The 115,343-nt window shown below is 37.9% G+C and carries 100 protein-coding genes, 1 pseudogene and 1 riboswitch (1 of these 102 running past the window's edge); of the genes and pseudogenes, 66 read left to right on the plus strand and 35 right to left on the minus strand.

The genetic code is table 11. The features are described 5' to 3' along the window. The first annotated feature begins 421 nt into the window (after nt 1-421). From GMB86_RS02275 to GMB86_RS02295, 5 genes are all read left to right on the plus strand, one after another. Nucleotides 422-1,438 carry a PTS transporter subunit IIC gene (locus GMB86_RS02275; protein WP_155216432.1) on the plus strand — a complete coding sequence of 339 codons (1,017 nt, stop codon included), beginning with the start codon at nt 422-424 and terminating at the stop codon, nt 1,436-1,438. Nucleotides 1,439-1,810: 372 nt separating this feature from the next. Next, nucleotides 1,811-2,050 carry a DUF4190 domain-containing protein gene (locus GMB86_RS02280; protein ID WP_155216434.1) on the plus strand — a complete coding sequence of 80 codons (240 nt, stop codon included), beginning with the start codon at nt 1,811-1,813 and terminating at the stop codon, nt 2,048-2,050. 94 nt (nt 2,051-2,144) lie between these two features. After that, nucleotides 2,145-3,083, plus strand: a complete 939-nt coding sequence (locus GMB86_RS02285; protein ID WP_155216436.1) for a TerB family tellurite resistance protein — start codon at nt 2,145-2,147, stop codon at nt 3,081-3,083. 317 nt (nt 3,084-3,400) lie between these two features. Then, nucleotides 3,401-4,549: an amidohydrolase gene (locus GMB86_RS02290; protein ID WP_155216768.1), complete on the plus strand. Its 1,149-nt coding sequence runs from the start codon at nt 3,401-3,403 to the stop codon at nt 4,547-4,549. Between the two features lie 327 nt (nt 4,550-4,876). Then, nucleotides 4,877-6,172, plus strand: coding sequence for an aminotransferase class I/II-fold pyridoxal phosphate-dependent enzyme (locus GMB86_RS02295; RefSeq protein WP_155216438.1), 1,296 nt, complete (start codon nt 4,877-4,879; stop codon nt 6,170-6,172). A 379-nt stretch (nt 6,173-6,551) separates the two neighbouring features. Here the strand turns inward: GMB86_RS02295 and GMB86_RS02300 are convergent, their stop codons facing one another. From GMB86_RS02300 to GMB86_RS02315, 4 genes are all read right to left on the minus strand, one after another. Next, nucleotides 6,552-7,913: an allantoinase gene (locus GMB86_RS02300; protein ID WP_329602713.1), complete on the minus strand. Its 1,362-nt coding sequence runs from the start codon at nt 7,911-7,913 to the stop codon at nt 6,552-6,554. Nucleotides 7,914-7,957: 44 nt separating this feature from the next. Then, on the minus strand, nt 7,958-9,199 hold the full coding sequence (locus GMB86_RS02305; RefSeq protein WP_155216440.1) for a pyridoxal-phosphate-dependent aminotransferase family protein: 1,242 nt from the start codon (nt 9,197-9,199) through the stop codon (nt 7,958-7,960). Between the two features lie 65 nt (nt 9,200-9,264). Beyond that, a complete protein-coding gene (allC, locus tag GMB86_RS02310) occupies nt 9,265-10,506 on the minus strand; it encodes an allantoate deiminase (RefSeq protein ID WP_155216442.1) in 1,242 nt (413 codons plus the stop codon). Between the two features lie 337 nt (nt 10,507-10,843). Then, nucleotides 10,844-12,460 carry a PucR family transcriptional regulator gene (locus GMB86_RS02315; RefSeq protein ID WP_155216444.1) on the minus strand — a complete coding sequence of 539 codons (1,617 nt, stop codon included), beginning with the start codon at nt 12,458-12,460 and terminating at the stop codon, nt 10,844-10,846. A gap of 325 nt (nt 12,461-12,785) precedes the next feature. On the opposite strand from GMB86_RS02315, the gene uraD reads away from it, so the two are divergent. The 4 genes from uraD to GMB86_RS02335 all read left to right on the plus strand — a co-directional run bounded on the left by uraD (nt 12,786) and on the right by GMB86_RS02335 (nt 15,129). After that, nucleotides 12,786-13,310 (plus strand): 2-oxo-4-hydroxy-4-carboxy-5-ureidoimidazoline decarboxylase, encoded by a 525-nt coding sequence (gene uraD / locus GMB86_RS02320; RefSeq protein WP_155216446.1) that lies wholly within the window; start codon nt 12,786-12,788, stop codon nt 13,308-13,310. 75 nt (nt 13,311-13,385) lie between these two features. Next, a complete protein-coding gene (uraH, locus tag GMB86_RS02325) occupies nt 13,386-13,733 on the plus strand; it encodes a hydroxyisourate hydrolase (RefSeq protein WP_155216448.1) in 348 nt (115 codons plus the stop codon). 27 nt (nt 13,734-13,760) lie between these two features. Continuing rightward, nucleotides 13,761-14,810, plus strand: a complete 1,050-nt coding sequence (locus GMB86_RS02330; protein WP_155216450.1) for an aromatic ring-hydroxylating dioxygenase subunit alpha — start codon at nt 13,761-13,763, stop codon at nt 14,808-14,810. Nucleotides 14,811-14,880: 70 nt separating this feature from the next. Continuing rightward, nucleotides 14,881-15,129 carry a ferredoxin gene (locus GMB86_RS02335; RefSeq protein ID WP_141189806.1) on the plus strand — a complete coding sequence of 83 codons (249 nt, stop codon included), beginning with the start codon at nt 14,881-14,883 and terminating at the stop codon, nt 15,127-15,129. A gap of 129 nt (nt 15,130-15,258) precedes the next feature. Here the strand turns inward: GMB86_RS02335 and pabB are convergent, their stop codons facing one another. After that, on the minus strand, nt 15,259-16,983 hold the full coding sequence (gene pabB / locus GMB86_RS02340; RefSeq protein WP_155216452.1) for an aminodeoxychorismate synthase component I: 1,725 nt from the start codon (nt 16,981-16,983) through the stop codon (nt 15,259-15,261). Further along, a complete protein-coding gene (locus GMB86_RS02345) occupies nt 16,974-17,573 on the minus strand; it encodes an anthranilate synthase component II (protein WP_155216454.1) in 600 nt (199 codons plus the stop codon). The genes pabB and GMB86_RS02345 overlap by 10 nt, the downstream gene beginning before the upstream one ends. 143 nt (nt 17,574-17,716) lie before the next feature. Between GMB86_RS02345 and GMB86_RS02350 the strand changes: the two genes are divergently transcribed. The 6 genes from GMB86_RS02350 (at nt 17,717) to GMB86_RS02375 (ending at nt 25,116) form a co-directional block, all read left to right on the plus strand. Further along, a complete protein-coding gene (locus tag GMB86_RS02350) occupies nt 17,717-18,229 on the plus strand; it encodes a L,D-transpeptidase (RefSeq protein WP_155216456.1) in 513 nt (170 codons plus the stop codon). A gap of 269 nt (nt 18,230-18,498) precedes the next feature. Further along, nucleotides 18,499-19,398: a formyltetrahydrofolate deformylase gene (gene purU, locus GMB86_RS02355; protein ID WP_329602714.1), complete on the plus strand. Its 900-nt coding sequence runs from the start codon at nt 18,499-18,501 to the stop codon at nt 19,396-19,398. A 376-nt stretch (nt 19,399-19,774) separates the two neighbouring features. Next, nucleotides 19,775-21,055 carry a M20/M25/M40 family metallo-hydrolase gene (locus GMB86_RS02360; RefSeq protein WP_230458965.1) on the plus strand — a complete coding sequence of 427 codons (1,281 nt, stop codon included), beginning with the start codon at nt 19,775-19,777 and terminating at the stop codon, nt 21,053-21,055. Nucleotides 21,056-21,279: 224 nt separating this feature from the next. Next, entirely contained in the window at nt 21,280-22,281 is a 1,002-nt protein-coding gene (locus GMB86_RS02365; protein WP_155216460.1) for a LacI family DNA-binding transcriptional regulator, read from the plus strand. A 249-nt stretch (nt 22,282-22,530) separates the two neighbouring features. Further along, entirely contained in the window at nt 22,531-24,720 is a 2,190-nt protein-coding gene (locus tag GMB86_RS02370; RefSeq protein WP_329602715.1) for an alpha-galactosidase, read from the plus strand. Between the two features lie 75 nt (nt 24,721-24,795). Next, nucleotides 24,796-25,116: a CHY zinc finger protein gene (locus tag GMB86_RS02375; protein ID WP_230458975.1), complete on the plus strand. Its 321-nt coding sequence runs from the start codon at nt 24,796-24,798 to the stop codon at nt 25,114-25,116. 341 nt (nt 25,117-25,457) lie between these two features. Here GMB86_RS02375 and GMB86_RS02380 read toward each other — a convergent pair whose 3' ends face one another. Both GMB86_RS02380 and GMB86_RS02385 read right to left on the minus strand, forming a co-directional pair. Beyond that, a complete protein-coding gene (locus tag GMB86_RS02380) occupies nt 25,458-25,841 on the minus strand; it encodes a hypothetical protein (protein WP_329602716.1) in 384 nt (127 codons plus the stop codon). A 77-nt stretch (nt 25,842-25,918) separates the two neighbouring features. Beyond that, the gene (locus GMB86_RS02385) at nt 25,919-26,437 is read right to left on the minus strand and encodes an acyl-CoA thioesterase (protein WP_155216466.1); all 519 of its coding nucleotides are present in this window, start codon (nt 26,435-26,437) and stop codon (nt 25,919-25,921) included. A 630-nt stretch (nt 26,438-27,067) separates the two neighbouring features. Between GMB86_RS02385 and helD the strand changes: the two genes are divergently transcribed. Beyond that, the gene (gene helD, locus GMB86_RS02390; protein ID WP_155216468.1) at nt 27,068-29,428 is read left to right on the plus strand and encodes an RNA polymerase recycling motor HelD; all 2,361 of its coding nucleotides are present in this window, start codon (nt 27,068-27,070) and stop codon (nt 29,426-29,428) included. A gap of 122 nt (nt 29,429-29,550) precedes the next feature. Here the strand turns inward: helD and GMB86_RS02395 are convergent. After that, nucleotides 29,551-29,808: pseudogene (locus GMB86_RS02395) on the minus strand (YitT family protein); the annotation flags it as partial. Between the two features lie 115 nt (nt 29,809-29,923). Here GMB86_RS02395 and GMB86_RS02400 point away from each other — a divergent pair. From GMB86_RS02400 to GMB86_RS02415, 4 genes are all read left to right on the plus strand, one after another. Next, entirely contained in the window at nt 29,924-30,376 is a 453-nt protein-coding gene (locus tag GMB86_RS02400) for a MarR family winged helix-turn-helix transcriptional regulator (protein WP_155216470.1), read from the plus strand. Nucleotides 30,377-30,401: 25 nt separating this feature from the next. Continuing rightward, nucleotides 30,402-30,917 carry a GNAT family N-acetyltransferase gene (locus GMB86_RS02405; RefSeq protein ID WP_155216472.1) on the plus strand — a complete coding sequence of 172 codons (516 nt, stop codon included), beginning with the start codon at nt 30,402-30,404 and terminating at the stop codon, nt 30,915-30,917. Between the two features lie 26 nt (nt 30,918-30,943). After that, the gene (locus GMB86_RS02410) at nt 30,944-31,561 is read left to right on the plus strand and encodes an FMN-binding negative transcriptional regulator (protein WP_155216474.1); all 618 of its coding nucleotides are present in this window, start codon (nt 30,944-30,946) and stop codon (nt 31,559-31,561) included. 319 nt (nt 31,562-31,880) lie between these two features. Next, nucleotides 31,881-33,800: an ABC-F family ATP-binding cassette domain-containing protein gene (locus tag GMB86_RS02415; RefSeq protein WP_155216476.1), complete on the plus strand. Its 1,920-nt coding sequence runs from the start codon at nt 31,881-31,883 to the stop codon at nt 33,798-33,800. Nucleotides 33,801-33,924: 124 nt separating this feature from the next. Here the strand turns inward: GMB86_RS02415 and GMB86_RS02420 are convergent, their stop codons facing one another. Continuing rightward, nucleotides 33,925-34,944, minus strand: a complete 1,020-nt coding sequence (locus GMB86_RS02420; RefSeq protein WP_155216478.1) for an ABC transporter permease — start codon at nt 34,942-34,944, stop codon at nt 33,925-33,927. Beyond that, on the minus strand, nt 34,944-35,657 hold the full coding sequence (locus GMB86_RS02425; protein ID WP_155216480.1) for an ABC transporter ATP-binding protein: 714 nt from the start codon (nt 35,655-35,657) through the stop codon (nt 34,944-34,946). Before GMB86_RS02425 ends, GMB86_RS02420 begins: the two co-directional genes overlap by 1 nt. A gap of 168 nt (nt 35,658-35,825) precedes the next feature. Between GMB86_RS02425 and GMB86_RS02430 the strand changes: the two genes are divergently transcribed. Continuing rightward, nucleotides 35,826-36,431: a TetR/AcrR family transcriptional regulator gene (locus GMB86_RS02430; protein WP_155216482.1), complete on the plus strand. Its 606-nt coding sequence runs from the start codon at nt 35,826-35,828 to the stop codon at nt 36,429-36,431. Between the two features lie 71 nt (nt 36,432-36,502). Here the strand turns inward: GMB86_RS02430 and GMB86_RS02435 are convergent, their stop codons facing one another. Continuing rightward, nucleotides 36,503-38,620, minus strand: a complete 2,118-nt coding sequence (locus GMB86_RS02435; protein WP_196220102.1) for a PAS domain S-box protein — start codon at nt 38,618-38,620, stop codon at nt 36,503-36,505. Nucleotides 38,621-39,171: 551 nt separating this feature from the next. On the opposite strand from GMB86_RS02435, the gene GMB86_RS02440 reads away from it, so the two are divergent. Beyond that, the gene (locus tag GMB86_RS02440; RefSeq protein ID WP_155216486.1) at nt 39,172-40,452 is read left to right on the plus strand and encodes a BaiN/RdsA family NAD(P)/FAD-dependent oxidoreductase; all 1,281 of its coding nucleotides are present in this window, start codon (nt 39,172-39,174) and stop codon (nt 40,450-40,452) included. Between the two features lie 56 nt (nt 40,453-40,508). On the opposite strand, the gene pdxK is transcribed toward GMB86_RS02440, so the two are convergent. From pdxK to GMB86_RS02455, 3 genes are all read right to left on the minus strand, one after another. Next, complete coding sequence (pdxK, locus tag GMB86_RS02445) at nt 40,509-41,336, minus strand: pyridoxine/pyridoxal/pyridoxamine kinase (protein ID WP_155216488.1); 828 nt, start codon at nt 41,334-41,336, stop codon at nt 40,509-40,511. Nucleotides 41,337-41,418: 82 nt separating this feature from the next. After that, a complete protein-coding gene (gene bshB2 / locus GMB86_RS02450) occupies nt 41,419-42,075 on the minus strand; it encodes a bacillithiol biosynthesis deacetylase BshB2 (protein ID WP_155216490.1) in 657 nt (218 codons plus the stop codon). Nucleotides 42,076-42,094: 19 nt separating this feature from the next. Further along, nucleotides 42,095-42,439 (minus strand): YojF family protein, encoded by a 345-nt coding sequence (locus tag GMB86_RS02455; protein ID WP_155216492.1) that lies wholly within the window; start codon nt 42,437-42,439, stop codon nt 42,095-42,097. A 237-nt stretch (nt 42,440-42,676) separates the two neighbouring features. Here GMB86_RS02455 and msrA point away from each other — a divergent pair, with 237 nt between their 5' ends. The 15 genes from msrA to phnE (GMB86_RS02530) all read left to right on the plus strand — a co-directional run bounded on the left by msrA (nt 42,677) and on the right by phnE (GMB86_RS02530) (nt 60,163). Continuing rightward, the gene (msrA, locus tag GMB86_RS02460) at nt 42,677-43,639 is read left to right on the plus strand and encodes a peptide-methionine (S)-S-oxide reductase MsrA (RefSeq protein WP_155216494.1); all 963 of its coding nucleotides are present in this window, start codon (nt 42,677-42,679) and stop codon (nt 43,637-43,639) included. A 402-nt stretch (nt 43,640-44,041) separates the two neighbouring features. Beyond that, complete coding sequence (locus GMB86_RS02465) at nt 44,042-45,751, plus strand: sensor domain-containing diguanylate cyclase (protein WP_155216496.1); 1,710 nt, start codon at nt 44,042-44,044, stop codon at nt 45,749-45,751. Between the two features lie 301 nt (nt 45,752-46,052). Next, the gene (locus tag GMB86_RS02470; protein WP_155216498.1) at nt 46,053-47,141 is read left to right on the plus strand and encodes a LysM peptidoglycan-binding domain-containing protein; all 1,089 of its coding nucleotides are present in this window, start codon (nt 46,053-46,055) and stop codon (nt 47,139-47,141) included. Nucleotides 47,142-47,668: 527 nt separating this feature from the next. Beyond that, the gene (qoxA, locus tag GMB86_RS02475) at nt 47,669-48,628 is read left to right on the plus strand and encodes a cytochrome aa3 quinol oxidase subunit II (RefSeq protein ID WP_155216499.1); all 960 of its coding nucleotides are present in this window, start codon (nt 47,669-47,671) and stop codon (nt 48,626-48,628) included. A 13-nt stretch (nt 48,629-48,641) separates the two neighbouring features. Beyond that, a complete protein-coding gene (qoxB, locus tag GMB86_RS02480) occupies nt 48,642-50,597 on the plus strand; it encodes a cytochrome aa3 quinol oxidase subunit I (RefSeq protein ID WP_408033824.1) in 1,956 nt (651 codons plus the stop codon). Continuing rightward, nucleotides 50,597-51,199: a cytochrome aa3 quinol oxidase subunit III gene (gene qoxC, locus GMB86_RS02485; RefSeq protein ID WP_155216501.1), complete on the plus strand. Its 603-nt coding sequence runs from the start codon at nt 50,597-50,599 to the stop codon at nt 51,197-51,199. The genes qoxB and qoxC overlap by 1 nt, the downstream gene beginning before the upstream one ends. Further along, entirely contained in the window at nt 51,199-51,501 is a 303-nt protein-coding gene (gene qoxD / locus GMB86_RS02490) for a cytochrome aa3 quinol oxidase subunit IV (RefSeq protein WP_155216503.1), read from the plus strand. The genes qoxC and qoxD overlap by 1 nt, the downstream gene beginning before the upstream one ends. Before the next feature lie 385 nt (nt 51,502-51,886). Continuing rightward, nucleotides 51,887-52,639, plus strand: a complete 753-nt coding sequence (locus GMB86_RS02495; RefSeq protein ID WP_329602717.1) for a DeoR/GlpR family DNA-binding transcription regulator — start codon at nt 51,887-51,889, stop codon at nt 52,637-52,639. Next, on the plus strand, nt 52,636-53,547 hold the full coding sequence (gene pfkB / locus GMB86_RS02500; RefSeq protein WP_155216508.1) for a 1-phosphofructokinase: 912 nt from the start codon (nt 52,636-52,638) through the stop codon (nt 53,545-53,547). The genes GMB86_RS02495 and pfkB overlap by 4 nt, the downstream gene beginning before the upstream one ends. 16 nt (nt 53,548-53,563) lie before the next feature. Beyond that, a complete protein-coding gene (locus GMB86_RS02505; RefSeq protein WP_155216510.1) occupies nt 53,564-55,474 on the plus strand; it encodes a PTS fructose transporter subunit IIABC in 1,911 nt (636 codons plus the stop codon). A 171-nt stretch (nt 55,475-55,645) separates the two neighbouring features. Continuing rightward, nucleotides 55,646-55,912, plus strand: coding sequence for a phosphocarrier protein HPr (locus tag GMB86_RS02510; RefSeq protein ID WP_155216512.1), 267 nt, complete (start codon nt 55,646-55,648; stop codon nt 55,910-55,912). 1 nt (nt 55,913) lies between these two features. Beyond that, nucleotides 55,914-57,629 (plus strand): phosphoenolpyruvate--protein phosphotransferase, encoded by a 1,716-nt coding sequence (gene ptsP, locus GMB86_RS02515; RefSeq protein WP_155216514.1) that lies wholly within the window; start codon nt 55,914-55,916, stop codon nt 57,627-57,629. 190 nt (nt 57,630-57,819) lie between these two features. Continuing rightward, on the plus strand, nt 57,820-58,590 hold the full coding sequence (gene phnC / locus GMB86_RS02520; protein WP_155216516.1) for a phosphonate ABC transporter ATP-binding protein: 771 nt from the start codon (nt 57,820-57,822) through the stop codon (nt 58,588-58,590). Next, on the plus strand, nt 58,590-59,369 hold the full coding sequence (gene phnE / locus GMB86_RS02525) for a phosphonate ABC transporter, permease protein PhnE (protein ID WP_155216518.1): 780 nt from the start codon (nt 58,590-58,592) through the stop codon (nt 59,367-59,369). Before phnC ends, phnE (GMB86_RS02525) begins: the two co-directional genes overlap by 1 nt. Beyond that, the gene (gene phnE, locus GMB86_RS02530; protein ID WP_155216520.1) at nt 59,366-60,163 is read left to right on the plus strand and encodes a phosphonate ABC transporter, permease protein PhnE; all 798 of its coding nucleotides are present in this window, start codon (nt 59,366-59,368) and stop codon (nt 60,161-60,163) included. The genes phnE (GMB86_RS02525) and phnE (GMB86_RS02530) overlap by 4 nt, the downstream gene beginning before the upstream one ends. 309 nt (nt 60,164-60,472) lie before the next feature. Here the strand turns inward: phnE (GMB86_RS02530) and GMB86_RS02535 are convergent, their stop codons facing one another. Beyond that, complete coding sequence (locus tag GMB86_RS02535) at nt 60,473-61,402, minus strand: phosphate/phosphite/phosphonate ABC transporter substrate-binding protein (protein ID WP_155216522.1); 930 nt, start codon at nt 61,400-61,402, stop codon at nt 60,473-60,475. A gap of 358 nt (nt 61,403-61,760) precedes the next feature. Between GMB86_RS02535 and GMB86_RS02540 the strand changes: the two genes are divergently transcribed. Next, on the plus strand, nt 61,761-63,323 hold the full coding sequence (locus GMB86_RS02540; RefSeq protein WP_155216776.1) for a bifunctional metallophosphatase/5'-nucleotidase: 1,563 nt from the start codon (nt 61,761-61,763) through the stop codon (nt 63,321-63,323). Between the two features lie 41 nt (nt 63,324-63,364). Beyond that, nucleotides 63,365-64,051: a uracil-DNA glycosylase gene (locus GMB86_RS02545; protein WP_155216524.1), complete on the plus strand. Its 687-nt coding sequence runs from the start codon at nt 63,365-63,367 to the stop codon at nt 64,049-64,051. 75 nt (nt 64,052-64,126) lie between these two features. On the opposite strand, the gene GMB86_RS15670 is transcribed toward GMB86_RS02545, so the two are convergent. After that, nucleotides 64,127-64,300, minus strand: a complete 174-nt coding sequence (locus tag GMB86_RS15670; RefSeq protein WP_230458966.1) for a hypothetical protein — start codon at nt 64,298-64,300, stop codon at nt 64,127-64,129. Here GMB86_RS15670 and GMB86_RS02550 point away from each other — a divergent pair. After that, nucleotides 64,286-64,486, plus strand: coding sequence for a hypothetical protein (locus GMB86_RS02550; protein ID WP_230458967.1), 201 nt, complete (start codon nt 64,286-64,288; stop codon nt 64,484-64,486). The genes GMB86_RS15670 and GMB86_RS02550 overlap by 15 nt on opposite strands. Nucleotides 64,487-64,532: 46 nt before the next feature. On the opposite strand, the gene GMB86_RS02555 is transcribed toward GMB86_RS02550, so the two are convergent. The 4 genes from GMB86_RS02555 to GMB86_RS02570 form a co-directional block, all read right to left on the minus strand. Continuing rightward, nucleotides 64,533-65,678, minus strand: coding sequence for an ABC transporter permease (locus tag GMB86_RS02555; RefSeq protein ID WP_155216528.1), 1,146 nt, complete (start codon nt 65,676-65,678; stop codon nt 64,533-64,535). Between the two features lie 20 nt (nt 65,679-65,698). Then, entirely contained in the window at nt 65,699-66,619 is a 921-nt protein-coding gene (locus GMB86_RS02560; protein ID WP_155216530.1) for an ABC transporter ATP-binding protein, read from the minus strand. A gap of 801 nt (nt 66,620-67,420) precedes the next feature. Next, nucleotides 67,421-68,707: an amino acid permease gene (locus GMB86_RS02565; protein ID WP_155216778.1), complete on the minus strand. Its 1,287-nt coding sequence runs from the start codon at nt 68,705-68,707 to the stop codon at nt 67,421-67,423. A 332-nt stretch (nt 68,708-69,039) separates the two neighbouring features. Beyond that, complete coding sequence (locus GMB86_RS02570; RefSeq protein ID WP_155216532.1) at nt 69,040-70,215, minus strand: glycosyltransferase family 2 protein; 1,176 nt, start codon at nt 70,213-70,215, stop codon at nt 69,040-69,042. A 272-nt stretch (nt 70,216-70,487) separates the two neighbouring features. Between GMB86_RS02570 and GMB86_RS02575 the strand changes: the two genes are divergently transcribed. From GMB86_RS02575 to GMB86_RS02595, 5 genes are all read left to right on the plus strand, one after another. Next, nucleotides 70,488-71,519, plus strand: a complete 1,032-nt coding sequence (locus tag GMB86_RS02575; protein ID WP_155216534.1) for a mannose-1-phosphate guanylyltransferase — start codon at nt 70,488-70,490, stop codon at nt 71,517-71,519. A 168-nt stretch (nt 71,520-71,687) separates the two neighbouring features. Beyond that, nucleotides 71,688-72,341: a DUF1796 family putative cysteine peptidase gene (locus tag GMB86_RS02580; protein WP_155216536.1), complete on the plus strand. Its 654-nt coding sequence runs from the start codon at nt 71,688-71,690 to the stop codon at nt 72,339-72,341. A 134-nt stretch (nt 72,342-72,475) separates the two neighbouring features. Further along, a complete protein-coding gene (gmd, locus tag GMB86_RS02585; protein WP_329602718.1) occupies nt 72,476-73,441 on the plus strand; it encodes a GDP-mannose 4,6-dehydratase in 966 nt (321 codons plus the stop codon). Nucleotides 73,442-73,484: 43 nt separating this feature from the next. After that, nucleotides 73,485-74,435, plus strand: a complete 951-nt coding sequence (locus tag GMB86_RS02590; RefSeq protein WP_155216537.1) for a GDP-L-fucose synthase family protein — start codon at nt 73,485-73,487, stop codon at nt 74,433-74,435. A 57-nt stretch (nt 74,436-74,492) separates the two neighbouring features. Beyond that, complete coding sequence (locus GMB86_RS02595; protein WP_196220104.1) at nt 74,493-75,740, plus strand: glycosyltransferase family 2 protein; 1,248 nt, start codon at nt 74,493-74,495, stop codon at nt 75,738-75,740. A gap of 220 nt (nt 75,741-75,960) precedes the next feature. Here GMB86_RS02595 and GMB86_RS02600 read toward each other — a convergent pair whose 3' ends face one another. The 4 genes from GMB86_RS02600 to GMB86_RS02615 form a co-directional block, all read right to left on the minus strand. Continuing rightward, nucleotides 75,961-76,575: a hypothetical protein gene (locus tag GMB86_RS02600; RefSeq protein ID WP_155216541.1), complete on the minus strand. Its 615-nt coding sequence runs from the start codon at nt 76,573-76,575 to the stop codon at nt 75,961-75,963. Between the two features lie 64 nt (nt 76,576-76,639). Further along, nucleotides 76,640-79,015 (minus strand): glycosyltransferase, encoded by a 2,376-nt coding sequence (locus tag GMB86_RS02605; RefSeq protein WP_196220105.1) that lies wholly within the window; start codon nt 79,013-79,015, stop codon nt 76,640-76,642. Then, entirely contained in the window at nt 79,012-79,920 is a 909-nt protein-coding gene (locus GMB86_RS02610) for an NAD-dependent epimerase/dehydratase family protein (protein WP_155216545.1), read from the minus strand. Before GMB86_RS02610 ends, GMB86_RS02605 begins: the two co-directional genes overlap by 4 nt. A gap of 132 nt (nt 79,921-80,052) precedes the next feature. Beyond that, the gene (locus GMB86_RS02615) at nt 80,053-80,904 is read right to left on the minus strand and encodes a hypothetical protein (RefSeq protein ID WP_155216547.1); all 852 of its coding nucleotides are present in this window, start codon (nt 80,902-80,904) and stop codon (nt 80,053-80,055) included. Nucleotides 80,905-81,298: 394 nt separating this feature from the next. Between GMB86_RS02615 and GMB86_RS02620 the strand changes: the two genes are divergently transcribed. The 8 genes from GMB86_RS02620 (at nt 81,299) to GMB86_RS02655 (ending at nt 89,357) form a co-directional block, all read left to right on the plus strand. After that, complete coding sequence (locus tag GMB86_RS02620) at nt 81,299-82,489, plus strand: UDP-N-acetylglucosamine 4,6-dehydratase family protein (RefSeq protein WP_155216549.1); 1,191 nt, start codon at nt 81,299-81,301, stop codon at nt 82,487-82,489. A gap of 61 nt (nt 82,490-82,550) precedes the next feature. Further along, nucleotides 82,551-83,561 (plus strand): NAD(P)-binding domain-containing protein, encoded by a 1,011-nt coding sequence (locus GMB86_RS02625; RefSeq protein ID WP_155216551.1) that lies wholly within the window; start codon nt 82,551-82,553, stop codon nt 83,559-83,561. Between the two features lie 165 nt (nt 83,562-83,726). Then, complete coding sequence (locus GMB86_RS16060) at nt 83,727-84,086, plus strand: DUF2642 domain-containing protein (RefSeq protein WP_155216553.1); 360 nt, start codon at nt 83,727-83,729, stop codon at nt 84,084-84,086. A gap of 14 nt (nt 84,087-84,100) precedes the next feature. Then, nucleotides 84,101-84,313, plus strand: a complete 213-nt coding sequence (locus GMB86_RS02635; protein ID WP_155216555.1) for a hypothetical protein — start codon at nt 84,101-84,103, stop codon at nt 84,311-84,313. A gap of 110 nt (nt 84,314-84,423) precedes the next feature. Beyond that, nucleotides 84,424-85,308 (plus strand): sulfite exporter TauE/SafE family protein, encoded by an 885-nt coding sequence (locus GMB86_RS02640; protein ID WP_155216557.1) that lies wholly within the window; start codon nt 84,424-84,426, stop codon nt 85,306-85,308. A 563-nt stretch (nt 85,309-85,871) separates the two neighbouring features. Beyond that, a complete protein-coding gene (locus GMB86_RS02645; protein WP_155216559.1) occupies nt 85,872-86,669 on the plus strand; it encodes an N-acetylmuramoyl-L-alanine amidase in 798 nt (265 codons plus the stop codon). A gap of 241 nt (nt 86,670-86,910) precedes the next feature. Beyond that, nucleotides 86,911-87,999 carry a branched-chain amino acid aminotransferase gene (locus GMB86_RS02650; protein ID WP_408033823.1) on the plus strand — a complete coding sequence of 363 codons (1,089 nt, stop codon included), beginning with the start codon at nt 86,911-86,913 and terminating at the stop codon, nt 87,997-87,999. A gap of 197 nt (nt 88,000-88,196) precedes the next feature. Beyond that, nucleotides 88,197-89,357 (plus strand): aminotransferase A, encoded by a 1,161-nt coding sequence (locus tag GMB86_RS02655; RefSeq protein WP_155216782.1) that lies wholly within the window; start codon nt 88,197-88,199, stop codon nt 89,355-89,357. A gap of 35 nt (nt 89,358-89,392) precedes the next feature. Here the strand turns inward: GMB86_RS02655 and GMB86_RS02660 are convergent, their stop codons facing one another. Beyond that, nucleotides 89,393-89,890, minus strand: a complete 498-nt coding sequence (locus tag GMB86_RS02660; RefSeq protein WP_155216563.1) for an Hsp20/alpha crystallin family protein — start codon at nt 89,888-89,890, stop codon at nt 89,393-89,395. A 470-nt stretch (nt 89,891-90,360) separates the two neighbouring features. On the opposite strand from GMB86_RS02660, the gene GMB86_RS02665 reads away from it, so the two are divergent. After that, nucleotides 90,361-90,876: a GNAT family N-acetyltransferase gene (locus GMB86_RS02665; RefSeq protein ID WP_196220106.1), complete on the plus strand. Its 516-nt coding sequence runs from the start codon at nt 90,361-90,363 to the stop codon at nt 90,874-90,876. A gap of 89 nt (nt 90,877-90,965) precedes the next feature. On the opposite strand, the gene GMB86_RS02670 is transcribed toward GMB86_RS02665, so the two are convergent. Continuing rightward, nucleotides 90,966-92,129, minus strand: a complete 1,164-nt coding sequence (locus GMB86_RS02670) for an iron-containing alcohol dehydrogenase (protein ID WP_329602720.1) — start codon at nt 92,127-92,129, stop codon at nt 90,966-90,968. Between the two features lie 138 nt (nt 92,130-92,267). Between GMB86_RS02670 and GMB86_RS02675 the strand changes: the two genes are divergently transcribed. Next, entirely contained in the window at nt 92,268-92,540 is a 273-nt protein-coding gene (locus tag GMB86_RS02675; protein WP_196220107.1) for a hypothetical protein, read from the plus strand. A gap of 230 nt (nt 92,541-92,770) precedes the next feature. Here the strand turns inward: GMB86_RS02675 and GMB86_RS02680 are convergent, their stop codons facing one another. Continuing rightward, the gene (locus GMB86_RS02680) at nt 92,771-94,036 is read right to left on the minus strand and encodes a YeeE/YedE family protein (protein WP_155216569.1); all 1,266 of its coding nucleotides are present in this window, start codon (nt 94,034-94,036) and stop codon (nt 92,771-92,773) included. A gap of 477 nt (nt 94,037-94,513) precedes the next feature. On the opposite strand from GMB86_RS02680, the gene GMB86_RS02685 reads away from it, so the two are divergent. From GMB86_RS02685 to GMB86_RS02695, 3 genes are all read left to right on the plus strand, one after another. Then, a complete protein-coding gene (locus tag GMB86_RS02685; RefSeq protein ID WP_196220116.1) occupies nt 94,514-95,122 on the plus strand; it encodes an isochorismatase family cysteine hydrolase in 609 nt (202 codons plus the stop codon). Between the two features lie 151 nt (nt 95,123-95,273). After that, nucleotides 95,274-97,058, plus strand: coding sequence for a DNA helicase RecQ (gene recQ, locus GMB86_RS02690; protein ID WP_155216574.1), 1,785 nt, complete (start codon nt 95,274-95,276; stop codon nt 97,056-97,058). Between the two features lie 423 nt (nt 97,059-97,481). Then, nucleotides 97,482-97,665, plus strand: a riboswitch (Lysine riboswitch). Nucleotides 97,666-97,847: 182 nt separating this feature from the next. Further along, complete coding sequence (locus GMB86_RS02695) at nt 97,848-99,308, plus strand: amino acid permease (RefSeq protein ID WP_155216576.1); 1,461 nt, start codon at nt 97,848-97,850, stop codon at nt 99,306-99,308. A gap of 48 nt (nt 99,309-99,356) precedes the next feature. Here GMB86_RS02695 and GMB86_RS02700 read toward each other — a convergent pair whose 3' ends face one another. Further along, nucleotides 99,357-100,907, minus strand: coding sequence for an MDR family MFS transporter (locus GMB86_RS02700; RefSeq protein ID WP_155216578.1), 1,551 nt, complete (start codon nt 100,905-100,907; stop codon nt 99,357-99,359). 293 nt (nt 100,908-101,200) lie between these two features. Here GMB86_RS02700 and GMB86_RS02705 point away from each other — a divergent pair, with 293 nt between their 5' ends. Continuing rightward, the gene (locus GMB86_RS02705) at nt 101,201-101,536 is read left to right on the plus strand and encodes a DUF1516 family protein (protein WP_196220108.1); all 336 of its coding nucleotides are present in this window, start codon (nt 101,201-101,203) and stop codon (nt 101,534-101,536) included. 61 nt (nt 101,537-101,597) lie between these two features. Here GMB86_RS02705 and GMB86_RS02710 read toward each other — a convergent pair whose 3' ends face one another. Next, a complete protein-coding gene (locus tag GMB86_RS02710; protein ID WP_155216582.1) occupies nt 101,598-102,113 on the minus strand; it encodes a GNAT family N-acetyltransferase in 516 nt (171 codons plus the stop codon). A 207-nt stretch (nt 102,114-102,320) separates the two neighbouring features. On the opposite strand from GMB86_RS02710, the gene GMB86_RS02715 reads away from it, so the two are divergent. Further along, nucleotides 102,321-103,580, plus strand: coding sequence for a glycosyl hydrolase family 18 protein (locus GMB86_RS02715; RefSeq protein ID WP_155216584.1), 1,260 nt, complete (start codon nt 102,321-102,323; stop codon nt 103,578-103,580). Nucleotides 103,581-103,757: 177 nt separating this feature from the next. After that, nucleotides 103,758-104,621 carry an NAD(P)-dependent oxidoreductase gene (locus GMB86_RS02720; RefSeq protein WP_155216586.1) on the plus strand — a complete coding sequence of 288 codons (864 nt, stop codon included), beginning with the start codon at nt 103,758-103,760 and terminating at the stop codon, nt 104,619-104,621. Nucleotides 104,622-104,724: 103 nt separating this feature from the next. On the opposite strand, the gene GMB86_RS02725 is transcribed toward GMB86_RS02720, so the two are convergent. Both GMB86_RS02725 and GMB86_RS02730 read right to left on the minus strand, forming a co-directional pair. Further along, nucleotides 104,725-105,057 carry a PqqD family protein gene (locus GMB86_RS02725; RefSeq protein ID WP_196220109.1) on the minus strand — a complete coding sequence of 111 codons (333 nt, stop codon included), beginning with the start codon at nt 105,055-105,057 and terminating at the stop codon, nt 104,725-104,727. A 72-nt stretch (nt 105,058-105,129) separates the two neighbouring features. Further along, nucleotides 105,130-107,007 carry an OPT family oligopeptide transporter gene (locus tag GMB86_RS02730; protein ID WP_155216590.1) on the minus strand — a complete coding sequence of 626 codons (1,878 nt, stop codon included), beginning with the start codon at nt 107,005-107,007 and terminating at the stop codon, nt 105,130-105,132. A 298-nt stretch (nt 107,008-107,305) separates the two neighbouring features. Here GMB86_RS02730 and GMB86_RS02735 point away from each other — a divergent pair, with 298 nt between their 5' ends. The 3 genes from GMB86_RS02735 to GMB86_RS02745 all read left to right on the plus strand — a co-directional run bounded on the left by GMB86_RS02735 (nt 107,306) and on the right by GMB86_RS02745 (nt 110,767). Then, nucleotides 107,306-107,920: a hypothetical protein gene (locus tag GMB86_RS02735; RefSeq protein ID WP_155216592.1), complete on the plus strand. Its 615-nt coding sequence runs from the start codon at nt 107,306-107,308 to the stop codon at nt 107,918-107,920. A 242-nt stretch (nt 107,921-108,162) separates the two neighbouring features. Continuing rightward, on the plus strand, nt 108,163-108,555 hold the full coding sequence (locus GMB86_RS02740; protein WP_155216594.1) for a DoxX family protein: 393 nt from the start codon (nt 108,163-108,165) through the stop codon (nt 108,553-108,555). Between the two features lie 244 nt (nt 108,556-108,799). Next, nucleotides 108,800-110,767, plus strand: a complete 1,968-nt coding sequence (locus GMB86_RS02745; RefSeq protein ID WP_230458978.1) for a penicillin-binding transpeptidase domain-containing protein — start codon at nt 108,800-108,802, stop codon at nt 110,765-110,767. An 81-nt stretch (nt 110,768-110,848) separates the two neighbouring features. On the opposite strand, the gene GMB86_RS02750 is transcribed toward GMB86_RS02745, so the two are convergent. Both GMB86_RS02750 and GMB86_RS02755 read right to left on the minus strand, forming a co-directional pair. Beyond that, nucleotides 110,849-111,016 (minus strand): hypothetical protein, encoded by a 168-nt coding sequence (locus GMB86_RS02750; protein ID WP_230458968.1) that lies wholly within the window; start codon nt 111,014-111,016, stop codon nt 110,849-110,851. 88 nt (nt 111,017-111,104) lie between these two features. Continuing rightward, nucleotides 111,105-112,511, minus strand: coding sequence for an aminotransferase-like domain-containing protein (locus GMB86_RS02755; RefSeq protein ID WP_155216598.1), 1,407 nt, complete (start codon nt 112,509-112,511; stop codon nt 111,105-111,107). A gap of 133 nt (nt 112,512-112,644) precedes the next feature. Here GMB86_RS02755 and GMB86_RS02760 point away from each other — a divergent pair, with 133 nt between their 5' ends. Beyond that, the gene (locus GMB86_RS02760) at nt 112,645-113,556 is read left to right on the plus strand and encodes a DMT family transporter (protein ID WP_155216600.1); all 912 of its coding nucleotides are present in this window, start codon (nt 112,645-112,647) and stop codon (nt 113,554-113,556) included. 299 nt (nt 113,557-113,855) lie between these two features. Here GMB86_RS02760 and GMB86_RS02765 read toward each other — a convergent pair whose 3' ends face one another. Then, on the minus strand, nt 113,856-114,131 hold the full coding sequence (locus GMB86_RS02765; protein WP_155216602.1) for a hypothetical protein: 276 nt from the start codon (nt 114,129-114,131) through the stop codon (nt 113,856-113,858). 287 nt (nt 114,132-114,418) lie between these two features. Here GMB86_RS02765 and GMB86_RS02770 point away from each other — a divergent pair, with 287 nt between their 5' ends. Continuing rightward, on the plus strand, nt 114,419-115,343 hold the 5' end (the start) of the coding sequence (locus GMB86_RS02770; protein WP_155216604.1) for a fructose-1,6-bisphosphatase. The gene runs 1,013 nt beyond the window's last position; only the first 925 of its 1,938 coding nucleotides appear in the window; it begins with the start codon at nt 114,419-114,421; its stop codon lies beyond the right edge, outside the window.

The raw sequence follows: 115,343 nt of genomic DNA on the forward strand, positions 1-115,343 counted from the left end.
TTTTCTTGAAAATTAATTAAACTGGTTTTAATAGTATCTTTAACTCTTTTCTTACATATCTGTCAACTAAGAAAATATTGATAGTTAAAGCAATTATCTATAGAAGTTTTGTTGTTTACCAAGTATAAAAATTCTGATAATATAGCAATCAACACAACAATTGAGGTGAAGGTAATGAACCTGATTCAAATTATTGAAGTCAATCTTCTGGGAATTATAAATGATCTATCAATTATATAGGGACTCTAAATAATCCATAATCGAATATGGTCTAATTAGAGCCCCTTCTAAAAAGTACATGGCGCTCTAATAGTATAAAGCAAACCGCGCCCATCCAAAATAGGAGGGTTTTTTATTACCCTTGAGATGTCTGATATTTTAGAAAAAATAAGTATATATTTTAGTCAGAGGAGATAGAACCATGAATAAGAACTTAATTGATCAAATGTATAGAGTATCTACAGGAATTGCAAACGCGGTATTAGTGACTCTAGGGGTTGGTTTGTTATTTGAAACACTAGGTAAATTCACAGGAATGGCAGCGTTCTTAACGATAGGCGCCGTTGCCAAAGTATTGCTAGCCCCTGCGATAGGTGCAGGAATTGCACACCAACTTAAAGGTAATACACTCGTTATGTTTAGTGCCATCGTCTGTGCTACCGTTGGAGGAGGAGCTGTTCATGCTATAGATGGCGGAGCATTCACGATCGTGTCTGGACAACCCATCAGTGCTCTCCTTGCAGCAGTACTTGCTACAATCGTCGGTAATTGGATCACAGGCAAAACGAAGTTGGATATGATGGCGATTCCGTTTGCTTCTGTATTTGTTGGCGGACTTGCCGGTGTTGGCTTAAATGCTGTAACAACGCCATTTTTACAGTGGCTAAGTGGACAAATCACTTCATCAGTGACCGGTTCACCTCTTCTTGGTTCCGTGGTTATTGCCCTTGTTTGGAGTATCTTGTTAATGTCACCTGCATCATCTGTTGCTTTGGCCATTGCGCTTCAAATGGACCCAGTTTCAAGTGCTGCTGCATTGATTGGATGTACAGTTCAATTTGTCGGCTTTACGGCTATGTCGTTGAGACAAAATGACATTGGTGGATTTTTAGCTCAATCCGTTGTCACACCGAAAGTCCAGTTTCCTAATCTCGTTAAGAATCCGTTACTGATGATACCAACTTTCATTACGGCGATGATTTGTGCACCTATAGCTACGCTTGCCTTTAACTTTGAGTCATCTTATGAACTCGCTGGCTTAGGACTTAATTCATTAATAGCTCCACTTCATATCTTAGCGACTCAAGGGATCAGTGGATTTATAATCTATATCTCAATCGGTGTCATTCTTCCATTAGCCTTATCACTTGCGCTTTATTTTGTTATTAAACGCTTGGGATGGGCAAAGGCTGGAGATTTGCATATGAAAATACAGTAGGTTAGTAGGTTAATAAAATAAAGTCCTCGCTGATGTTAACTTTACATCGGTGAGGACTTTTTCTTTTAGATTGTCTTTCATATAGATTTACAAAATAATTTTTGCCCAAGTTTTGTATCTAACTTACTCAATTTGTTTTCAATTCTTTCAATTCTTTCTTCGCTCATAAAATAATTCACTTCTTCATTTATTTTCGTTCAAATTAATTTAAAGATAGCATAGTATTATGATAGTCATGGAGATAAATGATTTTCACTTTAACCTAATTGTATGATTATATGTAAGTATCAAGATTTAAAAAAACCAGCTTGTGTTGAGACTGAAACTTATGTATCTAAATATCGTAAAACTAGTTAAGGTGGTGAAAGTGAATTGAAAAGCCATTATTATGCGATTGCTTCGTTAACATTAGGAATATTATCCGTATTTATTCCGATTCTAGGATTAATATTGGCCGTGCTAGGACTAATTTTTACATATAGTAGTATAAAAGTGGCAAAAGAAACGAAACAGCCTTTAAGTGGACTTTCTATCGCAGGGTTTATTTGTAGTCTGGTTGGTCTTGTTTTGCAGAGTTTCATAGCATTCATGATGGTATCTTCATATATCTGATTTTCAAACTTCTAATCATACGGTTTGACGTACACAATGTTTATCAATGACTTTAACCGTATTGATTTTTAGGTTCTAGAAAGGTGTTTATAAGATGGGCTTTTTTTATATGTTACTTATGGGTGTTATTGCTTCAGTCATTGCATCCTTTAAAAATAGAAATGTTGTCATTTGGTTCGCTATTGGGTTCATTATCAATATCTTTGGTATCCTCATCTTATTATTTCTTCCAACTGTTAGACAGCCAAGACAATATGGTGGACCATTTACTGAGCCGAAACATTCAGACAACCAAAATCATCATCGGATTTGGGTAGTATGTCCTCACTGTGGTACTAACGTGTTGGTTACAAGTTCAGGTATCTGGCAGTGTCCAAATTGTCAACAGGATTTTCGATATGACGAGGAAGATAATGCTTCCCATTATTATGATGATTCATCATCTCTCCCTTATGGTGTTGAACTGATCGTCAAATTGTTTGCAAAAATGGCGAAAGCGGATGGTGTTGTTAGTAAACGAGAGATTCATAAGGTAGATGAAATTATTAAGACAAGCCTGAGACCGAGTGAAACGGATCTTCGGTTAATTAGAAAAACATTTAATTTGGCAAAAAAATCGCCTGAAACGTATGTGACGATTATTAGGCAACTTTATCAAGAGTTATATCAAGATATCAATACATTAGCCTATATTGTCGAAGCACTACTTCAAATTGCGAGGGTAGATGGCTCTATCCATCCGAAACAAGAAGAAATTCTTTCATTTGCGATTAAGCAATTTGGTCTTGGTCAAGGACAGAATCAATATACAGCCGAAAAGGAACAAAGTCTGGATGACTGCTATCGTATTTTAGGATGCAGTCAGAGTGACTCTTTACAAACGGTAAAAAAGAGATATCGACAATTAATCAAAGAGAATCACCCAGATCAATATATGAGCCAACAAGTGCCTAAAGAGGTCATTGAAAAGGCTAACCAGAAAATTAAAGAGATTAAAGAGGCCTATGAAAAAATAGTGGCGTCAAGAAGTTGATGAATAGTAGGTTAATGACTAATAGTGTAGATCTGTTTAAGAGGTTGTTCAAAAAGTCACCAAATGATAAGCTACGAATCTCCGACGCTATCCAAGAGGATCTTCAGCTAAAATCGCTCACGTCCTGTGGCGGCTGGCGCCTAAAGCCACCACATCCTGTGGAAGTCCGGTCCTCAAAACAGCGCCGCCTTGATCTTCTTGCTTCTAATTTGTTACCTTTTTGAACACGCACTTTAAGAAGGAATTTTAATAGAAATGGCGAAATCGAATAAAGAGAACTTTTAAAAAAAGGGGGATCGATAATGTCCCAAGATACATTGATCAAGATTATTGAAAATTTGGAGGAAGAACTTATTTCCGTTAGGCATGACCTTCATTCGGAACCAGAACTCTCAAACGAAGAATTTGAAACAACAAAGAAAATAAGAAACTGGCTAAATAAAGCTAATATTCGTATTCTTGATGTTCCATTAAGAACAGGACTAATTGCGGAAGTATCAGGAAATCCAACAGGACCGGTCATCGCTATTCGTGGAGACATTGATGCTTTGCCTATACATGAGGAAGCAGACGTGTCTTATCGTTCAAAATATGATGGAGTCATGCATGCATGTGGTCATGATTTCCATACAGCTTCAATTCTAGGAGCGGCCTATCTTCTCAAACAAAAGGAATCCTTCCTAAAAGGGACGGTTCGTATTATATTCCAACCTGCAGAAGAAACAGGGCATGGTGCTAAAGCCGTTTTGAATTCACAAGGGTTGAAAAATGTACAAGCGATCTTTGGTTTGCATAATAAACCCTCATTGAAGTTAGGGGAGCTAGGGACCCGAATCGGTCCATCTTCCGCTGGCGTCGATCGATTTGAAATTCATGTGGAGGGGATTGGAACCCATGCGGCTCATCCTGATTTAGGTATAGATCCCATATTGGTTACAGGCCATATTATCACGGCCTTACAGTCCATTGTTAGCCGAAATATTGATTGGCAAGATAGTGCAGTTGTTAGTGTCACACACATTCAAAGCGGAAATACTTGGAATGTTATTCCGAGTACAGCTTATCTAGAAGGAACCGTTCGAACGTTTAGTGACATCATTCGAGAGGAAATTCCAAAACGTATCAGGACGATCATTGAAGGGATTGCCACGACATTTGGAGCAAAAGCAACTCTTACATGGCACCCAGGTCCGCCATCTGTTGTTAATGATAAAGGCTGGACACCATTCACATTTGATGTGGCTAAGGAAAGTGGTTTTAGTACAGTTGAAATTGAACCATCTGCAGGTGGAGAGGATTTCGCATTTTATCAACAACAGATACCAGGAACGTTTGTAGATATCGGGACTTCACAGCCATATAATTTACACCACCCTAAATTCACAGTTGACGATGCCGCCTTACTTCCAAGTGCCAAATTCTTTGCACTACTCGCAGAACGTGCCCTTGAAAGATTAGATCATTAATCCTTAAGACCCATGTAGTATCGGGAAAGAAAATATGAAAATTCAGTGAAAGGCTATTTTCGGAATATGATAGAGTGATTGATTGTGACTAGATTTTTTTATTGTTTAGACTAATCACCAAATTTTAACGCTTATCCCTTAACTAACATATTTTCCAATCATAATTATATGTTTTTATTATAATTAAACTTCAAAAAGATGACTTCGAGTAGAAAACTCATTCAATATGAAGTTGTTTAATATCCGGTATCCTTGTATGATAGGATTATATAAATATATTAAAGTGTTATTCACTATTTTTGTGCTTGGTGACGAGGAGGCCGCAACATGACTGACTTCAACACGTTAAGCGTCGTTGAATTGAATGACCTAAAAGCAAATTTACAAGAAAAATATGAAGAATATAAGAGTAAGAGGTTGTCATTAAATATGGCAAGAGGTAAACCTTGCCCAGAACAACTAGATTTGTCGATGGGCATGCTAGATACAATAAAGTCTGATTCATCTTTAATATCACAAGAAGGTATCGATTGTCGGAATTATGGTGGTATAGATGGTCTTGTAGAGGCAAAAGAATTATTAGCTCCTTTACTTGAGGTCAGCACCGATGAAATCATTATTGGCGGTAACTCCAGTCTGAATATGATGCATGATACGATTTTTAGAGCCATGTTTAAAGGGGTACCAGGTGGCGATCAACCTTGGGGTCACTATCCAAAAATTAAATTTTTGTGCCCAAGTCCTGGCTATGACCGCCATTTTAGCTTATGCGAATTTTTTGGTATCGAAATGATCATTGTTGATATGCTTAAAGATGGCCCTAACATGGATCAAGTAGAGCAACTTGTGAGTGAGGATGAAACCATCAAAGGGATTTGGTGTGTACCAAAGTACAGTAATCCTGAAGGTGTAACCTACTCAGATGAAGTTGTTGATCGCCTGGCTAAAATGGAAACAAAAGCAAAAGATTTCCGAATCTTTTGGGATAATGCATATGCCGTTCACCATTTAACAGACAAACCAGACCAGTTGAAAAATATTCTTCATGCATGTAAAGAGGCGGGTCATCCAAATCGTCCTTTCTTATTTGGTTCCACTTCAAAAATTAGCTTCCCAGGTTCTGGTGTAGCCGTCATGGGGTCAAGTAAGGAAAATATTCAACATACTAAAAAGCAATTGTCAGCACAAACGATTGGTCCGGATAAAATTAATCAACTTAGACATGTACTTTTTTTCAAAGACTTCGAAGGCTTAAAAGATCATATGAAAAAGCAAGCCGACATTATTAAGCCTAAGTTTGATAAAGTGTTAGAGCTTTTTGATTCTGAGTTAGAGGGCAAGCACATTGCAACATGGAGTAAACCGAATGGTGGTTACTTCATTAGTCTCAATACGCTTGATGGTACCGCAAAAGACATCGTTGCATTGGCAGCCGAAGCTGGGGTTACTTTGACAGGGGCCGGTGCAACCTTCCCTTATCGTAAGGATCCTAGAGATCGGAATATCCGTATAGCACCAACCTTTCCTTCTTTAGAAGAGTTGGAACTTGCGATTCAAGTTCTTTGTGTTTGTATTCAATTAGTTAGTGTAGAAAAACTCCTAAAAATAAAAGAAGTTTGCTAACCATAAAAACACCGTTCAACTCGAACGGTGTTTTTTATAAGATTAAAGAACTTTTAGATGGCGCGTCCATTGCTCGATTTTTGTTCGGCAACAAGCTACGATTAAATATGCCTCGAAGTTAAAAGTACGTAAAGACAATTTTAATCTGTATAGAAATAAGATCCCCATATTCATAGAATTGAAGGGGGATCTTATCTGTTTTATCTCGTTTCTTGAAAGATAATGTGAAACTTCCATCAGTGGGGTTTTCTTCATCCCCCACTGATGGTTAGCTGAACCAATCGGACCTTTACGGGCAGTTGATTCCCCACCTATCTTCTTTGATTACTCAGAATCTTGAGGTGGGGGTCTTTACTTGCCGTTAGGCGGGATAAATTGTCTAATTTGGTTGGTAAACGTCATGTTTTAACCATTGGCCACGGACCTTATCATTGATCATTCTTCCGTCTGAATAGACCACTTGACCACGATGGATTGTGGTTTTTATTTTACATGGGAAGGTATGATTTTCGAACAGGCTATATTTGTGTTTAGCAAATAAATCTTGTTTTGTAATGGTATGCGACTCTTTTAAACTAACTATAGCAAAATCAGCATCAGCGCCAATTTGGATGCTGCCTTTTTTAGGGCTTAACCCGTAACGCTCAGCAGGTGCTTTTGCAGTCCATTTAGCCACATTCTGAAGTGGGACGCGGTGATTTAAAGCAAGCTCGATCATGCTCAAAAGAGAAAATTGTCCACCGTTAATTCCACCCCATGCTTCAAAAATATTATCTTTATCTTTATCTGACCAAGGTGAAGGGGAGTGATCGGATGTAATCATGTCAATATTTCCGTTAATGAGCTCCTCAATCAAGGCTTTTTGTGTTTCAGGTAAACGAAGCGGAGGGGCACATTTCGCAATCGGACCAAGTCGTTTTAAGTCTTCATGATTAAAGAGCAGGTAATGAGGACATGTTTCGAGAGTGACGTCTAAACCTTTTTGTTTAGCAGATTGAATGATCTGTACCGCTTCAGGACTACTAATATGAACAAAGTGCAAGGTGCATCCTGTGATCTCAGCATAGTTAATGGCGCGTGAGACAGCTTCTACCTCTGCTTGAATAGGCCTTGATTCTAAGTAGTCATCACAGCTTGTGAGTCCTTTGTTTGCCTTTTCTTGAGCTAGAAACGTAACCAGTGGACCACTCTCAGCATGTAAGGCTAATATACGATCTAATTTGGCGATTTTTTTCATGCCAGAAAGAAGGGTGAAATCATCTGCCGCCTCAAACTCAACGTTACCTGAAGGAGATAGAAAGGCTTTGAATCCAATGACACCACCTTCAGCAAGTTTCTCCAAATCATCAAGATGTCCGGGGACAAGACCTCCCCATAAACCAAAATCAATGATCGATTTCGATTCACCTATCGCTGCTTTATCAAAAAGGGCTTCTCTTGTCACCGTTGAAGGAATCCCATTTAGAGGCATATCAAAGAAGGTCGTGCAACCACCGGCAGCAAGGAGTTCAGAACCGGTTTTAAAACCTTCCCAAACTTCTCGCCCAGGTTCATTAAAATGAACATGTGTGTCAATCATTCCTGGGAAAATATAATGACCTTCTGCATCAAGAATATTATGAGAGTCTGTGAGTTGATCGCTCATTGATGTGATAACGCCATTTTGAATCCCTATATCGACTTTTTTAATTTCTGAATCTAAAACAACGTGACCATTTTTAATAATTTGATCGTAGGGCACCTTACTCACACTCCTTTTAATCTATCATTCTCGGTCTCGAATAATTAACCAATGACTTTTTGTTTCTTCTGTGATACATAGACTTGTAGTGCTGCTTGAAGAGCTTCTCCGCGGTTAACCGCAAAACCTTGTTGTATAAGGGTTGCCTCCAAACCGGCAAGAACAAAAAGGACATTTTCTTTTCGACAGCTATAGCCCATCGTACCGATGCGCCATATTTTTCCTTGAAGTGAACCGAAGGAACCTGCAATTTCAATCCCAAATTCATTGAGCAACGTGTTTCGTACAGCATCGGGATCAACACCTTTTGGTACATTCACACAGGTTACGGTTGGCATTTTACATGTTGGATCCCCAAATAGAGTAAGCCCCATCGCTTCAATTCCAGCGACCAAGGCCTTTTCATGGAGCTTATGTCGCCGAAAACGAGCCTCAAGACCTTCTTCTAGGATGAGACGGAGACCTTCCCTTAGGGCATAGTTCATCGAGGTTGCTTCTGTATGGTGATTTAACCTGCGGTCACTCCAGTAGTCTTGCAGTTGACTTAAATCGAAATAGTTGCTTCGAATGGGGGAAGAGGTGAATTGTTTATGATCCTCCTCTGTTGCGATGCCTCGTTCAACCTTTTTTCGAGATAAAATAATTTTTTCTACCCGGTCATTATACGTAATGGGAGCCATTCCAGAAGGAACAGAAAGACATTTTTGGGAGCCCCCTATCACAGCGTCTAGACACCAGTCGTCCACCTTGACATCTGCTCCGCCGATCGTTGCGACAGCATCAACAATGAGGATAACATCACGTTCACGGCAGGCATGGCCGACTTTTTCTAAAGGCTGCATGCGTCCTGTTGATGTTTCACCATGGACTAGCGTTACGAATTTTGGTTTGACTCGATCCATTTCGGATATGATGTCTTCTGGGTCAAAGACGTCTCCCCATGGGCATTCGATCGTATGGATCACGGCGCCATAGCGTTCACAGATCTCAGCGAATAGATGGCCAAATCGTCCAAAAATGGGAATGAGAACATTGTCCCCGGGTTGAATAAGACTTGCTATGACGGCTTCGAGACCTGAACGAGAGGTTCCATCAATAGGATAAGCCCAGTGGTTTTTAGTTTGATAAAGCTCACGGATCATAGCCATATTTTCATTCATGATTTTAGTAAACTCTGGATCGAATTGACCTAAAATAGGCGTACTCATGGCACGTAGGACGCGAGGATCAACCTCTACTGGTCCCGGTGTCATAATCGTTCGAAGGGGAGTGTTTAGTTCATTCATTTATTTTACCTCATTTCTTCTTAACTCAAAATATGTTGATAGAATAGTGTGATATTCATAGTCTATTAGGTGTAAGCGAGTTCATATAAGAAAGACGTGAGAATATTTACACCTGTAGCCAGATCTTCTGGCGTTGTGTATTCTTTGGGTGAATGACTAATGCCTTGATGGCTAGGAACAAATAATAGAGCAGTCGGGCAGAATGTACCAAAGACCTGTGAATCATGACCTGCACCACTCACCATCTGTCTAAATGGAATTTTTTCTTTTTTAATGATGTCAGTCATTTTCGACATGAGCGTCTCATCCATTTTGACAGGTTTATCATCCATCCATTGCTCAATGTTTAATTTTATATGTTGTTCATCTGTTACCTTTTGGAAATAATCAAAAACCTCTGAACAAAAGGTCGTTAACGACTCTTGTTGATGATGTCTAACGTCTAATGTAAAAGTCGCCTCACCCGCCACAACATTAACAACATTGGGTTTAACTTGAATGTTACCCACGGTGGCGACGAGATCACTTTGTTGTTTTGCTTTATTCGTCAAATGGTGGATTAAATCACAGGCGGTAGCGAGCGCATCTTTTCTTGCATTCATGGGCGTCGTACCTGCGTGATTGCTTTGCCCCGTAAGCGTAATCGTAAATCGCTTTTGACCGACAATATGACTAACCACACCGAGTGTTTGCTTGCTATTTTCAAGAATGATGCCTTGTTCTACGTGAACTTCGAGAAAACAAGCGATATCATCTCGTCTAGGATTTGGATAGTTATTAAGACCAAATCCTGCCGATGCCATGGCTTTTTTGAATGGGATGCCGTCATTATCAGTTAGGGAATATATTTCGTCAAAATGATGTTTTCCCGTTATACTTCCAGATCCCCAAAAGGAAAGAGGAAATCGGCTTCCTTCTTCTTCACATAAGGAAACAACTTCAATGGTTTTTTTAGGTTTTCCATACTTATGAAAAAGTTCCTTTGCAGCAAGTAAGCTAGCCACAATCCCATAAGCCCCATCATATTTTCCGCCTTCAATAACACTGTCAATATGTGATCCTGTCAGAATGACTTGTTCGCGTTCAACAGTCCCTTCGATTCGGCCAAATAAATTGCCAACGTCATCGAAGTGTGTCTGGAATCCAAAGGAATGCATCTTCTCTTTAAGGTCTTGCTGAGCACGAATCCACGGTGAAGAATATAATAGGCGTGTGACGCCATTGTTATCTGTTGCACCAAATGAGGCAAGCCAATCCAGCATCTTGCTGATTTCATCTTGAATCGCATAAGGGGTTTTTACTTTCATTGCACGGCCTCCTCTTTGATTCATACTTAAATAATGGAATAGTCCCATTATCGTGAATGCCTTTATTTTAGCAGAGGAAAGATGGAATGCCATTATGCAATATAACAAATCATATAGCTCTGATTGGTTATTTTAACTAAAGAAAGTGTAGAGGTCTTTATTGGTGGCGTTGTTCAATTTATCCCGCCTTAACGGGCAGTAAGACCCCCACCTCAAGATTCAGAGTATTCAAAGAAGATAGGTGGGGGATCAACTGCCCGTAAAGGTCCGATTGGTTCAGCTAACCATCAGTGGGGGATGAAGAAAACCCCCACTGATGGAAGCTTCACTTTATCTATCAAAGATTCAATAGCGGTCTGATACGCATGGCTAATCGCAATCGAAAAGTCGTATCGGGATCTTTAAGGTCCCAGCCAAATACCGTTTCACACTTCTCTAAACGATAAATAACGGTATTCCGATGAACAAAAAGTTTCTTTGATGTTTCAGAAATCTGACCATGCGATTCCAAGTAAACAAATAACGTATGCAGCAATGTTTCTGCCTCATCTTTTGGATATTGAAAAAGGTGTTGAAGAGTATTCTTATAGAAAGCTTTCAAATCCTCAACAGGGATCATTCGAAGCATATCCGTAATATCTTTAATCTCATAACCTTCAATAAAGTTGGTTTTCCCTATTCGTCTCCCGGTATCAAGAGCATCTAAAGCTTCTTTGTAAATGGCATGAACGTCCATTAATTGATGACAAATCGTACTTAATCCAAATGATATGGACTGGTTAAAGAAGTGCTGAATTTTATTTTGAAGTTGATGAAGATAAGGAGATACCTGTTCGTGAACATGAGAAACAGAATCTTCAATTTCTAATAAGATAATGCATTGTTGTCCTTCAATAAAGAAATGAGAAGCAAAAGGAAGGCTATTGACCTCATCCTCCATATAGTCATATATCGTATTTGTCTCCATTTGGTACTGAATAAAACTAGACGTTTGATCAGGCATGTCTAGTTGACCAGCAATACAAACATACTTTTGATCTGTTTTTAAATGAAATTCTTTGGCTCGATGAGTAATCTCTTTTTCAGAAGAGAAGGCATTATTTATTAAATTCATAAAAAAGAGTTGTTTTATTTTACGATCATTCTGTTTGAGTGCGTCTTCCTTCATAAGTTCAAAGGCGATAACATTAACCGCTTGTTCCAATGTTAGGATGAGGAGACGATCGAAATACGAAATTTCACCTAAAGCGATAAGGTAACATTGTTTATTACCAGCCGTATATACTGGAAAAATAGTCAACGTGCAGCGAGGGTCAGTTAATGAAAACGACGTGTAGTTGGATTTTTCTAGGAAAAAGTCATTTTTTATTAAAGCACAGGACTGAATAATTTTATGGTTTTCACTGCTTAGTTTTTTTGGAATTAAAGGTCTAAAATAGGGATCTAACAGTAATAGAGGCTGCTGTATAATATTTGAAAGATTCTCGAGTAACTTTTGAACCCCTTTACCATTCATAATATGAATCGTAAATTGCTCGTGAGCATCAATCGCAAATTTCAACTCTTTTAATCGATTATCTCGAAGTAAACTTAATGTTTCATTGACGACTTCAACGAGTGGAATCTCTGTAGGAATATTGATAATCGGGAACTCTAATTTATCTGCAAGTTCGCATACCTCTTGTGGAATACCATGTAAGAAGCGTTCGGTTTTTATACCGATAGCAGAACACCCGAGCCTAGCCATGTTTTTGACAAGGAGGACAAAGAACTGAGGGTCATTTCGCAAATGATACCCTGATGTCACGAGTAAATCATCACTTTTTAAGAAATCAATAATATCAGGAGCATCCATCATGTTTATATTGTTAATATTGCGGTTCAAACCGGTTTTTCCAGCTATAATTTCAAAGTTTTTAAAAGCAGGGATAAGAAAGAGATCGGCTACTTTCATTTTTAGCACCTCACGTCAAAGATAGATTGTTAGGTTATATTATACAATAATTTAAGATAATTTTGTAAATTATTACAATGAAAGCCGTCATTTCTTCTGTTAAATTCATTAGAATAGACCCTATTTTTCTTAATATTATTTATTTACAATTCTATCTCTAGATATGGGGTAAAAATTACGAAGAAATTCTTCCCCTGAAGGATAAATTACGGTTAGGTAAGCAGTAGATCCGTGTGATTAAAGTTTTCACTTTATTAACAAAAAGAAAAGATGTATAATTTTATAATACAGAAAATACTGAATTAATTGGAGGAAGTGAGAAACCATGATGTCCATTGAAGATTTTAATCATGCAAGTGCTTCCGAGTGTGAAAAGTGCCTAGATGGTGTTTTTGAATCTTCTCCTTGGATTATGAAACAGGCGATTATTCTGCGTCCATATCCATCTCTTCAAGCCTTATTTGATCGTATGGTCACGATTGTAAGAGAATCATCGATTGAAAATCAATTAAATTTGATCAAGGCTCACCCTAAGTTGGGAACGAGAAATCGGATGAGTAATGAATCGACGGAGGAACAAAAAACAGCAGGCCTTAATCAATTAAGTGATGATGAATACAATCAATTTCTGCTTATGAACGAACAATATATGACGACATTTGGTTTTCCTTTCATTCTAGCTATTAAAGGAAAAAGTAAGCAGGAGATATATGAAGCAATGGAAACCAGATTACAGCATAACCAAGCAGAAGAATTTGAATGTGCTTTGAAAGAAATTTTTACAATTGCTTTCTTTCGTCTAAAGGATCGTTTGACGGATAATTTAGAATCCAAGTTAAATAACATATGAGAATAATGAATCAAAGTGGAATCTTTTATTCGGGTTGAATAATAAGATTAATAAAGGAAAGGTTGCTTTTAGAAGATGGCCGGATTAACAACACATATATTAGATTTGGCAAATGGCGTTCCCGCAGCGCATGTCGAAGTAGACATTCGCCTAGCAGACAACAAAGATATTTTGAAAACCGTTAAGACAAATGAAAATGGCCGGGTTGATGAGCCTCTACTATCTGAAAATGAGTTAAAAAGTGAAACGTATGAACTCCTTTTTCATATTGGGGATTATTTTAAACGTCAAAATATACCTCTAGAAGAACCTGCTTTTTTAGATGTCATTAGTGTACGCGTAGGTATTTCAAATCCTAACGCGCACTATCATGTTCCATTACTCGTTACACCTTGGAGTTATCAAGTTTACCGCGGAAGTTAGTCGTATTGTCAAAGGGGGATACATCATATGGTAGATTCAAAGTTAAAAAAGAAGAGCCCAACACCTTATCCACGTGATTGTACGTTCAGTTTAGAAGATTGGCGTGTTTTATCGCAATATTGGTATCCGGTTGCTCGTGCAGACGAAGTCACAGAAAAACCAATGGCTGTGAAACTCCTTGATGTTGAACTCGTAGCCTACCGAACAGAGAATAATAAGCCCATTGTGGCACGAGATCTTTGTGTCCACCGGGGGACACCGCTGAGCATGGGTTGGGTCGAAGGAGACAATATCGTCTGTCCTTATCACGGTTTTAGCTATGGACCAGATGGCCAGTGTACATCCATTCCAGCCCATCCAGGTGCAAAAATTTCCCCTCGTCTATGTATTAATGTCTATCCTACTGTTGAAAGATACGGTCTCATTTGGACGACTCTCTCTGGGGAAAAAGAAGAGATTCCACCTTTTCCTGTATGGGATGATGCTGAGTTTCAACCCATTTTGCCACCTACGATTGACATTGCCGGATCAGCTGGGAGACAAATGGAAGGATTCCTAGATGTCGCTCACTTTGCATGGGTACATACAGATACCTTTGGAGACCGAAATAATCCTTTTGTGCCAAGTTACAAAGTGCAAGAAACAGATTATGGTCTGCATACGGAGTATTTAAGTAATGTAAGCAATTACCCAAAAGGATTTCAAGATCAAGCACCGAAAGACTTTAAATGGCTTCGCGTTTTTGATGTTTTTCCACCTTTGGCAGCGAGGTTGACGGTTCATTTTCCAGAAGGAGGACGCCTTTGGATATTAAATGTACCTTGTCCTATTTCAGCTCGATATACCCGGCTCTTTTGCCCGATAGCTCGAAACTTTGATAAAGATAAACCGATTGAAGACGTTTATGAATTTAACTTAAAAATATTCAATGAAGATCGTGAAATGGTAGAAAATCAAAAGCCTGAAGAACTCCCTCTTGACTTACAAGCCGAAGCGCATATTTTAGCCGATAAGACTTCAATTGCCTATCGAAAATTATTAAAGAAAATGGGATTAGGGGCTACTTATACGAGTTGAATGGATGTTTGGTCGAAAAATAAATGCGGTACGTCGTCATGTCATCCTTTTTCTAAAGGAGATGAAATTATTGCCTAAGTTTACGATCGTTGACAAAGATACGTGTATTGCGTGCGGGGCTTGCGGATCGGCAGCTCCAGATATATTTGATTATGATGATGAAGGTATTTCCTTTGTTATACCAGATGATAACGAAGGGACAGCAGAAATTGCAGAAAGTCTTTATGAAGATCTAATTGATGCTTATGAAGGTTGTCCGACAGAATCCATCAAAGTAGCTGATGAACCATTTAATGGGGATCCTTTGAAGTTTGAATAATGGGAAAAATGCCGTGACCATAGTTATAATTAAAATGAAAACACGAGGATGGGATATTTATCAATCTCAACCTCGTGTTCATTTTTGCCTCTTGGATTTCGGACGCGAGAGGTTCAAAAGAACAATTCGTTATAAGTGAACCTTAACCCAGCCTCTAACGCTATTAATAAACCAAATCTCTTTAGCATTTTTTAAATCTTCTATAGTGATGCTTTTTTCTTTCACTTTTCCTTGGTGTTGAAGGCTTTCTCGGAATGTACCTGCTAAAAGGCCGTCAGAAATAGGCGGTGTCACGAGGATATCATGTATTTTGGCGACAACATTCCCATTTGTAAATTCAGTGATATGGCCCTTTTCATTCCACAATAAAACATCAAATACATCCTCATGTCCCTCTTTGTGTTCTTTATACACCTCTCGAAACGTCGTTTTATGGTAGAGAAATACGTTGTTAGATGATATAGGAGTCTTGCTTAATCTGATAGATTGGTTTTGTTCTATAGTCGAGATAGGCTGTGTTTCGATAGAAAAATGGCCTTGTTTATTGACTATAAGACGAACCTTAAAGCGACCGACAGGAAATTGCTTTTCAAGTTTCAATAAGGTTAAATTGAGTTTGTTTATATCTAACTTATATTGGAAATATCGGGCGGAGCGACTTAATCTCGCCAAATGATGATCAAGTAAAACCAGTTGTCCTTCTTCCAATAGTAGACTTTCCAGTAAATCAAAGTCTGGATATTTAGCCGTAAGAACAGCTCCTTTAGCGACAACTTCGTCATATTCATCTCTCGCATTGGAATCCCAGGTAATGCCGCCGCCAACACCATATTGAGCCATCCCATTTTCCTTATCGATCCATACAGTCCGAATTGGAATATTAAAAACAGCCTTGCGTTCTGGCGTTATATAGCCAATGGTTCCGCAATAGATTTCCCGAGGGGAGGATTCTAATTCATGAATCAGGGACATGGTTTTTACCTTCGGGGCACCAGTGATTGAGCCGCATGGAAACAAAGCCTTAAAAATATCAAATAGATTGGTTTCAGGTTTTGTTTTTGCTTCGATTGTTGATGTCATTTGATGAACCGTCGGATAAGATTCAATATCAAATAGTTTTGAAACATGTACAGAACTTCTCTCGGCAATCCGGCTAAGATCATTACGTAATAAATCAACGATCATTACATTTTCAGCTTGGTCCTTCGTAGAAGACTTTAACTTTTCTTTAAGTCGTCGATCTTCATCGAAGGTCAACCCTCTCTGAATCGTTCCCTTCATTGGTTTGGTTTCAATATGTTCTCCGTCCCATGCGAAAAACAATTCCGGTGAAGCAGACAAAATTTGATAGTCCCCAATGTCGAGATAAGCGCAAAAATCTGCACGTTGGGCTTCTTTTAATTGATAAAAATAAGACAAAGCATCCGTTGTAAATGGGCTATTTAAACGGAGTGTGTAATTGGTTTGATACGTATTTCCATTTTCTATTTCCTGGTGGATCGTTTGGATGGCTTTAGTATATCTTTCTGATGAAACATCAGGTTTAAAGGCAAGTGAATGAGCGGTTGGAATCTTTTCCTCAGTTGAAACCGTCTTAGGCTTCTCAAAGATACCAAACCACAATAAAGGCATTTTTGTATCTGTGTGTGTTGTCATAGCAGAATTAAATCCAGGAGCTGCCTCATAACTGACATATCCGGCTACATAATAGCCATCATCTAAATAGGATTCGATCTGATTAAATAGATGTGGAATGTCTTTAATTTTATAAGTACAAAGGATGTCAATGGGATTTTCAAACAGAATATCAGTATCCAAACCATACCGATGATGAAAAAAATAGTTCAATTGCATTTCAACGGCTCCTTATCTGGTGCGATATCATAGGTTTGAAAAAATTGTTTGAGACACTCTAATCCAAATTCCGTTTGAATCGCTTCGGGATGAAACTGAATGCCTTCAATCGGTAAAAATGAGTGTCTGACTGACATAATTTCACTTGCTTCTGTTTTTGATGACAGAACCAATTCTTTTGGTAATGGATGACTTGCGACTAGTGAATGATAGCGAGCCACGTTTAATGGGTTTGGTAATCCTTGAAAAATGGTTTGTCCATCATGAAAAATCTGATCTGTTTTTCCATGCATCGGTTGAGTAGCTTTCTCGATTTGTCCTCCGAATGCTTCCACAATAACTTGGTGACCTAGACAAATCCCTAAAATAGGGATTTGTTTTTTAAATTTATGCACGACTGAAAGACAGCACCCAGCATCTATAGGGGTTCCTGGTCCAGGTGAAAGACAGATGGCATCAGGATTTAGATTGATGATATCTTCAGTCGTGATGTGGTCATTGTATTTTGTTATGACAGTGTGCCCTAGTATTTCCATATAGTGAACAAGATTATATGTAAATGAATCATAATTATCGATCATTAGTATCAAGTGAATCACCTGCTCATTAAAAATGAAATCCTTGAAATCATTATACTCTAATTTAATGAGTTCGTTAAAGCTTGTCTTTTAGGGATGAACTATCTCATTTTTAGAGAAACTAAACGAAAAAGGTCGATGGAGAGTGTATTGTTATGCTTAAAAAAATCGTGGTTATTTTCTTACTTATGTTTACTTTTATACTTCCTCAAAGCTTCGCTGAGACGCATGAATCTGATGCTTTTATTATTGTTAATAAAACAACCCATCGTCTCGCTTTGATTAAAAACAATAGAATCGTGATGCAAGTTCCTGTAGGTACAGGAAGAACGCCGCAATTAACTCCTGAAGGTTTATTTCATGTTGTCGTCATGGTTAAGAACCCCTATTATATAAAGAAAAACATACCTGGAGGAAGTCCAAAAAATCCATTAGGAACAAGGTGGATAGGGTTTGATGCGTGGGGAACGAATGGTCGAATATATGGCGTTCACGGGAATAATAACCCAGCTTCGATTGGGTATAACGTTTCTTCGGGGTGTATTCGGCTTTATAACAAAGATGTTGAGCGGTTGTATGATCAAATGTCTTTGCACACACCCATTTTTGTTACATCTAGTTCTAAAACAATGACTCAGTTAGCGCAGGAACAACAGGTGATTCGTTAAAATTTTTATGACGATTAAAACAGTCGTACAGGATCTATAAGTAGTGTACAATATAGAAAAATCGTTTGAAACATAAGGAAAAATTAAGTACATCTATATGTGGATGAGCCGTGAAGGTCTAAAAAGGATGAACCAACAAAAATAAAAAGATGTTTTTCAATTTTTTGGAACTGTCCGACAAGCAATGAATTCTTGCCTAGGCTAATTTTTTCAGAGAGGATGTTCCCATACCCGATTTTGGAGATACATAATAAGGAGGACGATAAGTAGTGCTTAAGGAAATAGAATCTCAACTAAATAGTTTTAAAAAAATTAATAAAAATAGAGGCCGACTGCTCATTAGCTGCCTTGATCAGCCAGGTATCATCTCAAAGGTATCTGAATTTTTATTTTCCCATGGGGCAAATATTATTGAATCAAACCAATACTCCATTAATCCTCATGGAGGAGACTTTTTTATTCGAATTGACTTTGAATCTCCAGATCTAATCGATAAAAAAGAAACCTTAATGGAAGACTTTCAACCTATCGCAGAGACATTTTCTATGACGTGGGAACTTCATTTAGTATCGGAATTAAAAAGGATGGCCATCTTTGCGTCAAAAGATTTAAACTGTCTTAGAGAATTGTTATGGCAATGGCAAATCGGTGATCTTATGGCTGAAATTCCACTTATCGTGAGTAATCATGAAACAGCCCGCCCGCTTGTTGAACAATTAGGCATCCCTTTTTATTATTTGCCTGCAAGTAAAGAAAATCGTACGGAAGTTGAAAAGAAACAACTTCAATTATTGACAGAATATGATATCGACGTCATTGTTCTCGCCCGTTACATGCAAATCTTAACGCCGCACTTTGTTGCGAGCCATCCCATGAAAATCATCAATATCCATCATTCCTTCCTCCCTGCCTTTGTCGGTGCAAGACCTTATGAAAGAGCCTATCAACGCGGGGTAAAATTAATTGGAGCAACCTCACATTATGTAACCAATGATCTTGATGAAGGGCCAATTATTGAACAAGATACGATGAGGGTTGACCATCGTTCAGATGTCGATGACTTAAAGAAAATGGGAGGAAATATTGAACGCAATGTCCTTGCCCGTGCTGTCAAATGGCATCTAGAGGATCGTATTATTGTTCATGGCAATAAGACCATCGTGTTCTAAAGACCCTAGTTCCACTCGACAAAAGGCATCGAGAGCATGCTCTTCGGTGCCTTTTATCAATTTTTGTATATGAATGGTAGAGAAAAGGGTGATTTCCGCTCCAGGCGCTTGCTTTCCGGGGGGCGTCCGCGAGCCTCCTCGTCGCTAGCTCCTGCGGGAAAAGCGGGATAGGCGAGACCCTGGACTGAGCGTAGCGAGGGAAGCGGCTCGACCCCGCCCTCGGAAAGCGTCCACCCGCAGCGGAAATCTTACCAGTCTGAGATTAGTTTTACTAGATCTTTTTTTGTAAATCAAAATTAAAGTCGAATTTTTACGAAAAGTATTCGTCCAGGTAAAAAGGGTTTTTCGTTAATTTATAGAATATATCATGTATGAAATGAATGAAAAGTGGGGGCTTGTCATAATGGATGGAAATAATCTAAGAACAGTGGTCGATAAAGATACAGTTAACACAACTTACCATCAACTAATAGAAAATCCTGAAGTTAAAGCAGGTCTTGCATTTTTAGAAGCGGACAACGAACAAACGGCCAAAGAGCAAATTCATTTAACTTCTATTCCTGCTCCGTCATTTAAAGAATATGATCGTGGAGAGTTCATGAAAAAGCAATTCATTTTATATGGACTAGAAGATGTTAAGACAGATTCAGAAGGAAATATTATTGGTATTAGACGGGGAACAGAGTCTTCCCCTCGACTTGTTATATCCGCACATCAAGATACCGTATTTCCAGAAGGAACAGACACAAAAGCGACGATAAAAAATGGCAAGATCTATGCACCCGGCATTTCTGATGATGGAAGAGGTCTTGCAGTACTACTTACGTTACTTCGTTCCCTAAATCATAGTCAGATACAAACCGTCGGAGATTTAGTATTTGTGGCAACAGTTGGTGAAGAAGGTTTAGGTGACTTACGAGGAGTAAAAGCCCTTTTTGAACAAGATAAGGCGATCGATGGGTTTATTTCCATTGAACCAGGAACACCCGAAGAAATTATCTATCTCGCTACAGGCAGCTATCGCTATCATGTTACTTTCAAAGGTCCGGGCGGGCATAGTTTCGGTGCTTTTGGAACACCGAGTGCCGTTCATGCTATGGGTAGAGCTATAGCCAAGCTTGCTGATATGCGGGTTCCTTTCGAACCGAAAACAACCTTTACTGTAGGAACCGTAACAGGTGGGACGTCCATTAATACCATCGCAGCTGATGCCACGATGTCACTCGATTTGCGTTCTTCTTCATATGAGGAGCTGAATAAACTTAAGAAAGTCGCTCTATCTCACATCTATTCAGCGGTGGAAGAGGAAAATAGTCGCTGGAATACGAATTCAATTTCTGTAGATATCCATCAAGTCGGAGATCGTCCTGCAGGGGAACAATCAGAAGAAGCCACTATTGTTCAAGCGGCTAAAGCTGCTGTTAAAGCGATTGGGTTAACGGCCACACTGGAAGGTCCGAGTAGTACTGATTCAAATGTTCCAATTAGCTTAGGAATTCCAGCCGTAACACTTGGAGGCGGAGGGAACTACGGTCAAGTACACACTTTAAACGAGTATTTTGATCCAAAGGATGCTTTTTTAGGTGCTGAGCGTATCTTATTAACATGCCTTGGGCTCGTTGGTGTTCATCATGTAACTCAGCCTTTAATAAAATAAAAGTCTAATAGTTGGAAATAGTTAATCGTTTTGTTTTATAATATGATTAGTGATTGAATTTTCCGGATTATTTATAAATAAACTTGTAAGCGTAATCATTTCTTGTTTGATGAGCACATATGTATAGTTATAAGATCGATTAAGCATATATTTTGATACAGTGAATAATAAGTAAAATAAATTTGTAAACGATTGCAAAAATAAAATTAGGTGGTGCGTTTAATATGTCAGTAAATATAAAAGATGTTGCAAAGAAATCAGGTGTTTCAACAGCCACGGTATCCCATGTCATCAATGGAACCCGTTTCGTGTCAGATGTAACAAAACAAAAAGTCCAAAAAGCGATGGCTGCTCTCAATTATCATCCTAATTTGATCGCAAGGAGTTTGAGGTGCAAAAAATCAAAAACGATTGGGCTCATTGTTCCAACAGTCAATGAAGGGGCACCTGACTTTTTCTATATGTCCGTCGCTCAGGGAATACAGCATTATATTAAGAAACAAGGGTACCATCTTATTTTTAGCAGTTACAATAATGAATCTGACGAAGAAGAACAAATCCAGGTCTTTAATACAAAATGTATTGATGGGCTTATTCTAGCTCCAACCAATAGTTTGCGAGAAAAAGTCCGCAATCATACCCTTTTTGGGGATTATCCGATCGTATACGTGGATAGGAAAATGAGGAATCAACCTGGGGATGCGATTCTTATTGATAATCAGGAAGGTGTATTTGAAGCTGTCCAACATATGATTCATAAAGGCCATACACGGATTGGATTTATATCGTCTGAACGTGGAGAAAACACAAGTGATGAACGTTTTCAAGGGTATTTGAAAGCGTTATCAAAATACGGTATACCTATTGATACAAATTTAATAAAATCAGGTCCATCCAATTTTGAAACAGGCGTGCAATTAACTCGTGATTTACTCGAAAGTCAAAAGGTCACGGCCTTGTTTATTGCTAATAATACACTAACAATGGGTGCCATTCATTATTTACAGCACAAAAAAATTGATATACCAAATGACCTTGCGGTGATTGGTTATGATGATTATGAATGGACGAAAGTGACAACACCATTTTTATCGGTTATTAAGCAGCCGGCTTTTGAAGTTGGGGAAAAAGCGGCAGAAATCTTATTGTCCAAAATTAACAAGCAGAATTCGGATTATCATGATTACCGTCTAAAACCCTATTTTATCTCAAGAGAATCATGTTAATCATCATGGTCATCTAATCCGAAGAGTTAAAAAAACGTTTATCAATAGTATCCAAAACAAAAACAGAAACAAGGGATTGAGGCCTTTTGTTTCTGTTTTAATTTATATTTTTTTTGTAGGTTGAACATAGATATAAGATGAGTGTATTTATACTATTCGGGTTAATGTGAAAGATTTTTGGCTAAGTTTGATGATATAGATTCTCTAATATGGTTTACCCGAATTTCAAAAGATGAGGGGAGTGGTCATGTGATTTTATTTGATAAGAAAAGATGCCTTTTCCACTTGCAAGGAAAGGGATTTAGCTATGTCTTTCAAGTGATTCGTGAAGGGTATTTAGCCCATTTGTATTGGGGGAAGAAGGTGAAAGAGTATAGAGAAAGCAGTCCGCTTCTTTTCGTCAACAGAGGAGGATTTGCTCCCAATCCGGACCCTTCAGATCGAACCTTTTCTTTAGATAACATTCCTTTAGAATATCCAGCTTATGGGAATGGCGACTTTAGGCATCCAGCGTATCAAATCCAGCTCGAAAATGGTTCAACGGTGACTGATTTACGCTACCACTCCTATCGTATACATAAAGGGAAATCAAAATTGAAGTATCTTCCGGCCACATATGTAGAGCATGAACATGAAGCAGAGACGTTAGAAATTGTCTTAATTGATAAAGTAATTGGACTATGGGTGACACTCTCGTATACCTTGTTTGAGAAGTACAATGCGATGACGAGGTCTGTTCAATTCCATAATAAGGGGAAAGAGAATTTAAAAATATTGCGCGCGCTAAGTAGCAGTGTAGACTTTCGTGATGATCAATTTGATCTACTTACTCTTTATGGATCGCATACAAATGAACGGAATATCTCAAGGCATCCTCTGGCTATGGAAATGCAAGTTATAGAAAGTAGGCGTGGGGCGAGTAGCCTGCAGCATGATCCGTTCTTTGCCTTGTTACGAAAAGGTACAGATGAAACACGTGGGGAGAGCTATGGACTTAGTTTTGTTTATAGCGGTAATTTTCAAGCACAGGTAGAAGTGGACCAATATCATACCACCCGTGCTTCTATCGGAATCAATTCCTTCGATTTTAGTTGGTTATTAACACCGAAGGAGATATTCCAAACACCTGAAGTCGTCATGGTTTATTCAGATCAAGGAATCGATGGGATGTCTCAAACGTATCACCATCTTTATCGAGAGCGTTTGTGTCGGGGGCTCTATCGGGATCGAATCAGGCCCATACTAATTAATAATTGGGAGGCAACCTATTTTAAATTTAATGAGAAAAAAATTGAAGAGTTGGCTGATGAAGCAAGCTCTCTAGGTATTGAACTTTTTGTTTTGGATGATGGTTGGTTTGGGAGGCGCGATAATGCAAAGAGTTCTCTAGGTGATTGGGTTGTGGATAAGCGAAAGTTACCACATGGATTAAACCGCTTAGCTAAAAGAATTGAAGGAAAAGGTATGGCGTTTGGACTATGGTTTGAACCTGAAATGGTGTCTCCAGACAGTCAACTTTATCGAAAACATCCGGATTGGTGTCTTCATGTACCTAACAGGCCAAGAACCGTTGCAAGAAATCAACTCGTTCTAGACTTATCGCGTCAAGATGTTTGTGAATATCTGATTGAAGCGTTATCGAATGTATTATCGAGTGCCCTAATCCGTTATGTAAAATGGGATATGAATCGGCATATGACCGAGATTGGGTCAGCCTTATTACCGCCCGAACGTCAACGGGAAACGGCTCACCGTTACATGTTAGGATTGTATTACGTCCTGGAAGTCATCACCTCTAAATATCCTAAAATATTATTTGAAAGTTGCTCAAGTGGCGGAGGCAGATACGACCCAGGAATGCTTTACTATATGCCCCAAGTATGGGCGAGTGACAATACAGATGCCATCTCCCGGTTAAAAATACAATTTGGAACAAGTATCATTTACCCGCCTATTACAATGGGTGCTCATGTATCGACAGTTCCGAATCATCAAGTTGGTCGAATAACCCCATTAGAAACTAGAGGTTATGTAGCCATGTCTGGAAATTTTGGTTATGAACTAGATTTGACGAAGTTATCGAAGAAAGAAAAAGAGATGGTTAAGAAGCAAGTGGCCTTTTATAAAGAGATCCGACCGTTAATTCAATTTGGAACGTTTCATCGTATCTTAAGTCCATTTGAAGGTAATGAAACAGCATGGATATTTGTCTCGCCAGACCAAGACGAATTTATTTGCTTCCACTACCGAGTATTAGCTGTACCAGCACAGCCGATACGAATTTTGAAGCTTGTTGGATTAAATCCAGACTATCTTTATAAAGACGTTAACACAGGTAAAGTATTTGGAGGAGATGAATTGATGAATGTTGGCATCACTCTCCCTATAGAGAAAGGGGATTTCTTAAGCCACATGTGGAGGTTTAAAAAATATAATTAAAAATTAGATCAATAGAAGTAAGTTATTTTCGGTATAATGATCTTCGGGGTGGTATTTTTGAAAAAAACAAGGCCAATGGTATACGGAGTAGAGGTTGATAACGAAACTAGATGTAAACACTATCATACAAAAAAAGATGTGATAGCCATCAAATTCAAATGCTGTGGTCAATATTACTCGTGTTATGAATGTCACGAGGAAGTAGCAGATCACAAAAGTGAGCAATGGAACGAAGATGAATATGATGAAAAAGCGATTCTTTGCGGTGTTTGTGGACATGAATTAACGATTAGTGAATACATGAATTGTGGTTTTACCTGTCCAAAGTGTCAGGCTGATTTTAACCCTGGATGCCAAAACCATTACCATCTATATTTTGGATCATGCTGTAAATAGAAAGATAAGACTCAGAGTCATCATGTAAATGTTGTCATGCACCATAAAAGCAATTTTGTGGGTAATATCAAAAAATCGTTCTTAAGTAAGTATTAATTCTTTACGATTCTCTGAACCGTCTTTTTATCCCGCCTTAACGGCAAGTAAAGACCCCCACTTCAAGATTTTGAGTATTCAAAGAAGATAGGCGGGATCAACTGCCCGTAAAGGTCCGATTGGTTCAGCTAACCATCAGTGGGGGATGAAGAAAACCCCCACTAATGGAAGTTTCACTTTATAAAGCGAGTTTCGTAAGAGATTAAACAAGCAGCGTCACAATAGTGACGCTGCTTGAGTTTCGATTAGCTCATTTTTCGTGAGCGGTAGATCCCTTTGATTTCTTCAGGTGTTTTTCCTTTGACTAACAAACAGAAATTTTCGTAACCAATGTTGCGGCAATCCCGCAATAGTGACTTTAATGCATTAAGGTCATGAAAACGCTGATCAATTTTATTTATTTCGTTTTTATAGAGGTCGATGATTGAATCTTGAACGAAATGGGGAGCTACTTGAGTCACATCTTCTCCCATTATGATTCCACAGAGATAATCATACTTGAATTGTAATTGACGGGTCAGATTAACTAAATGTAGTAAGTGGCTAAAGGTTTCTTCATGCTCATTTTTGTATGTTTCAATCTTTTCTTTTGCTTCTCGTAAGTCGTGCAGATTGGATAAGACCTTCACTTGGATATTCACCTTTTTCTATATGAAAGTTTTTGTAGAGTGAGAAATCATTTGTGTTCATCTAAAATTTAATTATATTATTCCCAAGGTTTTTTTAAAGTAATAAATTCAGCGAGTTCTTTACTATGCTGTCTCCTTTGTTTACGATGTTCTGCTCTTCTAGGGGCTGTATTAAATAAATATTTTTCTTCTTCTGACTCAGGGATGACCCCAGGAACAGGAACGGGTTTTTTATTTTCATCTAAGGCGACGAAAGTAAGAAAAGCTGTGGCCGCTATTCTTCGATAACCTGTAATCATGTCTTCAGCAATGACCTTACAAAAAATCTCCATGGAGGATCGTCCGGTATATGTAACAAAGGATTCAAAGCATACGGAATCTTCCTGTGTGATCGGACAGAGAAAATCAATCGAGTCGGTGGACGCTGTTACGCATTCTTTCACCCTAGAATGGCGCCTTGCAGAAAGGGTCGCACACCCGTCAAGACGTTTCATGAGAACGCCTCCAAAAAGAGTGTTATAATTGTTTAAATCACTTATTAGGACTTGATCTGTATTAACGATTCGACTTTCGCTTACTCGTCTTTTTTCAACCATTAAAAGTCATCTCCTTAGTGAGCGCTACTTTATAGTTTAAAGAAAAATCACTTTTAATAACATTAATTTGCATCTGAAGAGAGAGATACTTTTAGAATAATATCATGAGAACCAAGTGTAAAATAATTTATATGCATAGGATTAATAACTTATAGCTATAAGTGCGTGTTCAAAAAGGTGACAAATTAGAAGCAAGAAGATCAAGGCGGCGCAGTTTTGAGGACCGGCATTCCACACGATGTGGTAGCTTCAACGTTGCTCACAGGACGTGAGCGATTTTAGTTGAAGATCCTCTTGTATCCGCTACATGAGGACCGGAAAAACAAGCCAACGCCGAGATTCGCAGCTTATCATTTGGTGACTTTTTGAACAACCTCTATAAATGTAAGAAACAAAAATATTAAAGCGTGTTCTTAAACAATTGATGGAGTAAAACAAAAGAAATTGGGGAAATAATGATTACTAAATATTGCAGATTAGAGATTCGTATGATATATTAAAGATTCATTAAAGTTAATATTTAGACATAGTATTACAATTTATATTTTACCACAACCTATCGTTGTTGTCAATTTATATCTATTATACAAATGGAAAGTCGATATCACGTTATAACAAAGGGGTGTCTTGATGGAGAATAAAAGCTTGAACTTTGAACGTAAGAGATTGAACGCTATTTTTGAAACCATTAAGCGTAAAGTCCAAAAGTTAACAGGACATGCTAGTGGCTTAAAAGAAGGTATTGTTGATTTGCGAAAAAATTTCTGGGAAGATGTCACGGTCAATGTTGACGAACCAGATGATATTGTAGAAACTCAAGCCAGTTTGAGGCAACAGGCGGAATTGTTATCTGAACGTGAAAGAAGTCATGGGCAAATTCATCGTGGGCTTAAAACCTTAGCAAGACTAGAAGATTCCCCTTATTTCGGCCGGATTGATTTTATTGAATCGGGTGAAAACGAAGCTGAATCCATTTATATTGGTATAGCATCTTTAATGGATGAAAAAGATGAAGATTTTCTTATATACGATTGGCGAGCGCCTATCTCTAGTATGTATTACGATTATACTCCAGGACCAGCATCCTACCAGGCTATGGATGGTGAGATCACGGGTGAAATCACGTTGAAACGGCAATTCATTATTAAACAATCAAAGTTAGAGGGAATGTTTGATACAGGTGTCACCATAGGGGATGCTCTTCTTCAGCATGTTCTAGGGAATAATACAGACACACAGATGAAAAGTATTGTTGCGACGATTCAAAAGGAACAAAATAAAATTATACGTAATACATCAAGTAAGTTTTTAATTGTTCAAGGGGCAGCTGGAAGTGGAAAAACATCAGCGGCATTACAGCGGGTAGCCTTTTTACTTTATCACTATCGAAAAACTCTAGGCTCAGAAAATATTTTGCTTTTTTCTCCGAATCCTATTTTTAATAGTTATATCTCAACGGTATTACCTGAACTTGGGGAAGAAAATATGCTTCAAACCACATTAAAAGATTATATCGAAGACCGGTTAGACGGCGAGCTACGTTTGGAAGACCCATTCTCTCAAATGGAAATGTATTTAACACCAGAAGACCATACAAATTATGAAACAGACATTGAAGGCATCCGTTATAAAGCAACATTAAATTTTAAAGCTCTGATAAAGCAATATGTTAAGTCGTTAAGCTCAAGTGGACTTATTTTTAATGATATGACATTTCGAGATCGTGTAATTATTTCTAAAGAGGATATCGCTGTTGTCTTTTATTCAATGGATCAAAGTATCCCTATTTCAAATCGTATGGCCATGCTCACAGAATCTCTGTTAGAGAAAGTGAGTCGTATCGCCCTTAAAGAACGAAAAGAAGATTGGGTTTTGGAAGAAGGAGAGCTTCTCGATAAAGAAGATTTGTTAAATGTTTATAAAAAGTTACAAAGAGACAAGCGTTTTACGGATGATACCTTTGATGATTATGATCGGGAGGAAGGGATGATTCGGAAAATCGTGATTCGAAAACATTTTACTCCTATTCGAAAACAAGTGAAGAAGTTGACATTCATCGATATTCCGGCTATCTATCGTCAATTATTTGAGTATAGCAAGGATGCGTCATTTGATCATATTCACTTACCATCAAGGTGGTCATCGATATGTGATGAGACGATCAGGCAACTTGATGATGGACAATGTTCATGGGCGGATGCCGTGCCTTTCCTTTATCTAAAAGATTGTCTTACAGGGCGGAAACCAAATATGTCGATCAAGCACATTCTAATAGATGAAGCTCAGGATTATTCACCTTTTCAATTTGATTATATTAAACGAGCTTTTCCAAACTGTAATATGACCATTCTTGGTGATTTAAGTCAAGCCATCTATGCGCATACGTTTCATGAGGACACGCTTCTTTCGAATCATCACTATAGTCAGGATACCACTAGAAAAGTGACGTTGTTAAAAAGTTACCGATCAACCGAAAATATTATGGCCTTTACAAGACCCATCATACCAGAAGGAAAGTCGATTGAACCGTTTAAACGACAAGGAAAAAAGCCGCTTGTGATCAAAGTGGATGATTCATTGGAACGTTATGATGGTATTCTTTCTAAAATGAAGCAATTAAAGGATGAAAAAAAAGAAACCATCGCCCTCATTTGTAAAACGATGAAAGAAAGCAGACAAGCCTATGATCATTTGAAAGACAAATTACCCATACAGCTGATGGATAAAGAAACCTATACGTTTAAAAAAGGATTTATCATCATCCCTGTTTACCTCGCCAAAGGGATTGAATTTGATGCTGTCATTATTCATGACGCATCGCTTGAACATTACCACCGGGAAACAGAAAGAAATTTATTTTACACAGCCTGTACACGGGCGATGCACGATTTAATCTTGTTTAGCGGCGGGCAGGTCACACCTTTTATAGAGAATGTACCTGTAGCCGTTTATGATATGGTTGACTATCGAAAAGAAAAGGAAAGTAAATGAGGTTTAAGAAAATTAGACAAAGAGCCTCTATCTTAAATACATTTCAGTTTAACAGATTTTCGAAAAAATTCCCTATGATAAAGATAAAAAGCATTCGCTTAGAATGCTTTTTATCTTTCTTGCCACATATCAATACCTACACCCGTTATAAATGCAGTTAATAACCGCAAAACTTCTGGTCTTTGTCCTTTTAAAAGTGAATTACAACCTTTCAATATTAAAGCGATTATTATTTCCCAACTTCCCACAGTAAGTCCCACATTTATGGACAGTCCTACCAAAAGTGCATCAAAAGGTGCAGTCCCAAGATCCGATTGTATAGTGAAAGAAATACCAAGGATTAATATTAAAATTCCTAATACATAAAAAACATATTTCACTTTACTCGACCTCTTTATCATTATTTTATTATTGCAAATACTACAAAATTAAGTTAAATTTAATATATGTCATTTTTGTTGCATTTACAACAAAAATACAGTTAAGGGGTTAATTATGATGGAAATACTTCGTGAAATTGGATTGATAGCAAGGGCATTAGACTCAATAAGTAATATAGAATTTAAAGAATATGACCTTACAAAAGGGCAGTATTTGTACCTTGTGAGAATATGTGAAAATCCAGGAATCATTCAAGAAAAGTTAGCTGAGATGATAAAAGTAGATCGAACAACAGCGGCTCGTGCTATAAAAAAGCTTGAAATTAATGGCTTTATTGAAAAGAAAGAAGATGAACACAACAAAAAAATAAAAAAACTCTTCTCTACAGAGAAAGGGAAAAATGTATTTCCTTTTATAAAAAGAGAAAATGATTATTCCAATAGCGTTGCATTAGAGGGATTTTCTGAAAGAGAAGTAGAAACCATTTTCAATCTTCTTCAAAGAGTAAGAAAAAATATAGAAAAAGACTGGGAGTTTGTAAAAAAGGGAAACAAGAGAAATTATTGATGATGTAAAGGAGCGACATATTTAAATGACTATAAATATAAAAAAGTGTACCCTTGAAGATTTACGCCAACTTCAAGAAATTAGTTATGAAACATTTAATGAGACATTTAAGCATCAGAATTCACCCGAAAATATTAATGCCTATTTGGAAAGGGCATTTAACTTAAAACAATTAGAAAAAGAATTATCCAATATTTCTTCGCAATTCTTTTTTGTTTATGTTAATAATGAAGTCGCTGGATATTTAAAGGTCAATCTCAATGACGCTCAGTCTGAAGAAATGGGGGATGAATCACTTGAAATTGAGAGGATTTATATAATGAACAAATTTCAAAAACAGGGGCTTGGTACATATCTGCTAAATAAAGCTATGGAAATTGCGGTGGAAAGTAATTTTAAAAAAATTTGGCTAGGCGTATGGGAAAAAAATGAAAATGCTATTGCTTTTTATAAGAAAATGGGGTTTGTTCAAACTGGAGCCCACTCTTTTTATATGGGTGATGAAGAACAAACGGACTTTATAATGACCAAAACGACCTAATAAAATTTTTTGAAGGGTGGATTATTATGTATATACCTAAACATTTTAAAATTGACGATGAAGAAGTAATTTATGATTTTATCGAAAAATATGGCTTTGCAACTTTATTTTCTCAGCATAAAGGAGAACCTTACGCTACTCATCTTCCACTGATGTTAAATAAATCTGAAAAGGCTTTATATGGTCATTTTGCACGTCCGAACGAACAATGGAAGGATGCTGAAAACCAACAAGTCCTTGCGATTTTCCAAGGTCCCCACTGTTATATTTCACCTACTTGGTATGAAACAACTAAAGCAGTACCTACTTGGAATTATGTGTCTATACATTTATATGGAAAGATGGAGATGGTCGAAGATAAAAAAATCATATTCGATTCTTTAAATGATTTGGTAAATAAATATGAAAGCCCTGATAGTCCATACAATTTAAATGATGTTGATCCTAGTTTTATCGAAGGAATGAGTAAAGGAATTGCAGCGTTCAGAATAAAAATCACAAAAATTGAAGCAAAAGCTAAATTAAGTCAAAATCATCCCGTGAAACGACAAGAGTTAATTATTAAACATCTAGAAAGCACTTCTCAACAAGATAATATACAAGTAGCCTCTCTTATGAAGAAAAATCTACAAAAATACAAATAAAGTCATTCCTTATTGAAAGAGATCTTTACTTTAATAAGGCGTGATTATGGAAGATGATGGCTAACGACTTTGAATCGTTAGTCATTTTTAAATCATTCTTTAAATACAAGTCTATAATGAAACACACTAAATTCTAACTTTTTTATAAAAGGTATAACAACAAGCTAAAGCATCTGCAACTGTCATGGATAACACCCCCCTCCTGTGAGGAAATACAGATGCGTCGACCACCCCGTACAACTCAAACACAATTAACTTTTCATGTTGTGCACCATTCGCTTATAATAAAGAGAGTGCCTGAAAGAGAAGGATGATGGAAATGAGTATTCTTGCAGTAGACAATCTCGTAAAAACATATGGTGATAAAACCTTATTTGATCATATATCTTTTACCATTTCGGAAAAACAACGAATTGGGCTTATTGGTGTTAATGGAACTGGAAAATCAACCTTGCTAAAAGTCTTATCTGGTGAGGATAGTGCAGAACAAGGTTCCATCCAACATGCGAATGATTTTCATGCTGAGTATTTACCTCAAGACCCGAGTTTTGAACGTGACGTCACCGTATTGGATTACATATACGGCGGGGATTCATCGATTATGGTAGCTTTAAGAGCCTATGAAAAAGCCTTGCAGGGACTAGAACGTGAGCCGGACAGCGAACAAGAGCAGTCTCATTTTTTAAAAGCGCAGCAATCCATGGATACAGCTCGCGCATGGGAAGCAGAATCAGAAGCAAAAACCATTTTAACGAAGCTTGGTATTACCCAATTTAATAAACGTATTCAAGCTCTCTCCGGTGGTCAAAAAAAACGTGTAGCCCTAGCTAGAACACTCATTCAACCAGCAGACTTATTGATTTTAGATGAGCCAACCAACCACTTAGATAATGAAACGATAGAATGGCTAGAAGAGTATCTATCAACTTATCCGGGTGCTCTGCTTGTGGTTACCCATGATCGGTATTTTCTGAATCGAGTAACGAATCGTATCTATGAATTAGATAAAGGGAAGCTTTACATCTATGATGGAAACTATGAAATCTTTTTGGAGAAGAAGGCGGAACGAGAGGAACAAGCTATAGCGGATGATGCAAAACATCGTAATCAACTTCGCCGAGAACTCGCCTGGCTAAGAAGAGGGGCCAAAGCGAGATCAACCAAACAAAAAGCCAGGGTCGATCGAGTCCATGAAATGAAAGAAAAAAAGGAATTTGTCCAACATCAGGATGTCGATTTAGCGATTGGCTCGACTCGTTTAGGTAAAGAAGTGATTGAAGTGAAGGATGTATCAAAGGGATTTGGTGGAAAACCATTAATCGATCATTTTAGTTATCTTGTCGTCCCTCGTGAACGAGTTGGTATTATCGGTGCGAATGGTAGTGGTAAAACAACGCTTTTAAATATGATGGCGAGGCGCATTCAACCCGATTCTGGTGAAATTGAGATCGGGCAAACGGTAAAATTGGGTTATTATACGCAGGAACCTGTTGAAATGGATGAAAACCTGCGTATTATTGACTATATCAAAGAGCAAGCGCAAATCATGACGACGGCGGATGGTCAAACGGTGACAGTTGAACAGATGCTTGAACGGTTTTTATTCCCTAGAAGTATGCAGTATACGTATATACGGAAACTGTCTGGAGGAGAGAGAAAGCGCCTCTATCTTTTGCGTGTCTTAATGGAAGAGCCGAATGTGCTCTTTCTTGATGAGCCGACCAATGACTTAGACACCGAGACCCTCACTGTTTTAGAAGACTACTTGGAGCAATTTCCGGGAGTGGTGATCACTGTTTCCCACGATCGCTATTTTCTTGATCGCGTCGTAAATCACTTGATTGCCTTTGAAAAAAATGGCGTGATCCGAAGATTTGAAGGAGATTATACAGACTACCTTCAAGTACGTAAAGAAGAAAAAGAAGCGGAACAACGGGTAAAGCAAACCGATGATAATAAGAAAGTGACTGAAAAAAACCATCGTTCTTCAGCTAAGAAAAAGGTAAAGTTATCCTATAAAGAGCAGCAAGAATGGAATGGTTTAGAAGATAAAATCACCCATTTAGAACAAAGATTAGAAGATTTACAAAATGCTATTATTGAAGCGGGTAGCGATGCTGGAAAGGTTCAGGAGTTGTTTCATGAACAACAAGAAACCGAAGTAGCATTAGAGCAAGCCATGGAGCGTTGGGAAGCGTTATCTCTCCTGATAGAAGAAATAGAAAAACAAAAATCTTGATCCCTATGTAATGTATGCCCCTATAGACAAGGGCATACGTTTTTCTTTTTTTTATTGCAAAATCAACGTGGATCGTTATCATAGTTCTTTTGTTATACAAAAGTTTGATCATTTCTCGCTAACATCATGCTTTTCGGTAGCTTCTTAACGTAACCATATGCAAAATGATAAACAGAAGAGAGAAACCTAATAATAGAGCAAGATCGCCCCACCAATCGGAGAACTGAGCTCCGCGGATCATGATGTCTTTTAATGCATCAGCAGCATAATAAAGTGGGGTGAATTTACCTATGATTTGTCCCCATAATGGCAAGTTATCAAGCTTGAATAACCCAGAAAAGAAGATTTGTGGGACAATGACAATTGGAATGAACTGAACAATTTGTAATTCATTTCGTGCAAATGTTGATAGTAGCATCCCGAGAGTCAGGGCACTTAATGACAGAATGAAGATCGTTAGAAGGACATAAAAAATCGAGCCTTCAATATTCATTTGGAGTACATAAATGCTATAAAACGTTAAAATAATAGATTGAATCATCGCAAATAGTCCAAACCCTGAAAGATAGCCTAGAATAATTTCAATATTTTTTATAGGCGAGGCCATAAGTCGATCAAGAGTTCCGGTTGTTCTTTCTCTTAAGAAAGAGACGCCGCTTAAGAGGAAAATAAAGAAAAAGACGAATAAACCAAGTAGAACAGGTCCGAACGAATCAAACATTTTCATGTCTTTATTACCATAAAGGTAATGTATAGAGAGTTTTTGTTGACCTTGATTTTGAGCCTGACCAAGGGTATCTTGAATCTTTTTTAGGGCTCTTTGATTCGTAGGCGGATCGCTGCCTTCGAGATGAACAGAAAGCGGCTCTTTAATTTCGATATAAGCATCAATTTCCTGATTTTTTAACTCAGATTTGGCTTGTTTCAGATTAAGGCTCTTAATGTCTTGCAGTGTAAATTGCTTCACCATGGGCAGCTTTGAATCACCGACAACAGCGAGTTTTGGTTCATCCGTTTTTGCTCCAAATACGACCCATACAAGGGTTAGGATAAGAATAGGTGCAACAATTAATAAAGCAAGCGTGCGTTTATCTCGGATAAACTGTCTCGAAATTCGGTTCGTTAAGGCTAAGATATTTTGCATTAGTGGCTCACCCCTTTTAAAAAAATATCTTCGATAGAATCGACTTGATAGGTTTTTAATAGATCAGCTGGAGATCCAGTAGCCAGAATTTTCCCATCCTTTAATAGACCGACCCGATCACAGCGATTCACTTCATCCATCACATGGGTGGTTACAATCAGAGTTGCCTCATCTTCTTTTAACTTTTGAAAGAGTTTCCAAATCGATTGTCGTAACAATGGATCTAGCCCAACGGTTGGTTCATCGAGTAGATAAAGTTTCGGCTTATGAATAAGGGCGCAGGCTAATGATAACCGGCGTTTCATCCCACCTGAGTATTGCAGTACTTTCTTTGATAAGTCGTTCCTTAAGTGAACGATTTCAGCAACTTCCTCGATTCGTTGCTTTCTTTCTTTTTTTCTCAAACCTTGAATGGAACCAAAAAAGTCTAAATTTTCATAGGCTGTGAGCTCTTCATACAACGCATCTGATTGGGCCATATACCCTAAATGACGGAAGGATGAAATACTCGGTTTTTGATTAAAAAGTTCCACTTTACCTTGATCGCACTTTTCGAGTCCAAGTAATATTTTAACTAAAGTTGTTTTACCAGATCCAGAAGGTCCGAGCAGACCGTAAATTTCTCCAGAGGCTAATGATAGATTGACATCACTTAAAATGGTTTGTTGTTTAAACTTCTTAGTTAAATGGTGACCACTAAGTTGAATAATCAATTTGGTCGCATCCTTTCATGTAAGACGTTAGTGAACTTATATTCAATATTGAACACTGTGTACAGTAATTATGTTAAGATGGGAATGCTTATAAAACAATATGCAATGGTTGATGAAATGTTGGCTAATGAACAAATAATATAGAAATGTTCAATAGGAGTGAGAAAGATGGATGAACCTTCAGTGGATTTACGTGTTAAAAAAACAAAACACGCCATAAAAGAGCAGTTTATCAAATTATTGTCGGAAAAAAATTTTACACACATCACGATCAAGGATATTACAGAAAAGGCCCTTATCGGTAGAGGGACATTTTATTTGCACTATAAAGATAAATATGATCTCTTAAGCCAAATCATAAAAGAAGAGATACAATTATTATTGAAAAATCTTGAACCGGAGAAAGCACTAAACTACGGTAGATTAAAAGAAAAGCTCGTCATTGAATACATAACAAAAATTTTAAAACACATACGCGACCACCATTTGTTTTTTAAAGTGATGTTTTTAAATGAGGGTGTTGTTGGATTTCGGCAACAACTAAAAAGGGCTATGGTAGGAAAGGTAAAAGAAAATCCGCATTTCACGAATTCTGTAGATCCTGTAAATTTAGAAGTAACGGTAACGTTTGTGTCATCGGGCATTCTTGGTGTACTTGAGTGGTGGATTAAGGAAGATATGCCGCTCGATCCAGATAGTTTAGCTTCTAAATTACAATCGATTATTTCAAGGGGTCCTGCAGAGACGAATGGGTTTCGAGTCATTAGGGAGTAGTACGAATATCGGTATCTTAATAAGATCTAAAGCCAGATGATGATTTACCTGGCTTTAGATAAGTAGGCTCCTCACTCCACTATTGGGAAACTTATTTTGAAGGTTGTCCCTTTATTGATTTCACTTTCTATAGATACTTTACCATTGTGATTCTCTATGATGTTAAAACTAACAGCTAGGCCTAGACCCGTTCCTTGTTCTTTTGTAGTGAAAAAGGGCTGACCGATGTTTTTTATTTTTGCCTCAGGTATACCTGGTCCTTCATCGGTGACACTTATCATAACAAATCCTTCAAGAAGCTTAACGTCGATCGTGACTTTACCTCCATTTGGCATAACCTCGATCGCATTTTTGATTAAATTTATTAACACTTGTTTTATTTGACTTTCATCACAATTAATGCAAAGTTCTTTCTTTGGAGGATGAATGATGAGTTCAACATTACTCATATTAGCCACGCTTCCAAGCAAGGTTGTCACATGGTTAATGAGTGTCATGACATTTTCTTTTTGGAACTTGTTAACGGTTGGTTTGGCCAGTAATAACAATTCATTTAAAATCATTTCGATGCGGTTGAGCTCTGATTCCATGACGTTATAATATTGCTGTTTGACGGAATAACCATATTGCATCATTTGTAAGAAACCTTTTAGAGAAGTCAGAGGGTTTCTTATCTCGTGTGCAATTCCTGCAGCAAGCTCTCCAGCCATTGTCAGCTTTTCGGAACGTTTCATCAGGTTTTCTGTTTCAATTCTTTCACTAATATCTCGACTTATAGAAAGTACTTTTACAACTTGGTTCTGATCGTTTTTTATATATTGAAGTGATTGTTCAAACCAAACATAGTGTCCCTCTTTGTGACGAAAACGGAAAATTAAAACATTGGTATAATCAGGTGAATCTAATTTATATAAGTCATCAGGATGCAAATAATTTGAAATGTGATGGCCGATTAATTCTTTTGGTTCGTATCCATACCTCCGTGCAGCAGATGAAACATATTCATACCTTCCATCGGGCGTAGAGTAAGCAATAACATCTAAGGAGTTTTCAGTAATGAGTTGGTAGAGCTTTTCTATTCTTTTTAATTTATTTTGTTCTTGAATGATATCTGTGGTATCTTTGATAACGCCCGTTAACTGATGATGGTTGTGATTTGGTTGCACCAAACTTTGTATATAACGAATCTCTTGATCATTTGGACGAATAATACGATAAGAGAGAGAAGAAGGTTCGTCTTGTTTTATCTTTGCCTGATTAATATTATCAATAAATTGATCACGATCATCGGGATGGACTAACATGGTGTATTTTTTATGTGAATTGATTTGTTCTTCGCTTTTGATACCAAAGAGATCTAGATTAAGTGGGAACCAAGTCAATTGATCAAGGTTATAATCCCAGTTCCAACCAATTATCTCATTCATCTTATGAAACAAGGATTGTTGTATTTCATTCTTTTTCATCTTCTTTGTATGGGTAGGGAGCTGAGGCTCTTTTTTTAATGTAATAAAAATTCTAACCACTTGTTGCTGTATCATAATAGGCATCATCGTGATATGGACATCAAACTCTTTTTTGAAACGGTATAAAGCATTGACGCGGATTTGCACAGTTTGCCCTTTCGATACATTCTTTATTTCTTGAATAACCGTATGTTTATCACGTTTAGATATAATGTTACTAAGAGGTCGGCCATGGATAGTCTTTTCACATATTCCTAAGAGATTCTCCCAAGCATGATTAACGGTACCAATAAAACCATCCATATCCAAAGTAGAAATGGCTTCCGGGTAATGATCAAAAATATGACGATAGACTTTCGTGTCGGGTATGTACAGGTGTTCATTCGGTGTGGTTGTTTGTATGAAAATACAAATATGATGTTTCGATGGATAGATAAATACATTAACCCAATTATCTATCATTGGTAGTAAGTAATGAAAATTTTGTACCATTTGACGTTTATAAGATGATCGGCATCTTTCAATTAAGTAAGTTAAAGAGGGGAAAATCCGTATTATGGATTTTCCAATAAGGTGGTTCAATTTTTTATTAAATAATCGTTCCGCTTTATGATTCAAATAACTAAAATGAAGGTTCGAATCAAGGATAAAAAAAGCAGGCTCTAATGTTTGAACCGTTCGATTTTGATCTCTTTTTGCTTTTTTATGCTTAATATAGGACATAAATCTTTTAATAAACTCCAAAGTCGACACCTTCTTAAATTAATGTGGAATCATAACATGATGTTCTATCTATTTTAAACGAAAACTTCTATTTATGAGATTATTGAGGAATAATATAGACTATCTTCGACCGATTCGATGTTGTGCAAAATCCCAATAATTTAACCTATCAAACAGTGAAATGAATAAATCTCCCAAAATTTGAAGTCTCATTTACTTATAATAATAACTTAGTTTTTCAGGATAACTAAGTACTTTTTAAAAAAAAGTCGGTTTTTTTATCGAATTTTTTTATATGATGTTCTAATAAGTCTATTTATGTCACAAGTGAAGCTTCCATCAGTGGGGGTTCTTCATGCCCGTTAAGGCGGGATAAAGTGAAGCTTCCATCAGTGGGGGGGTTTCCTCATCCCCCACTGATGGTTAGCTGAACCAATCGGACCTTTACGGGCAGTTGATCCCTCACCTATCTTCTTTGACTACTCAGAATCTTGAGATGGGGGTCTTACTTGCCGTTAAGGTGGGATAAATAATGATAGAGGTGTGTTGTAATGATATATGATGTTATTGTCATTGGCGGAGGTCCAGCGGGATTAATGGCCGCTGTTTCCGCCGCAGAGAATGGGGCATCTGTTTTATTATTAGACAAGGGTGATAAACTAGGGCGAAAACTGGCTATTTCTGGCGGAGGGAGATGTAATGTCACCAATGCGATGCCTATTGATGATTTAATTCGTCATATTCCAGGGAATGGTCGTTTTCTTTATAGTGCTTTATCGGCCTTTAATAATCAAGATATTATGAATTTTTTTGAAAAACTTGGAATTGCTTTAAAAGAAGAGGACCATGGAAGAATGTTTCCTGTGTCCAATAATGCCAAATCTGTCGTTGATGCTTTGTTAAAGAAGGTGAAGTCACTTAACGTTGAGATACGTGTTAATCAACCTGTCCAAGCTATTCTTAATAAAGAAGGTTCAGTGCAGGGGGTAAAACTGGTTTCAAATGAAAAAATCATGGCCTTAACGGTGATTGTTGCAGTTGGTGGAAAGTCAGTTCCTCAAACCGGGTCGACAGGGGATGGGTATGCGTGGGCTAAGGCCTGTGGACATACCATAACTGATTTATATCCAACGGAAGTCCCGTTGCTATCAGATGAACCTTTTATTAAACAGAAAGTACTGCAAGGACTATCTTTACGAGATGTGGCCGTAACCCTTGTGAATCCAAAGGGAAAATCAATTCAAACACATCGCTGGGACGTTCTATTTACCCATTTTGGTCTATCGGGTCCAGCTATACTTAGGTTAAGCCAATTTGTGGTTAAAGCGTTGAAAAAGTTTAAAGTACCTTATTTGGAAGTTCAAATTGATACGATGCCGGATCGAAATGAAGAAGAGGTTTTTCAATCACTCCTACGTTTGGCTAAAGAGAGTCCTAAAAAAGCTTTAAAATCGGTTTGGAAAGGAATCGTTCCAGAAAGATACTTGTTGTTTCTTCTCGATCAGATTAACGTGTCACCAACGATAAATTATCATGAACTACCCCATGAAAAAGGTCGTGACATGGCTCGTGTGCTTAAAGCATTCCCGGTGCGGGTTTCGGGAACCTTGCCCATTGAAAAAGCGTTTATCACAGGTGGAGGGGTCTCTTTAAAAGAAATAAATCCTAAAACAATGGCGTCAAAAAAAATGTCAGGTCTTTATTTTAGTGGAGAAATTATGGATCTTCATGGCTATACGGGAGGTTATAATATCACATCTGCTTTTGTAACTGGCCATGCGGCGGGACAAGCTGCAGCAAGGGAGGCTCTTAGTGTAAAAAATCATAGGTAACTTTTTATTAGGACAAAAATAGAACCTATCTTTAATGGATAGGTTCTTAAGTATTCTTAATTTTTCGTTGCAGTTAAGCTCTTTTTATACGCACTATGGTCTGTTGGACCAACATATTGATTTAATTTAAATGAATGACGAATCGCTTCGGTGATGAAGTCTTTCGCTGTTTGGATTGCTTCTTTAACTGAACGGCCCTTGGCTAGTTCGGCTGTGATGGCAGCTGAATAGGAGCAGCCTGCGCCATGAATGTATGGAGTATCAATTTTTTCAGATTCAATTAATTCAAAATCTTGACCATCATAAAGAACATCCGTAGCCTTTTCTGTGTTAAGTTTGCTGCCACCTTTAACAATGACATAGTTACTACCAAGATCATGAATAATGGCAGCAGCTTGTTTCATTTGATCGACCGTCGTGATTGGTGGAAGCTGAGCTAATTTTGCAGCTTCAAATAAATTTGGTGTCGTTACAGTCGCTAAGGGTACTAGAAGTTCACGTAAACTGGTTGTATTCTCTGGTTGAAGTTCTTCATCAGCCCCTTTACATACCATGACAGGGTCAATCACCACGTTCTTTATTCCTTGTTCTTTAATTGTTTTTGCCGTTAACTCAATGATCTCTGGAGACCCAAGCATACCTGTTTTCATGGCGTCTACACCAGCACCAACAACAATGGTGTCTAATTGAGGTTTCAAAATATCTACACTAATAGGAAAGACTTGGTGAGCCCAGCTATTATACGGATCCATAGCGACAATTGTGGTAATGGCACTCATCCCATATACGCCTAGTTCCTGAAAGGTTTTCAAATCGGCTTGTAGTCCTGCGCCACCACTGCTATCAGAACCAGCAACAGTAAGAGCTTTGTAATGTGTTGTCATAAATACCTACTCCTTACTTTAGATCTTATTTAAAAGTATAAGCACTAAGCTATAAAGATATCAAATTTCAAAATCAGACTCATTATTTTTCATCAAATGAATAAGTCCAAAATTCCTCTGTCTTAAATCGTTCTTGCAGACTTGGATTTTGTTTCATCTCTTGAATAATGGGTGCTGTCTGCGACATGTGAGCTGCTAAGACGGCTAACTTTTGATCGATAACGTCTGTCACATCACGGACGACATCTGGCTTTCCAAGGTCATCTACAATATTATGTGAGAATCCTACACAATGTAGTAGTGGACGGTCTTGGCTTGGGAGTTTTTCAAGTGCTCTTACAACGGCTGCACCACAAGCATCATGATCTGGATGCACACTGTATCCAGGATAGAATGTAATAACTAATTGAGGATTTAATTCATGAATAACGTGAATAAATACATCGGCGAGTGCGTCTTTATCTTCAAATTCAATCGTCTTATCATGATAGCCCATCATTCTAAGATCCTTAATTCCAGCAAGGCGACTGGCTTCTTGGAGCTCCTTCTTTCGATAGTCTGGCAGGGTTTCCCTTGTGGCGAATATAGGAGAGCCCATATTACGTCCCATTTCTCCGAGTGTTAAACATAAATAAGTAATCGGGATCCCTTGATTTGACCACTGTATCAGGCTTCCAGCAACTCCGAATGACTCATCATCAGGATGTGGAAAAATGACAAGGACGGGTTTTTGATTCAAGTTAATGACCTCCTCTTTCTTAAAAAGGGTGCTCGCTTAATTCGAGTGCTACAGCTAATTTACCTTCATGATTATGCCCTGCGAGGAGCAAGCGTCCTTTTTCATCCATTTCAAAATCGGTGAGACCTTCGGCATAGATCCAGCCTAGCTCCATTTTTAAACCAACACGGTATGGACCTTTCCCTGTGAGTTTCCCTTGTGAAAATTCAACCCGTGCATTCCGGATAAATGCACCTGCTGAATGGAAAGTTTGATCTGTATGTGTTGCATACGCCCCATTTGTTGTTTCAAGATGGACATAAATCTTTTTATTCTTGAACTTTTCAATAAGGGGTTGAACAAGATGACGCTCTATAGGCTTCATCACGAATTCCTCCTAACGACATCGGTTACCGATAGACTTTTAATTAGGGTATTTTCATCTTTTGATCTTATCTTAACAGTTTATCAGAATTCCCTAACGGACGAAATTATGATGTATCCATAAGATGATGAGAAAATGATAGCCTATTTTGAACACGATAAGCAAATTTGTGGCTATAACCTAGTTATTACGGGTAAATTAGACATAACATGGTAAAAGAGAAGGAGAGAAAATCGTATGAATCAAGATAACCATCATTATCAACGGGCGACTTTTGCAGGGGGATGCTTTTGGTGTATGGTAAAACCTTTTGACGAGCTACCTGGGATTAAAAGCGTCATTTCTGGCTACACAGGCGGACATACGATCAATCCGAGCTATGAAGAGGTTACAACCGGCTTAACAGGGCATGTTGAAGCTGTTCAGATAACCTATGATGAAACTGTTTTCCCATATGAGAAATTACTTGAGATCTTTTGGCAGCAAATTGATCCAACTGATCCTGATGGGCAATTTTTTGATAAAGGATCTTCCTATCGCACGGCCATCTATTATCACAATGAAGAACAAAAATCGGCAGCAGAAAAATCGAAAAAGAGATTACAAGAGAGCGGTATCTTTAAGAAACCCATTGTGACGCCTATTTTACCGGCGGAAACTTTTTATCCTGCGGAGGATGATCACCAAGCTTATTATAAAAAAAATCCATATCACTATAAACGCTATTTTACAGGATCAGGCCGGGATGCTTTTATTAAAAAACATTGGGGAGTCAAAAAGGATGAACAAGAATTGAGGAAGAAATTAACGGATATTCAATTCAATGTCACTCAACGAAATGCAACGGAGCGTCCTTTTGAAAATGAGTATTATGCAAGTGAGGAAGAAGGCATTTATGTCGATGTTGTATCGGGCGAACCTCTATTCAGCTCAAAAGACAAATATGATGCTGGATGTGGATGGCCAAGTTTTACAAAACCAATTCAATCTGCTCATATTGAAGAACATACCGATTTAAGTCACGGTATGATTAGAACAGAGGTTAGAAGTAAGTACGCTGATTCACACTTGGGTCACGTGTTTCATGATGGACCGGATTCAACGGGACTTCGGTATTGTATTAATTCTGCTGCTCTTCGGTTTATACCTAAGAAAGATCTTGTTAAAGAAGGATACGGGGAGTATGTCTCCTTATTTTAAGTTTCTTTAGTTTTTACTTATTGTAAAATGGGGACTATTGATTGGGCTGATGAAGACGGTAGGATAACAATGAAATGTTAATTGACCTGTTAAATAAAGTAAACATTAGCTATTTGAAAAGCGCAGTTTCTAGGATTGCGCTTTTTATAGTTGTTAAGATTCTTATGTCTTTTTTTACACGTTGTATAATAATTTATTTAATTCTTGCAATTAAGTAATATTCTTATATATAATGGTTAATAATACCTATATCCTCCATCTATGTGATCATATATCTACCTAAATATAGGTAATCTACTCATGGCATTCATTATTTATAGTTCATAAGTCTTAAAAATGCATAATGCACATGATCAATTTTTTTAAAGTGTTATAAAATGATAAGTTGGAAGAGTGAGATATATGAATTTTCATGATAGCTTCCTCAATAAAATAATTAAAATTGAAAATACAAATCAGGATCTTGAAACCACCTTTCCCTTAAAGCCCTCTGTCTTTGAACTTAGAGAGAATCTTGATCCTATTTTGTATGAAGTAGCTCAAACTCTTAAGAAGTCCATTGTTATTTTAATCATTTTAGAAAACGATCGTCCCTATGTCCTCTCAACCTATGGAATTCCAAAAAATAAACTCCGAGAAATCGATTTAGACATTGACAGTCATGATTTACCTTTTGTAATTAGTGAACCTATAAAAGATATGAAGGGAAGACTGCTCGGTCATTTACTTTTGGCGGATCCTCGGCCAAGTCATTTTTCAAAGCATGATCAACAAACATTAGACATCTATATAAAATGGATGGCCTCTGTATTTAAAAAAACGATTTTTAAAAAAAATAACGATTATTATCAGCTTTTTACCGATATCGTGTGTAAATCGACTAGTTTATCTAAAAAGATGAACGATCTAATTCTATTAAGCTGCCAACTGTCAGGTGGATCAGGTGGAGCGATTGTTTCATTTTCATATGACAGAGAAGGAATAGTGGAAAATGCAGTCGGACCATGGTTAAAATCAGGGGACCGGCTTAATCAGCCATTTACAGATTACTTTGATTTGAGCAAGGATATGGATCATTATAGATTTGACTTTGGAAAATATGACATTATAGGGAAGAAATTAATCACAGATAAGAATGGTTTATCAGTGTTGCTTCTCTATTCAAATGAAAAATTCACTATTGATTCTCATTTTATCAATCAAGGAATGATGAAATTTATCGTCGATTGGTTAAAAAGAGAAATTAAAAGAAGCTTAAGTAAACGTAACAGAATAGATATGGTCAAAGTTTATCATGACCTATTTAAGACTGTAAAAGATGCTATCATTATTTCAAATCAAAAATTAACAATTCAATTTGTTAACAAAGTAGCTAAACGCTTGTTTGGCTATAAAAAAGTCGATATGGTTGGCAAGAAACTCACGGACATTATAAATAAAAATGATCAATCAATACATAAACTAAAACAGTTATGTGAGAACCCTGTACATACGGACCATGTCATTGAATTTAAGGCAAAACAGCGAGATGGTACGATGATCTGGTTAGAAATGACGACTTATATTATTAAAACAAAAAGAGAATGTCTCTTTGGTCACGTCATAAAAGATATTACAACACAAAAAGCCAATCAAGCTATGATTCACCGATTGGCTTATTTCGATTCACTAACCGATTTGCCAAACAGAATTTCATTTAACGAAAAAGTTGTTGAATGTTTAGAAAGTCATCAACGATTTGGTATTTTATTTATAGACATTAACGGCTTTAAAGAAGTAAATGATACCTATGGTCATAACATGGGTGACCAGTTATTAAAGGAGATAGGGTATCGACTTGAAAAGTTAAAAAGTCAATTAAACTTTCACGCCTACCGATATGGGGGCGATGAATTTTTAGTATTAGTGAATAGACGTTTAGAAAAAATTAACGATATAAGTCGGACCATAAAGAAAGAACTCTCAAGAAGGTATTATTTTATTAACCATGAAATATCCATTTCGGCAAGTATTGGTACTAGTATCTTTCCAGAAGATGGATCTGATATTCTAACGCTCCTTCAGAGAGCAGATTTGGCGATGTATCAAGCGAAATTCTCAGATGAAAATTAGTTTATTTTTAAACGCAAGAAAAGGGCTATTATTAGGTAAAATACGACATTATTTGCAAAATTTTGGGTTGCTTAATAGTAAAATAAGCATATAATAATGAATATCAGATAGTAGTCTATTAATATTTTAAATTAATATTCAATTGATAGGAAAGTCTGATGATTTTGGTATAAATGGATGTTAGTCTATCTTTATTACTTGTTACTTGACTTGGTGACTTTTTGAACAACCGCTTTAATGACTCTGATAAATAAAATCTACTAAATAAAAACATAACGTAATACATCCATGGGGGGATATGATGAAAAAAGTAATTATTCCTGCAGTATTGGCTGGCGGAATTATACTGGCTGGTAATAGCCAATCATTTGCAGCATCGGGACAAGAAATCATCCAGTTTGGTCAGAAATTTCTAGGGACACCTTATGCATATGGAGCGTTAGTTGGTGTAACGAATTCATTTGACTGCTCTTCATTCACTAAAACGGTCTTTGCTAATTTCGGAGTAAATTTGCCAAGGGTATCATCACAACAGGCTTTAGTTGGACAACCTGTAAGTAAAAGTAATTTACAAGTTGGTGATTTGATATTTTTTGATACTGACCATAATGGCAGTATTAATCATGTCGGCATTTACGCAGGAAATGGAAAAATGATCGATGCGGAAGAAACGTATGGTGTTCACGTAACGAATGCATTTTCACCATATTGGTCAAAAGCCTATGTTTCAGCAAGAAGAGTTCTGAATGCAAATTCTAGTGCTCCTTCCAATATGACCTATCATCCACAAAATTCAAACACAAGTTCAAACTCATCTACTAGTTCATCTACAAAAGGTTCGTATACGGTAAAAAGCGGAGATTCTCTCTGGAAAATTAGTCAACAATATGGTGTATCCGTTTCTACACTTAAATCTCTTAATCATCTAACATCAGATTTAATACATATTGGTCAAAAATTGACTATTTCTGGAAACGGACAAAAGGGGCAACAATCAAGTACGAGTAAGCAAAAACCAACAGCCACGTCAACTAGTTCATCTACTCGTTCTACAACAGGCGTATATAAAGTAAAATCAGGCGATTCACTTTGGAAAATTGCCAACAAGTATAAGACGGCTATCTCAACTTTAAAAAGTATTAATAGGTTAAAATCTGATTTGATTTACCCAGGCCAATCCTTAAAAGTGAATGGCTCGGTGAAAGCGCAAGTAAATGAAGTAACATCGACATCGGCATCATCAAATTCTGGCACTTACAAAGTAAAGAGCGGTGATAGTCTATGGGAAATAGCTACACTTCACGATGTGACAGTCAATAAATTAATGAAAGCCAATCATTTAAGTTCCATTATTATATACCCTGGTCAAACCCTTTCGATTCCTCAGTAAAAATTATATAAGACTAAATATATGAGTTGCATAGCCATCGCTATGCAACTTTTTAACGTTTCATAGTCCTTTTATTCAATTATCCTGTATTAACGGCGAGTAAGACTCCCACCTCAAGGCTATGAGTGTAAACGATCATTCCTAGATGAGGGATAGCTCGCATGAGAGGTTCCACTTTTCAGATATATCTTCCCTGAAAGTTTTATACTATATTAAATCAAAAATTGAGTTGTACTAGCATCAAATTTTGTTGTATGCCAAAAGTTATGTTTGAATAGACTAAGAAAAGTGGTATTACATGGTAGAATGAATACTAGATATTCGCATGAGATGGGAACAAACCGTGTCGATATTATATCTAAAAACCGAATAAATTTAGACACTTATATTTGTTGTAAACATTAGTATAGTATAAATTCATTTAATGAGGTTATAATGAAAAATTATGCTATAATAATGATTGCGTGTAAGGCGAATTCTATTTAGAGAAAAATGTATACGGAAAGAAGGGAGGAATTTAAGCAATTATGAAAAAATTTGCTATGAAATTAATCGGATCATGTTCTTTATTATTGTTATTTTTAACGGGCTGTACAAATAGGATTGCTGTGCTTAATCCACAAGGACCGGTAGCTCGGCAACAATATCACTTGATTATCTGGTCAGTTATTTTGACAGCTTTTATCTTTGCAGTCGTGCTCATCATTTTTATTTATGTACTTGTGAAATTTGGACGAAAAAATAATCATGCCGGATACGATCCAAATAATCATGGGAATACAAAACTTGAAATTACATGGACACTCATCCCTGTAGTTATTTGTATTTTATTAGCTGTACCAACAATAAAAACATTGTTCGCTTTAGAAGGCCCACCTAAACCTACAGAGGGTCTATCAAAGAAAGAACCTATCACTATTAATGTAACGTCAGCAGACTGGAAGTGGATTTTCAGATACCCTAAAGACGGTATTCAAACGGTCAATTATGTCGTTATTCCAGAAGATACGCCGGTCAAATTTAATTTATTTGCTGATTCAGCGATGAACTCATTTTGGGTGCCTGAACTAGGTGGCCAACAATATACAATGCCTGATATGCCAATGAAACTTTGGCTACAAGCGGATCATGTTGGCGATTACTTGGGAAGAAGTGCCAATTTCTCTGGTAGAGGTTTTGCAGGGATGCAATTCCATGTCTTATCAAAGACAGATGCAGATTATAAAGCTTGGATTCAAACTATTAAAGACACGAAACCAGCTTTGACGATGTCTACATATGAGGATCTATTGAAACCAAGCAATGTAAAAACGATGGCATTTTCGTCGTATCCAAAGGAATTAGATGATAAAGATAAAAAAGCTATGAAAAAAATGAAACATATGGAACATATGGATATTCCTGAAAATCATTTGGATTTAAATTCAAAAGATAATGACATGGGTGGAATGGATATGTCAAATGACAGCATGAAAGGAGGAAAATAAGTTGATCGAAAACATAAAATCGTTCTTAGGCTCCTTTTTTGTTACAGGAGATCCCATGATTTATGGTGCAGATGCGTCCATTGCTTTAGCAACCATAGGGATTGTGTTTTATTTAACCTATTTCAAAAAATGGAAATGGCTATGGGATGAGTGGTTAACCACTGTTGATCATAAAAAAATTGGTATCATGTATATTATTGCTGCTATATTGATGTTGTTCAGGGGCGGCGTAGATGCACTTCTTATGCGTGCGCAACTCATTATCCCAAACAATACATTTTTAACATCTCAGCATTATAATGAGATATTTACAACGCATGGAACAATCATGATTTTCTTTATGGCCATGCCGTTTATCTTTGGGTTGATGAACATTGCCATACCCCTTCAAATTGGTGCACGAGATGTTGCCTTTCCGTTTCTTAATGCGGTTAGTTTCTGGTTGTTTTTCCTAGCAGCTATGTTATTTAACATTTCATTCGTTATTGGGGGTTCACCTGACGCAGGTTGGACTAGTTATGCCCCACTCGCAGGATTGAAACTGGATCCAGGTGTCGGAGAAAACTATTATCTCGTGGCCTTACAAATTTCAGGGATCGGAACCCTAGCCACTGGTGTTAACTTCTTAGTTACCATTTTTAAAATGAGAGCTCCAGGCATGACATTGTTTAAGATGCCAATGTTTACTTGGTCTACACTAGTTACTTCCATAATTATTATATTTGCTTTTCCCGTACTAACGATTGCCTTAGCACTTATGTCAATTGATCGTTTATTCGGTGCCCATTTCTTTACAATAGAAGCTGGCGGTTCACCGATGATGTGGGCTAACCTTTTCTGGATATGGGGACATCCTGAGGTTTATATTGTTCTTATTCCCGTATTGGGGATTTTCTCAGAGGTTATTTCAACCTTTGCACATAAAACGCTTTTCGGTTATAAAGCGATGGTTTGGTCTATGATTGCTATTTCGGTTTTGAGTTTTACAACATGGCTTCACCACTTCTTTACAATGGGTAATACAGCGTGGGTTAATTCATTTTTCTCCGTCTCAACGATGATTATTGCAATACCAACGGGTGTAAAAATATTTAACTGGCTGTTTACGTTAAATAAAGGACGAATTGAATTTACTACAGCGATGTTATGGGCATTAGCGTTTATCCCTAACTTTACCATTGGTGGTATTACAGGTGTAATGCTTTCGCTTGCTCCAGCCGATTATCAATACCATAATAGTTATTTCCTTATTGCTCACTTCCACAATGTGCTTATTGCAGGTACTGTTTTTGGTGTGTTTGCTGGATTACATTATTGGTGGCCAAAAATGTTTGGTCATGTTCTCAATGAGCGATTAGGAAAATGGGCATTCTGGGTATTTATGATTTCCTATAATATCTGTTTCTTGCCAATGTATTTTATTGGTTTAATGGGAATGACGCGTAGAATGTATACCTTCCCTTCAGGCTTAGGTTGGGAACCGTTAAACCTTGTTATTACACTGGGAGCCTTCGGTATGGGTGTAGGGTTCCTGATTATGGTTTGGATGATTGTGTACAGTGCGAAATATGGAAAAAGAGATACAACAGGAGATCCGTGGAACGGCCGAACTTTAGAATGGGCGACATCATCACCTGCTCCTGAATATAACTTTGCTCATATTCCACAGGTAGAAACAGTTGATGCCTTTGCACATATGAAAGAGAAGGGAACAGCAGGCAACATATACAAAGCACCGTTCCAAGCGATTCATATGCCAAATGATACTGGAATACCATTTATCTTATCTGTATTCTTTTTCATAGCAGGTTTTGGTCTTGTTTTTGAATGGTACTGGATGGCTATACCAGGAACAATAGGTATCATTGTATCTATGATAGTACGTTCATTTAAAGATCATGAGGACCATCATCATATACCAGCTGAAGAAGTGGAACAAACAGAACGTGCAGCAGGGAGGTTATCATAATGGAGACAACAAATCATACACCGATTGAATACTCTACAGAAGAAGGCAGTAACAAAATTCTTGGTTTCTGGGTGTTTCTAGGTGCTGAAATTGTATTGTTTTCGGCTCTATTTTCAGTCTACCTTGTCTTGCACAGCCACACAGCAGGTGGTCCGACATCAAAAGACTTGTTTGAAGTCAAAGAATTTATGATAGAGACTTTTCTATTATTGATCAGTAGTTTTACATGTGGTTTAGGAACCATCGAGCTTAGGAGACACAATGTCAAAGGACTTGTCGCTTGGCTTGTCGTTACATTACTCCTAGGTCTTGGATTTATAGGCATGGAACTTAATGAATTTATTACCTATGTCACTGTCGAACATGCGACCCTTCAAACAAGTGCCTTTCTATCAGGTTTCTTTGTCCTTGTTGGTACTCACGGTGCACACGTTAGCTTTGGGATTGTCTGGATGATTTGCGTGATTATTCAACTTCTTAGACGAGGCGTAACACCTGTTACAGCTCGTAAAGCTTTCATTATCGGTTTGTATTGGCACTTTCTTGATGTTGTATGGATCTTCATTTTCACAGCAGTTTATTTGACAGGGTTGGTGTTATAATGAGCTCAAATAACCATGAACTTAATAAATTTCCGTGGAAACATGTCATTGGGTTAGCTTTATCACTTATTTTGACGTTAATTGCTTTGTGGGTTGTCGTTTCATTATCGCTTCCTACAGTAGCAACATTAACCATTATCGTTTTATTAGCGGTTTGCCAAGCCTTTATTCAATTGTTAATGTTCATGCACATTAATGAGAATCATGGTCGAGGTTACAGAATATTAGCCATTGCCTTTGGTTTTTATATCGCAGTGGTCGTTGTTTATGGCTCACTTTGGATTATGTGGTTTACAGTCTGATATAAGAAAAAACAAAGTAATACTCATAACCATAAGAAAAATCAATCCGATTGGTTTTTCTTATGGTTATTTTTTGTGTAAAAGAATACTTCCATGTTTTGATGGTTAATCTTCACATCACTGATAAAAAACTAAATGACAGGAATGACGTTAGGACAATCTAAATAAGGGTATAGTAAAAAAAAATGATCAGAAATAATCATAAAACTAAATAATAAGCAATCAAAGTAACAAATTAATTGGACATTCGAGTAAATTCTACAAAATATGTGTCAAAATTTATTAAAATTTTGTTAACGTATGATTATTTGTGAGCGAAATTGTGTTTTTTTGATTGATTGAGAAAGGGCATTCATCTATAATGGTCAATGGTGAGGTGATTTAGGTGTTGACTCCATCAAGACGTCATCTTATATTGAGCCTAATCAATGAAAAAACATTGGTTACAATAAAAGAATTAGCCGAGTGGACGCAATGCTCAGAGGCAACAATCAGAAGAGATTTAAGTTACCTAGAAAAAGAAAATAAACTTAAACGTTTTCATGGTGGTGCTGAATCCATTCTTTCTCCGAATGTTGAAACCTCTATAGGAGCAAGAAAAGTTTGTAATGCTGAACAGAAGAAAGCGATTGCAAAATTTGCAGCAGATTTAGTAGAACCTGGAGACTGTATCTTTTTAGATTCTGGGACAACCGTTATTAATATGGTTGAGTTTTTAAGACATAATATAATTGTGGTAACAAATGGATTGTCTATTATTGAACGATGTGTCGATGTAGGGATTCCTACTTATAGTATTGGCGGCAGGATTAAAAAACTCACCAGTGCTTTTGTTGGTAAAGGGGCACTTGATGGTCTAACACATTATCATTTTGATAAATGCTTTATGGGTATGAATGGTATAGATTTGACCTATGGTTTCACAACACCTGATCCAGATGAAGGTTTAATCAAGCAAAAGGTCATGTCTTTGTCTGATGCCTGCTATGTTTTAGCCGATCAATCGAAATTTGATCAAGTCACATTTAGCTCAGTTAATCCGTTAAACAAAGCAGTCATAATAACCAATCATAGAAAGAACAGCAAAAAGTTATTGAAATATCAACAAATAACAAGAATTGAGGCGGTCGAGTTATGATTTATACATGCACACTAAATCCTTCAATCGATTACTTTTTAGATGTAAATGAGTTTCGAACAGGACAAATCAATCGTGTAAAAACGGATAAAAAAATGCCTGGTGGTAAGGGAATTAATGTTTCCATTGTTCTCAAACGTTTAGGTGTTAGCTCAGAAACTTTAGGGTTTATTGGTGGATTCACAGGGGACTTTATTAAACAAGCCTTAAAAAAGGAAGAAATTCGGACCAATTTCATTGAAGTTAATGGAGATTCTCGTATCAACGTAAAAGTGAAAAGTGATACAGAAACAGAAATTAATGGACATGCGCCTGATATAACGAAGGAAAATATAGACCAACTTTTTAGTCAACTAAAAGAGTTAACAGATCAAGATATTCTAGTTTTATCTGGAAGTGTCCCTGAATCTTTACCAAAAACAATTTATAAAGACATGATGGAAGTTGTTAGCAAGAATAATGTCAAAGTGATCGTTGATACAAGTGGACCAGCTTTTAATGAAGTCGTGACAATGAAGCCTTTTCTTATCAAACCAAATCATCTCGAACTCGGTGACTACTTTGGCGTTGAACTATCTAATGTAGAGGATATTATTTCATATGCGAGAAAATTGATCGACCTTGGTGTGGAACATGTCATTGTATCTATGGGTGGTAAAGGAGCCCTCTTAGTAGGAAAAGAAGAAGCTTTCTTTGCATCTGCACCTAAAGGACAAGTAAAGAATTCAGTGGGAGCGGGAGACTCTGTTGTCGGCGGATTCTTAGCGGAATACTCCGTCAGCGGGGATATTGTTAAGGCTTTTCATAATGGTGCTGCATCAGGCAGTGCAACGGCTTTCTCCGTTGATTTATGTACAAAAGAAGAGGTATTAGCTTTATTACCTGAAGTAAAGCTAACTAAGATATAAAGGAGGGTCTTTCAAAATGAAAGTAACTGAATTATTAACTGTCGAAACGGTTAATTTAAACTTAAAGAGTACGAAAAAAGAAGATGTACTCGATGAAATGGCTCAGGTCTTATACGATGCTGGTAAATTGAACGATCTTAAAGATTATCGTGCTGCCATTGCAAAACGGGAATCGGAAAGTACAACAGGAATTGGAGAAGGTATTGCCATTCCACACGCTAAAACAGCTGCTGTTAAAGTACCTTCGATTGCCTTTGGTCGTTCAGTTGAAGGGTTAGACTATGCTTCATTAGACGGAAAACCTGCTCACTTATTTTTCATGATTGCCGCAACTGAGGGAGCCAATCAAACTCACTTGCAAACTTTATCAAAACTTTCAACTTACTTAATTCAACCTGATTTCCGTGAACAATTGTTTAAAGCGGAAACACCAGAAGATATTATTCGCGTTTTTGAAGAAAAAGAAGAAGCCGAAGAGGCAGAGAAAAAAGCAGCTGAAGAAGCCGCAAAAGAACCAAAAAAGGAAGAACCAATAGACCCTGATGCTGTGAGAATCCTTGCTGTTACAGCATGTCCAACAGGTATTGCTCATACTTATATTGCAGCTGATTCTCTAAAAGCTAAAGCAAAAGACATGGGCTATGATATTAAAGTTCAAACAAACGGCTCTACAGGTATTCAAAATCACTTAACTCCAGAAGATATTAAACACGCTAAAGGAATTATTGTTGCGGCTGATACAAAAGTTGATCTAGAACCGTTTAAAGGGAAACCAGTTCTTCAAGTACCTGTTACCGCTGGTATTCGAAATCCAGAAGGTCTGATTAACCAAATTGTAAAAGAAGAAGCGCCTATCTATAATGGTGATGGAGCGAAAAGTGAGAATAAGGAAAGTAGTAGCGGTTCAAAACAGAATCCTTTTTACAAACACTTAATGAATGGTGTATCTCATATGCTTCCATTCGTTGTGGGTGGCGGTATTCTCATTGCTATTTCATTCTTATTTGGAATAAATTCAAGCGATCCAAGTTCGCTGCAGTATAATCCTTTTGCTGCTGCTCTCCATATGATTGGTGCAGATAACGCTATTTTCTTAATGGTACCTATTCTAGCTGGTTTTATTGCCTATAGTATTGCGGAACGTCCTGGGCTCATGCCTGGTATGGTCGGTGGGATGATGGCTGTCCACAGCGGTGCAGGCTTCTTGGGAGGCTTAATCGCAGGTTTCCTTGCTGGTTATGTTGTTGTCTTAATTAAAAAAGCCTTTGCCAACCTACCACAAGCATTAGCTGGATTAAAACCAGTCTTGATCTTCCCGGTATTAGGTGTGCTTATTACAGGTCTCATTATGTATGTTGTCAACTCACCAATTCGCTGGATCATGAATGCATTGACAGATTGGCTACAATCTCTTGGAACGGGAAATCTTGTTCTACTTGGAATGATTTTGGGTGCGATGACGGTTATTGACATGGGTGGTCCCATTAATAAAGCTGCATTTACATTCGGTATTGCTATGATTGATGCACATTTCTATTATGCTCAAGCTGCTATCATGGCAGGTGGAATGGTTGCACCACTTGGTATGGGTATAGCGACAACATTCTTTAAAAATAAATTTACAAAGCAACAAAGAGATACCGGTTTGACAGCTTACGTTCTTGGCGCTACCTTTGTCACTGAAGGGGCTATTCCGTTTGCTGCAGCGGATCCACTTCGTGTTATTGTCTCTAGTGTAATTGGTGCGGCAGTAACTGGGGGACTTGCTTTATTCTTCAAGATTGGATTACAAGCCCCTCATGGTGGTATCTTTGTCGCGTTCTTCGTAAATGGAAATCCATTCTTGTATATTTTATCTATTATTATTGGTGCTTTAATCACTGGTTTTGTCTATGGTGCTTGGAAAAAACCTATAGAGCAAGCATAATAAAATGTAGGCTGTCATTTTTCAAGTGTGTATTCACTTGAGAAATACAGCTTAATTTTTAAAATATACAGCTAAATTTGACAATTTTATATACTTTTTTAAAGCGTATTCAAAAGAACAAGCATCACTGATATAATGGAGAAGTGAGTAATAGATAAAGGAGTTAACAACATGGTTGAAAAGATTTTTAAGGTGACTAGTAGTGCTGGTATTCATGCTAGACCTGCCACATCGCTCGTTAATAAAGCAAGTCAGTTTAATTCCGACTTAAATATTGAATATAATGGTAGAAAAGCCAATTTGAAATCCATAATGGGTGTCATGGCTATGGGCATTCAACAAGGTGCAGAAATAAAAATTACAGCACAAGGATCAGACGAAAGTGAAGCAATTAAAGCAATTGAAGAAACGATGAAATCTGAAGGGTTAGGTGAATAAAATGTCTGAAAAAATTACGGGTATTGCAGCATCATCAGGAATTGCCATTGCAAAAGTCTTTGTTTTAGCCAATCCTGAAATCGTGATTGAACGTAAAACTGTTTCTGATAAAGCAGGTGAAGTTGAGCGTCTTGAAAAGGCCTTAGCTACATCTAAATCTGAACTAGAAATTATTCGTGATAAGGCTAAAGTGGACCTCGGAGAAGATAAAGCAGCCATTTTTGATGCTCATTTGCTTGTTCTCAGTGACCCAGAACTTGTTGGTGCCGTGAAAAGCAAGATTGAGTCAGACAGTCTTAGTGCTGAAGCCGCTTTAGATGATGTATCATCGATGTTTATATCGATGTTTGAAAATATGGACAACGATTATATGAAAGAGCGTGCTGCAGATATTCGTGATGTATCCAAACGTGTGATTAGCCACTTATTAAATCTTCAATTTGCATCCCCTGCAAGCATTACAGAAGAAACGATTGTTGTTGCTGAAGATCTTACGCCATCAGATACAGCTCAGTTAAATCGTAAATATGTTAAAGGTTTTGCAACAGACATTGGTGGAAGAACGTCACACTCTGCTATTATGAGCCGTTCAATGGAAATCCCAGCCGTTGTAGGAACAAAAACAATTATGGAAAAAGCTGAACAAGGCGTTCTTGCAATTGTTGATGGTCTTTCAGGTGAAGTTATCCTAGATCCAACACCGGAAGAAGTTGATAAATATAAAAAGAAACAAGCCGATTTCCAAGCTCAACAAGAAGAGTGGAAAAAACTTGTGAATGAATCGACGAAAACAGCCGATGATCATCATGTAGAATTAGCTGCGAACATTGGTAATCCAGGAGATATTGAAGGCGTACTTAATAACGGCGGTGAAGCTGTCGGTTTATATCGTACGGAATTCTTGTATATGGGCCGTGATAAATTACCAACTGAAGATGAACAATTTGAAGCTTATAAGGCTGTTTTAGAAAAAATGGAAGGAAAACCAGTTGTCATCCGTACATTAGATATCGGTGGCGATAAAGAACTTCCATATTTAGATCTACCTAAAGAAATGAATCCATTCCTTGGATTTAGAGCTATCCGCCTTTGTTTAGAACAACAGGATATCTTTAGAACACAATTACGTGCTTTGCTTAGAGCAAGTTCTTATGGCCAATTGAAAGTCATGTTCCCGATGATCGCAACGCTTAACGAATTTCGCGAAGCTAAAGGCATCTTACTTGAAGAAAAAGAAAAGCTTGTATCTGAAGGAACTTCTGTTTCCGATAATATTGAAATTGGTATGATGGTTGAAATTCCATCAACAGCCGTTCTCGCTGATCGTTTTGCAAAAGAAGTCGACTTCTTCAGTATCGGAACAAATGACCTTATTCAATATACGATGGCAGCGGACCGTATGAACGAACGAGTGTCTTACTTATATCAACCATACAACCCATCGATTCTTCGATTAATCAACAACGTGATTACAGCTGCACACAAAGAAGGTAAATGGGCGGGTATGTGTGGAGAAATGGCTGGAGACGAAACAGCTATTCCATTATTATTAGCTCTTGGGCTTGACGAGTTTAGTATGAGTGCAACATCCATCTTACCAGCGCGTAGCCAGCTAGCGAAACTTTCTAAAGAAGAACTTTCTAAACATAAAGAAGCATTCTTAAACTTAGATACAGTCGATGAAGTTATCGATTATGTAAAAACTCACTTAAGCTAATCTTTGATCTGAAAACCCTTTTCCAAGTGGAGAAGGGTTTTTTATTATTTTTTATAAAAATGTAAATTGATAAAAGAATAAGTCAATTTTAATTGTAAAATGGCAGATTTTCCTTGTAACTTTTTCTATCCATTGGTAAATTTAAGGTAGGTTATTTTGTAGTCGTCATGAAAAGGAGCGGAGAGCATATATGATAGAGTTCAAGGATGTATTAAAGATCTACCCTAATGGAACAAAAGGTCTGAATAATGTAAATATTAAAATTAATAAAGGCGAATTTGTTGTGATTGTAGGTCTTTCTGGAGCAGGTAAATCCACCATGTTGAGATCAATTAATCGACTTCATGAAATTACATCTGGCGAGATTATCATAGATGGGAAATCGATTACGAAAGCGAGAGGAAAAGCCTTATTGAGATGTCGACGTGATATTGGCATGATCTTTCAGAATTTTAATCTAGTAAAACGGTCGACGGTTCTTCGTAATGTACTTTCTGGACGGGTCGGATATCATTCAACAATCCGAACTTTACTTGGTTTGTTTCCTAAGGAAGATATCAACATTGCCTTAAATGCTTTAAAACGTGTGAATCTAGAAGAAAAAGCGTATTCGAGGGCGGACGAATTATCGGGGGGACAACAACAAAGAGTGTCCATTGCCCGGGCTCTTGCTCAAGAGGCTAAATTTATACTTGCCGATGAGCCTGTTGCTTCACTAGATCCATTAACAACAAAACAAGTCATGGATGATTTGAAGCGAATCAATAAGGATCTAGGGATTACAACTATCGTTAATCTCCATTTTGTCGACTTAGCAAGACAATATGCGACACGTATTGTAGGCGTCCGTGCAGGGGAAATTGTGTTTGACGGTCCTGTTGAAGAAGCAACAGACGACGTATTTTCAAGTATCTATGGGCGTCCTGTTAAGCAAGATGAAATGTTAGGGGCGAAAGTCTAATGGATGCACTTAAGAAACGAAGATTATCCTTGATGAAACGTCTTGTGACACTTATTTTTATCATCGTCATCTTATGGGCCAGTAGCTTAGGGACTGAAGTATCAATAAGTAGTTTAATGGATGGATTACCTGGAATGGGGAGTTTGTTTTTAGAAATGCTTCCACCTGATTGGAGTTACTTTAGCTATGTGACTGAACCCATGTTAGAAACAATTCGTATGGCGGTTATTGGTACAACATATGGAGCCATTGTCGCTATTCCTTTTGCCTTGCTATCATCGAGAAACGTCGTGAAGTGGCCTGTGATTTACTTTCCTTTTCGGTTTGTTATGAATCTCATCCGTACAATTCCTGAATTACTTTTAGCCGCTCTATTTGTTCCTGTTCTAGGTATCGGAGACAATGCAGGTATTATGGCGTTATCCGTGTTCTCGTTCGGTGTTATCGCTAAGCTCGCTTATGAATCTATTGAAGCGATTGATAATGGTCCATTAGAGGCCATGACGGCGGTCGGAGCTAATAAAATTCAATGGATTTTCTACGGTGTAGTACCACAAGTTATCGCATCATTTGTATCCTATACATTATATTGTTTTGAAATCAATGTGCGTGCTGCCGCCATATTAGGTTATGTTGGAGCAGGCGGAATTGGCTTATATTTAAATAATACGCTCAAATTATTTCAATACCAAAGAGTATCAACGATTATCATTTACACATTAATTGTCGTCGTCATCATTGATATGATTAGTAATAAGTGTAGGGAGAAATTGATATGAATGAGACCATTAGAAAAAAACAAACTATTCGGCGAATTAAGATTTGGACGAGTGTGGTCATTGTTGCTCTTATCTATATCTGGGCATTTAGTGGTATGCCCAAGATGGAGTTTAAACCGTCTGCTGTTCAGGCGATAAAAGCCATTTTCTCAGGTCTAATACATCCAGATTGGGATTACTTTTATGATCCTGAGGGAGAGGATTTATTAAGAACGTTACTTGAAACACTTTGCATTGCCATTTTAGGAACCTTTATATCCTCTATTCTCTGTGTTCCCTTTGCTTTCTGGGCTGCTCGTAACATGAACAAATATCGATTTATTTCAAGTAGTGGTAAGTTTGTACTGAGTGTCATCCGTGTATTCCCTGAATTAATATTAGCCCTATTATTTATTGCAGCAGTCGGTACAGGTCCTTTTGCCGGTATTTTAGCTCTAGGGTTTCATTCTATCGGAATGCTTGGAAAACTCTTTGGAGAATCGATAGAGGATATGGATTTTAGTAGCTCTGAAGCTTTGAAATCTTGTGGTGCAAATAAAATTCAAACGCTTTGGTTTGCCATCGTCCCACAAGTGATGCCTTCTTTTGTCTCCTTTACGCTTTACAGGTTTGAATTAAGTGTCCGGGCAGCGACAATTCTCGGGATTGTTGGAGCAGGCGGTATTGGTGCACCACTTATCTTTGCACTGCAAGGGCATAAATGGGATCGTGTCGGTATGATTCTAATTGGTATTATCGTAATGGTAACGATCATTGATTATATCTCATCAACGATTAGAAAAAGAATTGTATAATTTATAGACTTTAATGTTACTTTAAGTAGAGACGCCCTCCGGATATATGAATCCGGAGGGCGTCGTTGCATCTGATTTTTTTAATAGATGAGGGATCAACACTGATATAAAATAAGGGGCCGCTCAAATTCGAGCGCCCCCTATGTGCTTTAACGTTTATCCCGCCTTAACGGCAAGTAAAGACCCCCACCTCAAGATTTTGCGTGTTCAAAGAAGATAGGTGAGGGATCAACTGCCCGTAAAGGCCCGATTGGTTCAGCTAACCATCAGTGGGGGATGAAGAAAATCCCCACTGATGGAAGCTTCACTTTATTTTCCAACTTCTTGGATTTTTTTATTGTAGTCACGTACTGTATCAAAGTTAGAGTCTTTGGATTTAGCGTATCCAGAGTGAGTATAGATGGACATGATAATTTTGTTTCCTTCAGGATCATTACCAATATCTACGAATGCATCAGAGATTTTCTTTTTCCATTTGCTTGACATGTCAGGGCGAACGCTGATTGTGTCATTTGGAATTTTAGCCGTTTGGAAAACAAAGTGTGTATCTTTAAATACGTCAGGATATTCAGCAGCCACGATGTTTCGGGCATCAATAAAGACCGGTGCTGCATCTACATCTTTATTTAGTACGCCTAAGACCCCTTTATCATGACCTTGCAAGGTGACACCAGTCACATCTTTTTGAGGATCAATTCCAGCTTCTTTCATGGTTACAGCTGGGAATACATAACCTGCAGTTGATGTTGTATCTTGCCAACCAATTTTTTTACCTTTTAGATCTTTAATCGATTTTATTCCTGAGTCGTTTCTTACTAACATACCTGAGTAGTAATAATCAACTTTTTCATTGGTCGATTTACCGTCTTTTGGATTTACACCAAAACGTTCAGCTTGGAGAAGAACATCTGCATAGCCTTTGTCATGAGCCAAGACATAATCTGTAGGTGGTAAGAAACCAATATCCATTTTGTTATGGCCCATTGCTTCTACAATGCTGTTATAGTCTGTTGTTACGGTTACCTTAACAGGGATACCTAAACGTTTTTGTAAAAGTTTTGCGAGAGGTTTTGCTCTAGCTTCAAGTGTATCTGCATTTGAAGATGGAACAAATCCAATTAGAAGCTTCTTAGGAGTATAATCTTTAGAGCCTCCAGAAGATTTACTACTACCGCATCCAGAAAGGACACCGATAATCAGGCCTAAAGCAGCAAATAATAAGACAATCTTTTTAACCATATTCTTTTTAACCCCCCGAAAAATTGTTTTTTTAAATAGAATACTAATCTATCATAATATATCTTTTTAAGGAAATAAATGCTAAAGTGTAGTATTTTACAAAAAATTTTGTTTTTAGAAAAAATTCCCCTCTTTATATCAGTAGGATATCTACTAAATTGATAATATGATTATAAGGAAATCGGGGGATATTATTATCAAATAAAAACTTATGCTAAAATAAAAATTAGAAGAAATAGAAACTTAATTGGAAATAAATAAGGTGAGGAAATCTAGCAAGCAGGTTGAAGATAGAGAGAAAAGACAGAATGCTTGCACATCCCCTAAAACGAGAGATGAGGAATGGATCGTGACGCAAATGAAATTAGTCATTCTTGAGACAAGTGATATTCATGGACATATTTTTCCCATTCAATACGCCAATAATGATTATGAGCATTCTGGGTTAGGTAAGATAGCCAGTTTAATTAGGGAACAAAGAGAAGAGAATAATCATGTTCTTCTTATTGATAACGGGGATCTAATACAAGGGACTCCGTTAACCTATCACTATGTGCGCTTAAATCATGAAAAACCAAATCCGATGATTGTACTAGCAAATAAACTTCAATATGACGCTGCGGTTTTTGGTAATCATGAGTTTAATTATGGACAGCAGCTACTGCAAAAAGCAGTCGATGAATCTCACTTTCCGTGGCTTTCTGCTAATATATTGAACCAGGAAACGAAAGAGCCTTATTATGGAACACCTTATATTATTAAAAAATATGAAAATATTAATATTGGTATTTTAGGTTTGACTACTCACTATATTCCTAACTGGGAAAAACCTGAGCATCTCAATAATATAGAATTCGAAGATGTCATTGTTTCGGCGAAAAAATGGGTTGCTTACTTAAAAAATCAATTGCATGTAGATGTAGTGGTCGTCTCTTATCACGGAGGTTTTGAGGCAGATCTTGATTCGGGTCGACCAACCGAGACGTTGACAGGAGAAAATCAAGGTTACCGATTATGCACCGAAGTAAACGGCATTGATGTATTATTAACGGGACATCAACACAGACAAATTGAAAATAAGAAAGTTAATGGTGTAGTGGTTGTTCAACCCGGATGTAATGGAACTCATTTAGCCAAAGTCACACTTGAACTTGAAAAAACATCCGATGGCGTTCGTATTTTATCAAAAGAATCCGAATTACTACCCGTTGTTGAAGTTAAAGAGGATCAGAAGTTACTTGAAAGTGTTAGTGAATATGAATCAGAAACCCAAAAGTGGCTAGACCAACCGATTGGGAAAATTGAAGGGGACATGACAGTAAAGGATCCCATGGAAATAAGAATTCAAGATAACCCTTTAATTGAGTTCCTTAACCGCGTCCAAATGGAAGCTGCGGGTGTCGATATATCTAATACCGCCCTCTTTGATAATAAATCTCCTGGATTCGGTCAGTTTGTCACCATGAGAGATGTCGTATCCAATTATATTTATCCGAATACGTTAAAAGTCATCCGCATATCAGGTCAAGATATTAAAGATGGTTTGGAACGCTCGGCTAGTTATTTTAAAACATATAACGGGAAGGAAATAGAGGTAAGTCAAACCTTTACAACCCCGAAACCGCAACATTATAACTATGATATGTGGGAAGGAATAGATTATATTATCGATATTTCAAAACCTGTCGGTGAACGAATCACAAAACTAGAGTATAAAGGAGCTCCAATAGATTTGTCGGGTCAATTTGATGTTGTCATGAACAATTACCGTTCTGGCGGAGCGGGGGATTATCCGATGTATAAAGGAAAACCGGTCATAAAGGATATTCCAATTGATGTATCCGAACTTATCGCCAATTATATTTTAGATAGAAAAGTGGTCAAAGCGACTGTTAATCATAATTGGAAAGTTGTCTACTAAAAAATAACTTATTAATGCTAGGAATCAAAGGATGTTTAGGCATGCAAACAATTTTAAAAAATGACTGGGCAGAAGAGCTGAATAGTGAGTTCGAAAAGCCTTATTATAAAGATTTAAGAACCAAACTAAAAGAGGAATATGAAACAAAAATTATTTACCCAGATATGTATGATTTGTTTAATGCGCTCAATGAGACACCTTATGATAAAGTCAAAGTTGTTATTTTGGGCCAAGATCCTTATCATGGTCCAAATCAAGCTCATGGTCTAAGTTTTTCAGTTAAACCAGGTGTGCGGAAGCCGCCGTCATTGCAAAATGTTTTTAAAGAACTGCATGATGACTTGGGGTACCCTATCCCAGAACATGGTTGCCTTATCGAATGGGCTAAAAGAGGCGTATTGCTTTTAAATACGGTTTTATCTGTAAGAAAAGGCGAGCCCAATTCACACAAAAATTTAGGGTGGGAACAATTTACCGATCATGTGATTCAAAGTCTAAATAAAAGAGAAAAACCCATTGTATTTATTTTATGGGGCCGCCATGCGCAAAATAAACGAGGATTAATAACAAACAAAGCTCATCATATCATTGCCTCACCACATCCAAGTCCTTTTTCAGCACATCGCGGTTTCTTTGGTAGCCACCCATTTTCGAAAACCAATCAATTTCTAGAATCAGTTGGAGAAGAACCAATAAATTGGAGACTGTCCGATGAGGTAGAACTGTAAGGACTTACCTAAGGGGGTAAGTCTTCTTTTGTAGGCTGAGGAGAAGCAATCCAGTGTTGAAGCGAAGTGGCGCAATTAGGTCTCGAAGCGGCGCAATTCAGTGCTGAAGTGGCGCAATTCCGTTTCGGGGTGGCGCAATTCCATTTCGAAGTGGCGCAATTCCATTTCGAAGCGGCGCAATTCCGTTTCGAAGCGGCGCAATTCGGTTTCGAAGTGGCTCAATTCGGTGTTGGAGTGGCGCAATTCCATTTCGAAGTGGCGCAATTCCATTTCGAAGTGGCTCAATTCGGTTTCGGAGTGGCTCAATTCCATTTCGGAGTGGCGCAATTCCATGTCGAAGTGGCGCAATCCCATGTCGAAGTGACGCAATTCAGTGTTGAAGTGGCGCAATTCAGTCTAGAAGACGTGCAATTCAAGTTCAACACAGTATGTTGAAAAAGATCCTTACCCAAAAACGGACAAGGATCTTACATACAATGGACTATTTTACAGCTGAGCGTAAAAATGCCTTATACCTTGTTAGAGCAACGATAATTCCTATGATACCAAAGGCAATTAAAGCAGCAAATGATTTCCATAATCCAGTTACAGGGATATCTCGTACGATGACATCAAGGAAACCTTGTTGAGCCCAATATTGGGGCGTAAATTTGCCAATGACTTGAGCAAAACTTGGTAGCATATTGGATGGGAACCATAATCCTCCAAGCATCGCGCCACCTAAAGCGATGAATTGTGTCATGCCAATGCCCTGATTCTCATTTTTCACAATAAAGGAAAGGGCGACGCCGAGACTTGAGCCGCATACCGCAAGAGACACGATCAGCAAGAAGATACCGACAAAACTTCCAATGTGCATGCCGTATACATAGTGACCGAAACCAATAAGCACAATACATTGGATCATGATGGTTAAGAAATGGGGTATCCACATTCCGAGTAAATAACTGAGTGGATTCACACCTGTGCTTTGCAATCGGCTTATCATACCGGACTCTTTTTCTGTAAAAAATCGCTTGATGACACTAATAAAGATGTAGAAAGCAAACATCACGGTGTATCCTGGAACCATTTGGCTCATCATATCGACGTTATGGGAATTTTCTTTAACAGAATCAATATTAACCGGTGACTTCATAATGCTTTTAATTTGATCGTCTGTTTTCCCATCTTTGGCTAAAGTACTCACAATTTGATTCTCACGGTATTGATTGGAAAGATTTTTTAAAATGGCTTCGATTGATGCCGTTTCGTTGCTGACGGCAGCGTCTTGATAGAAACTGATTTTAGCCTTATTTTGTCCTGATGTAAGCTGCTGATTAAATCCTTCTGGAATCACAATGAGTGAGTTCAACTTGCCTTCTTTAATTTGCGAAATCTGTTGATTCACATCTTTATTATTTAGCTCAACATCAAAACCTTTAATTTTTTCCATTTGGGAAATAAATGTTTTTGAAGCAGCTGAATGATCGTTATCTGTCACATTTACTGTAACGGTAGAATCTCCCGCTTGGTTAAAAATAGTTCCAAAAATGATGATAAAAGCAAGTGGCATAACAATGAGATAAATCAAGTTTGCTTTTTCTTTAAACATTAATTTCATTTCTTTTAATAATATGTTTTTCATTTATCGTATCCCCCTTTCTATTAATCTCGTAGTGTTTTTCCTGTTAATGATAAAAATACAGCTTCAAGTGATGGCTTTTCGATTTCCAAACGGTGCAAGAGTATCTTTTTTTCTTTTGATATGTGAATAATTTGTTCCATTAAATCAATCGGAGCAGCTGTTTCGATAATAAGTCCTTGATGGTGAGAATGAACAGCTTCTATGCCAGTAAGTTTTTCTGTTGGGAAGCTTGTTTCACTTTCCATATAGATTGCTTTACGTCCATACTCCGTAAACAAGTAGTCTAGTGTCCCTTGGGTGACAACTTCTCCTTTATCAATAATGGCAATCTCATCACATAGAGCTTCAACTTCTTCCATGTAGTGAGTAGAGTAAATAACTGTTGTCCCTTGTTCCTTTAGCGAACGAATCATATCAAATATGTGATTACGAGATTGGGGATCAATCCCAACAGTCGGTTCATCTAGTATGAGCAGCTTAGGGTTGTGGAGGAGGGCAGCAGCAATATTAATGCGTCGTTTCATCCCGCCTGAATAGCTTTTAACGGTGTCTTTCGCACGGTCAGTTAATCCTGTTTGTTTCAAAACATCATCTATGCGTTTTTTAAGTACATCTCCATCAAGCCCGTAGCATTTACCGAAAAAAGAGAGATTGTCATAGGCACTTAATTTCTCATATAGAACAATATCTTGTGGTACATATCCGATGTGTTGAAGGATTGCTTTTCTATGTTTGAGAGCATCTTTTCCAAACATAGAAATATTGCCACCATCAGAGGCTAGCACACCCGTTAGAATCTTCATCGTGGTTGACTTCCCCGCACCATTTGGTCCAAGAAGGCCAAAGCAGCTCCCTTCTTTAACAGAAAAGGACACACCGTCAAGCGCTTTTTTATTCTTGTAAACCTTTTGTAAGTCCTGAATTTCTAGCAGAAATGACATGAATGACGCCTCCTATTTTTATAATTTAATATATTTTTCAAGAACTTTTGCCATTAAAATTAGGTTCGTTGTGATCGTTTCAAAACTTATGGGGTTTGATTGAAAAAAAGATTGAAAAAGTCCAAAATAGCCCTTAATTCTAAAAAATTAAAAAACGCCCAAAAAAGTCCCACAGTAACTAAAAGAATCCTAGAAAAGGTTTTAAAGAAGACTGTCCTAGAATTCCGACGACAAGCCCTAGGCTCAGCATGATAGGAACAAATAGAATAGGCTTAAATAAACGTGATGAGGAAATTGATTCACTATATAAAAGATAGTATGAAATCCACCAAGAAATAAGTTAAATCCGAATTAAAAAAATATTTATTTCATTTCTTTAAATATTGAAACAATCCTTGGAAATTACGATAGTTCTTTCTTTTTATCAAAGGATTGAATTATATATATCCTTTTGTAAAGGAAAGAACGGTCCTTTCTAAATAATCAGGACCGTTCTTTTTATCCTCTTATCGATTCTTTGGATTAAGAAATTCATTTCTTTGCAATCTTACGCAATAAGTACAATGCATAAATAATTGCAGGTATAGATCCGATAAATAGAATTAACTTAATTACTCCAAAGATAAAATAAAAAGGAGATATAGTTATATCCATATTTTTAATACCCCTTCAATTAAATTGGTTCCATCTTCACATGAATATCTTTGGTTAACGTAGCCTAATAGTACTTCTTATACTGATATATCCAGCATTGAGAGAACCAGTTATTTTATAAGTTGGTCTCCGACTCTTAACTCTGTCTCACGCCCTTGAACTTTTTATAAAAAACGAAAGGAGTACAAGAATAACCATAACGATCAAACAAGTGATTGATCCGACAAAATTGGCTTTATTCATAACAAATGAGATAAAAATGCCTAATAGGGCAAGAAACCCAATCACGGTTGTTACAGGGAAGAACCACATTCTAAAATAAGGGCGAACCGGATAAGAGGGACGCAATTTCATCTGTGCTAAGCAAATGGCCATCCACACAATCATGATAGTGAAACCAGGGATACTCATTAATTCATTAATAATAGGGCCATTGTATAGATAAGCAAGGTAAACACCAACAATTAAGAAGACTGAATTAAGTATAATAGCCCCAATCGGTACACCGTGTTTTGAAATTTTCAAAAGGAAAGCAGGAGCTTCACCTCTTTGTGCCATGGAAAAAAGTGTTCGTGATGTCGCATAGACACCCGAGTTGGCTGCAGAAAGAACCGCTGTAATCATGACGAAATTCATAATATGGGACACACCTGGAATACCAATAAGATTGAAAACTTGAACAAACGGGCTGCTCTCTAAGCTAGATACCTTGTCCCATGGAATAAGTCCACAAATAATGATAATTGGAACAATGTAAAAGATTAGAATCCGTCCAATAACTCCCTTGATGACTTTTGGTAAGATTCGTTCGGCATCTTTGGCTTCCGTAATTGTCAAACCGATGAGCTCTGAACCACCATAAGAGAACATGACAACCAAAAAAGCATTCATAACGCCGCTGAATCCATGTGGGAAGAACCCGCCGTGATCAAAATAATTAGATGAAGGATGAATATGGTGAGCAGGTACAATCCCAAAAAGAATCGCTAATCCAAAAATAATAAAAGCTATAATAGCAAAAATTTTAATTCCAGCAAACCAGAATTCAAACTCACCATAATATTTAACATTAAAAACATTAACGAGAAGTATAGCTAGGGCGCAAATGAGCGAGAGCCCCCAAAGTGGTACAGCCGGGAACCAATATTGCAGAAACAGTCCTGCTGCGAGAATCTCAACAACGGTTACAATAATCCAGTTGATCCAATAGAGGTAACCCACGATAATCGATGCCCTAAAACCAAAGGCTTTATGAATCAAGTGCTGAATATTAAGCTCAGGATAGACCACCGCCATTTCAGCTAATGCCACCATTACGATAAATAATAGTAATCCACCAAGTAAGTAGGCGAGGATAACTCCGGGACCTGCAATGTTTAACGTATCTCCCGTTCCTTTAAAAATCCCCGTGCCAATCATTCCACCAAGGGCCATCAGTTGGATATGACGGGGCAAGAGACCTTTTTTTAAGTTCTCATCTTTTCTTTCTTTTTTCACCTTAATAAACCTTCCTCTCAGATAAAAAAATCTTTTCCACTATGTGTCGGGAAAGAATTGAAACGACCTTCATTGAAAAATAAAAATAAAACCTTACTGAATTTTCAGTAAGGACGATAGATATGATGGTATCACCCTAATTGCTAAAAACAGTTCTCAACAAGTGACTTGGTGAAAATTATACGTGTTTTTTAAATGAAGTCAAGTTTCCTCTTGAGTTAGGCCAAACCGACTTATCTAAGCTTGTTTAGCAGATTTTGGATGAAAGTTTAAATAGGTCTATTTTGTTTTAACCATGCTTTCACTTGTCGATGACTCTGGTTCACTTGTTGTAAGAATGCATATTCTTGAACGGATAGAGGATATATATGATCTAAATGATATGTTGAAGGATCTAATTTTATCGAAAGGGGTTGAATGTTAGAAGATTTCTGCATTACTTTTGATGGGAGAGTGAGAATAAATGAATCCTTTGTTATAGAATAACTCTCAACTAATTCGCCCTTAAAATATATCTTGAGGTGACTGTCACCTGATTGAAGTAAAGTCCCTTTAATACCCAAGGCAGAGAGATTAGAATTTACAGAAAGGTCATAATGGTGGTTGTTTATATCTATCTCTTTACATAAAATGTCGGATTCTGACAAAGAAGAGGGAAAAAAACCATATTTCTTCATCTGTTCTATCCACCAAATTTCTTCTTTATTACTATTAACTTTAATAAAATCGGCAATCATTGTATTAGAGATTTTTCCATAATTTTTTAAACCTGCTTCAATGCATTCAACTACACCAATCTTTTCCCAATACAAGGCGCTTTTCGAATGATCATGGATTCTCGCATTGGCAAGATAATCATTTAGATAACCAATAGGATATTTTTTAGCCAGTCTGATCCATAGGTCATAATCCATGCAAAAAAAGAAATTTTCATCAACCCCGCCAACATCCTTAAAGGCTTTCCTTCTAATAAAAGTCGCAGGCTGACAGATGATGCATCGTTCAAATAAACGTTGAGGTGAATAACACTCTACAGGATAGTCATGGAGAATGTCATTATTTTGATTTGTGGCATACGCTTTTCCATAAACCATGGCCCACTCTTGATGTTGGACTAGCGATTGAACCCCTTTAGAAATAGCTCCCGGTAAGTACGTATCATCCGAATTTAACCAACCTATAATGTCTCCTTTCGCTATTTTTAACCCTTTATTAATCGCATGAGATTGTCCTTGATCTGGTTCAGAAATGAAATGAAAGCGTGGATCATCCCGATAACTTTTTAAAATGGTTAATGTTGAATCCGTTGATCCTCCATCAACAACAATATGTTCAATATATGGATAGTCTTGATTTAAGACACTCTCTATCGTTTCTTGAATAAATTCGCCTTGGTTATAAGAGGGTGTAATGATCGTAACCAGAGGCATAAACTTAGGATCCATGAAATTTCCCCCTCAGAGCTGAAAAATAATGGATAATTCCTATTTCATTTATATGTTATTTATAGAGAAAGGTTCTATGAGGACCAGCCTTCCACAGGATGTGGTGGCCATATCATTTGGTGCTTTTTGAACGACCTCTACCTCTATTAGATATATAACTAAATTTAACTAAATTTAACTAAACTAGTTAAGACTCTATGCGACATATCATCCGCATGCATATATATGAAGGTATAGCATCAGAAATGGAATAATTTGCGAGGTGTAAAATATTGAAAGTTGTCATAATGGCAGGTGGTATGGGTACGAGATTTTGGCCCTGGAGTGTCAAAGATAGACCAAAACAATTCTTGCCGCTCATATCCGAAGAGACCATGTTACAACAAACCTATCAACGTTTTCAAAACTGGTTACCCCTAGACAAAATTTATATCGTTACTTCAAAGGAATATGTTCCTCTAGTTGAAGACCAGCTTCCTAATTTATATAAAAGCCAAATGATCGTTGAACCCCTCTCTCGGGATACGGGGCCTTGTTTGGCATTAACGGCCTTACGTCTCTTAGAAGAAAATGATGAACCATTTGCTGCAGTCCCTGCAGATCACTATATACCCGAAGAGTCCAGCTTACCAAAATTATTTCAATTAGCAGAGGAAGTAGCCGAAAAAGGACGGTCTATCGTCACTCTTGGAATCGAACCAACACGACCAGAGCCTGGTTACGGTTACCTACAAGTTGAGGAAGGAGACTACCAAAGCAAAGTACTACCCGTCAAAAAGTTTATAGAAAAACCAAATAAAAAGAAGGCAAGAGAATTATTAAAGTCAAATCGTGTCTATTGGAATAGCGGGATTTTTATCTGGAAGCCCTCAACCATTATCTATTATATGAAAAAATTCCAACCCAAAATGTGGCAAATATTATCACATCATATGGATGACTTGGAACAGGCTTATTCAAAAATAAGAAAAACGTCGATTGACTATGCCATATTAGAAAAGGCAGCGAGTGTCTATACCATTCCATCGCATTTTAAATGGGATGATGTTGGTAATTGGAGTGCATGGGAGCGACATCATCAAAAGTCTGAGCTAGGTAATGTGGTATCAGGTGATGTTTATTTACAATCGACGAAGAATTGCAGTATTAAATCAGAAAAGCAGAAAACAATCGTTATTGGCGTGGAAGATTTGATTATCGCTTCGACGGATGAAGGGTTGCTTATCTGCCATAAATCACAAGAACAGAAAATAAAAGAAATAATAAAAGAAATGTCTAAAGGAAAAGAAGATCAAAGTGAATAGGTGTTACTTGCGTGAAACTTTCATCAGTGAAGGCGGTCATTCCGTATGGGTCCGACCTATCCATTTTTACGGGTCATGACGTTTTCAAAGAGATAGTGTTTTATCGGTTCAATCAGTAGAGTCTTTACTAGCTATAATGCGGGATAACTAAAAAAGGTGGAATGGTCATTGAAATTAAATGATATTAAAGGATCTTATGATGTCATTGTAAGTTTAGGATTTGCTTGTAACCCTGCTATGAAATTAAGAGAACACAACTTGCGAACCTTTTCCAGCCCGTTGGATTGGTGTGTGTCACATGACTTACATGATGTTAGCAGGTTATTTAAAAGTAGATTTAAAGATTATATGAAACTTGAAAACATGCGTTTAATGGAGGGGTCTAATCATATTTTATTAGATGAAGGGACGTTCAAACCTATTAAAACGTATTACGTAGAAGATACCTATTATCACGTTATTTCTGTACACGATTTTCCGATCCTTCCAAATCAAGAGTGGTATGCCACCTATCCTGCTTTTAAAGAAAAATTGGATAGGCGAATAAATCGGTTATTTAATAAGCTTGAGAGAAGCGAAAAGGTCTTGTTTATCCGGTGGAAAGGAAGTTATGAGAATAGCCTTGAATTACAATCTGTTCTCTCTGAAATTGTAAAGGGACAGTTCACTATTCTTATTCTTAATCCGGTTGATGGCTTACAAGGAATTGAAGAGGTAGATTGGGGATTAAACGGTATTTGTGCTGTTAATGTTCCTGATATCCCATTTGACGATACGACATGGAATGCGATCCTAAATGGAGTATCCTTAACTAATGGATGAATATCAAAGGTTAGTGAAAAGACTATTAAAAAAATTTGAGACTTTCACGATATCGGTTATCCGTCCTGTCACTTCTTTAATTTATGCATATCATAAACTATGTCTATTGAAATAAAAACAATGGAGATGGTTGTGTGAAATCAGCGCTTATAACAGGTATAACAGGACAAGATGGTTCCTATTTGGCAGAATTTCTTCTCGAAAAAGGTTATAAAGTATACGGATTAAAGAGAAGAAGTGCCATCCCCAATCTAGAAAATATTCATCATATTATAGATAAAGTGACATTAATTCCCGGAGATCTCCTCGATTTATCCTCATTAATTCAAGCTATAAAACTAGCCAATCCAGATGAAGTCTATAATTTAGCTGCACAATCCTTTGTTGCTGAATCATGGCCAGAGGCGATCTATACAAGTAAGGCGACGGGCTTGGGAGTTATAAATATGCTTGAAGCCATTCGTTTAACCAAACCAGATATTCGTTTCTACCAAGCATCAAGCAGCGAAATGTTTGGTAAAGTCGTTGAAATACCTCAAAAAGAAACGACCCCATTTTACCCTCGTAGTCCCTATGCCGCAGCGAAGGTCTATGGTCATTGGATTACCGTCAATTACCGAGAAAGTTATCACATGTTTGCTTGTTCTGGGATTCTTTTTAACCATGAATCCCCACGACGAGGGATGGAGTTCGTGACTAGAAAAGTAACTAACGCGGTTGCAAAAATTAAATTAGGATTGCAGGATGAACTTAAACTAGGGAACCTTGATGCGAAACGGGACTGGGGATTTGCGGGAGATTACGTAAAGGCGATGTGGTTGATGTTGCAGCAAGAAAAGCCAGATGACTTTGTTGTGGCTACTGGAGAAACACATTCAGTGAGGGAACTTGTTGAGATTGCCTTTCGTTACGTTGGACTCGATTGGAAAAACTATGTTGTTCAAGATCCCGCTTTATTTCGCCCAGCAGAAGTGGATATATTGCTAGGAGATCCCAAAAAGGCAAAAGAACAACTTGGATGGAAACCGGAAGTCTCGTTTGAACAACTTATACACATGATGGTGGACAGCGAGTTAAAGAAATTGAAAAAAACGTCATGATATCTCATATGAGATCGATGATAAAAAGAAGGGTGCCACAGATATGGATATAAAAAGTAAAAGAATCGTGGTCACAGGTGGAGCAGGCTTTTTAGGGAAACATGTCGTTAAACGTTTAAAAGATGAAGGGTGCAAGTTTATTTTTGTGCCAAGAAGCAAAGATTTTAATCTAACGAAAGAGGCAGAAATTATCCGGATGCTCCATACCTTTGATCCTGATATTGTTATTCATCTTGCAGCTGTCGTTGGAGGCATTGGTGCAAATCAAAAAAATCCCGGTAAATTTTTCTACGAGAATTTAATCATGGGAGCACAATTAATGGAATTATCACGAGTCTATGGGGTAGAAAAGTTTGTGGCTATTGGTACCATTTGCTCCTATCCAAAATTCACCCCTGTGCCATTTTTAGAAGAAAATTTGTGGGAAGGATATCCCGAAGAAACCAATGCCCCCTATGGATTAGCTAAAAAAATGATGCTTGTTCAATCTCAAGCCTACCGTGATCAATATGGATTCAATTCTATTTTTCTTCTACCTGTGAACTTATACGGACCAGGTGATAATTTTGATTTAGAGACGTCTCACGTTATTCCGGCCATGATTCGAAAGTTTGTTGAAGCAAAACAAAATGGAGAGTCAAAAGTTACCTTATGGGGAAGCGGCCAGGCAACCCGTGAATTTCTCTATGTAGAAGATGCAGCAGACAGTATCGTACTAGCTACGAAATATTACAATCAGTCTGACCCAATCAATATTGGTTCAGGACACGATACATCGATTAAAAAATTGGCAGAGACCATTCAGGTTTTAACCGGTTTTGAAGGTGATGTGGTTTGGGATACGAGTAAACCAGATGGACAGCCCAAACGTCGATTAGATGTTCAGAAAGCAAAAGAGGCCTTTGGATTTACGGCCAAAACAAATTTATTAGTCGGCTTACAAAAAACGTTGAAATGGTACTTAGATGAAACGAAGATTGACTTAAATAAATGAACATGGATGTATAAGGTTAGTCATGCATCGAATTCAATTTTGTGGGGAGGGAACACAATGGTTGATGACAAGAATCCATTAGTCAGCATAATTACCCCGTCATATAATCAAGGTTCATTTATTGAAGAAACGATAAAAAGTGTTATTGAGCAAGATTACCCAAATATTGAATATATCGTTGTCGATGGTGGATCGACGGACAATACCATAGAAATATTGAAGAAATACGAAGCAAGTGAGCCACGGTTCAGATTTATTTCCGAGCCTGACCGAGGCCAGGGAAATGCGCTAAATAAAGGGATGAGTATGGTTAAGGGGAAAATTATTGGCTGGCTAAATTCAGATGATACCTACTTACCAGGAGCGATTCAACGAGTTGTGAGTGAGTTTCTGAAGGATCCCCATGTTGGGGTGGTTTATGGTAAAGCTCATCACATTGATGAAAATAACAAGATCATCAATCGTTATCCAGTCAAAAAATTTCGCAAACTAGAAGACTTTTTTGATTTTAATATTATTTGTCAACCTGCAGCCTTTTTTCGAAAAAAGGCTTTTCAGGATGTATCAGGAATAGATGAAGACCTTTACTTTACACTGGACTATGACTTATGGATAAGAATAGCTCAAAAATATCCAATGACATATATTAATTACGATTTGGCCAACTCTAGATTACATCCGGAAGCAAAAACGATCGCTGATTCTCTAGATAAAGGATTACCTGAAATCCTTCGTGTGAGCCAAAAACATTTTGGAACAGTCTCAAACAATTGGTTATACCATTATCTGACGCATCATCGTGATGTCGGAGTGAACTGGTATTTAAAACTATTTAAGCAATATGATCTTTTGGGAGAAAGCCCAAAAAATATAACAGCGAGTGACATATTCAAAGATCGTTGGACAGGCCCCGAGCTTCAATTAACAACGACACACACGGATAAAGCTAATCTATTAAAGTATATTTCTATTGACGGAGAAAATATCATTTTTAATGAGCTAGATTTTACCGTTTATATCAATAAGAAATTAACAGGGAAATTTAAAATGAAAAATAAAGCGTTTCATCTACTATTTCCGATTGAAACGGATCAACCCGCTGTCATTGATATAAAATGCAGGCAACGAACTATACCAGCCAAAACGGGTCTTAATTCAGATACTCGAACACTAAGTTATAGAGCGTTGAATGTGGTGCCCATGTCTCAATTTGAATATGAATTTTATAAAGCCTTTCATAGAGGACCCAAGCAGGTTTGTCAATGGCTATATCTTAACAGAAACGTCTCGCCAAAGGTTATCTAGTCGTTTGAAGATAAGGTGGGAAGTCGGCCATTGCCTATTATAAACAGATTTATTTAACTAACAAAAAAATAAGAGGGGCTATCCAAAAAATCCGTTACCTGACTTTTTGGATAGCCCTTTTCTACATCATCTGTTTCTTTATTCAGCAGTATACGTCATTTAGTGTAAAAATCAATCAGAGGGAGATACAACAGCCCTTCTGATTGATTTTGCTTTTTCCTCAACTAGTGATGATCTCTTCATAGAGTTGATTGGCTAATTTCATTTTTTCCTCTAGTTGGGGAGTATGGAGTTCAGAGCTTAATGACTCTTTTAATTTACTTCTGGATTGGGTTGGCATGGGGCGTTTCTGTTCGATTAATTGATGGTCAGTTTCAAGAATTTCCATTTGTTGATCCATGATATGAAAAATTCGATCTGTATTCTCTTTCGTATGGTTAAATGTCATAAAACCGGTGTTGAATTTTTTATTTACAAGATCGATGCATTCACCAAAATCAGTTGTTACTGTTTCAAAAGGCGCAACCACGCAACCAGATAAATGAGGTTTGACCGTTGAATAAAAATCAATATACATATCTAAAGCTCTCTCAACGGGGATATTAGCATAAATAGCGAATGATAGGATAGCATCCTCTGGCCTTCGAATGAGTAACATGACAGGCATATGGTTTTGAACACCAAAAATAATGAAATTTGGATCATGACTGTGGTGTCCAACGTCCACCTGTTTAATTTGAGCTTCTTCAAATGCACAAACAGAAAAGGTATTAGCGGATCTTGGAAAACCGTCAATAATAATGTCATAATCCTTTGAAAATGAAAAATTGATCATAATTTCGTTCCTCTCTCGATTGTTTAAATCATGGGGCCTTTCCTACCCGTTAATACGTATAAATTTAGAAATGATCATTGATCCATTTTATAGCATGCTTTGAACCTTTATTAAACGCCTTATAAAATTGAAATTCCGGGTAGGATAAAGCTAAGCACTCATCAGCGATGAAACTTAATTCTCGTGTATCGGAGCTATTTCGCCTATGAGCAGGCACCATCCTTTCTTTGGTAACAATGTCAACAGAAAATGAAGAATGATCCGAGTTAATAGGAATTTCCATAACTAAATCTCCATGTGAATGAGTGAATGTTTTGATGAGTTGACCACTACTATAGACATTTATGTTTAATTGATCGAATGATAGATTCTTCCCTTTTAGGATCAAGGCATGTAATGGATTTTGTGGGTGTATGGTTAGATTGATGTGGAAGTTAGGCGGAGCCCAATGATCTGAATAACGATTGTCATCCTGAATAGTGGGTGTATTATCAAATAAGGCATAATCCTTGAACAGTTTTAAAAACCAAAAAACACCAGGATCTCTATAATGTTCTATAAAATGATTAAGCCATATCTTTGAGACTTTTCCATAATGTTTCAAGCTTGTTTTTATGATCTCAGGGAATCCAACGTGAACGAACTGGCTTCCTGTTTTACTAGCGCTATACCATCTGGAATTTGCGATAAAGGAATCGATTGAGCCGATTTGATAGCCGTTTTTTGCAAGCCTGATCCATAAGTCGTAATCCATACAAAATTGCAGACTTTCATCCACGCCGTTAACCGCATCAAAAACCGATTTTTTAATAAAGGCGGAAGGCTGAGAGATCGGACAGGTATCAAACAATGTAGTTAGATCCATCTTTTTTGTCGGATAAGGGCGGATAATGGTATTTTTTTCGTTTGTAATATAGGCGTTCCCGTAGATCATATCAAGTTCCCTATGTTGGTTAAAAGCTTTAACCATGCGATCAATCGCTTTTGGTAAATAAGTATCATCAGAATTCAACCATCCAATGATTTCACCTCTCGCCATCTTGAGACCTTTATTAATTGCTTCTGACTGACCTCGGTCGGGCTCAGAGATAAAACGAAATCGTGTATCTTTTTCGCTCCACTCTTTTAAAACGTCTAAAGTTCCATCAGTTGAACCACCGTCCACCACAATATGTTCGATATTCGTATAGTTTTGGCTGAGGACACTTTGTATGGTTTCTTGAATAAATCGATTCTGATTAAAGGAAGGTGTAATAATACTAACTAGCGGAGCAGTGTTGTGATGTTTATATCGTTGTATTGAATCAGTTGCAATGTCTAGAAAGGTATGGGCATATTGTTCGATGAGTGCGCGCGATTCCTGTTTGGCTCGTTCTTCTTTTGGTTTATCTGGTCCTGGACTCGTACTTAGGGAAAGATGGCTTATTTTTTCGACTAGATCTTGGAGATGATGTCTTTTAAAAAAAACACTATGTTTTGGATGTTGTTCCTTATTAACATCTAAATCGGAGAGAAGCAGGGGTTTACCTAAAGCACGGGCATCTTCCACAACAGTGCTCCACCCTTCAAATAGAGAAGGTTGAACGACAAATTGACTTCTTCGAATGAGCTGGATTTGGTCATCTCTTGGAATACGTCCTAGTATAAAAACCTGATCTTCAATTTGATTATCTTTTATTAATGTTTGAAGGGTTGAAAAATAGTCTTTAAACCGATAATCTGACGTCGCTCCTGTACAGACAAGGTTAATGGGCTTTCCAGATGCTTTTAAGCTTCCGATAGCCTTAAATAACAGCTCATGATTTTTATGTTTCCAAAATTGATTGCAACAAATGATATAGTGATCTGGCAAATTGTATTGCTTTTGAATATCAATCGGGTTTGTTTTATACCATGCATCATTCGGTAGTGTGTGAAAATGCAAGACCTTCGTCTCTGCATTACTGTCGGGATAAAAGGTTTTGAAATCCTTCAAAGCGTCGTGACTGCTTAGTACAACCACCTTTGATTTATAGGCCAGATCAGAATACATTTGATCTCTTGCTAGGTACATTTCTTTAGAAAAAAGGTCCGGTAAATGGCGATGCTGAAAATCAGGAATCCATGCAGCGTGACAATCAGACATTGGGATAAAGGCAGGAAAGTAAAAATCGATAATATGAAACAAGTCATTCGTCGTTTGACAAGAAATAAAGTGATCAAGAGTTTGACGAACGTTTGGCGTTTCTTGACCGAGAAAGATCACATCATGAAATAAAGATATAAAAGGTTTGTGAAAATGATAGGAAGTTAGCGAATTAGGCGTGACGATAAGATACAATTTAATAGATTCTTTATTTGGTAGAGTAGAGATGGCACGGGTAAGTAATTCAATATAAGAAACACCACCCATCCAATCCTCTCCCCCAATGATTGGAAGACCAATTTTTACCTCGTTCAAATGTGAGTCCCTCCTAAATACCATTTACAATACTTCTTCAAGCCTTGTTCGAGTGTCATTCGAGGTTTAAATCCATAGTCCTTTAGTTTGGTTGTATCTGCTTTCCACTGACTTGGATCTCCTTTTCTCGTTTTACCGATATATTGAATATCGGCAGAACTTCGAAGATACGTTTTTAACAGAGTCACTAAAGTCGAAATAGACACTTCTTCGCTAGTAGCTAAATTAAATGTTCCTGTGATCTCTTTTTTTATGACAAGTTCGATCGCACGGCAAATATCAGAAACATGAATGAAATCACGACTTTCAGATCCATTTCCATATACTTCGATAACTTTATCTTGACTGGTTAACTTTTGACACAAATCATAAACGACTTGTTTTTTTAGCCCTTCCCCGTAAGCAGAAAAAATTCTAAATATCGTTGATTGGAGGTTATAGATCTCCTGATACTCTTTGATCAGCATTTCACACATCAATTTATGATAGCCATAAGGTGAAATGGGCTGACAACGATCGCTTTCTTTTATGGGAATAGATGCTGGATTTCCATAGACTGCCGCACTTGATAGATAGATAAATTGGCAAGACCTTGAGTATTTTCTGATAGACTCTAGAATAAATCCGCAGACATCCACATTTTTTTGAAAATCATAATAGGGTTCGATGATAGAGTCAGGTACAGACGAACTGCCGGCACAATGGATGACGACATCGGGTTGAGCTATTTTTAAAATGTCAACGAGTTTCTGGTCTGGTAAAGATACATTGTATACTTCATTGATTGTTCGCATCTTTATTCGTCCAACACCAATGACGTTATAACCTAGATTATCTAAATAGTTTGCTAGATGATAGCCTAGGAACCCCCCAACACCTGTAATGATAACTGTTTGTCGGTTCATCTTGATACTCCCTTCTTATCATCATATTTTCTTATCTCTTTATTTGTGAGGAACAATGAGGAAAACGGGTTTTTGCAATCAGAAAACAAAAAGAATCCCACAGGAGTGGAATTAAAGGAATCGCATCTTTAGTTAGACTGAGAGCCATTTACAAGTTTCATAATTAAAATAGTAAGGCCCCATGAGTTGATTCGATAAAAGACTTGAGAAATAAGGGATATACTTTTTGGAGTCTCCTTGGAATTGAAGTGTATTACATCTAAAGAATGTGTTTGTTTCCTCTTGTTTACAATATAGTTGGTGGTTTAAACAATAAACCTTTTTGAATTGTTGATGCATTTCAAAGCCTTGAGATCCCTTTATATTGGCACAAAAAAAGGACCCATGATCTGGCACACCAATATTTCGATAACTCGATAAATTTTGCATGATAAAAAGACTAAGAAGATCCATATCACTAATTCCTGCTCGGTTTTGCTGTAATAGTTCAGTATTTTTTATCTGTATTTTTTTAAACAAATCAGCATCCACGTAACAATTTTTCAAAAATAGACAAAGCTTTTTTAGAATGTCGTAACGATTAATAAAAAAGTCACAACCCGTTCCTAGGAAGGAGGCAAATTGAACATCGGCATAGTTTTTAAGAGCGAAATCACCAACATTAAGATATAACATATTGTCTGAATCTTGATAGAAACATTGCTTTATAGCCTTTTTCCTCATAAAACTTTCAAGTATAAACCATCGTTCAATGCAAAATAATTCATACTTAGCGTCTCTTTTACTCAAATGTTGATAAACTTTCCTGAATTCGAGTGCCGTATCAGAAAACTCAGAGAGGTTATAGTGCTCAACAAAGGGATACTTATTATTTGTTTCATCACCTAGTAATATGACTTTTGGATTGTAAATTTTCGCTTGGTATAAAGTCGACTTTAACCAATCTGGATTGCCATAGTGGATAAAAATGACGGGATATGTCATCCGTGATCTCCTTTCAAAACACTCTTTTATTCTATTTTTATGCTCTGGCAAGAAGTTCAGTGTTAAAAAGTAGCTATTGTTCAAAAAAGGGCTACCTATCCCGGACGTTGTCCAAGAGGATCTTCAACTAAAATCGCTCACGTCCTTCGGCTGGCGCCTAAAGCCACCACATCCTTTGGAAGGCCGGTCCTCAGGAACTGCGTAGCTCTTCTTGCTTCTAATTTGTTACCTTTTTGAACACGCACTAAAGCCATCCACAATCAAACCTTTAAAAAACAATTAAATATCCCAAGACATTTATAAGCTACAAATATCTGGTATAGAACATAGAATAAGAGTAATAGATTTCTAAAATTTATCTATTCTACTAATTTGAAAGAAGGTTTTTACGTTAATGAAAAACCGGGCACGATTTTCTATCTTAGATAAGACTCTGTTGACCGGTAGCGGTTTGTTATCCTTACTTTTATCGAGGCTAGGACGTCATCCGACTCGTCTACAAACAAAAGGTAAAAATTCAGGTGATGTTGAACTGGATATGAATAAATTGTTAGGAAGAGCCATGATCAAACCAACACAGAGGATTAATGATTATCTGACGAATAAGACCATCCTTATTACTGGCGCAGGTGGTTCCATTGGTAGTGAGTTGGTTAAACAAGTTGCCAGTTTCACCCCTAAATGTGTTGTTTTGCTTGGTCATGGTGAAAATAGTATTTTTAATATTAAACAGACACTTGATCAAAAGTATCCTCAAATTAAATTCCACTATGTCATCGCAGATATTCAAGATAAACCACACCTAGATTACATTTTTCAACAATACAAACCGGAGATTGTCTTTCATGCGGCTGCTCACAAACATGTCCCTTTGATGGAAATGAATATAGGTGCTGCTGTTCGTAATAATATCTTTGGTACAGATAACTTAGTAAAGATAGCCGCAAAATATCACGTTGAACGGTTTGTCTTCATATCGACTGATAAAGCCGTGTACCCCGTTAATACAATGGGTTTGACAAAGCGGATCGGCGAGTTATTGGTTCAAACAATGGCAGAGAGAAGCAAGACAAAATTTTCTGTCGTAAGGTTTGGTAACGTCTTGGAAAGTCGAGGGAGTGTTATTCCGATATTCAAACAACAAATCGCCTCTGGAGGTCCAGTAACCGTAACGCACCCTGATATGGTGAGATATTTTATGACGATTCCGGAGGCGGTACTACTCGTCCTAGAAGCGGGAGCCTTGTCTAAAGGCGGAGAAGTGTTTGTTTTAGATATGGGGAAACCGGTTAAAATTGTGGATCTTGCTAAAAATCTGATTGAACAATCAGGATACAGACTAGATAAGGATATAAAGATGGCGTTTACAGGTATAAGGCCAGGAGAAAAGTTAAATGAGGTTTTGTTCTATGAGACAGAAAAGATTAAAAAGACGGATCATCCCCATGTTGTGATTGCTATTCCTAATAAAAATAAATCGTTGAATATAGACGAGGCATTGGAATCGATAAGAGCCTGCCTACTCGATTCACCTGAGCAATTGCATGACATGTTAATCTCAATTGTCGAGAAGGCAGGCCAGTAGACATTTTGAGCCTGCCGTTGGTCTAAGTTTTATTCTAAGAAAAAGAAGGTGACAAAAGAGTATGATAGACAAAGAACTAGCTCGTGAACTAGCAAGTCTATCAGATAAAGGCGTTAAAACCGTAGCTACGATAGGAATGACCTCAAGGCCATCAGCCCATTTTACAGTATTGCCTAGGCGTCAGGCGTGTGGATTTGAATTTATCAATGTCTTAGTTTCGAATGAGCAAGCAGCTGTACAATGTATGAACTATCTTGATAATAAAGTGAACTACATCTTTGTTGATGTCGAAGCAAAGAAAAATCTCGATCTTGAGAGCTTAGCATACAGAGTTATAAAGCAGTCCACAATCGTCCCATATAAACCAAATGATGTGACCTTAGAAGCGTGTGATCAGTTCTTATTATACTATTTCGGGCATTCTGTTAAAAATAAAAAGTTACTCATCTACGGTGCGGGAAATATCGGCGGGAAGTTAGCCTTACGTTTGGCTGAACGTGGAGCAAAAGTATCCTTGTATTCAAGAAATGGTGAAAAATGTGACTATGTGACTCATGCTTTAAACTTGCTACTTCCAAAATACTCGCCAAATAAAATTGAGGCAATGAAAAAAATAGACGATCAGTCTAACTTTTTTGATGGGTTGATTTCATTTGTATCAGCTGAACAAGTAGTCGGTGAAGAGATGATAAACCTATTGAAAAAAAACGCTTTAGTTTTGGATGGTGGCATCAATAATTTTACCCCCCAATTTTACCAACAATCATTCACAAAACTATTACACTGTTATCGATTAGATGTTCGAATAGGGTTTCTTTATTCCCTATTACCTCTAAGTCCATATATTCGAGATTTCTTTAAAAGTGTACAAGGAAAGTCAATGATTGAAACGATTCCAGTTGTTTCTGGCGGTGTCATAGGCAGCGAAGGAGACATTGTTGTGGATAACGTTAATTTTCCTCGTCAATTGATTGGCATAGCCAATGGTATAGGAGGACTAAAGAATAAAGAAGAGTACACGCCTGTTGATTTGCAGAATTTAAAGCTAGTCCAGCGTCATTTACAATCTTAATAGGGTTAAACCTAACCTCTCATATTTAAAACTATCAATCTGTTATACAAAGGACGTTCGCATATTTATAGTAAATTAATTCAAGTGTCATGTACGCTAAGAGATTCTGCATCATATTTTAAAGTGTAAGGACAAAATAAATTTTTTACGGAAAGGACGATTCAAGTGGCTCTAACAAGAGAACAAAGATTAGAGTTATTGCAAAGACTTCTTCGGTTATCTCAGTCTATTGGAAATACGACGAGTAGCTCTGGGGCGGGATTATCAATAGACACTCCAATATTTGATTTGAACTTTGATTTAAATATTCCAGGTCTCGGTGGTGGTTCTACTCCTTCAACACCATCCACAATACCAGCTCTATTAGCAACTTTGGTTAATGAACAAGTCGTATTATCAACCCCAGGCGGTACAGTTTCGGGGACATTAATTTCCGTTCAAACCGATTATGTTGTTGTCGTTCAAGCTGACGGAACCTTAAACTTAGTCCCTCTCTCGAAAATTCAAACCGTAAGAGAACTATAAGGAGGTCATAGAATATGTTTGATAGTACTTTAGCAGCAGAATTAGCTGATCGCGTAGGTTCTAGAGTTGAAATTACACTTGATGATGAAACCGTCATAGAGGGCATTTTGTCGACAGTGGTAGGCGATTTATTAACAGTGATCGAAGTCTCAACTTACGGTCCTGGTGTTGCCGTTAACATTTCTATTTCAGCGGTTAGCATTATAAGCTTTCCACAAGCTGCATAATAGTGTAAAAGATCAATCCCCTCCTATCTTTAGGAGAGGATTTTTCTTTTAATCTTCCTTTTTTAAAGAGAAGAAACAGGATGGCTAATTTACTTATCTTGGAGGTAAAAATGCAAAAGATCATCATTTTTGCTTTTATTGGATTAATTGCACAACTGATTGACGGATCATTAGGTATGGCCTATGGTGTTTCATCAACCTCCCTTTTACTAGCCTTTGGCATAGCGCCAGCAGTGGCTTCGACTTCTATCCACATGGCAGAAGTTGTGACAACGGCCGCATCAGGAATTTCTCATATTAGATTTGGGAATGTGGATCGACAAACCGTTCTGAAATTGACCATACCAGGTGCGATCGGAGCTTTTATTGGTGCATGTTTTCTAAGCGGTTTACCTGGCCACATGATTAAACCTTACGTATCTCTATTTTTAATAGTCCTCGGCTTATATGTTCTCTTTCGGTTTATTTTTTATCAAAAAAAGAAACAAGAGAAAGAATCGATTAATTTAAATAAGAAACAATCCATCTCCATTGGGTTCATTGCTGGATTCGCCGATGCCACAGGTGGAGGGGGATGGGGACCACTAACCACGCCCATTCTATTATCTAAGAAGGGAACATCCGTTAGAAAGGTAGTAGGTACCGTCGATACAAGTGAATTTGCTGTTTCGGTTGCGGCTACGGTTGGGTTTCTAATTTCACTCGGTTGGAAGGAAGTGGATTGGAAATGGGTCCTCGCTCTTATGTTAGGTGGACTAATCGCTGCTCCTATCGCGGCTTGGTTAGTACGAAAATTACCATCTTATTTGCTTGGTGTTCTTGTAGGTGGACTCATCATTTTAACGAACGTTTGGACATTATTAGGGACTTGGAAAGTCGATGAGATGTTAATACTTGGGGTTTATATCGTTTTATTGGTCGGTTGGGGATTTGCCATCGTGTATGCCTATAGAAGACATAAAAGACATCGGGATGATGAACACTTGAATTCCTAGTATTTTTGCATGCATGAGTAAAAATGTATCCCGCCACATCAAAGGAGGATTGCGCCACTTCGAAGGGGAATTGCGCTAAATCAAAGGAGATTGCGGCACTTCAAGGAAGAATTGCGCCACTTCAAAGGAGGATGGCGGCACTTCGAAGGAAGATTGCGCCACTTCGAAGGAGGATTGTAATAACGGCGAGTATTGCCCCCCACCTCAAGGTAATGAGTGCAAATGAGTGTTTCTAGGTGGGATGAAGAAAACACCCTCTGTTGAAGTTTCACTTTACAATAAAAATCAAAAATGGTTAGAGATCTTTATTATTTAACAAACTATTCACCCTAATATGGCTATAAAGTGAATCCTGCGACCCATACCTCTGCATTCGGGTGCGATTATGTTAAAGTGTAGAAAACCGCGATTTGTTTGTTTCAAAACTGTGCCGCCTTGAACTTCTTGCTTCTAATTTATCACCGTTTTTATTTCATCCTCTAGCACATTAACACAAGCGATATTGAATTCAATTCATAAACTAATAGTAAGACAAACTATTCCCAAGAGGAGAGGATATGTCGATGGTATTAAAATTATATTTAGATCCTGGCCACGGCGGAAAGGACTTGGGTGCTAGTGGCAATGGATTACAAGAAAAAGACTTAACTCTACAAATTGCGCTTCGTATACGAGACATCCTGAAGAATGAGTATACGGGACATTCTATAAAAATGAGTCGAACAACAGATACGTATAGGGCACTTAGCCAGCGTACGAATGAAGCCAATAGCTGGGGAGCCACGTTCTTTCTAAGCATCCATGTTAATGCTGGTGGAGGAACAGGTTATGAAGACTACGTTTATCCTGGGACAGGAAGTCCAACCACAACTTACCAAAATATTATTCATCAAGCCGTGATAGGCTCCACACGATTTAAAGATAGAGGAAAGAAAACCGCCAATTATCATGTCTTGCGTGAATCATACATGCCAGCCCTCCTGACAGAGAACGGTTTTATTGATCGTGACTCCGATGCAAATAAACTTAAACAATCTGACTTTATTGAAAAAATCGCCCGAGGTCATGTCAATGGTCTCGTTAAAGCTTTTCATCTTTCTAGAAAAAAGGGAGCAAATAAAGGAAAAGCTTCGGCAAGGACTTCGTCAAGGAATTCAAACGACAGATCCTTTAGAGTTCGTGTGAAAGTACAAGATCTTTATTATTACAATAAACCTGATTGGAAGGCAAAAGTAGGACTAGTTCATAAAGATGAAGTATTTACGGTAGTTAAGACCTTAAGGGTCAACGGATCCAAAATGTATAAGCTCAAAAGTGGCAACTTTCTCACTGCGAATACAAATTATGTAGAAATCTTATAACCCCTAATTGTTTAGACGCACGTTTATGAATAAAGCTTGTGTTCATAAGCGTGTTTTTTTAGGCATTAGGCATGGCGGTTCAAATTGGAAACAAACCTACAAACTTATTGGAAAACGCTTCATTGCCAAAACTCTACAATTTCTTCACAAAATAGTGACAATATTCGAAAGATCACTAGAAGTTTTTTACTGGTCTTGCTATAATGTATGTTAAACATTGAAGACCTAAGGAGATGTCATGATGAGTAAAAAAATAGAGATCACTTTGACGACACAAAAGAAAGATAAACCAGACTATAACAAACTAGGATTTGGCAGATACTTTACGGATCACATGTTTGTGATGGATTATCATACGGATAAAGGGTGGTACGATCCACGAATTGTCCCTTATGAGCCAATTTCCTTAAGCCCATCCTCCATGGTATTTCACTATGGTCAAGCTGTATTTGAAGGTATGAAGGCTTATCGCACGGAGAAAGGCCAAGTTCTATTATTCCGTCCTGATAAAAACCTTAGTCGCCTAAACACATCAAACGAACGATTAGACATACCAGCCGTCGATGAAGCGTTTGTGATCGATGCCATTAAGAAATTAATTACGGTCGACAAAGAATGGGTTCCAACAGCAGAAGGACAGTCTCTTTACATTAGACCATTCATCATTGCTACAGAACCTTATTTAGGAGTCAGACCTTCCTCTGAATATAAATTGATTGTGATCTTATCTCCTGTAGGATCTTATTATGGAGACCAATTAAAACCCGTTAAAATCTACGTTGAGGATGACTATGTTCGCTCAGTCAAAGGCGGCGTTGGTTTTACCAAAACCTCAGGGAACTACGCTGCCAGTTTGAAAGCTCAAACAGAAGCAGAAAAAGTCGGCTATGCCCAAGTTCTCTGGCTAGACGGTGTTGAGAAAAAATATGTTGAAGAAGTGGGCAGCATGAACATCTTCTTTAAAATTGATGGTGAAGTCGTTACTCCTGCGTTGAACGGAAGTATTCTTGCGGGTGTGACACGTGACTCCGTTATTAACTTATTGAAACATTGGGGTGTTCCAGTTTCAGAGAAGAAAATTGCCATCGAAGACATCTACGAAGCATCTAAAGCTGGCAAACTTGAAGAAGTTTTTGGAACAGGAACAGCGGCCGTTATCTCACCGGTTGGCGAGTTGAAATGGGAAGACCATGTGATGAACGTGAATAATGGTGAGATTGGACCGATCTCTCAAAAACTCTACGATGCCATTACAGGTATTCAAAGCGGTAAAATAAAAGATGAGTTTGGTTGGACTACTGATGTTGAAGAGTTAGCAACAATAAAATAAAGTAAGATCATCATACAAGTAGATCCCATCCATATAAGAAAATAACCCTATCTATGACCTTGAGGTAACCTCAATGGATGCATAGATAGGGTTACATTTTTTTAAAAGACAACACCACTGCAAGATGAAGTCATGATAAAATAAAGGTAAATAATATAGAAAAGAAACAGAAGAGAAAAGGGCAAAGGATGATCATATTGGAACACCTCGTGAATGAAAATGTTAAAGCAGTTCAAGTTAGTGGTATTAGACGATTTACTCAGCTCATGGCTAAATATCCAGATGTCCTATCTCTTACGATTGGACAACCTGATTTTAAAACACCAGAACATGTCAAAGAAGCGGCCAAAGCAGCCATCGATCATAACCATACAGCTTACACCGCCATGGAAGGCGTGCCAGAACTTCGCGAAGCGATCTCACAGTTTGCCTTAAAGAAATACCATCTTCATTATGATCCGGAATCAGAAATCATAGCAACGATTGGGGCAACTGAAGCGCTAGATATCACGTTTCGTACTTTTTTAAGTCCTGGAGATGAAGTGATTATTCCTGCACCGGCTTATCCAGGCTATGCGGGACCGATTGAATTATGTGGCGGGGTTCCTATTTATGTAGATACAACTCAGACAGATTTTAAAATTACAAGTGAACAAATAAAAAAACATCTATCTAACCGGACGAAAATGGTGGTCATTCCATATCCATGTAATCCCACAGGATGTGTTTTAACAAAAGAAGAACTCGATGATCTTGTGAGTGTCTTAAAAGATGAAGATGTGATTGTTCTCTCTGATGAAATTTATAGTGAACTTACATATGGGATAAAACATCTGTCAATTGCAGAATACCCAGTCATGAAAAAGAAAACAGTCGTGATAAACGGCTTATCAAAATCCCATGCCATGACTGGCTGGCGAATGGGGTATATTTTATCTGATAAAGACTTAATTAAACACATCATTAAATCGCATCAATACGCGGTGACATGTATTTCAAGTATTACGCAGTATGCCGCTATTGAAGCTTTAACAAATGGAATTAATGATGCCGAACCTATGCGGCAATCATATGAAAAAAGATTAGACTATGTACTTGAACGATTGAAAAATATGGGTATCGACACCGTTCGTCCACAAGGGGCCTTTTATGTTTTTCCTTCAATTAAAAAGTTCAATTTGACCTCATTTGATTTTGCTCACCAGTTACTTGAAAAAGAACATGTCGGTGTGATCCCTGGCGATGCCTTTTCCCCACTTGGAGAAGGTTATATCCGTATCTCATATGCTTATTCACTAGAAAAGCTACAAGAAGGGTTGGATCGACTCGAACGATTTATTCAAACATTAAAGAAATGAAAAAAGAGGGGATTAGGTAAAATATCTAATTCCCTCTAGTCTTCAATCGTTAATGTATTATTCGTTTTTGGATATTTCGGTCCTCTAATTTGAAGTTTTCCATTTCTAAACGTCGCTTTCGTCCGTTGTTTAACAATGGTATAAGGTAAATAAATTGTTCGAGAAGATTGTTGCATCCGTCTTTCATGATAATAATAATGCTCGGCATCGTGATTGGCGTTTGTTTCTTCTTTTTGTATAACCGTAATTCGAAGACGATCTCCTAACATTTCAATATGGATATTCTGACGATCGACACCTGGAAGATCGGCATCAACCACCCACTCAGACTCCGTCTCATAAACATCTACAGGAAAAGAAGTCCATTTCAAAGAAGAACCTTGAAAAAATGAATCAATGGAATCCAAAATACCACGATAAGGCTCACTCTTAAAGAACTCATCCATCCGGCCAAGGAGACCTTGACTAAAATGGAATGGTTTTGGTGGAAGTTTCCTTAATTTATTTTCAGGTTCTTTATTTTGTTCATCCATGATCCTATCTCCTTTTTAAAAATAGTGCTCGGACTCACATAGCCCGCCCCACTATTAATTTATGAGTTTCTTTTGAAGCTTGTGACACTAAAATTGTAATGTGGTTTTCTTAATCTCCCACTGTTTGAAAGCATGAACCAATACTTCATGCGGTCCCCACCCAGGAATGCTCGTTTACCCTCATTACCTTGAGCCGTTTATGCAAGATAAGCAAAAAATGATTAAGACAAAAAGAAGAAATAAATGGATGAATCATTGGTTGTAAAGAAACAATGATAAGAGGGGGTTAAACATCGAAATAAAAGGGTACAAATACGCATAAGGTTGTATGTTCTTAGAAAAAGTGTGACAAACTAATCATAATATTTGTGAGCGATATGACCTTATGTTATGATAAATTTTCGTTGTTTTGTGATAGTTATCACAATCTTATCTTATATTTAAAATGGAGGGTCAATAAAGAAATGACAATGCATAAAGCTAAATTATCAGAATCAGAAGCGATCTTTTCCATGTATGAACAAGCTGTAAAAATCATGAAAGACCAAGGAATTGATCAATGGGATGAAAAATATCCAAGTCATGATCAATTAATTGAAGATATAGAGAATGAAGAACTATACGTTTATACTGAGGATGATAAGTACTTGGCTGCGATCGTATTAAATGAAGATCATGATGAGGAAACGAAACAGATCCCATGGCACTATACAGATGGTCCCTCATTAATTATTCACCGGCTTGTTGTTCATCCCGAAGCGAGAGGGAAAGGACTTGCAAAAAAACTCTTAGCCTTTGCCGAAGATTTTGCACGCGAACATGGATACAACCAAATTCGATTAGATACATACAAAATCAATGTCGGAGCTGTAAAGCTTTATGAAAAAACAGGCTATGAATTGCGTGGAGAAATGGACTTAGGAAAAGAACATCCCTTTGTTTGCTTTGAAAAGAATGTGAAAGTCACGAGTAAAGCTGGAAGGTAACATTAATATTTAAAGCCACAAACCAATTACGTAAATTGGATTTGTGGCTTTTCTAATGTAAAAAAAGGCAGCGGACAGCCGCTACCCTTTTATAGAGATGCTGTTAGAATCGAGACAACATCCTCTTTATTTAACTTTTTAAATTGACCAAATTCACCGTTAATGACGGACTTATCCGCCATGAGATCAACTTTATCATCACCAATTTCATAATCTTTAAGCGAGTTCGGAGCACCGATGCTATTCCAAAATTCACGAAGCTTTGCAATTCCTTCAAGAGCAACATCACGATCGGATTTTCCTGAAGGATCAACATCAAATACGCGTACAGCGAGCTGCTTGAATCGATCCACATTCACGTCTAAGTTGTGTTTCATCCAATTTGGGAAGATGATCGCAAGTCCACCGCCATGTGGAATGTCATAGACGGCTGAAACGGAGTGTTCAATATTATGAGTTGCCCAATCACCTTGGTAACCCATGGATACCATACCGTTAAGCGCCATTGTTCCGCAATAAAGAATGGTTTCACGTAAGTCGTAATTCTCAAGATCATTCACAAGTTTAGGTCCTTCTTCCATCACGGTTCTTAAAATGGACTCGCAGAAACGATCTTGAAGCGGGGTATGTTTTGCTGGGTGGAAATAGTGTTCAAAGACGTGGGACATCATATCCACAATACCGTAGATTGTTTGATTTTTAGGTACAGTGAACGTATTAACTGGGTCTAAAATGGAGAATTGAGGATAAGTCACAGGGCTACCCCAACCATACTTTTCATTGGTTTCCCAATTGGTAATAACAGAACCAGCGTTCATTTCAGATCCTGTTGCCGCAAGAGTGAGAATGGTACCAAATGGTAAGGCTTCCGTTACTTGATGTTTTTTCGTAACAAAATCCCACGGGTCTCCGTCATACTTCGCACCAGCAGCGATTGCTTTAGTACAGTCAATAACACTACCACCACCTACAGCTAGCAAAAATTCAATGCCTTCTTTTTTACAAATTTCTACTCCACGCTTTACTGTAGTTAACCTTGGATTAGGTTCAACACCAGAAAGTTCAAAAAGCTCAACATCTATACTATTTAATAAACCGATGACTTGATCGTAGAGTCCTGATCTCTTAATACTTCCCCCACCATAAACGAGCAAGACTTTCTTCCCGTAATTTGGAATGAGGTTTTTTAATTGTTCAACTTGACCTTTGCCAAAAATCAATTTTGTTGGATTGTAAAATGTGAAATTTTCCACGATATCACCTCATATGTAATTAAATTTAGTGAAGCTATATTTAGAATGGCATAAAGAGGAGTCGAGCGTCAACTAAACGGCTTTATTAGGAAGTGATACAATTAAGCCGGATTCAGAGCGGCGCGACTCCTCTTTGTAGTGGTGCAATTCAGGTTCAGAGCGGCGCAATTCAGGTCTGGAGTGGTGCAATTCATGTCAGATGTGGTGCAATTCCGTTATAGAGCGGTGCAATTCATGTCTGAAGTGGTGCAATTCCCTTTTAGAGCGGCGCAATTCACATCTGAAGTGGTGCAATTCCGTTTTAGAGCGGCGCAATTCACGTCCGAAGTGGCGCAATTCCTCTTCGAAGTGGCTCAATTCAGGTTCAGAGCGGTGCAATTCACATCTGAAGTGGTGCAATTCCGTTTTTGAGCAGCGCAATTCCTCTTCGGAGAGGCGCTGTTCTCATTTAATATTCCACAATTCTTGCTAGAAATACCTCCATTAAGACCCAAAGCAGCTCAATAAGGTCCAGCTAAGCGCATACATATACCGGATAGGTGCCAAATCCTTTATAAAGTCGCGCAATGTGCTCCCCTCAGTGAACATAAAAAGAGCTATACCTTCATTAACAGAAGGTATAGCTCTTACATTTCATAATTTTAACAAAAATGGTCACTTGATTTAGGGACGGACATGCCAAACAATGGACGCAAATATAAGGCTACGTAAGTTCCAAGCATGGCCATGATCGCCCAAACGTATCCATGAAGACTGAATGAAGCGATGCCGCTGAAATAGGCACCGATATTACATCCGAAGGCAAGACGTGCACCGTATCCCATCAATAATCCACCAATAATGGCAGCGGCCAATCGTTTAGCCGGGATTTTTTTGAGTACGAACAATCCACCGAGAGTAGAGGCAACAAAGGCACCGATGATCAAGCCAAAGTCCATCACGCTGGTTCCATCGGTGAAAACAGATTGATGGAGGGCAGCAGCTTTAGGTCCTGACCAATACGCCCAATCTTCCACATTAATCCCTAAGGCACTAGCGGCTTTAGAACCCCATAAGGCAAAGCCAGATGTGATGCCCCATGGACTTCCTTTGACAAATAATGTAGCTGCATTGAGTACTGCAAGAACAACAGCAGCCGTTAAAAGAGGCCATGACCCTCTGAAGATCCGCTTCCAGCCTGTAGTTGTAGGTAGTGACGCCATTTTTGGTGCTTTCCTTTTTTTCTCAACGACAAACGTCATCCAGGTAATGACACCAAAAATGATCATTTGAAGCACCCAACCACCTAACCAGCCGAGTCCCGTACTTGTTGCTAGTGAAAAGGGTTTGAATGATGGCATTTGATTGACCCAGAAGTCAAAGTGCCAAGCCCCAATGACGGAACCAATAATAAAAGCGATAAGAGTAAAGAACATTTCCGTACGGCCGCCACCGACAGCGTACAATGTACCTGACGCACAACCACCGCCAAGCTGCATCCCAATACCAAAAAGAAAAGATCCAACAATAAGACTTGTGCCGACAGGATCTAAGTTTGGTGTCGGTTTTGCTCCAAATAGAGTGGTATTAAAAGAAAAAATAATAGCAAATAAGGTACTAGCAACCGCAAGCATCAGCATATGAGCTCGTATGGCTTCCCCATTTCCGACAGATGTGAATCGTCTGAACGCTGATGTAAAACCGAATCTTGCGTGAAAAAGAGTGACACCTAACAATAATCCTATCCACAAAAGGATACCTTGCTTGATTCCCCCAATCGAAATACTGGCAATACTTAGAATGATAGCTATAATCACAGCACTTATAACAAGCCAAGGTTGAGGAGAACCAAGAGGTACGATTTGTGATTTGACTTTTTTATTTACATTGTCTTTTGACAAAGCAGTAGAAGCTGATGATGAAGACATGTATTACACCTCTTATTCCTATAAAATTAGTTGGTAAAAACTATTCTAATACATTTAAACTAGAAAATAAAGTGAAAAAGACTATAGGCTTTATTTACCACTAAATGTATGCTAAAACTAACCTTTTATGAAACAGACTTATAAGACATTGTCATCGTGCAGTTCCCAAATTTTTTTAAAAACGAATCAGACTAGTGAGATAAGGGTATAGCTATTAAGAGTTATAATTGGTTGTTCAAAAAGTCACCAAATGATAAGCTACGAATCTCGGACGCCCGCTTGTTTTTCCGGTCCTCATGTAGTAAAAACAAGAGGATCTTCAACTAAAATTGCTCACGTCCTGTGGCTGGCGTTGAAGCTACCACATCCTGTGGAATGCCGGTCCTCAGGAACTGCGCGCTCTTATCTTCTTGCTTCTAATTTGCCACCTTTTTGAACACGTATTATAAGAAGGAATGATAGAGATGATGAATCATGATGAAAGATGAACAATTAGATCAATCCGTAGCTCTTTTAATCATTGATATGATGAATACGATGGATTTTCCGGAAGCGGATCTTCTTATTCAGGAGCTCAAATATAAACTACATAATATGGTTGAATTAAAACAGCGTTGTAAACAAGAACACATTCCTGTCATTTATATCAATGACCATTATGATCTTTGGAAATCGGATGTTCATGCCATTGTATCTAAGGCTATGAAGGGAAAGGCCAAAGATATGATCAAGACATTGATTCCAGATGATGATAATTATTTTGTTTTCAAGCCAAAACATTCCGGTTTTTTTGCGACACCGCTTGAATCATTACTTAAGCATTTGGGAGTCGGTTCATTGATCCTCATGGGTGTAGCCGGAAATATCTGCGTGTTGTTTACAGCTAATGATGCTTATATGCGAGATTATAAGCTTTTTGTCCCCCAAGATTGCTGTGCTTCAAATGTCAAAGAAGACAATGATTATGCTTTAAAAATGATGAAAAATGTTTTGAAAGCGAACATATCTCCCCAGAATGAGTTAAATCTTAAAAAAATAAAGAAAGAGGCCTTTAATAAAAAAGAACAGACTTTATATGAAAATTAACGGTTCATGTCTATTCTAGGCTTCCGTTCCTATCCACCTTTTTTAATAAAATGGTAGAAATAAAGTCAACTCCTGCGTTAAGATAAGACTATCGAATAGAAAAGATCGAGTAAACATAGATAGACTTACGGTAGGGAAGGATGACCCATGCATGCTTCAAGAAGCGCAAGGTTTATTAAAAAAATATTTTGGTTATGATTCATTTCGCAGTGGGCAAACGGAAATCATCAGTCGCTTACTTAATCAGCAAGACACGGTCGGAATTATGCCAACGGGTGGTGGGAAATCCGTTTGTTATCAAATTCCAGCATTAATGTTGCCTGGAATTACATTAGTGATTTCTCCACTCATCTCACTTATGAAAGATCAAGTCGATGCACTTGAAAAACAAGGGGTATCGGCGACGTTTATAAATAGTTCTCTCTCAGGTGATGAGGCTTGGAAACGTCTGAGGGATGTATCGGCGGGACGGTATAAATTATTATATGTCGCCCCCGAGAGATTAGAGGTTCCTTCTTTTTTAAATCGCCTCCTTCAACTTAATATTTCCTTAGTTGCGATAGATGAAGCGCATTGTATTTCTCAATGGGGTCACGACTTTAGGCCGAGCTATCGGTTAATCATTAATATGATTCAAAGCTGCACCGTGCGTCCAACCGTTGTCGCTTTGACGGCAACCGCAACACCAAGGGTGACAGCGGATATCTGTGACCTATTACAGATCGGAAGAAAAGAAGTTATTCTAACAGGCTTTGCACGGGATAATTTGTACTTTCAAGTCATTAAAGGGCAGAGCAGACGTGTTTTTATAAATGAATATGTGAGAAAAAATAAAGATCAACCCGGCATTATCTATGCAGCCACTCGAAAAGAAGTGGACAACCTTCATCATTTTTTAAAAAAAGAAGGCATTCAAGTCGGAAAATATCATGCAGGGATGTCTGAAGAGGATCGGCAGAAGAATCAAGAGCAATTTCTCTATGATGATGTGACCGTGCTTGTGGCTACGAATGCCTTTGGTATGGGGATTAATAAATCAAACGTACGTTACGTGATGCATTATAATATGCCTAGAAACATTGAAGCCTACTATCAAGAAGCAGGGCGTGCGGGCCGTGATGGTGAACGGGGGGACTGCATCCTGCTATTTGCTCCAGAAGATATTCAATTGCAAAAATTCTTTATTGATCAATCTGAAATGGATGATGTGTTAAAAAAAGACGAATATCACAAATTGGAGCGTATGATTAGTTATTGCCATACGGAAGACTGCCTACAATCTTATATACTCGACTACTTTGGCGATCAATCGTCTGAACGGTGTGAACGCTGTGGGAACTGTAAGGATGAACGCAAACGGCAAGACGTTACGCGTGAGGCACAAATGGTTCTTTCCTGTATCAAGCGTATTCGTGAGCGCTTTGGTAAAACATTTGTGGCGCAAATCTTAACGGGGGCGACGAATCAACGCATTAAAGATTTTGGATTTGACCAATTATCGACGTATGCGATTATGCGTGATCGGACGCAGAAAGATGTCAGTAGTTTTATAGACTTTCTAACGGCAGACCAATACCTGATTCCCTCTGGAGGAACGTATCCGACGCTTTCGCTGTCTCAAAAAGCGATCAGTGTGCTTAAAGGTGAACGTCAAGTCTTTAAAAAAGAAAATATCAAAGCTGTTAAAGTAACTGTGGATGACGCGTTATTTGAAAATCTGCGGGCCATTCGAAAACAGCTAGCGGCTAAAGAAATGGTGCCACCGTATGTTGTTTTCTCTGATCAATCATTGCGTGATATGTGTGCGAAACTCCCATCATCTGATATGGAATTTTTGATGATCAAAGGTGTTGGTCAGCAAAAACTAGAAAGATATGGCGAAGCCTTTTTACGTGCCATTGCAGAATATCAAGAAAAAAAAGAGGCATCACTTTAGTTGATCATATGATGGAGCACTTCCAGAAATGTAGTCAGGTTAACTTTAAGCGGATCAATGTACGAACAACCGAGTTTCAGCGATTAACCGGTTAAAAGAGCAGATAAAGTATTCATGAACGAAACCTAGCCCCTTACTCGTAATTTCGTAGGTTAATTTGTTAAACTGAATGACTACAAAAAAGAAACCAAATCAGAGCTACATTACGAAAGGAGCTAGTTATATGATAAGGATAGCCCAAAATACGTTGGTTTAAACGTGTCAAAAGAAAAAATTGCTGTTGCTATCGTGTAATTATGACAAAAAAGTGAAAAGTTGCAGGTTGGATGATATTGCCACAGTTTAACCTCTTGATCATGCTTCCTTATTCCTGTACACTATAGGACGTCATCATAATTGCATATCAACATCCTCATCATCGTACGGTGGGGTAGAGGTCGCGGTATCTATGAGTAAGACAGAGGAGACATAGGAAGATCTATGAATCTGTTTGAAAGGATATATCGCCGAAACGAAACTGAGATTCCTAGCTCACTTCGTTGGGGCTGCTGTCGAATAGGAGCAGAACTGTCACATTACAAAGGTAATGTGGTGTGCTATCAAATGGAAGATATAGAGGGTATTTTTTCCGCTTGGATACACAACATCTATGCGGTTTTTTTGTGCTTAAAGAAAATAAGTGTTATTTATTTAAGTATGGTGGACGTTGTTTGTCTACGTAATAAGCGGTTTGCCGGTTGGCAAGCTTATGCCCTTTCTCTTCAAAACTTTTGGAGGTAATAAAGCATCATGTCGATTCAGTCAAATGAGACAACAGGTCTCAAACGTGGTTTAAAATCACGTCATTTAACGATGATTGCGCTAGGAGGCGCCATTGGTACAGGTTTATTTCTAGCAAGTGGGAATTCGATTTACACCGCAGGACCTGGAGGCGCACTTCTTGCTTATGCCATTATTGGTCTTATGGTGTACTTTTTAATGACTAGCTTAGGAGAACTTGCGGCTTACATGCCACATAGTGGTTCTTTTAGTACGTATGGTACGCGTTTTGTTGATCCTGCCTTTGGCTTTGCTTTAGGCTGGAATTATTGGTACAACTGGGCCATTACGATTGCAGCGGAACTCTCTGCAGCAACCATTATCATGAAATATTGGTTTCCACACAGTTCATCCTTTTTGTGGAGTGGTCTATTTCTATTACTCATTGTCTTGCTTAATATCTTATCAGTAAAAGGATACGGTGAATCTGAATACTGGTTTTCATTAATAAAAGTCGTGACCGTCATCATTTTTATTATCATTGGTCTTTTGATGATCTTAGGTATTATGAAAGGTCACACGGCAGGATTTTCAAATTTCACTAAAGGCGATGCACCGTTTCACGGTGGTTTTTTAGCGATGTTTAGTGTTCTTCTCTTGGCAGGGTACTCATTCCAAGGAACAGAACTTCTTGGCGTCGGGGCTGGAGAAAGTGAACATCCAGAGAAAAACGTCCCAAAAGCGATGAAAAGTATCTTCTGGCGTATTATTTTATTTTACATTGTGGCCATTTTTGTTATTGGGATGATCCTTCCCTATGCAGATCCAAGACTTTCATCAGATAGTGTGATGGTCAGTCCTTTCACACTTGTTTTCAAAAAAGCAGGACTTGCTGTAGCGGCCTCTGTGATGAATGCGGTCATCTTAACGGCTGTTATATCTGCCGGAAATTCGGGTCTTTATGCGTCAACACGTATGCTATATGCCTTGGCAGCTGAAGGGAAAGCACCAAGATTTTTAGCCAAAGTGAATCAACGCGGGATTCCAATATATGCCCTTCTTGTTACTGCAGCGATAGGAGCGGTTGCTTTTATTGCCTCTTTCTTTGGAGATGGCGTTGTGTATACCTGGCTGCTTAATGCATCAGGAATGTCTGGTTTCATTGCATGGCTTGGCATTTCCATCAGTCATTATCGCTTTAGACGTGCTTACAAGGTTCAAGGCGGCAACCTGTCGGATCTTCCTTATCGAGCTAAGTGGTTTCCATTTGGCCCGATCCTAGCTGTTATCATTTGTGCGATTGTAGCGATCGGTCAAAATTATCAAGCTTTTACCGGTGGCAAAATCGATTGGGCTGGTGTGTTAACGGCATACATTGGGATTCCGTTTTTCTTGATCATATGGCTCGGATACAAATGGAAAAACAAAACAAAACTCATCCCTTTGGAAAAATGTGATCTGACGCGTCACCAATATGTGAATGATAAGTAATAAAAAAAAGCATTCCACTCATCCATGTGTGGAATGCTTTTTTTATTGTCAAGATACTTTTTCTTTAGATTTGTTAGAATCGACACTTCTTGCATTTCCCATGAGGAAAATAAAAATTAATGTCATGACAATCGGAATTAACGCAAACAGAAAAGTATGTGTAATGGAATCAGACATCGCATGGATGATTTTGTCTAATATAAATGAAGGTATCTTAGAACGATATTCGGGTTGAAAAATTTGATTAACATTATCTATCTTGGCGAGAGGATTTCCGCCTGCTTGTTCACCTTGACCTGCCAAGTGTTGCTGAATGCTTTTCATGGCCTCTTTCATTTTATCTGCAAAAATATTATTCTGAATTGAGCCAAATACGGCAATCCCAATGGTCATTCCAAGTGAACGTAAGAACGTATTGGTTGAATTGGCTGTTCCACGATATTGAGGCTCTAGGTTGTGAATCGATGCCATGGGTAATAATGAAAATGAAAATCCAACTCCAAAACCTGCAATTCCCATATAAAGAATCAGTAACGCATGCGGTGTGGACGGTGACATATTAGCAAGGAACAACATACCAACAAAGAAGGCGATAAAAGAAATAAACATTAAGTTACGAAAACTCGTTTTTGATTGAAAAATACCTCCGATGGAGCTGCCAAGAACTGAACCGAGCATCATTGGCGTTAAAATAAATCCTGCATTTGTGGCGGATCCACCATAAACAGCCTGTACAAAAATAGGAATATAGACCGTTAATATAATGAAAGAACAACCGTATAAGAAAGCAAGGATTTGTGACGCGGCAAATAAGCGCCGTTTAAATAACCAAAATGGTAAAATGGGTTCTTTTGCTTTTAACTCAGTAAAGAAAAAGATGACAAAGAAGACGGCGAAACTAGCGAATAGACTTAGAATTTGCCAAGACTTCCATGCATATTCATGGCCACCAAGTTCGAGAGCAAACATGAGACTGATAACAGAAATCACAAGAGTAATGGCTCCTGTCCAATCAATCACTTGTTTATGGTGTTTAGTAGATTCTTTATAAAACGCCGTGATTAAGGCGAATGAAACAATACCGATAGGAACATTCACATAAAAGACCCAATGCCAACTTAAATAATCAGTGATATAGGCACCAAGAAGCGGTCCAAGAACACTGGCTAAACCAAAGACGGCACCAAAGAGACCTGTCATTTTTCCACGCTTTTCAGGTGGGAAAATATCAAACACAATCGTAAAGGCAATCGGCATTAAAGCTCCACCGCCAATTCCTTGAAGAGCTCTAAAGAGGCTAAGCTGGACCATCGTTTGGGCGATGCCGCATAAGGCTGATCCAATTAAGAAAACGATAAGACCAAATAAAAAGAAACGCTTTCTACCAAACATATCTGAAAGTTTACCGAATATCGGCATACCAGCCATGACCGTAATCATATAGGCTGCGGTAACCCAAATAAATTTATCGAGACCCCCGAGATCCGATACGATGGTTCCCATAGCAGTGGCCACTATCGTATTGTCCATCGCCGCCATTAACATTCCGAGTAGGAGTCCAGTAATAACAAATTTTAAATGACTGCTTTTTATTTCCATTTTTTCTCTCCTTTATTTATGTGATACTCATTTATCGTTATTTTTAACGAAGGATGGCCATGTGAATGTGTTTCTTTTTAAATAAGGACATAAAATTGATTATACCTCTCAAAAAAATATTAAACAAATTTTTTACAAACACATAAATAGAGTCATGACACATGTTCAATATGTACAGAGTATGAACAAGTTTAGAATTTATGATCACCTTATGATTGTGATAAAATAAGAGCAAGGTCAAACGATACATAGTAACATTCTAAAAGTTTAAATGAATGAATGGAGGGGTGAAAGTGAAAGATACCTTACTAACGATTCATGGGTATTCTTGGATGATTTTAGCTGTTTTATTCTTATTAACATGTCTTTTTAGTCGCCAAAAGTTAACCGCCATGATTTTGCGTCTTTTTTACTTAGTGATGATTATTACGGGTGTATGGATGTTGATACTTTACCATTTTCCTATAACACCAATCATAAAATTGTTTCTAAGTCTCATCTTAATCGGCTTTATGGAAATGATTCCTGCTAGAATCCGTCGTGGTCAATCGACAACGGTTCTATGGATTCTATTTGGTATTGATTTTATTGTGATCTTGCTTATGGGGTACCGGGTGATACAGTTTTAAAAAAATGTAGTCCTTTTTAGAAAGGGACTACATTTTTGTTATGTATGTTATTTTAGAAGATCTAGTCAATCCAATACCTTTTAACTACGTTTCCATCCTCTTCCACAAAATCAAAGTCTTCTACTCCACCATTTTTCAAAATGATTTTCTTAGAACCGAGGTTACTCGCATCGCAAACCACCAATATCCTATCAATTCCCAGTTGTTTAGCCTTCTCAATCGATAAGTTTAATAGTTTTGTAGCAAAGCCTTTGCGTCGTTCAGTAGGCCGAATGCCATAGCCTATGTGACCTCCACAATTAAGAAGTTGTTCAGTTAAACGATGGCGTATATTTGAAACACCCAGGATACGGTGATTTACATCCATTAACCAGTAAGTTGAATCAGGAACCCATGAATCAGGTAAACCGATCCCTTTTTCGCTATCTAGAAGACTTTGCACCATACGAGGAAAATCTGAAGGATCTTTTTCTATAACCCATGGGATCATTGTTTCGCCACTTTGCTTCCATTCATGATAAAAGTCTAAATACTCTTTTTCGTACTCGACCGTTGGCTTGACTAAAAACAAAGACATGTCATCACCTCATCTTATAGTTGGTCTTACATTACCACAAGAAGATCCCTTTTTCTATTAGAGATGGTTTGTTGACTCATTTGGCCACTACCTTCATGAAAAAACTTTTCGAACATCTAAGAACTAGATGAATACCATAGGGATAGATGTGGAAATAGTGAATGAATTTTTTGTCAAATAAAATGGCAGTGGAAAGGGTGGGAGACCTTGTTTGTCTATACTGTAAAATCAGGAGATTCCTTATATAGCATTAGCCAAAAATTCAATATAAATTTTGATACACTACGTGCAGTAAATGGCCTGGAGCAATTTCTTCAAGTGGTGCCGGGTCAGGCACTTTTAATTACAACGGATCAATATGTTGTGCAGCCTGGAGATAGCTTTTTTACAATAGCAAGAACGGCCTATGTAACCATTGAAGACATGCAAAGAGCAAATCCGGGAGTCAATTCAAATCAACTGAGGGTTGGTCAAGTACTCAACTTACCGACTCCGCCAAAGACGGTTATCTCAAATTTAAGCTATACGCAATTACGGATACCTTCCATTGATACAGCATTAGTAAATAACTTCGCACCATACTTAACATACGTTGCGTTGTTCGAAATACATTTTAACTGGAATGGGGATCTTAGTACATTAGATGATACACAAGCAGTGACAGCAGCTTGGCAACGTCGAGTGAGGCCCATTATTACTGTGACGAACTTAACAGCAAGTGGTTTTAGCCCTGACCTTGCGACTCGTGCTCTAAATGGAACGACCGTTAGAGAAAACCTTATCAGAAACATTATTAATTATATGACGTCTCATGGTTATGGTGGTGTGAATATTGATTTTGAAGGTGTTCGAGGAGCAGACCGTGTCGTTTATGCGAGTTTCTTACAGGAGTTAAAAAGTCGAATGCCACAAGGAACATCGTTAACTGTCGCGGTGCCTGCAAAAACGGATGACACAGCACCATGGACCCGGGGCTATGATTATGCCGCTATTGGTGCTGCTGTAGATGGCGTCTTTCTTATGGCGTATGACTGGCATTATATTGGTAGCCAGCCAGGACCAACAGCTCCTCTACCTAATGTGGAACAAACGGTACAATATGCCATTAGTCAGATGCCTAGAGAAAAGATCTTTCTAGGTGTTCCATACTATGGTTATAACTGGGTTGTTCCTGTCACCCCTCAAAATCCAGGCTCAGCCATATCTAGCCTAGCAGCAACGAATTTAGCGATGCGGTACCAAGTCCCTATTCAATATTCTACGAGAGACCAAACGGCCTTTTTTAATTACACGGATGAAAACGGACAGTACCATACGGTTTGGTTCGACGATACACGAAGCCTTTTTGCTAAAGCTTTGCTTGCCAAAAGGTATCGCGTGGGTGGGATCGGGGCATGGCAATTAAACTTAAGCTTCCCACAAGCACCTTACGTTTTGACACGCGTTTTTCAAATTCGAAAAGTTTAACAGATTTTAGAAAAAACTCCTCTTCCACAAGCCTGTGAAGCGCGAAGCTCAAGGGTAAGGAGGTCAATTACGTCCTCTAATCTTTTGATGGATTCGGTAAGACATGTTATGTTAGTAACGAGACCACATTGCTTTATGATGTGAAAAACATGAGTTCATCGAAAGTGAGTGAAGAGGATGTCAAAACCCATCATTGGTTTTATTGGAACGGGCGTTATGGGTCAAGGAATGGTACGCAATTTGTTTAAAGCCGATTACAATGTGAATGTCTATAACCGAACAAAAGAAAAAGCAGATGCACTTGTCAAAGAAGGCGCCACTTGGTATGACTCTCCAGCTGAGATTGCAGCAGCGTCAGATGTCATCATTACCATAGTCGGTTATCCAAAAGATGTCGAGTCTGTTTATCTCGAAGATGGAATTTTGGCTCATGCCAAAAAAGGGGCTTATGTGATCGATATGACCACGTCATCACCACAGCTCGCTGAAAAAATATATGAAGAAGCAGCGAAACGGGGTATCCATGCATTAGATGCGCCAGTTTCGGGTGGCGATGTTGGGGCGAAAAACGGCACTTTATCCATCATGGTAGGCGGAGATAAAGAAGACTTTGAAGTGGTTCAACCTGTTTTCGAAGCCATGGGTAAAAATATCGTCTATCAAGGCAAAGCAGGCGCAGGTCAACATACGAAAGCAGCCAACCAAATTGCGATTGCTTCGGGTATGTTAGGTGTTGCTGAAGCCCTTGCCTATGCTGAACATGCTGGACTTGATCCTGAAACAGTCTTAAGTAGTATTTCACAAGGGGCAGCCGGAAGTTGGTCTCTGTCTAATCTCGGACCTAGAATGTTAAAAGGTGATTTTGAACCTGGATTCTATGTCAAACACTTGATCAAAGATATGAAAATTGCCCTTTCTTCAGCTGAATCATTAAAACTAGATACACCAGGTCTATCACTATCAGAAAAACTTTACGAAGAACTCGCCGCTTCCGGTGAAGAAAATAGTGGGACACAAGCCATTTATAAAAGATACAAATAATCACAAATGAAAAAGACTCCGATTGAAACTGCAACTCAACTGTTTGACATCTCGACAGTTGGAAGCAGGTCAGATGGGAGTCTTTTCTTGCCTTACATAACCATCATTTATTCCACTTGATCCATTGATTTGCTTCTAAAATTTGCAAGAATTTAACTAAACGGGCTAATGCCATGTCATCGTCATTCCCAAATTTTTCGACAAAGCGTTTTTCGATATCAAGGACGGTTTGTTTTCCGTCAATTTGACCTACAACAAACTCACCAAGCGCATCTAGTTTAACCTTTCGAAATGCGGGTTGCTTAAAAAAACGAATCGATAGGCGTTCCAGCCAATTTTGACGTGGAATGAGTAAGAAAGCGTCTTGACCATCCACGACTTGAATCCCTTCTCTTAACATGGGAGATAAAAAAAGCATGTTATCTTTTTTCTTCATAGTTAGAACCTCCTCGTATATTAAAAAACTTCCTTCCAAACACAGGAAGGAAGTTATCATCTAATAAATCAATTAAGCTTTTCGTTTCTTCATGCTCACGCGATACAATAACCAACATACAATTAAGAAGAGAACAAATGGAAGCCATTGATTTTGGATCAAGACATTCGCAGGAAGTGGAACTTTAACCCAGATAAGGACGGCAACGATAACCCCAATAAGGGATTCCCCAGCAATTAAGCCTGCTGCATACAACGTTCCTCGTTCCACACTAGCTTCTCTTTCTTGATCTGATTTTGAAAAACGATTGACGAAATAGCGAACGATGCCACCAAAGAAGACGGTCATACTGATATTGACAGGCAAGTATAATCCAACAGCAAAGACAAGTGAATTAACTCCCATAAATTCAACAGCAACCGCAATCGCTGCACCAATAATAATTAAGGTCCAAGGCAAATTACCATCGAAGATACCTTGTACTAAAATTTTCATTAATACGGCTTTTGGTGCTGGCATGGCTTGTGTACCAAATCCATAGACGTTATTGAAAAGGACGAGCATAAAGCCCATAACGAGACCACTAACTGCAACACCTATAAGCATGGCTACTTGTTGTTTCCATGGCGTACCACCAACAAGATAACCTGTTTTTAAATCTTGTGATATATCGCCTGCAACGGCAAGAGCCGTACATACGATAGCGGCAACCGTTAATGTTGCAAGAATACCACTTGCACCGTGTTGGCCAAATAGTTTGAAAACTAAGGCGACAATAAGCAGCGTTGCGATGGTCATACCTGAGACCGGAGAAGATGAACTTCCCACAACCCCGACTATTCGAGAGGCTACTGTAACAAATAAGAATCCAAATATCGCGATGGCAATCGCACCAATAAGGCCAACCTCAGTTAAAGGAACAAAGGCAATGATGAGAATAAGTAAGATAATGCCAAGAAGAACATATTTCATTGGCATATCGTGATCTGTACGCTCGAGTGACTGTTTCCTACCATCCGTATTTTGGATTGATTGAACTGTTTCAGCGATGGTTCTAACAAGGGTTGGAAGAGTTTTTAATAAAGTAATCAGACCACCAGCCGCAACGGCACCTGCTCCGATATAACGAATATAGTTGTCCCAAATAGCTGCAGCATCCAATTGCGTTAAGGCTTCGGTTGCAGGGAATATAACGGCCGAGTTACCTCCACCGAAAAATCCAATCATCGGAACAAGGACGATCGAAGCAAATAACCCACCGGCTGCCATCTGAGCAGCAATACTTGGCCCAATAATGTAACCCACACCAAGTAGAGCAGGGTAGACTTCCATACCGACAAAAGCATTTTTAAAACGCCAGATACCGATATTCAAGTCCGATTTTACCAACTTAACCGCATCAACGATTAATTTTAAAACGCCACCGACTAAAAAGCCGGATAACACCAATTTGGCATTTTGGCCACCTGTTTCACCACTTTTTAAAACTTCTGCACAAGCTGTGCCTTCCGGGTAAGGTAGGATTTCATGCTCTTTAACAATGAGCATTCTACGCAGAGGCACCATCATAAAGACACCTAGAAATCCACCTGTTAGGACAATGAAAATAAGAAGAATTTGTGAGATCTTAATATTAAGTAAAAAAAGGGCAGGCAAGGTGAATACAGCTCCAGCTCCTAAAGCTTCACCCGCTGTTGTCATGGTTTGTACAATATTATTTTCTAAAATGGAGTCGCGTTTAAAGATTCCACGCAAAATCCCCATGGATATAACGGCTGCAGGAATAGACGCAGATACGGTCAAACCGACTAATAAGCCCAAATAGGCATTAGCGGCACCAAATAAAATAGCTAAAATAATACCTAATATAACGGCCGTGACCGTTAACTCGGGTAATGATTTTGAAGCTGGTACATATGGAGTGAATTTCTCACTCTTTTTCTGGCTCATGTTGTCATCTCCTTGAAGTGTTAGAATTATGAGAATATAATGTCAAAAACTCCCAAAAATACAAACCTTGTCTATAGTACAAAAGTCGAACAGGTAATGCAAGACTTTTGTACTTTTTATGCATAGTAATATATACCATCGGTTCAGATTTTTAACCACCATAAGGGGAATTCTCCATTTAAGAGGAAGGTTATATAAGCAAGAATAGCTCTTATTGTTTGTTCGATTTCCTTAATCATGTTTATAGATTAGTATATTTGCCTATATTGAAAGAAAAAGACGAATCTGAGGGATATCGATGAAAAAGCAAAAACTATCGGCTCTTATTTCTATTATTGGTGCATTATTATTTGGAATCGCGACAGCCTTTCACCCCTTACTAACGAATCCATGGGATGTTGGTTTTGCATTCAAAGAAGTGGCGACGCATCATCACTGGATCTTAGATCATTGGTTATTTTTACTTGGTCTGTTTGTATGGTTGCTTGGGTTAATCTTTTTTATGAAATATTCACCTATGCAAGTAAACAGGATTCCCGCATCTCTTTTTATCACATCTCTTGGTTTATGGTGTCTCATTGTTTCTGCTGAGATTGCCGTCTTACCTCAACATCTGAATAAAATTATCCATGGGCAGACATCATTATATCCCCTATGGGGAGCTCTATTTACATGGGGACTATTTGCGGGATATTTAGCGATGATTTTAGTGTACGTTGGCATTTTGATATGGGCCTGTTCATATCATGGTTATGTCAAACTAGTTGGAATAGGAGCTAGTTTATTAGGTTGTCTGGGTGCTCTACTTTCTTTATGGTTTCCGTCATGGTCCTTATACATTCAATTCTTAACCGCACCCTTACCTTATCTTTGGACCCTATGGATGACGGGGCGGACGTTTTTTTCACACTAGAGCTCTGTCTGTGCCTTATAGGCTGGCCAATCGGCAAGTTTTCTTTAAAAAAGGACAAGATGGAGTAAAATATCAATCAGATCAGTAGAATGATTGAAAGCCTGAACCAATCGATCTCATGCGGACAGGTACCCCCCCGCCTAGGAATGCTCGTTTACTCGCATACCTTGAGACGGTGGTCAATACTCGCTGTTAATGCGGGATAAAAGTTAGTACATTAAAACAAGGAGGTAACTTAGTCAATGGAGGATATAGGATTATTGCTTATCCGTCTAGTCATAGGTCTTACATTTGTCGGTCATGGAGCACAAAAATTATTCGGTTGGTTCGGCGGGCCTGGTTTGACTGGGACAGGAGAATGGTTAGAATCGATTGGAATCAAACCTGGAGGGAAAATTTGGGCCATTGTAGCAGGCACTTTTGAGCTCGTTGGAGGTATTTTATTTTTAATTGGTTTTTGGATTCCTGTTGGTGCGAGTTTAATAGGACTTATCATGCTTGATGCCATTTTAACGGTACATGGACCTAATGGTTTTTGGGCGGTAAACAATGGATTTGAATATAATTTAGTCCTTATCGCGATCGTTGTAGGCATCGCGTTTACAGGACCTGGTGGTTATGTTTTATTTAAATAATTAATCTGGTACGCCAAGCAGCATGTAACCATTATAATGAGTCAGCTACTAAAACTGAATTTCATGATGCTAAGTGAGGCCCCAAAATTAATATCCTAGCATCGTACTTTTCAGGCTTCTAGAATGTCCGAGCATATGACTTTGATTTTGAATATCGATATTTTTCAATTATAATAAACGTAGGAATTCGACATAATTGGAGGGCTCTACAATTAAGATTAAGATCGGTTTTTTATTAAGTATCATGTTTCTCGTACTTGTAGGTTGTTCCAATGAACCTACGGCTAAGGATCGAATGAATGAATACGTAAGCAAGTGGAATAAACAAAACTTTTCATCCATGTATGCACAACTTTCAAATGGCGCAAAAAAATCGGTCTCAAAGAAGGCATTCGTTGATCGTTATAAAAATATTTACGATCAAGTAGGTGCGACCAATTTAAAGGTGACAGTTGGCAAACAATCGGAAAAGGATTCAGGTAACAAGAAAACACAGCATATTCCATACAAAGTCACGATGGATACAAAAGCGGGTGAGGTATCTTTTAATGGAAAAGCGACTCTCGTCAAAGAAAAATCAAATGACCATGAGGACTGGAAAATTAATTGGAATCCATCCTTTATCTTTTCTCAATTAAAAAAAGGACAGACCATTCAGGTTCTCGAAGCAGATGCGGTTCGTGGTAATATATTAGATCGGAACGGAAATGCCCTCGCTATTACTGAGAGTGTTCCTGAAATAGGTGTTGTACCTGGCCAGTTAGGTAAAGACAAAGATAAGGTTCTAGATCATACAGCGAAAAAATTAGACATGACGAGAGATGAGATTGATAAACAACTTTCGGCAAGCTGGGTCACGGATGATTCAATTGTTCCTATTAAAAAAGTCAAACCTGACCAAATGGATCTCGTGAAGAAACTCACAAGTCAGAAAGGCATCAGTAAACGAGATGTGGATTCGCGTTTTTATCCATATGGAGAAGCAGCGGCTCATGTCACAGGTTATATACGTCCTGTAACAGCTGAAGATCTGAAGAAACCTGAAAATAAAAATTACAGTAGCACAGATTCCATTGGTGTTGCAGGACTCGAAAATGTCTACGAAAATCAATTGCGTGGTCAGACAGGGTGGACCATTTTAGTTCGTGAAACAAAAACGATTATTGCGAAAAAAGACGTTGAAAACGGCAAAGATGTAAAAACCACCATTGATGTTAACTTACAAAAAAAGATTTATAAACAGTTAAAAGGAGACTCAGGTGCCTCTGTTGCGCTCAACCCTAAAACAGGTGAAGCCCTTGCTCTTGTTAGCTCGCCATCCTACGATCCGAACGGTTTTGTATTTGGATGGAATGATAAGACTTGGAAGAAATTAAATGATGATCCAAACCGACCATTTTCAGCGAAGTTTAATAAAATTTATGCACCAGGCTCGACAATCAAGCCGATTACAGCCGCTATTGGACTCGAAAATGGGAGTATAACGGTTGATGGAAAGAAAAAAATATCAGGTAAAGAGTGGCAAAAAGATAAGAGTTGGGGAAATTATTCAGTCACGCGGGTTTCCAGTCGTCTATCTGAAGTCGATCTGAATAATGCCCTTATCACGTCCGATAATATTTACTTTGCCCAAACAGCTCTCGACACAGGAGCGAAGCAATTTACTCAAGGTTTAAAACAATTTGGCTTTGCTGAAAAAGTCCCATTTGAATTTCCAACACAGGAATCTTCCATTTCAAATAATGGAAAAATCGACTCAGATATACTACTTGCAGACTCTGGATATGGTCAAGGTCAAATTGAAATGTCACCCTTACATTTAGCTGTAAGCTATACACCTTTATTAAATAATGGAAATCTCGTAAAGCCAAAATTAATGAAGGATGACGAAACAACACCGTCCTTCTGGCATAGACAAGTCATGTCCCAGAGTGAAGCGGATGCGATCACTAAAGGATTAAAAGGTGTCATCGAATCACCAAATGGTTCAGCCCATGATCCCGTCGTTAAGGGCATCACAGTGGCAGGAAAAACAGGAACGGCTGAATTAAAAAAATCAAAAGAAGATAAAAAAGGAACCGAAAATGGCTGGTTTGTCGGTTTTGACTATAAAAACCAAAACTTACTCATTAGTATGATGATCCAAGATGTGAAGGATCGCCATGGAAGTCACTATGTTGCAGGTAAGGCTAAACCTCTTTTTAAAAAATAACATGTAACAATGCACCGGGCAGCTCACGCCTGGTGCATTTTACTTTTATGATTGCGGCACTTCGGAGAAGAATTGCGCCACTTATGAGGAGGATTGCGTCACTTCGAAAGAGAATTGCGTCACTTCGAAAGAGAATTGCGTCACTTCGAAAGAGAATTGCGTCACTTCGAAGGAGGATTGCGGCACATCGAAGGAGGATTGCGCCACTTCGAAGGAGAATTGCGGCACATCGAAGGAGAATTGCGGCACTTCGAAAGAGAATTGCGCCACATCGTAATAAGATCACACCAACTCAGACCAACATTGCACAACCACAATAGTCACTTCCCAACCAGATTCAGCTCATCCCTTCAGCTATACTAATCAAACGTTTCATTCCCTCATGAATCTGCCCTTCGTTGTTATACGAGTAACTTAATCTTAGATAATGATTCATCTCATTTTTAGGGTCACAGACGCTTCCGGGTACAAAAGAAATAGAGGCATCCAGACACTCTTTTAACAACTTTTCAATCGAAATGGAGGAAGGGCATTCCACCCACAAGTTGAAACCGCCACTCGGGCTAACCCATTTCCATGATGTTTTTCTTAACTCAAACTCCATTGTTTCTTTTCTAATTTGCAAAGCAATACGTAATTTTTCAATGTGCTGCCGCATGCGTTCAGATTGAAAATAATGAAGGAATATTTTCTGTGTCAATAAGGGACTTCCATTATCGATCAGTGACCTGATCGATAATAAATCTTTTTTTATATTTGGGTGGCATGTTATGGCGGCAATTCGCAGTCCTGGAGCTATATATTTACTAAAACCTCGAATGTAGATAACGTAACCATCTGTGTCATATTTATAAATTGGATGAGGGGGCTCCTCATCAAAATACATATCATAAAACGCATCATCTTCTACGATGAAACATTGGTAGTCTTTAGCTAAATCAACAAGCTGCTTTCGTTGTTCGTCAGGAATGGTGTATCCCGCCGGATTGTGAAAGGTTGGGTTACAATAAAATAACTTTGGTTTGTACTCTTTCATATAAGATTCTATCTGCGAAAGATCATATCCAGATTGAAAAATGTCTACAGGAATAATCGACGCCCCTTGTTGTCTAAAGGCTCCCATGGCCGCACCGTAACACGGTCGTTCCATCAAGATAACGTCTTTTGATGAAATAAAGGCTTCAGCGATTAAATGAATGGCTTGCTGAGCACCTGAAGTGATCAGAATTTGTTCAGGATTAACCGGAAGTGTATGCTTTTCATGAAAGAATTGGGCTAAATACGTACATAATTCAAAATCACCTTCGAGTGGGGCGTAAGTACTTAACACCTTAGGATATTTATCAAATATATCTTTTACATAGTTAGAAAAAAATTGATTTGGTAATAGAGCTGGATCAATTAATGCTTTTGAAAATTGAAACGTAACATCGGCTTGATGTATTTCTGACAAATGGTTTTTTTGAACCAAGGAGTGGACAATGGGATTTGAATGATCGGTGAAATGATATTGCCTTTGGCTACCTACATAATAACCTGATTTGTCTTTGACATAGACCCAGTCATCATTCATTAATAATTGGTATGCCTTTAACACTGTTAAACGATGAATGCCTCTCTCACGTGCAAGTGTCCGAACAGAAGGCAGTTTGTCTCCCGACTTCCATTCCGCAGATTGTATTCGGCTTAGAATATCTTGATAAACTTGCTGATAGAGTGGAAGAGTTTGTTTAATTATCGCCATCAGAAATCACCGCCCAAAGAAATGATCTATCCTTTTTTTCATTATTCTAACATAGTAGACTTCATCTGTTCTATAGAATAAAAACTGTTCTACTTGCTTCCTTTTATAATGTAGAAAAAGGAGGTACATAGCAATGGTCATCGTTAATTACACCATTATGTGCATAATATTTGGAACAACGTTTTTAGCTATTAAAATAGGAGTCGACACGGGTGCACCACCATTTTTTTCAGCGGGTGTTCGGTTCTTTGTCGCAGGTCTTATTATCTTATTATGGATGAAGAGTAGAAAACAAATCTCATTTTCGCTATTACTAAAAAAGGAAATATTTCTAACAGGGATGGGACTAACTTTTTCTGTCTTTGCGGCATCCTACTGGGCAGAACAATATGTCGCTTCTGGCATTGTTGCTGTTTTGTCTGCAATGGCACCTATTCTCATTATTTTGGTGCAAATAATAGTATTAAAAGAGAGAGTACCATCCTTATCTAAACTAGGTTGCAGTATTGCTTTTATGGGTGTTTTGGTTCTCTTATGGCCAAACATTACTGCTAATGCATCAATCTATTGGTTTATGGGCTGTCTAGCTGTTTTGGTTTCGCAAATATTTTTTGCATCAGCCACCCTCTACAGCAAAAAAGTAATGAAAGTATTGGAGGGAACATCTTCTGTTGCAATTAATGGTGCACAGATGATGCACGGAAGTTTCATGTTATTAATTTTGTCATTTTTGACAGAAGATCATCAATCCCTTTTATTCCAAAATAGTCATGCGATGATGGCCCTCTTATATCTGATCATTCTAGGCTCAATGATTGGGCATTCTCTTTATTACTGGCTTGTGATGAATACCAATCCATTATTTCCGTCCACATGGCTATATATCTCGCCAATTCTTGCTTTGTTTGTGGGGGCGATAATCTACCATGAACAACTATCATGGATGTCAATTGTTGGTGGGGGGATTATCATTTGTGGTGTGGCTCTAGCAAACTTTAAAATAATCAAACAGCTGGTTATTAAGCCAAGTTTAGAGCGAGCTTAAAACAAATATGAGCAGAAGCCTCCACCAAATTATTTAGCCGCTAAAGGGAAGGGGCCCTCTCCCATGATATATGACTATATCAGTTTATCACGTTCACTATCAAGTGGCAGAACAACTCCCCCCTTTCAACATCTTCCATACTATAGTACATCTCTTAAACGAACCAAAGGTAAGGAGTTTTCAGTCAATTCCTAGAATAAAATAAGGACGCCTCAAGATCTCCTTCAACCTTTATTGCAATATTTAATTGTGAGGGGATGTTACTCATCCCTCACTATAAACTCTATACCTCCTTCATTTTATTCCTCATCTACCTCTTGTTCTTCAAGTTTTTGGGTAATGAGTTTGTCTAATTCATAAGCGATTTTAGGTAAATTTCTATTGAATTCCGTGTTGTACCTTTCAAATGTTTCAAGAGCATGATCCAATACAGATTGTTCCATTTCAGATAAAGCCATATCCAAAATGATTTGCTCCTTTGATTTCCCTTCCCATGAGTAATTGAAAAGAAATTCACTAGATTGCACGTATTTTTTGTAGTCATCTTCGGATGGAAAGTCTTTTCTTGTTTTCATTACCTTACGCTCCTTTAAGCTTTTTAACCATCTAACGAGTTAGGTAAGTGATCGTCGGGATGAGTGAATTAACAACTCACTTTATAATGAATTGGATTTACTAGATGATATGAGGTTATCTTAGTCTACCATAATAGCAGATTTGCTTTTATCATCTTAAATGAACCAAATTTCAGGAGTTTTTCGTCAATTCCTTGTATAATAGAATAAGGACGTTTCATCTTACTATTTTGAGATCTCCTACATTCTTTATTGCCGAAATATATACATAATATGAGGGGATGCAGATGGATACAAAATATTTAGATTTACTCGCTGAAAAATATGATTGTGAAGAAAAAGTAGTCACCGAGATTATCAATCTAGAAGCTATCTTAAACTTACCAAAAGGAACGGAGCATTTTGTCAGTGACTTACACGGAGAGTATAAAGCGTTTCAACATGTATTAAGAAATGGATCTGGAAATGTTAAAGAAAAAATCAAAGACCTTTTTAAAGACGAACTTTCAAAAAAAGAGGTCGATGAGTTTGCGACACTCGTTTACTATCCTGAAGAAAAGATTTTACTTATGAAAAACTTGCTTGAGGATAGCGAGAGACTCAACCATTGGTATGCAAAAACCATTGAATGCATGATTAAATTAGTTTCTTTTGCCTCATCGAAATACACGCGTTCCAAAGTTCGTAAAGCGTTGCCTGAACAATTTGTCTATATTATTGAAGAACTGTTATACAAAACGGATGAATTTACGGATAAAAAAAGCTACTACACAAAAATTATTCAACGTATTATGTCTCTCGGTCAAGCGGATAAATTGATTACTGGACTCGCCTACACCATTCAGAGATTGGTCGTGGATCATCTACATGTTGTGGGAGATATTTACGATCGTGGTCCTGATCCAGCCAGAATCATGAATACATTAATGAAGTATCACTCTGTTGATATTCAATGGGGGAATCATGATATATTATGGGTCGGTGCGTATGCAGGGTCGAAAGTGTGCCTAGCCAATATTATTCGGATCTGTGCGAGGTATGATAATTTAGATATTATTGAAGATGTTTATGGAATAAATTTGAGACCTCTCCTCAATCTAGCGGAGAAATATTACGGTGATAATCCAGCTTTCAGGCCAAGATTGAGTTCCAGTGACAAAGATATTTCTGAAGATGAAATTTTACAAATTACAAAAATCCATCAAGCGATTT

Source organism: Terrilactibacillus tamarindi (genome assembly GCF_009718825.1).
Classification (GTDB): Bacteria; Bacillota; Bacilli; order Bacillales; family Sporolactobacillaceae; genus Terrilactibacillus; species Terrilactibacillus tamarindi.

What these genes read in the sequence shown, in the direction of transcription:
- GMB86_RS02555 (WP_155216528.1), bottom strand. Translation starts at nt 65,678, where the DNA reads ATGAAAAACATATTATTAAAAGAAATGAAATTAATGTTTAAAGAAAAA.
- GMB86_RS02635 (WP_155216555.1), top strand. Translation starts at nt 84,101, where the DNA reads ATGTTTGATAGTACTTTAGCAGCAGAATTAGCTGATCGCGTAGGTTCT.
- qoxC (WP_155216501.1), top strand. Translation starts at nt 50,597, where the DNA reads ATGGAGACAACAAATCATACACCGATTGAATACTCTACAGAAGAAGGC.
- GMB86_RS02365 (WP_155216460.1), top strand. Translation starts at nt 21,280, where the DNA reads ATGTCAGTAAATATAAAAGATGTTGCAAAGAAATCAGGTGTTTCAACA.
- GMB86_RS02400 (WP_155216470.1), top strand. Translation starts at nt 29,924, where the DNA reads ATGATGGAAATACTTCGTGAAATTGGATTGATAGCAAGGGCATTAGAC.
- GMB86_RS02695 (WP_155216576.1), top strand. Translation starts at nt 97,848, where the DNA reads ATGTCGATTCAGTCAAATGAGACAACAGGTCTCAAACGTGGTTTAAAA.
- GMB86_RS02625 (WP_155216551.1), top strand. Translation starts at nt 82,551, where the DNA reads ATGATAGACAAAGAACTAGCTCGTGAACTAGCAAGTCTATCAGATAAA.
- GMB86_RS02735 (WP_155216592.1), top strand. Translation starts at nt 107,306, where the DNA reads ATGAAAAAGCAAAAACTATCGGCTCTTATTTCTATTATTGGTGCATTA.
- GMB86_RS02615 (WP_155216547.1), bottom strand. Translation starts at nt 80,904, where the DNA reads ATGACATATCCCGTCATTTTTATCCACTATGGCAATCCAGATTGGTTA.
- GMB86_RS02660 (WP_155216563.1), bottom strand. Translation starts at nt 89,890, where the DNA reads ATGGATGAACAAAATAAAGAACCTGAAAATAAATTAAGGAAACTTCCA.
- GMB86_RS02295 (WP_155216438.1), top strand. Translation starts at nt 4,877, where the DNA reads ATGACTGACTTCAACACGTTAAGCGTCGTTGAATTGAATGACCTAAAA.
- uraD (WP_155216446.1), top strand. Translation starts at nt 12,786, where the DNA reads ATGATGTCCATTGAAGATTTTAATCATGCAAGTGCTTCCGAGTGTGAA.
- GMB86_RS02315 (WP_155216444.1), bottom strand. Translation starts at nt 12,460, where the DNA reads ATGAAAGTAGCCGATCTCTTTCTTATCCCTGCTTTTAAAAACTTTGAA.
- GMB86_RS02765 (WP_155216602.1), bottom strand. Translation starts at nt 114,131, where the DNA reads ATGAAAACAAGAAAAGACTTTCCATCCGAAGATGACTACAAAAAATAC.
- GMB86_RS02410 (WP_155216474.1), top strand. Translation starts at nt 30,944, where the DNA reads ATGTATATACCTAAACATTTTAAAATTGACGATGAAGAAGTAATTTAT.
- GMB86_RS02420 (WP_155216478.1), bottom strand. Translation starts at nt 34,944, where the DNA reads ATGCAAAATATCTTAGCCTTAACGAACCGAATTTCGAGACAGTTTATC.
- qoxD (WP_155216503.1), top strand. Translation starts at nt 51,199, where the DNA reads ATGAGCTCAAATAACCATGAACTTAATAAATTTCCGTGGAAACATGTC.
- GMB86_RS02405 (WP_155216472.1), top strand. Translation starts at nt 30,402, where the DNA reads ATGACTATAAATATAAAAAAGTGTACCCTTGAAGATTTACGCCAACTT.
- helD (WP_155216468.1), top strand. Translation starts at nt 27,068, where the DNA reads ATGGAGAATAAAAGCTTGAACTTTGAACGTAAGAGATTGAACGCTATT.
- GMB86_RS02430 (WP_155216482.1), top strand. Translation starts at nt 35,826, where the DNA reads ATGGATGAACCTTCAGTGGATTTACGTGTTAAAAAAACAAAACACGCC.
- GMB86_RS02545 (WP_155216524.1), top strand. Translation starts at nt 63,365, where the DNA reads ATGCAAACAATTTTAAAAAATGACTGGGCAGAAGAGCTGAATAGTGAG.
- GMB86_RS02740 (WP_155216594.1), top strand. Translation starts at nt 108,163, where the DNA reads ATGGAGGATATAGGATTATTGCTTATCCGTCTAGTCATAGGTCTTACA.
- GMB86_RS02435 (WP_196220102.1), bottom strand. Translation starts at nt 38,620, where the DNA reads ATGTCCTATATTAAGCATAAAAAAGCAAAAAGAGATCAAAATCGAACG.
- GMB86_RS02470 (WP_155216498.1), top strand. Translation starts at nt 46,053, where the DNA reads ATGAAAAAAGTAATTATTCCTGCAGTATTGGCTGGCGGAATTATACTG.
- pfkB (WP_155216508.1), top strand. Translation starts at nt 52,636, where the DNA reads ATGATTTATACATGCACACTAAATCCTTCAATCGATTACTTTTTAGAT.
- GMB86_RS02620 (WP_155216549.1), top strand. Translation starts at nt 81,299, where the DNA reads ATGAAAAACCGGGCACGATTTTCTATCTTAGATAAGACTCTGTTGACC.
- GMB86_RS02350 (WP_155216456.1), top strand. Translation starts at nt 17,717, where the DNA reads ATGCTTAAAAAAATCGTGGTTATTTTCTTACTTATGTTTACTTTTATA.
- GMB86_RS02700 (WP_155216578.1), bottom strand. Translation starts at nt 100,907, where the DNA reads ATGGAAATAAAAAGCAGTCATTTAAAATTTGTTATTACTGGACTCCTA.
- GMB86_RS02725 (WP_196220109.1), bottom strand. Translation starts at nt 105,057, where the DNA reads ATGAAGAAAAAAGATAACATGCTTTTTTTATCTCCCATGTTAAGAGAA.
- GMB86_RS02275 (WP_155216432.1), top strand. Translation starts at nt 422, where the DNA reads ATGAATAAGAACTTAATTGATCAAATGTATAGAGTATCTACAGGAATT.
- GMB86_RS02535 (WP_155216522.1), bottom strand. Translation starts at nt 61,402, where the DNA reads ATGGTTAAAAAGATTGTCTTATTATTTGCTGCTTTAGGCCTGATTATC.
- qoxA (WP_155216499.1), top strand. Translation starts at nt 47,669, where the DNA reads ATGAAAAAATTTGCTATGAAATTAATCGGATCATGTTCTTTATTATTG.
- GMB86_RS02415 (WP_155216476.1), top strand. Translation starts at nt 31,881, where the DNA reads ATGAGTATTCTTGCAGTAGACAATCTCGTAAAAACATATGGTGATAAA.
- GMB86_RS02285 (WP_155216436.1), top strand. Translation starts at nt 2,145, where the DNA reads ATGGGCTTTTTTTATATGTTACTTATGGGTGTTATTGCTTCAGTCATT.
- ptsP (WP_155216514.1), top strand. Translation starts at nt 55,914, where the DNA reads ATGTCTGAAAAAATTACGGGTATTGCAGCATCATCAGGAATTGCCATT.
- GMB86_RS02640 (WP_155216557.1), top strand. Translation starts at nt 84,424, where the DNA reads ATGCAAAAGATCATCATTTTTGCTTTTATTGGATTAATTGCACAACTG.
- GMB86_RS02465 (WP_155216496.1), top strand. Translation starts at nt 44,042, where the DNA reads ATGAATTTTCATGATAGCTTCCTCAATAAAATAATTAAAATTGAAAAT.
- GMB86_RS02680 (WP_155216569.1), bottom strand. Translation starts at nt 94,036, where the DNA reads ATGTCTTCATCATCAGCTTCTACTGCTTTGTCAAAAGACAATGTAAAT.
- recQ (WP_155216574.1), top strand. Translation starts at nt 95,274, where the DNA reads ATGCTTCAAGAAGCGCAAGGTTTATTAAAAAAATATTTTGGTTATGAT.
- pabB (WP_155216452.1), bottom strand. Translation starts at nt 16,983, where the DNA reads ATGCAATTGAACTATTTTTTTCATCATCGGTATGGTTTGGATACTGAT.
- pdxK (WP_155216488.1), bottom strand. Translation starts at nt 41,336, where the DNA reads ATGACAACACATTACAAAGCTCTTACTGTTGCTGGTTCTGATAGCAGT.
- GMB86_RS02755 (WP_155216598.1), bottom strand. Translation starts at nt 112,511, where the DNA reads ATGGCGATAATTAAACAAACTCTTCCACTCTATCAGCAAGTTTATCAA.
- msrA (WP_155216494.1), top strand. Translation starts at nt 42,677, where the DNA reads ATGAATCAAGATAACCATCATTATCAACGGGCGACTTTTGCAGGGGGA.
- phnE (WP_155216518.1), top strand. Translation starts at nt 58,590, where the DNA reads ATGGATGCACTTAAGAAACGAAGATTATCCTTGATGAAACGTCTTGTG.
- GMB86_RS02385 (WP_155216466.1), bottom strand. Translation starts at nt 26,437, where the DNA reads ATGGTTGAAAAAAGACGAGTAAGCGAAAGTCGAATCGTTAATACAGAT.
- GMB86_RS02440 (WP_155216486.1), top strand. Translation starts at nt 39,172, where the DNA reads ATGATATATGATGTTATTGTCATTGGCGGAGGTCCAGCGGGATTAATG.
- phnE (WP_155216520.1), top strand. Translation starts at nt 59,366, where the DNA reads ATGAATGAGACCATTAGAAAAAAACAAACTATTCGGCGAATTAAGATT.
- GMB86_RS02455 (WP_155216492.1), bottom strand. Translation starts at nt 42,439, where the DNA reads ATGAAGCCTATAGAGCGTCATCTTGTTCAACCCCTTATTGAAAAGTTC.
- allC (WP_155216442.1), bottom strand. Translation starts at nt 10,506, where the DNA reads ATGAAAGTAAAAACCCCTTATGCGATTCAAGATGAAATCAGCAAGATG.
- GMB86_RS02560 (WP_155216530.1), bottom strand. Translation starts at nt 66,619, where the DNA reads ATGTCATTTCTGCTAGAAATTCAGGACTTACAAAAGGTTTACAAGAAT.
- GMB86_RS02720 (WP_155216586.1), top strand. Translation starts at nt 103,758, where the DNA reads ATGTCAAAACCCATCATTGGTTTTATTGGAACGGGCGTTATGGGTCAA.
- GMB86_RS02505 (WP_155216510.1), top strand. Translation starts at nt 53,564, where the DNA reads ATGAAAGTAACTGAATTATTAACTGTCGAAACGGTTAATTTAAACTTA.
- GMB86_RS02650 (WP_408033823.1), top strand. Translation starts at nt 86,911, where the DNA reads ATGAGTAAAAAAATAGAGATCACTTTGACGACACAAAAGAAAGATAAA.
- GMB86_RS02510 (WP_155216512.1), top strand. Translation starts at nt 55,646, where the DNA reads ATGGTTGAAAAGATTTTTAAGGTGACTAGTAGTGCTGGTATTCATGCT.
- GMB86_RS02645 (WP_155216559.1), top strand. Translation starts at nt 85,872, where the DNA reads ATGGTATTAAAATTATATTTAGATCCTGGCCACGGCGGAAAGGACTTG.
- GMB86_RS02540 (WP_155216776.1), top strand. Translation starts at nt 61,761, where the DNA reads ATGAAATTAGTCATTCTTGAGACAAGTGATATTCATGGACATATTTTT.
- GMB86_RS02375 (WP_230458975.1), top strand. Translation starts at nt 24,796, where the DNA reads ATGGTATACGGAGTAGAGGTTGATAACGAAACTAGATGTAAACACTAT.
- GMB86_RS02610 (WP_155216545.1), bottom strand. Translation starts at nt 79,920, where the DNA reads ATGAACCGACAAACAGTTATCATTACAGGTGTTGGGGGGTTCCTAGGC.
- phnC (WP_155216516.1), top strand. Translation starts at nt 57,820, where the DNA reads ATGATAGAGTTCAAGGATGTATTAAAGATCTACCCTAATGGAACAAAA.
- GMB86_RS02305 (WP_155216440.1), bottom strand. Translation starts at nt 9,199, where the DNA reads ATGAATGAACTAAACACTCCCCTTCGAACGATTATGACACCGGGACCA.
- GMB86_RS02665 (WP_196220106.1), top strand. Translation starts at nt 90,361, where the DNA reads ATGCATAAAGCTAAATTATCAGAATCAGAAGCGATCTTTTCCATGTAT.
- GMB86_RS02330 (WP_155216450.1), top strand. Translation starts at nt 13,761, where the DNA reads ATGGTAGATTCAAAGTTAAAAAAGAAGAGCCCAACACCTTATCCACGT.
- GMB86_RS02760 (WP_155216600.1), top strand. Translation starts at nt 112,645, where the DNA reads ATGGTCATCGTTAATTACACCATTATGTGCATAATATTTGGAACAACG.
- GMB86_RS02710 (WP_155216582.1), bottom strand. Translation starts at nt 102,113, where the DNA reads ATGTCTTTGTTTTTAGTCAAGCCAACGGTCGAGTACGAAAAAGAGTAT.
- uraH (WP_155216448.1), top strand. Translation starts at nt 13,386, where the DNA reads ATGGCCGGATTAACAACACATATATTAGATTTGGCAAATGGCGTTCCC.
- GMB86_RS02730 (WP_155216590.1), bottom strand. Translation starts at nt 107,007, where the DNA reads ATGAGCCAGAAAAAGAGTGAGAAATTCACTCCATATGTACCAGCTTCA.
- GMB86_RS02590 (WP_155216537.1), top strand. Translation starts at nt 73,485, where the DNA reads ATGGATATAAAAAGTAAAAGAATCGTGGTCACAGGTGGAGCAGGCTTT.
- GMB86_RS02600 (WP_155216541.1), bottom strand. Translation starts at nt 76,575, where the DNA reads ATGATCAATTTTTCATTTTCAAAGGATTATGACATTATTATTGACGGT.
- GMB86_RS02570 (WP_155216532.1), bottom strand. Translation starts at nt 70,215, where the DNA reads ATGGATCCTAAGTTTATGCCTCTGGTTACGATCATTACACCCTCTTAT.
- GMB86_RS15670 (WP_230458966.1), bottom strand. Translation starts at nt 64,300, where the DNA reads ATGGAATTGCGCCACTCCAACACCGAATTGAGCCACTTCGAAACCGAA.
- GMB86_RS02565 (WP_155216778.1), bottom strand. Translation starts at nt 68,707, where the DNA reads ATGGCCCTTGGTGGAATGATTGGCACGGGGATTTTTAAAGGAACGGGA.
- GMB86_RS02685 (WP_196220116.1), top strand. Translation starts at nt 94,514, where the DNA reads ATGAAAGATGAACAATTAGATCAATCCGTAGCTCTTTTAATCATTGAT.
- GMB86_RS02745 (WP_230458978.1), top strand. Translation starts at nt 108,800, where the DNA reads ATGTTTCTCGTACTTGTAGGTTGTTCCAATGAACCTACGGCTAAGGAT.
- GMB86_RS02360 (WP_230458965.1), top strand. Translation starts at nt 19,775, where the DNA reads ATGAATGAAAAGTGGGGGCTTGTCATAATGGATGGAAATAATCTAAGA.
- GMB86_RS02595 (WP_196220104.1), top strand. Translation starts at nt 74,493, where the DNA reads ATGGTTGATGACAAGAATCCATTAGTCAGCATAATTACCCCGTCATAT.